Genomic DNA, 115,343 nt, shown 5'->3' with positions numbered 1-115,343 from the left:
TTATAAATTCTATAATCTTTAAAAAAGAGCTGCATCCGCAGCCCATTTTTCGTAAATATCTCACGCCAGTTTAAAACGCCATTTTATATAACGGCAGCAGCGTCTCAAACGTCTCCTGCACTTTTTGCACCAGCTCGTCCCCTTCAAGCTTGACGGCTTCCTCGCGCGGAATGCGCAGTCCGCACATGACCTCGGCCTTTTTCACCTGTTTCAGCTTCTCAATGAGGCGGGCGAAATCCTCCTCGCCCATGTCCTGGTGAGGAGTGCCGGCCGGATTCATATGATCCATGGACCAGTAGAAATGTTTAGGCAGCGCCTTCGCTGTTTTCTTGAGCTTGGCTTCCAGGTTGCCGGCAAATACGGTTTTATTGGGGCTTTCGTAAATAATCGCGAAGATGACAAACAGATGGGTTCCGAACATGCCCACCTCAAAATGAGGCAGCGCTTTGTAGCCCCGTTTGCTGGCAGCCCATGCGACCCAGGTGTCAATCGGGGGATTAACGGTTCGTCTTGCATGCTTGGCCACATGCACGAACATCTCTTCCCCGACCAGCGCGGACACATAAGGGGCAAGCTCGGCCCCCAGCGTTTCAAGCTTGGGTCTTACCCGTTCAATGAGAACCTCCATACGGGCTTCGAGCCCTGGAACGGAGAATACGTCGAAATCCTGATCTTTAAATCCGGTAACCGTCATGAATGTGATGGCCTCCCTGTTGTTTATAATGAACACTTACTAAACTCGGCTTTTGGATAACCCATTATACCATAAGGCGAGTGGACGTCAGGCATGACCCAGGAAAGTTTCACCGTATTTTCATGCGGGTTAAAAATAGTCAATAAACCAAGTTACCGTTACATAAGATGGAGTATAAGATATAGATAAGACAACATCAAAAGCAGCCATGGGGGAAATCTTCACCGTCGTTTTTCAGATCGGTAGTAAACCGGAGGAGGGAGTGCCGTGAATAAGAGCGAGGAAGTGGAGTATTGCAACCTGGAGCTCCGGTTTGATCGCCGGCATATCCAGGACCTAATCAAGGAATTGATCCAGGAAGGATATTCGCTTTACTGGAGCGAAAATGAAACGCAGTTTGTGATTTCGATCCGAACCGGACGCAAGCTGGTAAAGCTGCGGTTTCAACGGACAGGAAGCGGTTTTAAGCTGGTAGGCGATTATATGATCCGCGATCCCAAGCTTGCGGAATGGATGGAGAAATTGATCGAGAATACCCGTGGCCACGCTGTCGTCAAACGGTTCAAGGACCGGCAGATATTGATCGAGAATATTTTGTTTGGCGAGGTTATAAGGCTGGTGGAAATATCAGGTTACCGGCAGCGGGTGCTGTTTCAGAAGGGGACGCCGATGACGGAGCAGGAAATGGTGCGGTTGTTCGAATCGGATGAGGGGGAACAGCGGCTCCTTCTGTCCAGGCTGGAAACCGATGATGAGCTTGAGAGGCTCCATGCCGCCCTGCAAGAGGGGGATCAGGACAAAATCGCGGCCTGCAAACAAAGACTCCGCGAGCTTTCCTTGGAGCTGATGAGGCTGGAGTGGTAATTCATTTCATCGAACGATGCAAGAGTAAAGCACGAACAACACTCCGAAACCGAAGGGGTGTTTTCGCGCGTGTTCTCATTTTGTGACAGGGGTTCACTTGTCAAATGAAAAACGTTAATATAAGATTATTGCAAATCATCTCGTAGGGATGGGTTGTTTAAAAATATATTGGAGCAAAGGATGGAGAACCAGATGTCAAAACAACAAATCGGTGTGATTGGCCTTGCTGTAATGGGAAAAAACCTGGCCCTGAACATCGAAAGCAAAGGCTTCACCGTTTCCGTATATAACCGCTCTCCGCAAAAAACGGAAGATATGCTGAAGGAAACCGAAGGCAAGCAAGTGAAAGGAACGTTCTCGATCGAAGAATTCGTGGATTCCCTTGAAACTCCTCGCAAAATCCTGATCATGGTACAGGCAGGACAAGCTACGGACGCTACGATTGAACAATTGATTCCGCATTTGGACCAAGGCGATATCATCATCGACGGCGGTAACGCTTATTTCCCTGATACGCAGCGCCGCAGCAAAGAGCTGGCTGAAAAAGGCTTTAACTTTATCGGTGCAGGCGTTTCCGGCGGCGAAGAAGGCGCATTGAAAGGCCCATCGATCATGCCAGGCGGACAGGAAAGCGCCTATAAGCTGGTTGAGCCTATTCTGACGGCCATTTCCGCGAAGGTTAACGAAGAGCCTTGCTGTACATATATCGGACCGGACGGTGCCGGCCATTATGTAAAAATGGTTCACAACGGTATCGAATACGGCGATATGCAGCTCATTTGCGAAGCGTATCAATTGCTGAAAGACGTACTCGGCCTCGATGCGAAGGATCTTCACGGAATCTTCACCGAGTGGAACCAAGGCGAACTCGACAGCTACCTGATCGAGATCACAGCTGACATTTTCTCCAAATACGACGAAGAAACCGGCAAGCCGATGGTTGATGTCATCCTGGATACGGCGGGTCAAAAAGGAACAGGCAAATGGACAAGCCAAAGCTCCCTGGATCTGGGCGTGCCCCTTTCCATGATCACTGAATCCGTATTCTCCCGTTTCCTCTCCGCGATGAAAGAAGAGCGCGTTGCGGCAAGCAAAATCCTGAATGGTCCAAAAACGGCTGCATTTGACGGCGACAAAGCCGAGTTCATCGAAAATGTGCGCAAAGCGCTGTTTGCGAGCAAGATCGTATCCTACGCTCAAGGCTTCGCACAGCTTCGCGTAGCGTCCGATGAATACGGCTGGAACCTGCAATACGGCAACCTCGCTAAAATCTGGCGCGGCGGCTGCATTATCCGTTCCCGCTTCCTGCAGAACATCACCGATGCGTATGAGAACAATCCGGAGCTTAAGAACCTGCTGCTGGATCCGTTCTTTACCGATATAATCGAATCCTATCAAGATGCATGGCGTAAAGTTGTAGCTTCCGCGGTATCCTTGGGCATTCCGGTGCCTGGATTCTCCAGCGCGCTTGCATACTACGACAGCTACCGTACGGCGAACCTGCCAGCGAACCTGCTGCAGGCTCAGCGCGACTACTTCGGAGCGCACACCTTTAAACGCGTTGACAAAGAAGGAACCTTCCACTACAACTGGATGGAGTAATCCTGCTCTTTTACCGGCAGCGTGAATTCGACTCTTCCCGGATGGACTAATTCTGCTCTCTTGCAGCCGTATGGATATCGTCCTCGGGGATCAAGGGCATCGATTCAAACGTGCGGGCTTTAGTAGGGGAGATTGCTTCCGCCAGCTCGGGAAGCCCGTGCATGGCTTCTAAGAGACAGGTGCGGATGTCGCCGTTCTTTGTGTGAAAGTGGTTTCCGCTTCCGAGCAAGAGCAGCGCGGCTTCGCAATAACTGTTGAAATTTTGCAGCAACCGTGGCTTTGAAAGATCTTGCAGCGCAGGATCCTTCAGAGCCACTTTTTTTTGGACAAAATGAAGCACCCACATCACGTCCTCGCGGCACAGCGGGTAGGATGGATCGAGCATCCGTCGGATCCGCTTGGCCGAGGAAGAGAGTCCGGTTGGATGAAATGGCACCATGGGTTCATTCCTTTCTTCTAATCTTGCATTCTTGTAACAGTGTATGATGCTTGGGAACAAGATAGACTCCATAAATAGAGGCTTGGCTTGAGGCATTTGGATTACAATTTAGAGAGTCGGGTCCATTGTCGAAAGATTTGGGGCTGTGGTATGATATGAACAACCTTTACAGTGAAGCAGCGAATGGGGTGTGAAATTGGATAAGCTGGGTAGAAACATCATTCTGATCGGGATGATGGGTACGGGCAAGTCAACCGTGGGGCGTCTCGTGGCAGACTCGCTTGGCTACAACTTGATAGATCTGGATGCGGAAATTGAGAGAATGGAAGGCAGAACGATTTCCGAGATGTTTGAAACGGATGGAGAGCCGTATTTCCGCGAGGCTGAATCCGCTGCATTGCGCAGCGTTTTGCTCCGGGATGGAATCGTCCTGGCATCCGGCGGCGGAGCCGTCCTTCGTTCCGACAATTGCGACGCAATGAAACGCGGCGGCTGGGTCGTTGCCCTCACAGCGGATGCCGCCAGCATCGTGGAACGCGTACGGGGCGATGCCAACCGGCCGCTGCTTGCGGGCGATGTCGAAGAGAGGGTTCGGCGCATCCTCGATGAGCGAAAGGACAAATACCGGTTTGCGGACGTGATGGTGGATACGGTTGGCCGATCCGCGGATGAAGTGGCGGCTGACATTTTAACGCATTACCGCGGCTAAGATGATAAGCAGACCCGGCTTGGCATGGAGATGGTGAGACCTGAGGGTTTAATCAAGGGGGGGGCTTGTGAGCGGGATCAACGCAAGCACAAGCACAAAAAGGCGGGGATCACCTTCATCCCGCACCTTTTTTACGGCTTGCCTATACTTCATCGTCATGCCACTGCAGCATGCCGCCCTTCATATTGATCACATTGTTAAAGCCCTGGTGATTGAGAAATTCGCATACGTGTTGACTGCGTCCGCCGCTCCGGCAGATAAAGACAACCTCTTGGTCGCGCGGAATTTCGTCCAGGCGGTTCGGAATCTCGCCCATCGGGATATGTTTGGCACCGCTGATCATCCCGGCGGCCACCTCCTCATCCTCGCGGACGTCAATCATGTACACCTGTTCGCCGTTTTGAAGCCGGCTTCTAAGCTCCGAAGTTTCCATTTGAGGGATCGGTTTCATCATATAGACCTCTTTTCTTAGCATAAATGAGTAAGATCGCCAACGATCTGATTTTCCGGTTCACATGAACTATGATAACCAAGCGGTTCTTTCCCTGTCAATTTATCCTAGGGAGATTGTAATGCTGGTAATCGCAACACTATATACAAGGGAGAGATACATACGATGGATGTTATCGTCAGGCCTACGCCTATTTTAAAAGGGGAGATCGGAGCACTGTCCTCCAAGAACTATACCACCCGTTACCTGCTTGTGGCTGCCCTAGCGGAAGGAACGAGCACGATTTATTACCCTGCCCACAGCGAGGATAGCGACGCGATGAGACGCTGTATCCGGGATCTCGGAGCCGTGATCGAGGAGGACGAGGAAAAAGCCGTGATTACGGGCTTTGGCAAATCGCCGCGGGATGTGAAGGAGCTGAACGTTGGCAACGCCGGTGCCGTTCTGCGCTTCTTGATGGGCGTAACGGCATTGTCTAAAGAGGTTACCTTCGTCAATGCGTACCCGGAATCACTGGGCAAGCGTCCTCATGACGATCTCATTGAGGCCCTTGGCCAATTGGGCGTGGAAGTGGAGCATAACGAAGGCAGGCTGCCCATCACGATTCGCGGCGGCCAACCGAAGGGCGGCAAGCTCACCGTTTCAGGCGAAGTAAGCTCGCAGTATTTAAGCGCCCTGTTGTTCTTGACTCCATTGCTTGCCGAAGACAGCGAAATCACCGTTACCGGAGATCTGAAATCCAAGGTCGTGATCGGTCAGACCCTGGAAGTGCTGGAGCAGGCCGGCATTACGATTCACGCAGCGGACGACTATACGTTCTTCAAGGTTCCCGGAGGGCAATCCTACGAAGCCAAGACCTATACGGTTCAAGGCGATTATCCGGGGTCTGCTGCCGTGCTGGCGGCTGCCGCGGTCACGCAGTCCGATGTAACGATCCGCAACCTGTCGGAGGACAGCAAGCAGGGCGAGCGCGCCATTATCGACGTTCTTCGAATGATGGAGGTACCGCTCACGCATGAGAACGGAAATGTCCATGTGCAGGGCAACCGCACCCTGAAAGCATTGGAATTCGACGGAGATGCTGCGACGGACGCGGTGCTCGCAATGGTGGCGGCAGCCGTGTTTGCCGAAGGAACCTCCCGGTTCTACAATGTGGAGAATCTCCGTTATAAGGAATGCGACCGGATTACGGATTATTTGACCGAACTGCGTAAAGCAGGGGCCAACGTGGAGGAGCGCCAGGCCGAGATTATCGTTCATGGCCGTCCGGACGGCGTCGAGGGCGGGGTTGAGATCAATGCCCATTACGATCACCGGGTGATCATGGCCCTCACGGTGGTCGGGCTGCGCGCAGGACAGCCGATCCGAATCAAGGACGCCCACCATGTTGCCAAGTCGTACCCGCAATATTTTGATCACATGAAGGCGCTTGGCGCCGATGTAGAATGGGTAAAATAGAGGAATAGACCAGAATTCTCATCGATAAGGAACGGAAAGGTGGTCATGAACCATGGCATTTGAAAATCCTACGCGCGAAGAAATCGCCGATATTTTACGAAATGCGGGCAATATTGCTGTCGTTGGACTGTCCGATCGGCCGGACCGCACATCCCATATGGTTTCTGCCGCGATGCAGCAACGCGGTTACCGGATCATCCCGGTAAACCCTGGTGCAGCCGAAATCCTCGGCGAGAAGAGTTATCCTTCCCTGAAGGACATTCCCGAGCCGATCCATATCGTCAATGTGTTCCGGCGCAGCGAATACTGCGCCGATGTAGCACGGGAAGCCGCCGAGATCGGTGCGAAGGTGCTCTGGCTGCAGCAGGGAATTATCAGTGAGGAGGCGGCGGCCATCGCCGAAAGCAACGGCATGATCGCGATTATGGACCGCTGCATCAAGGTCGAGGATTCCATCGCATTGGGCGGCCGTTAAATTTCAATGCGCATATCGAAAGAATAGGCAAGTCTTGCGTAGAAAGCAGCCGGTGGCAGACTGGACATGGTCCGGTTCTGTCGCCGTTCTGTTTGCAGGGCTTGCTTTTGCTGTGGGCATTTGCCCTTATTTCTTTTTGACAAAAACAGGCGCAGCGCTTACCATCAAGGATAGAAAGGAGGGCTCGCCTTGAATTGGTTGGGATCGTTGCAACAGCTGGGCAGAGCAGTCATGCTCCCTACAATGGCGCTTCCGGCGGCAGCTCTCCTGCTTAGCGTGGGGAGTTTGCCTTGGTCGGCGTGGGGCTTCGGAACCTTGGGCGAAATCGCTCAGGCAGCGGGGCACGGGGTGTTTTATTACATGCCGTATTTATTTGCCATTGGCGTCGCATGGGGACTCTCGAATCAGGGAGGTCCCGCCGGGCTTGCCGCCCTGGCCGGCATGTTCATTTATGATCAGGTCATATCCCGTCTGGGAGACGGGAGCGTACAGCCCTCGACCTTGATCGGTATTATATTTGGAGTAATGTCCGGTTACGTGTATAACCGGTTCAAACATATTAAGCTTCCCGAAGCCATACAGTTTTTTGGAGGCTCCAGATTTGTTCTGCTGTTCATGGGATTGTTCTCAACGATATTCGCTTGGATCATGCTGGGGACAGCACCCATGGTGCAGCGCGGATTAGATGCTTTTTATGATCTTACCGTACATATGGGAGCTTTCGGTTTGTTTCTATACGGAATTTTGTACCGCGTGCTCACGGCCTTTGGTCTGCATCATTTGTTAAACAATGTGTATTGGTTCCAGCTGGGCTCCTACGAGACGGAGGATGGTACCGTCGTGCAGGGGGATCTGCCCCGGTTCTTCGCTGGGGATCCCACGGCTGGCGACTTCATGGCCGGTTTGTTCCCGATCATGATGTTTGCCCTGCCGGCGATCGCGTTTGCCATTATCCAGGAAGCGCGTGAAGATCTGAAGCCGAAAGTGAAAAAGACGTTTATGCGGTCCGCGCTTGTCTGTTTTTTGACCGGGGTATCGGAGCAGATCGAGTTCGCGTTTTTATTTGCGTCCCCATATCTGTATGTGCTCCACGCCTTGATGGCCGGTTTTGCGATGGTGCTTACCTATGCATTTGACATCCATCACGGTTTTTCATACTCGGCCGGATTCATCGATTACGTGCTCAATTTCCATTTATCGCAGAACGCCTGGATCATCATACCGATCGGGGTCGTGTACGGCATCGTCTACTACTTTCTGTTCCGCTGGGCGATACGCACCTTCGAAATCCCTACGCCGGGGCGCGAGGAGGGCTCGGCGCTGGAAGGCCGGGCAGGCGATATCCCCTATCAGGCGCCGCTCATTCTGGAGGCGCTTGGAGGCAAAGACAACATCGTTCAGGTGCAGTCCTGCATGACGCGTCTGCGATTGACCGTATACAATGATCGTCAGATTGATTCTGACGCACTGAAATTGCTCGGTTCAGCCGGCATTATCAAGCTGGGCGGAGGGAACGTGCAAGTGGTGTTCGGGACGTATTCCGAGCTCATCCGTGAAGAGATAAACAAGCTGATGCAGCAGGATTTGCCGCGCGTTCTGTTCAGCGCGCCCGTACAGGGACGCATGCTTCCGATTGACGAAGTGCCGGATGATATTTTTGCCGCGAAGCTGGTCGGCAACGGCGTCGCCTTCATACCGGAAAAAGGAGAGCTTGTATCACCGGTATACGGCACGGTCATGCACGTGTATCCGACAATGCATGCCATCGGGATTTCAACGCCGGAAGGACTTGAGGTATTGATTCATATCGGGATCGACACTTCCCAGCTGAAAGGACCGTTTACGGCTGTGGTCAGCGAAGGGGATACCGTTGAACCGGGGCAACTGCTGGTCAAGTTCGATTTGGCGTATTTAAAGACACATGCCGCATCGCTGGCCACGCCAATGGTAATCACCAATCCCGATAAAGTAAGATCCTGGAGCTATGCTCCGTTCAAGACCGTGAAGAGAGGACAGTCATCCGTCATGTCCGTCGTATTAAATGAGAGTAATGCTGGGGGTAGAGAATCATGATACAAGGCATTGGCGCAGCAACAGGCGTAGCTATCGGTAAGGCTTTCGTACTGCCGCATTGGGAGCTGGATCTTCCGGATTCCGAAATGGACGCTGTCGATTTAGCCAAAGAGTTCGAGCGCTTATATGAAGGCATACGAACCTCCAAGAATGAAATTGAATACATCAAGAACGAGTTCAAGGAAATGGTGGGGCATGAGGAGTCGCAGATTTTTGACGCGCATCTGGCCATACTGGAGGATCCCGTGTTCATGAACGAAATTCAAGGGATCATCGAGCGCCAGTACAAGGCTGCCGAGGTGGCGGTAAAAGAGGCGATCGATCATTTCGTATCCATGTTCGATCTGCTGGACGACGAGTACATGAAGGAGCGGGCGCTTGATATTAAGGATGTCGGCAATCGGCTGCTGAAGCATCTTCTTGGTGCTCCCGAAGTGAAGCTCCCGGCCGATACGCAGCCTTACATTTTGGTTGCGAAGGAGCTTTCCCCGTCGCAGCTCGTTCACCTGAACCCTTCCCACGTTCTTGGTATCGTGACGATGACCGGCGGCAAGACCTCTCATTCGGCGATCATGGCCCGCGCGCTGGGCATACCGCTCGTTTCGGGAATCGAGAACAAGCTGGATAAACCGATCCAGACCGGACAGCAGTTGGTGGTGGACGGAGATGAGGGGTTGCTCTATTTGGAGCCTGACACGCTCATCGTGGAGCGGTATGAAGGCATCCGGGACCAGCAGCGGAAAAAGAAAGAGCAGCTGCAGCTCCTGGCTACCGTTGATGCGGTAACCAAGGACGGAACATACTTTAACCTGGCTGCGAACATGAACTCCGTTAAGGAAATGGAGATTGCGCTGAAGAACGGCGCGCAGGGAGTTGGATTGTTCCGAACGGAGTTTTTGTATATGGACCGGCACAACTTCCCGACGGAGGAAGAGCAGTTCGAAGTGTATAAACTGGTCGCGGAGAGCGCAGGCCAGGCGTCCGTCGTGATTCGTACGCTGGATATTGGCGGCGATAAGCAGCTGGATTATTTCGCGCTTCCAGAAGAAGAAAACCCCTTCCTCGGGTACCGCGCCATCCGCATCAGCTTGGACCGAACCGAACCGTTCCAGACCCAGCTTACCGCCATTCTGAGAGCCAGCGCATACGGCAGCGTCAAAATCATGTATCCGATGATTTCATCGGTAGAAGAAGTCAAGCAGGCCAATGCCGTACTGCGGCGTGCCATGGCCGATTTGGACCGACGCGGCATCGCCTATGATCCGAACATCAAGGTCGGCATCATGATCGAGGTGCCTGCAGCGGTCACGATCTCGGATTTGCTGGCAGAAGAGGCCGATTTCTTCAGCATCGGAACCAATGACCTGGTTCAGTATGTTCTGGCCGTGGACCGGATGAACGAGCAGATCGCGCATATGTATCATCCGTTTCATCCTGCCATTTTGCGCATGCTCCGGACGACGGTGGAGGCTGCCCATGGGGCAGGGATTCCGGTCAGCGTGTGCGGCGAACTGGCCGGAGACGAAAGAGCGATTCCGCTTTGGCTTGAGCTCGGCGTTAAGGATTTGAGCATGTCTCCGCAATCCCTGCTCCGCGTGAAGCATCGCATTTTGAATACGAATGCGGCAGAAGCGAAAGGGGAGGCGGCGGCTTGCTTCAAACTGCGTACCAGCTCCGCTGTCGAAGAGCGTCTTAGCGCTTTTGCCGAACGGAGCAGTTATCTGAACGGAACCAACGGGACGGACAGCACAGCGTCTTAAACGTTAAGATAGGGATCATCGACTTTTTCCAGGCTTCTTTTTTGAAAGGACAAGCTATATGAGCATAAAAAAACAGCCGCCTATCTCACCAGGGAGCCTTGGTGACAAAGGCGGCTGTTTCTGTATATGGAGCAAGGAGCAATTATTTGCCTTGCTGTGCCAGCGCATCGCAGAAGGCTTTGCCGTATGGCGGAAGATCCGGAGGTCGGCGTGCGGAAATAATATGTCCGTCGGTCACGACCGCCTCATCCTTCCAGACCGCACCGGCATTTTCCATATCGTCGCGGATTCCCGGCGTGGAAGTGACGGTAACCCCGTCCAGAATTTTGGCGGAGATCAGCACCCATCCTGCATGGCAGATCTGTCCGATCGGCTTCTGGTCCTCGTTCATTTCTTTCACCAGCTGAAGCACTTTATCATATCGGCGCAGCTTGTCCGGCGCCCAGCCGCCCGGTACGAGTATTCCGTCATAATCCTTGCTGTTCAGCTCTTCAAACGAATACTCGGCCTGAGCCGGTACGCCATATTTGCCGGTGTAAGTTTTACCCTTTTCCAGCCCGGCGAGATGGACTTCCGCCCCTTCCTCGCGGACCCGGTAAACGGGATACCATAGCTCCAAATCCTCGAATTCTTCATCTACAAGCGCTATAACCCTTTTTCCAGTCAATCGCATAATTGGCCTAGCTCCTTTCTCCGCAAAAATCTTGTTAAGACTGTATTCATTGTAACAAATATGGAGAGAAGTTTCATGGAAGCGTCCGAAGAAGGAACATTTGAAAACAATTCTGGTAAATAAAGCATTATCACAAATTTGCAGGATTCTCTGGTATGATAGTCGAATAGAACTAATTCAGGTGACAGATTTGTGACATGGGACTATTGGTTTTAGATTACGTGATAGGATTTGGGGTGGGCATTTTGTTCAAAACCTGCAACTGCGGACAAAGTATGAAATTGGAATTAAGAAAGCTGATTTATGAAAGAAAAAACCGGATATGTGATGTTCCTGTTTATGCCTGTCAGGCCTGCAAGAAGTATGAGCTTCTGCCTCTTATTAAACCGGATTTGCTTCGCTATCTCGCATCGATTAACAATGAGACCGAGCGAATACGCGTTTCGTTCGCTGATGTCAATGAAGCCGCATATGTTCTTCGTGAAGTGTTCCGTACATACGATGATGATTCGTCGGCAGAATGGCAGGCGCGCTGCATGGAAGTGTTTGACGAGCGCATTAATATGCTGTTGGATCTATTCCGTTATGCCCAGAGCCTGGCCGACGGCGACTGGATGAGACAAATGGAGGGGCGTCTCGAGCAATTAAGCGCCATAAAATCTCTCATTCCTGAAAATTCGAGCAATTATGCAAGATAATTTTCAGAAAATTTTCGTGGTTGTTGGATTTTTCACGCACTTTTTGTTAGGATAGAGGATAGGAACTTCAATACAATGAAGGGAATGTATATCCTATGGCGACGTTGACGAAAATGACTACTATAGAAGAGCTGCGCAGCACGCTGGAATCTTCCGATCGGAAGCACTTGCTTTTGTTCAAACATAGTACCAGATGCCCAATTAGTGCCGGAGCCTACAGGGAAGTGCAAGCTTACCTTGAGGATCAGCCGAACGAGCGGATCGACTATGTGTGGATCGATGTCATTGCGGACCGACCGGTGTCGAGTCAGGCTGCCGAAACTCTGAACATCCAACACGAATCGCCGCAAGTTATACTTGTAAAAGAAGGGGCGCCAGTCTGGCATACATCCCATTCCCATATTACGGCTGAAGCGCTGAAAGCTCAATTGGACGGCATATGATGCCGTGTCGTTGCACAAAGCAGTAATTTGTCGTATCATAAATTCAATTGGTATTGAACGAATGAAAATCTATTGGCAATGGAGAGAAGGAATTTGACGGTAACCATTTACGATGTTGCGCGCGAAGCAGGCGTTTCCATGGCGACGGTATCCCGGGTTGTAAACAATAACCCGAACGTTAAGCCTCAGACCCGGAAAAAAGTATACGAAGCGATTGAACGCTTAGGGTATCGTCCGAATGCGGTAGCCAGAGGCCTGGCCAGCAAGAAGACCACAACCGTCGGCGTTGTGATCCCTGATATTTCAAACTCGATCTTTGCGGAGATTGCCCGTGGTATTGAGGATATTGCTAACATGTATCACTATAATATAATTTTGTGTAATGCCGACAAACGTAAGGAAAAGGAAATCCGCGTAATCAACACCTTGCTTGAGAAGCAAGTGGACGGGCTGTTGTTTATGGGTGGAACGGTGACGGACGAGCATATCCAGGCGTTCCAGACATCGGCTGTGCCGATTGTTCTCTGTGCGACCAGTGATGAGAGAGGTTCTTATCCTTCGGTCGACATCGATCATGAACAGGCTGCGTTTGATGCGGTCAACACGCTGATTCGGCACGGACACCGCGAGATCGCCATGATCAGCGGCACGCTGCAGGATCCGGCAAACGGCTATGCTCGTTTCCAAGGCTACAAAAAAGCGCTGGAAGCAGCAGGCATCGAGTATCAAGAGGATTTGGTGCGGATCGGTAACTATCGTTATGAGTCCGGTGTGGAAGCGATGAAGTACTTCCTGGGCCTCAAGAAGAAACCAACCGCTATATTTGCAGCTACCGACGAGATGGCGATTGGCGCTATTCATAGCATTCAGGATGAAGGCTATAAGGTGCCGGATGACTTCTCGATCATCAGTGTAGACAATATCCGGATGGCTTCGATGGTACGTCCACAGCTGACAACGGTGGCCCAACCGATGTATGATCTGGGAGCCGTAGCGATGCGTTTGCTTACCAAGCTGATGAAGAAGGAAAATGTGGAGAATCCTCGCGTGATTCTGCCGCATGAAACGATTCTTCGCCTCTCGGTCAGCCATGTGAACGAATAGGCTGCGTGAAATCAAACGTTTAGTTGAACAAGATGGATTCGAGAAAAGCTCCTGTTATTAAGGGGCTTTTTTCTGGTGGGATTTTTATGCATTCTTATAATCAGGAGGGATATCGACATGACAACACAGGTGGTCGGCCTTATCGGGGCTATGGACGAAGAAGTGGAGCTGCTGCTCGGTCAACTGGAGAATAAAGAAACAACCGTCAGGGCAGGAGTTACCTATGCATCGGGAACGATCCACGGCAAGCAGGTCGTCGTATGCAAGAGCGGGGTGGGCAAGGTCAATGCAGCGGTTACCACGCAGATCTTGATCGACTTCTTCGGCGTTTCCAAAATATTGTTTACCGGTGTTGCGGGCGCGCTGCATCCGGAGCTCAACATCGGCGATATCGTGATCTCCTCCTCATGCATGCAGCATGATATGGACGTGACGCCGTTAGGCTTTGCGCGCGGGGTCATCCCGTATCAGGAGCTGTCCGATTTTCCGGCAGACGACTCTTTGATCCAGCTGGCGGAGGAGGCCTGTAAAGAGCAGGCGGTGAATCATTACATCGTAGGGAAGGTTCTGTCCGGGGACCAGTTCATTGCCAGCCGTGATACGGTGCAGACGCTCTACGAGGAATTGAACGGGGCCTGCGCGGAAATGGAAGGCTCTGCCGTTGCCCAGGTATGTTACATGAACGGCGTGCCTTATGTGGTGATCCGATCCATGTCGGATAAGGCCGACGGTTCTGCGCATGTCAACTTCCCTGAATTTACAGTAAAAGCCTCCAAGCGTTCTCATGAAATCGTGAACTATATGCTGGGCAAACTCTAGCAGCAAATGATAGGAAGCGCACGTTATGCTTAATCCGGCATGAGCGAAAGATACACAAACTCCCCTGAGCAAATCCCAGGGGAGTTTGTTTTATTGAGAATCGAATTAATACATAAACCGCTGTCTGAAACGGATCCGGTCGAATTGTTCTTGCGATGAAAGCGGCACGTGCCGTCCGATTCTGACCATGAGGCAGTTGGCGGGATGGGAGCATATTTCCGGATCGTCGGTTGCATACCATTCCATATCCACGACTTTCATTAAGCGTTCCATCATTTTGCGGTAGTCCCACACGTTAAGTCCGCTGCCTTTTAGGTCCCAATGCCAGTAGTATTCGGTTGTAAACACGATGTAGCGCTCCATCTGGCCTTCCTCGAATGCTGTTTTGATCATCCGCTGCCCAAGGCCTAGGGAGCGGTAGTCTTTCGCAACCTCGATGGCTCCAAGCTCGATCAAATCTTCCATATTGCCCTCAGACCAGCGCTCCTGCTCATCCGGGTGATGAAACGTTACGTATCCTACGATCATATCTCGGTCTCTCGTGATGATGATTCTGCCTTCGGGCAGGCCTGCAATTTCGACCAAAGCCTCATGCTGCTCCGCAGGACGACGAAATGCCTTGAGATCAGGGTGCATGGTCAGTTCGGATAGCTGCTCGGGAGGTACAGGTCCTTCGATGATCAGGCGGCGGTCTTCAGGGAACAAAACATGAGACTGGTATACCTTGCAGTGTTCCATCCGTTACGCTCCTTTCAATTCCATACCCTACTTATAGCAAAAAAATAAAAAAATGAAAAGCAATGACAGGCAAACAAAAGCTATGATATAATCTTTTCGACATAAAACCTTCACAATTGTATCGTACTTAACGATATGTTTCCTTGCGAATTCCAAGGGTTAATGACTCGATGACTGTGACAACGTGATAACCCGCCGCAATGTGTAAAATGTATGTTTCATTCATTCAATCATTTTGTAAGCGCTGTCCACTATGAGGAGACCGATTTGAGAATGAGGAGGATGTTATCATGAATCAAACGCATAGCGAAATATTGCCAAGTGAAGTATCACATTCCAATATGAAGAGTTACGAGCAGGCACGCTCCGAGTTTTCATGGGACGAAATCGAGAGACATTTTACTTGGTATGAGACGGGTAAAGTAAACATGGCGTACGAGGCAATCGACCGTCATGTAGCGGAAGGACGAGGAGATAAGGTAGCACTCTTGTACAGTGACGCTGCCCGCGAGGAGAGTCTTACTTTTGCACAATTGAAAGAGAAATCCGACAAGTTCGGCAATGTGCTGCGCAAATATGGCGTGGGCAAAGGCGATCGGGTATTTATCTTTATGCCGCGCGGCCCAGAGCTCTATGCCGGTTTACTTGGCATTTTGAAGGTTGGTGCCGTGGTAGGCCCATTGTTCGAGGCGTTCATGGAGACGGCGGTAAAGGATCGCTTGGAGGATAGCGGAGCGGTTGCGCTGATTACGACGCCTGCGCTGTTGTCGCGCGTGAAACGCGATGAGCTGCCCAAACTGAAGCATATTTTTGTCGTTGGCGAAGTAGAGGAAGAGGATCCGCGTCTAGTAAACTATCACGAGGAAGTTGAAGCCGCATCCAGCGAGCTGGAGATTGAATGGCTCGAGCGGGAAGACGGATTGATCATGCACTATACATCAGGCTCAACGGGGAAACCGAAGGGTGTGTATCATGTGCAGAACGCGATGGTGCAGCATTATTATACAGGCAAGGTTGTTTTGGATTTAAGGGAAGATGATATATATTGGTGTACGGCGGACCCGGGTTGGGTAACCGGTACGTCATACGGAATTTTTGCGCCATGGTTGAACGGCGTGACCAATGTCATTCGCGGAGGCCGCTTTAGCCCGCAGGACTGGTACAGCACATTGGTAAACAACAAAGTAACGGTATGGTACAGCGCTCCGACTGCTTTCCGGATGTTGATGGGGGCAGGTTCCGATCTCATCGACCAATATGATTTAAGCCATGTACGGCATGTTCTGTCCGTTGGAGAGCCGCTCAACCCCGAGGTGGTGCGTTGGGGACACAAGGCTTACAAGCAGCGTATCCATGATACATGGTGGATGACGGAGACCGGAGGACAGCTGATCTGTAACTATCCGGGGATGGCGATCAAGCCGGGATCCATGGGGCGTCCGCTGCCGGGCATTACGGCGGCGATCCTGGACGATCACGGGAAAGAAGTTGCTCCATACACGATGGGGAACCTGGCCATCAAGACACCTTGGCCGTCCATGATGAGAACCATCTGGAATAACGAAGCGAAGTATCAAGAATATTTCCGTATTCCGGGCTGGTACATTTCCGGGGACTCGGCCTATATGGACGAGGATGGATACTTCTGGTTCCAGGGCAGAATCGACGATGTGATCAATTCGTCCGGGGAGCGAATCGGGCCATTCGAGGTCGAGAGCAAGCTCGTTGAGCATCCGGCCGTCGCCGAAGCCGGCGTTATCGGTAAGCCTGATGTAACACGCGGCGAGATCATTAAGGCCTTTATCTCCCTGCGTGAGGGCTATACGCCTTCTCAGGAGCTCAAGGATGAAATCTATCGTTTCGTGAAGGAAGGTCTTTCCGCCCATGCCGCCCCGCGTGAAATCGAGTTTAAGGATAAACTTCCGAAGACGCGCTCCGGTAAGATCATGCGGCGTGTATTGAAAGCCTGGGAACTGGATCTGCCGACTGGCGATCTATCCACGATCGAGGATTAATAAGCAGATCATAACAGAGCTGGCATGAAGATGGCTAACCGCCATGTTCGTAGCCGGCTCTTTTTTTTCATTTCAGAGCGTTATCTGTACGTCACTAAAAAAAACCAGCCCATCCACAGAGTAGTGTCTGTAGAAGGGCTGGTTTTTACGTAAACGATCTATTTCTTCTCAAAATATACGGCTGGCGAAGCTGCAGATTCACCAATCGGATTGACGGCAGTAATTCTAAAGGTGCCGCCTATCGGGTTGCCCGAGGTGTAGTAGAACTCCGTGCTCTTGCTGGAGCCGAGAATCTGGTAGTTCCCGTCACTGTTCGGACTGATATAGATATTGTAGACCATGACCTCTTCTTCTGGGGCGTTACCGCTCCAAGTGGCCTGGAAACCCTCCGGAGTAGCTGAGAGTGTCGGCTGGCCTGGTGCAGACGGTACAGTTGTGGCGCCTTCATTCCAAAGTCCGGGATCGATACCGGGCTCTTCCTCGGTGGTGCCGTCATCAGGCTGATCGATGGTGTCATCCGGGTTCGTTTCGGCGTCGCCCGGTAATGGGAATCCAGATGCTGTGCCGCCCACAATAGCGCTTGGCTCAGACGTCTTGCCGGCTACGTCAACGGCGACGACGTAATAGGTCGTAAATACACCGTCAGCTCCAAGACCTGAGAAGACAAGGCTCTCGTCGCCAAGAATGACCTGGCCTTGATGCGTGTACGGGCTGCCGTTCACGGACTTAAAGAGCCGGTATCCGACAACATCAGGTGATCCGCTGGCATTAAAGCTGATGGAGCCGCTGCCCACCGAATAATGTACATTTTTCGGTGGAGTAGGGGCCTTGCCGTCGTCCGTTCTCGGGTCGACCTTGCTCGGCATTCCTTTTTTCGCGTCTTGCGGAAGATAGGATTCCAGCGATTTCTTTTCACCTTTCATAACCTTCAAGGCGTTCTGGAGTTCCACAATCAGCTCGTCAATCGGCTTTTCGCGCTTGATCACGATTTGTTCTCTCAACATATCCAAAGGCGTTGCTTCCTGTGGAATATAATTTACGCCCCGATAGGTAATGTATTTTGCTTTGGCGATGCCGTCATCGCTTTCGGTAGGCACGAACTTCGCGTTGAACAGATCCGTTACGAATTTGTCCGTTAAGGAAGTCGGCAGCTTGCCGCTGTACGCGGAGACTGTCTTGGACGTTATGCCTTCCGGCTTTTCGAACGTTTTGGTAGGGAACAGCTCCGGCTTCACGTCCGTCGCTTCGTTCATGATTCTGGCCCAGATGGCCTGGGCGTGCTTGCGCTGGTCGCCGACAAGCGTATTTTTTTGCTCCTTGTATCCGACCCATACGCCAAGCGTAACATCGGGCGAGTATCCCATGAACCAAACATCCCCGTAGTTCTGGGTGGAGCCGGTTTTACCCACGACAGGAACCTCATTGAATTTCTTGTACGTATCCCGGACCTTGCTGGCGGTTCCGTTCGTAATGACGGTACGCAGCATATCCGTCATGAGATACGCTGTTTGCTCCGAGAATACCTGCTCCGGTTTTACTTCGTGTTTATAAACAATATTGCCTTTGGAGTCCACGATTTTCTCGATCATGAATGCATCCGTGAATTTGCCTTGATTGCCGATGGAACTGTAGGCATTCGTCAGCTCTTCCACGGTCACGCCGTAATGCAATCCGCCCAGTACGCCGGTTGAAGCATTATAATCGTCTTCCTCCAAGGTAGTGATGCCCAGCTTCTTGGAAAACTCCCAGGCCTTCTCAATGCCGACCGTGTTGTTAAACAGCTTGAGTGCCACCGTATTGGTCGAATCGTTCAGCGCCTGTCTTGCCGTCATCAATCCTCTGTACCCGGTGTACGAGTTTTTAGGGATATGGAATACTTTGCTGTAGTCCTTTAAGATGATCGGTGAATCGTCCACCACGCTGGCAGGCTGAATCGCCCCCGTATCAAGTGCCGGTAAGTAGGCGGCAATAGGTTTCATGGCAGATCCGGGTTGCCGTTTCATTTGCGTAGCATAATTCATTTGTTCCGTGTTGAAATCCCTGCCCTCAATCATACCGAGAATGGCGCCGGTTTTGTTGTCGATCATCATCGCGGCGGTTTGCTCCATTCCTTTTTCGGCGCTGTCAGGCAAGTAGTTGCTGTCATCCTCTGCAATGGAACGCATGGTCTTGTAGAGCGTCCGGTCGATGGTGGTGTACACACGGTAACCGCCGGTGCTCAGCTGAGCACGGGAAGCGTCCATCAGATCGGAGTTCGCTTGCGTGCCTTTTGCGTTCTCTTCAGCTTCCTGGCTTAGCTGCATCAGAATGTTCGATGCTTGACGTTCGACTTCCATCATGAGATAAGGATAAGTCACATAGGCTTTCTGCGTCCGAGGAGCCAGCGATTTTTTGATATCGAATGCTTTGGCCTCATCGTATTCGGCTTGCGTTATTTTACCTTCATCCAGCATGCTTGCCAGCACGCGGTGCTGGCGGTTTATGGCCCGGTTGAACGATTTCTCATCAAATTCTCCTTTGCCGTTGAAGGCCGAGTAGGAGGATGGCAGCTGCGGAAGACCTGCCAAGTATGCAGCTTGGGCCACATTCAGATCATTCAGATTGTTGATGTTGAATATTCCTCTTGCCGCCGCCTTGATCCCGAACAGCTGATATCCGCTGGAGCCGTTGCCGTATGGAACTTTGTTCAAGTAGGCCGTCAAAATCTGGTCTTTACTTAAGAAGCGCTCCATCCGCATCGCCAGCAGCATTTCTTTTACCTTACGGTTATCCGTTTTGTCACGACTTAAAAAAGTAAGCCTGGCCAGCTGCTGCGTCAATGTGCTGCCGCCGGTTTGAACCGGCTCATTCAACACGCGTTCCTTCACGGCGCGAGCGGTACCTTTTATGTCAACACCCTTATGTGTATAAAAACGGTTGTCTTCTATGGATACGACGGCATCTTTAACAAGCTGGGGAATCTCCTTGAACTCCACAGGTCGTCTGTCTTCTTCGGTTCTAAGCTGTCCGATCGGTGAGCCATCCGCGAAGTAGGCAAAGCCCGTTATGGCATTATCGTTCACCGTGTTCTCAATGAGGGCACGCGATCTTACCGGCTCATTCTCAACAATAGAGGTTACATAACCGGCTACGGCTCCTCCGGCGAACAAAACGCCCATCAGACCTACCACAAAGAGCCATCCGATGACGGATCCCAGCACCCGCAGAAAGGACCGTTTGCGCGGTTTTTTCTGTTGTTCAGGCTCTTGTTTTTTCTCCTCAACCATGAATGTATACTCCTCCTTTTAACGCACCTATTATAGCATAAATCGAAGGTTTTGAATCATGTGTACCTATATAGCGTGTCCTTTTTTGAGGAAGAATGACTTTTTTGGGAAGGGGGCAATACATATGCCGCCAAGTTCATACGGAAAAAAGCTTTGAAGGCCCTTGGTTTATGGCGGAGCCTTTTGAATCGGAGAGGCCGTGTCCGACAAAAAAAACCTGAAGGCCGGGGCCTTCAGGTTTTTTGGGTTCCGAATGAATCTTAACGGTTGTAGAATTCGACGATTTGTTTCTCATCGATGTCTTGGGAAAGCTCGGAACGTTCTGGAAGACGGATGTATTTCCCTTCCATTGCTGCTTCATCAAACTCGAGGTAAGCTGGAAGATGCACGCGGTTAGCCAAAGCTTCCTTGATGGAAGAGAGGCTGCGGCTTCTTTCACGAAGGCCGATTACATCGCCAGTGCTTACAGCGTAAGAAGCGATATCGACTTTCTTGCCGTTCACAGTCACGTGACCGTGAGCTACCAATTGACGAGCGCCCGCACGGGAGTTGCTGAAGCCAAGACGGTAAACCAGGTTGTCCAGACGGCTCTCAAGCAGGAACATGAAGTTCTCACCCGCGATACCTTTCATGCTGGTAGCTTTGTTAAACAGGGTGCGGAATTGCTTCTCGCCCAAGCCGTACATGTGACGCAGCTTTTGCTTTTCTTGAAGCTGCATACCGTAGTTGCTTACTTTTCTCCGTTGGTTAGGACCATGCTGACCTGGAGGGAAAGGGCGTTTTGCCAATTCTTTACCTGTACCGCTCAGGGAGATTCCCAGACGACGGCTTAATTTAAATTTAGGACCGGTGTAACGTGCCATGTTATATAGACTCCTTTTTAATTAAAGTTTCATTAGGGCTCTATTTGCGCCGTATTTGTTTACTCTATCCGTCATCTTCCGGAAGATCTGCCAGGAAAGTTCAGCCGCTGTCCTGTCAGTAACAAATAACGTGAGGGTGACACAACCCGCCCAAATTCATCGAATGCATTGCATTCTTACTCAACAATAAATATTATATGAAGTAATGATATAAAGTCAAGTTCAACCTGCAACTTACTATAACTTGGTTTTTGTCTAATTTTGTCGATAGGACCATGGACCTAAAATAATTGTGAAAAACGCATAAATTCTGATGCAAAAATGGGTAGAAAAGAGTAATATGATATTGGAATAAGTAGTAGCAATTATCTAGTTACATATCGTAGTGTTTTTTGGTGATTATCATTCCCCAACATGTTGAACAGCCGGGTTGCCGCCATGCAGCAGCCGAATGGATCCTTACATTATGAATCGGAACGCCAGTCTTGGATAGGCCTTTTATAATGGTGCAAAGGAGCGCCCAATATGTCAGAAGAACAACGGAAAGTGTATGAAAGCTCTCCCGGTTCTGCGGTCATGTTCAATGATGCCGGGCCAATTCCTGGAAACGAGCCTCGTTTATGGCTTCAGGGCTTGGATATTACACCTCATGATTTCCCTTATATTCAGCCTCTCATATCAGACAGCTATCTGGAGTGGCTAAGAGAAAGCGCTGGCACGCAGGCGATGCGGAAATACAGCTGGGCCCTTCTTTCTCATGAGGGAGCTTGGCTGACTGGGGCACCCGAAATAACGGAATACGTTCATGCAAGCGAGGAAGAGACGCTGACGCATGCTCTCCATTCGAAAAAAGCTGCCCAAGGCCTGGGCAAGGGTTCGCTTGAGGGAAGGGTGCTGTGCGCTGTCCCGCTGTTTACGCGCGTCCATGGCGATTTATTTGCGGTGATGGTCAGCGTTGCCTCGGAGAGGATGGAGCCGGAGCAGTCGCTCATGCTGACGGAAACTTACGCATTACTGTTCCGTTCCTGCTTCTACCGCCAGATGGAGTACATCTTTGCGGATGACCTGGAGAAGGTCCACCGCCAAGCCGAACGTGAAGTGCAGAGGCGTTCCATCTTGTTTCAGTACGTGAAGCGGATGCATGTGCAGATTAATGTGGACAGCGTGCTGGTTGAGGCTATTGATAGCGTCCTGGCCCTGTATCCCAAGGCGAAAGTCGAATTGTTTATGTCACAAGACCATGAAAGCGTTCATCCGCTCGTTCGTCCGCTGCTGCTCCATCATTGGCAGGAAGAGGTTTATGTTCGCACCTTTATGGAAGGTTCCCTGACGATTCATGAGCATGAAGAACCCGACACACTGGTGGAGATCGGGATTCCCATGGGAGGCAAGCAGGGCGTCTATGGCGTGCTTCACGTTGAAGTGGACAAGTCGGAACTGCCGGATATGGATCTGGAGCTGCTGGGGATGATGGCCGATGCCGCAGGCACCGCCTTCGAGAACGCCAAACTGTACGAGCAATCCAACCTGATGATTCATGAGCTCCGCATGATTAATGAGCTGACCCAGCGGCTGAACAAAAGCTTGCATTTGGCGGAGATATTTCAATTCGCCAATCATGAGCTGCTCAAGATCCTTGAGGCGGATTATTGCTGCATTCTGATCCATAACGAGGAGCTTGGCGGTCTAGAGGTGGTATCCTGCAACGCCGAATGGCTGGCCAAGGAGGTCTTCGAGAAGGACTATGGCCTGGGGGGGCTCGTCTATCATTCAAAGGAGCCGCTCATTCTGTCGGACTATCAGGAAGAGCGTCCGGCAGAATCCAGGCTGATGGAGAGTACGCGGTCCAGCTCGATGATTGCTACTCCGCTAATGGTTAACGGCGAGGTCAGGGGCGTGGTCCTGCTCACCCATGCGAAGCGGCATTATTTCTCGTACGACAGCTATCGGCTGCTTCAAGCCTTGACAAGCCATATCGGCTTGGCGATCGGGAATGCCTTTCTGCATGCGGAAGTGAGAAGAATGGCTAACCGGGATATGCTGACCGAACTGTACGCCAGACATTATCTGGATGAAATAATCCATGAATGCCAGAACCGTGATTTTTGCGGCTCGCTCATCGTGGTGGACATCGACGAATTCAAGTTGGTCAACGACACGTTCGGGCACCAGCGGGGGGACAAGATTCTGAAGCAGGTCAGCAGCATCGTAAAAACAACCATTCGTCACAGCGATATTCCAGCCCGTTGGGGCGGTGAGGAGCTTGCGGTGTATCTGCCGGGACTCGGCATTCAGCAGGCGGTGCAAGTGGCCGAACGGATTCGCTTACGGGTGGCCGAAGAGACCGATCCGCGCGTAACGGTGTCCTGCGGGATTTCCGAGTGGAACTGGACCAATGACAAGATCAGCGTGGAGTCGCTCTTCTATCGGGCGGATATGGCGCTCTACGAAGCCAAGAATGGCGGCCGCAACCGGATTGTCGTGGAGAGGGCCGAAGCCGAGATCGGAATGGACTAAAAACCCTGCAGCTAAGAGAGGCTGCAGGGTTTTTTCTGTGATCTGCATAATGTAATGAGCCGCGGATAGCCTAATAGCAAGATCAACGAGAGGCTGATGATTATGCGAAACAGAAGGTTACGAAGCGTCATCGCAATGATGGTATTCATTTTTGGCTTAACCGGATGCGCCCAGGATCAGTTGACTGCTGAAGAAGCGTTTAACCGTGCTTTGTCGGGGCTGTCCGGCATCGATAATTTCTCTTTTCGAGGTGAAACGGCGATTCGGAGCGGAGAAACAGGACCGTTTGAGGAAAGCTTGGCGTTTGAAGGGAATCTGCGGCATCATTCCGACCTGACCTTATCTTCTAAAGAGAACAGCACCGTCATACGGAATGACAAGTTGTCTGCCGAATCGGCATATAAATCGAATGAACTTACCGTGACGCTCAAGCGAAAGGATGGCAAGTGGAGCACGCTGTCGTCGGAGCATGCCGGGGAAATGTGGATGAGCCGGCTAAACCCGCTGGAATTGCTGGAGTACATGGGCAAGTCGGAGAAGACTGTAACCCAGGAACTGGGGGCCGCAAGAGGAACGAAGGTGCTGCGTGTCGAGCTGTCGCCCGAGGCGGCTGCCCATATGGTGCATGAGTCGCTGGATGAGCAGATGAAGACGTTGGCTGAGCGGATTGAACGCAAGGACGACCCGTTATACAGCGACGATCCGAAGGTTCGCAAGCGGCTGAAGGAAATCTGGGAAAGGGACTACCATGAGATGAAAAACATGCTGAATGATGCGGATGCCGTTTCGGTCTGTCATGTAACCATTAACAGGAAAAGCCAGCTGCCTACCAAGATGACCATGGAGCGCAGGTTATCCTTTGTGGACGAACAAGGCAAGACCCGTACCGAAACACTGCTGTCGGATGTTACGTTTACCGGTTATTGAGCCATTAAAAATTTTTTCACGATGAACGCTGACGCGAGGCTCCCCGGCGTGCTACAATAATTTATAAATTTACCGCTGTTCAATTTATGCGATAGGGAACAGTCATCATAAGGAGGATAAGACATATGCGTGATCCCAGAATTCAAAAGTTGGCTCAGAATCTCGTGAACTACTCCGTGGATATGCAGCCAGGGGAAAATGTGCTCATCGAAATGATCGGGTCGGAGCGCGATCTGCTGAATGCCATTATCGAGGAGGTCTCGAAGGGAGGCGGCCGTCCGTTCGTGCAATTGACGGATCGGACGGTCCAGCGCGCGATGTTGAAGAACGCTGATAAGGAACAGCTTGAGCTTTGGGCAGAGCTGGATCTTGAACGCATGAAAAAAATGGATTGTTACATCGGCATCCGCGCTGGTGAGAACGTCAACGATATGGCTGACGTGCCCGAAGAGAACATGAAGCTGTACAATGCCCTTTACTCGCATCCCGTACATAGCGAAGAGCGCGTGAAGCGCACCAAATGGGTGGTTCTCCGTTACCCGAACGCCAGCATGGCGCAGCTTGCCAACACCAGCACGGAAGCCTTTGAGGATTTCTACTTCGATGTGTGCAATCTGGATTACTCCAAAATGGACCGCGCCCAGGATCCTTTGGCCGAGCTGATGAGGAATACCGACAAGGTTCGTATCGTGGGACCTGGGACAGACCTCAGCTTCTCGATCAAAAACATCGGGGCCGAAAAGTGCTCCGGTCAGAAAAACATTCCGGATGGCGAGGTGTACACCGCGCCCGTTCGTGATTCGGTTAACGGAACGATCGCTTACAACACACCGACTCTTTACAATGGAGTCACCTTCGAAAATATTAAATTCCGCTTCGAAAACGGGAAAATCGTCGAAGCAACAGGGAGCGACACGAAGCGGCTGAACGAGATCCTGGATTCGGATGAGGGTGCGCGGTACATCGGCGAGTTTGCCATCGGCTTCAACCCGTACATTTTGACACCGATGAAGGATATTCTTTTCGATGAGAAAATTGCAGGAAGCCTGCATTTTACGCCAGGCCAAGCATATGATGTAACAGACAACGGCAACCGATCCTCCATACACTGGGATCTTGTTTTGATCCAGCGTCCGGAATTTGGCGGCGGGGAAATCTACTTTGATGATCGCCTGATCCGCAAGGATGGCCTATTCGTTATTCCAGAACTGGAAGCATTAAATCCGGAAAATCTTAAATAGATTGGAAAAAATGTTGCATAAGAAAACGGATTCAATGTATCATGAAGGTGCAGTGATGAGCTTTATTCAGATCCTAAAGTTACGGAGGGATTCGTATGTCCAATAACAATCAATCTATCGTAGAAATTTCGCAAACAGCCAGCCAGTTCACATCCTCCATCGTTTTGCAGGCGGAGAACAAGTACATTGATGTGAAGAGCATCCTGGGTCTGTTCACAACGCTTGTCAACAGCCAAAGCTATGAACTGCATGTACATGGTCCTGATGCCGATGAAGCTAAAAAAGCAATGATCGACGTATTCACCAAGCATGGCTTGAATGTATCCGTCGTGGCTGAATAACATTCGCCAAAAACACCCTTTCAATCCATGAAAGGGTGTTTTTTCGTAGAGAAGGGGTCTATTTTGTTCAGGTCCTTGTATTGAGAAACGATTTCGACTAATATTAAAGATAGTAACTGTGCTGTGATTTTTGACATAGGGGGGAAGATCATGACTTCATCTGATTTACAGGAACAGCTGAATCTCAAAGCGATCAGTCTTCTTCATGAAGATGCAGATAAAATCCTAAAGCTTATTGAAGTACAGATGGAGAATCTGGCGACCCGTTATTGCCCTCTCTATGAGGAAGTGCTGGATACCCAAATGTACGGTTTTTCAAAAGAGGTTGATTTCGCGGTGCGGGCCGGGCTTCTTCCGGAAAGTACGGGAAAGCAGCTGATCAGCAAGCTTGAACGCAATTTGGCGGTCCTGTACGAAGCCATGAATCAATCCAAATAGCCTGTACTCGTACAGGCGCATACATAGAGAAACGCATGTCGCGCTCCCGCGACATGCGTTTTTTTCTAGCTGCACGATTAGGCTTCGATCCGTGGCAAGCACCGCTTCCAAGGTTTATACGAGGAAGAAAGAGACACCCAGTATGACGTATACGGCGAGCAGCAGCAGGCCTTCATACCAGTTGGAGGCGCCGTCCTGCGTAATGGACCTGGCTATGAATACGGCGACACCGATAGCGACCAGCTCCAGCGTGGTGAACACGAGATCCATCGTATCCCCAAGGAAGAAGCTGATGAACACAAGCACGGGAGCAACGAACAGGGCGATCTGCAAGCTGCTGCCGACGGCAATTTCAACGGCCGCGCCGATTTTGTTCTTCATCGCAAGCATGATGGCTGCACTATGCTCTGCGGCGTTGCCGATAATCGCTACCAGGAAGGCCCCGATAAACAGCTCGCTGAGGCCATACTCGTGACTGATGGGCTCAAGCACCCCAACAAGCCATTCGCTGACAAACGCAACCATCACGGTGGCGATGACAAGGTACAGTATCGAGCGTTTCTTGGACCAAGTGGGACCGTGCTCGTGCGGGAGCGCATCCTGATCGTGATCGTCGCTGACATCCGCCAAATAATTTTTATGGGTGATCATCGAGAATCCAAGCCATGCGATATAGGCCACGATCAGAATTCCCGCCACAATGAGGCTCAGCGTCTTGGTTTCACCCTCCGTAATGGAGTGGGTATTCAGAAAGACCGCAGGGATGAATAGGGCGATAATGGCCAGTGTCATCAGGGATCCGTTCAGACCTGCCAGCGTCACATTGTATTTCTGGATTTTAAATTTGAGGCCCCCGGCAAACAGGCTGAGCCCGAGGACGAGCAGCAGGTTGCCGATAATGGAGCCGGTGATGCTGGCTTTCACCATATCGTACAAACCTTCCTTAATCAGCAGGATGGCGATGATCAGCTCTGCCGCGTTGCCGAAGGTAGCGTTCAGGAATCCCCCGAGCCGTTGGCCGGCGTAATGCGCGACGCTTTCGGTTGCTTTGCCGAGAAAACCGGCGACAAAAATAACCGCGATGGCAGACAGAAGGAATTGGAGCGTGAAATTCCAATTCGCAAAATGTCCCAGCGCACTAAGCAAAAAGGTAAAGATCAGAAGCGCGGGATTGAGCCATTTCTTCATAACCGACACCTACCTTATGGTTTATGTACTGATGAGTACTTGCGAGCGAAAACGACGATTCTCGTATCGCTTTTTACAATATACCCAAATTTTTCGAAAAATTATCGTTCTTTTCAGAAGCGAGCATTTGCTTTTTAGGTCCGTTACCATTTACAATAACGGATAATGAGGTGAAGGAGGAAATGGCATGACGGAACAACTTCAACTGGATAACGGTTTGATTCGAATATCGGATGATGTCGTCTCGAAAATTGCCGGATTGGCTGCCTTGGAAACCCCAGGTATTGCAGCCATGTCCGGTGGATTGTCCGAGGGCTGGGCGAAGCGGCTGAGCGGCAAAAATGTGCAAAAGGGTGTTACGGTAGAAGTGGGGCAGCTGGAGGCGGCGATCGACCTGCGGATTATCGTGCTTTACGAGACGCCTATACATGAAGTGTGCCGCATGCTTCAACAGAATGTCCGCGAAGCTGTCGAGAGCATGACAGGGCTTCGCGTGGTTGAGGTCAACGTGAAGGTCGAAGGTGTAGCTTTCAAAGACGACGAAATCGACGATATTCAGCTTCGAGCCAAATAAGACGAACCTTGGGGGATCAGCCCCGCTAATGATGAAAAAAATGGACAAAAAAGACTACACGGTTGCCCGGTAGTCTTTTTTAATTACGGATTTAACCTGCTCCTCTTTCATCGGACGGTTGCTGTCCCTGGATATGCTGAGGACGATGCCCATGCTCAGCATCATGACCAGCAGCGAGGATCCGCCGTAACTGATGAACGGGAGGGTAACACCCGTAATCGGAATGGTATTGGTCACCCCGCCGATGTTGATGAAGGCCTGAATGGCGATAAGTCCCATGATGCCGACGCCGGTCAAGGTTCCGAACGGATCCGAGCAGCGAAGCGACACGATGATCCCCCGCAGGATGAAGTATAAATAGAGCAGAAGGAATATCGCGGTTCCGATAAAACCGAATTCCTCGCCGATGACCGAGAAGATGAAATCGTTGTACGGATTCGGCAGATAATGCAGCTTCTGCACGCTCTCCCCGTACCCCGCTCCGGTAACGCCGCCCTGGCCGATGGCAATCAGCGATTGGACCAGATTGTAGCCCGTGTCCGATTCGTCATGGAACGGGTCCATGAATGCCTCGATTCGTCCCATCTTGTAGTTCTTGGAGGCCTGCTCCTGATCTCCGCCGGAGTTAAAGAGCGATCCGACGCCGAGCGTGAGCACCAGGCCAAGCGCAACAAGCGAGATACAGCCGAGAATATGCTTAAGACTGGCGCCCCCCGCATAGATCAACAGCCCGCTGGTAGCGACGAGGATAAAGCAGGAGCCCAGGTCCGGCTGAAGCATGATCAGACCCGCTACGATCCCTACAATAATGAGTACGGGGAAGAAACCGCCCTTCCATTGACGGATTCGTTCCCCTTTTTTGGTGATCAGCGCTGCCAGATAGACGATGGTCGCGATTTTGGCCAGTTCGGTCGGCTGGATGCCGAATTTCCCCAAATTAAACCAGCTTGTGGCGCCGTTGGTTGCGGAACCGATAATCACCACAAGAATGAGCAGCATCAAGGTTAGAAAAAACACCGGTATGAATAGCTTCTTGTATTTCTTATAGTTGATGTTCATGGCCACAAACATGACAAACGTGCCCAGAACCGCAAACGCGGCTTGCCGCTTCGTGAAGTGCAGCGGATCGTTATTGAATTTTTCATTGAAAACGGCCAAGCTGGAGCTGGAACTGAACACCATGATCAGTCCGAATCCCACCAACAGCAAGGTAAGGATCAGCAGTTGAAAATCAGGCGTCCCTCTCTTCGGCTGAGGTTTGGTCGTATTCATCGTGCTCGACCTTACGCTTCCAGTAGAGCTTTGAGCTCTTGAAGCTTCTTGGTGGCCACATTCATGACGGGCTGCGGAGCCATGGATTCATACTCGAGACCGTGCGGGAACGTGGCTTTGCCCAGGTATACCGCTTCGATTTTGAGGATGGTGTCCGGTTTTTCCAGCTTGCCTTCAACAGCGCGGGTGTTAATGCGCAGGAAGTATTCAGCCTGATTTTTTTTATCTTCGATTTTCAAGTCGTATGTAGCGCGGTAATATTCCCACTGCCAACGAATGAAGCCCACTTTCTCGGCACATTCATCGAGGTAAGCTAAATCGCTGTGCAATCCGTCCAAGCCTGTATTTTCGAAAATCATGTGGTCGTAACCCCCTTAATAGTCCTTGCAAAGTTCTTTAATATGATAGTATGTTTCAAGAACTTGTGCAAGCCTGTACCGCCCGTCACGCTTCAATTGAGACCATTTATCCAGATAAGATTTTGATAACGGCAAGCATTCTTCTTTTCTGTTAAAATAAATGCAAGTGAAAACGCTGTGAAATGTACGCTTTCCATCCTGGTGGTTATATATTCATAGGACTTCAATTCAAACGAAGGGTGGATACGGCCTATGAACCGCGTCGTTTACCGCACGGAGTATTATGCAGTGGAAGAAAATGGGCAGAAAGAAATCGTCGTGATCGACCGGATTCCGGATTCGGCAGCGGTTGTGGCCGTCCATCAAGGGTGCCTGCTACTGGTATGCCAGCATCGGGAAGCGGTGAATGAGATCACCTGGGAGCTTCCCGGCGGAACGGTGAAGCCCGGCGAGGAACGCACGCTTGCCGTTAAGCGGGAGCTTGAGGAAGAGGCAGGCGTGCAGTGCAAGGACCTGTCCTACATGGGCAGTGCTTATCCGATGGCTTCTCTGGCCAACCGGAACGTTTATTTTTATTTCACCGACGATTTGAAGGTGTCCGGGAGCCGGGAGTCGAATCAAGAGGAAGACGAAGACGTTAGAGCGGTGTGGGTCCCGCTCAGGGATGTATATCGCAAGATCAAGGAGGGCGGCCGGATGGATGCCATGGTTGGGCACGGACTGCTGCTGAGCAAACTCCACGGCTTTCTTGCGATCGATTGAGCCGCCAATAGCGGGGGAAGGATGATGAACTTGATGAAGGAAGCATTTTGGGATCAATGGTATCCACGGATGGTGGAGTGGCGGCGTCATTTACATATGCACCCGGAGCTTTCGTTCCAGGAGAAGGAAACTTCGGCATTTATAGCAGCCCGGCTGCAGGAGCTCGGTCTTGCGGTCAAGACCGGTGTCGGCGGGCATGGAGTTATAGGGACATTAAAAGGGGATAAACCCGGCAGGACGGTTGTGCTGCGGTCCGACATGGATGCGCTGCCGATCGAGGACGGCAAGAGCTGCGAATACAAATCCAGGGTGCAGGGAGTGATGCACGCTTGCGGGCATGACGGGCATGCATCCATGCTGCTTGGGGCCGCCGCATATTACAGCACGTTCCCGGAAGAAATTCAGGGGGAGATTCGTTTTATGTTCCAGCCGGCGGAAGAAGTATGCCCGGGCGGTGCGGTGGAGATGATCAAGGACGGGGCGCTCGATGGGGCCGACGTCGTCTACGGTCTGCACCTGTGGACGCCGTTACCTGTAGGCACCGCAGCGAGCGCGCCGGGTCCCCTGATGGCAGCAGCAGATGAGTTTTTCATTGACATTACAGGGCGCGGGGGGCATGGCGGCATGCCGCATGTGACGGCCGATGCCTTGGTTGCGGGGGCTGCGCTTGTCATGCAGCTTCAAACCATCGTAAGCCGCACCGTGGATCCGCTGCAGCCTGCCGTCGTTACGGTAGGGACGATGCAAGCCGGAACGGCGCAAAACGTCATAGCCTCCTCCTGCCGGATCACGGGAACGGTTCGCACGTTTGACGAACCTACCCGGGCCTTGATCCGGGAGCGGATCGAGCATATGACCCGGACGGTTTCCGAAACCTACGGCACAAAGGCGGCGGTTCGATATCTCGTCGGCTACCCTCCCGTGGTGAACGATGAAGCCGAAACCGCACGGTTTTTCCGTACGGCACCCCGAGTGTTCGATGCGGATCAGGTCACCGTCTCGCCCAAACTGATGCCGGCAGAGGATTTCGCTTATTACTTGAAGGAAATTCCGGGCTGCTTCATTTTCGTTGGAGCCGGCAACCCCGACAAAGGGGCGATGTATCCGCATCATCATCCGATGTTCGACTTTGATGAAGATGCGATGCGCTACGGGGCGAAGCTGCTGGTCGAGATGGTGTCGAGTTATCAGAACGGGGAATAGACTTTCACAAAATCGCAATCTTCGCGCATGAACGCTCGTTATTTGGAAATCCTATTGATCATAGGGGAAGTTCAGATCCAGGACATGGATGTGGACTTCTTTTTTTTAAGATGACCGAATGTCACGAGGAGGAATAAGGGTGCACAACAAGCCTTGCATCGTCCAGCGCGATCGGACCATACTTCTTGAAACCGCCCATGCGGATGCTGAGGCTGCGCGCGAGCAGCTTGCCCAATATGCGGATTTGATCAAAAGTCCTGCGTCATTTCATACATATCGCCTGACCCCTTTATCTTTATGGAACGCCGCTTCTGGAGGCATGACGGCTGAAGCGATTTGCTCGAGCCTTCAGTCGTTGTCGCGTTGGGACGTACCGGCCGGCCTGCTGGAAGAGATTCGCCAGCTCGTTGGGCGTTACGGGCAGCTGTCGCTGCTCCCGCATCCAACGCTTGAACGTGCATTGCTGTTATCCGGCAATGAGGAAGCCCTCATGCAGGAGCTGACGTCCCATCGCTCCCTGAGGGAAATCGGCGTCCGGTTGATTTCCCCGAAGGAAGCGGAGGTGCCTTCGGACCGCCGCGGCGTGTTAAAGCAGGAGATGACCCGGCTCGGCTATCCTGTGCTGGACCACGCGGGATATATGGAAGGGCAATACCTGAACATTCTTTGGCGGGGAGAAGAATCGGGCAGCAGGCGCCTTGAAGATTCGAACGGCGGATCCAACGATCAGCGCTTTGAGCTTCGCGACTATCAGCAGAAGGCTGCCGAATCCTTCAGGGATATTGGCGGTGAAGGCGGCAACGGAGTGCTGGTCCTGCCATGCGGGGCCGGGAAAACGGTCATTGGCATCGCCGCCATGCGCGAGCTGCAATGCGAGACGCTGATCCTCACTTCCAATACCACGTCGGTAAGGCAGTGGATCGCCGAGCTGATGCAGAAAACGACGCTGTCCTTGGATGAAATCGGCGAATACTCCGGTCAGCGCAAACAGGTCAGGCCGGTGACGGTCGCTACCTACCACATCTTGACCCACCGGCAGGGCAAGGGGGCGGAGCAGCAGCATATGAAGCTGTTTAATGAACGGCGCTGGGGCTTGATCATTTATGACGAGGTTCATCTTCTTCCCGCACCGGTATTCCGCGCGACGGCCGACATCCAGGCGACCCGCAGGCTTGGCCTGACCGCCACTTTGGTTCGCGAGGATGGAAGGGAGAGCGACGTGTTCTCCCTGATCGGTCCCAAACGATATGAAATGCCGTGGAAAAGGCTGGAGGCACAAGGGTGGATTGCTTCGGTGACCTGCACGGAGATTAAGGTGCCGCTGCCGGACGAGATCAGAGAAGCCTGCGAAACGGCAGGCAAAAGGGAGCAATATCGGCTCGCTGCCGAGAATCCCTCCAAACTTGATGTGATTCGGCAGCTCGTGGATGTCCACAAGGATGCCCAGACGCTCATCATTGGACAATACCTGGATCAGCTCCATGCCATTTCCAGGGAGCTGCAGGCCCCGCTCATCACGGGACAAATGACCCAGGATCAGCGCAACGAATGGTATAACGCCTTCCGGGAAGGAAACATACGCGTGCTTGTCGTATCGAAAGTGGCAAACTTCGCGGTCGATCTCCCTGATGCTTCCGTAGCGATCGAAGTTTCGGGCAGCTATGGCTCGCGGCAGGAGGAAGCGCAGCGGCTTGGACGTTTGCTGCGTCCGAAGTCAGGGGAGAATCGGGCTTATTTTTATGCATTGGTAACGGAGGACAGCCGGGAGGAGATCTTTGCGATCCGGCGACAGCTGTTTCTGATTGAGCAGGGGTACGAATATCACGCGATACATGCAAAGCAGCCGGCGGCCTCCCTGGATCTCATCGCGATGCGAAATCCCCGTTCTTATCAGCATCCCGACGGGAAGGAGGTCTCGTGGAGATGACGAGGCAGCAGGACATGGCGGACACGACGAGCCTGGAACGGCTACTACCGAAGGAGCGATCGGTCCTCTATTATATCTGGCGCCGCTTTGCCGGGCAGGGTTTCGATGACGACAAGCTGCGCTCATTGCGATTTCCTCGCTTGAGCGGCGTGGAGGCGCAGCTTGCCTTCATCTCCTTGAGACAACAAGGATGGGTGCGAGCGGTCAAGAGAGGTTGGGGCGAGAGGCTGTACTTCATTCCTTTTGACAAGCTGCAGATCCTCCAAGAAGGCTGTGGTCCTGTGGAGGCGCTTGAGACAGGCTCCATGCCTTCTGCATCCGTGAGGCTTCAGCAGGAAGCAAGAAGCGGCATAGTGATCGATATGTTCAATGTTCTCGTATATATGGCCAAGAACCGCCTATCGTTGACCGCTAAAGGGATTTTGCATAAGAAATGTATACAGAAACTGGGCAGCGAGATCGCCTTAACGCCATACGATGTCGAAGGGCTCGCCCTTCACTATGATCATGCGGATGCGTACCCTCCACATGTCGCGATGGTGTTGGATCTGCTGTTTGCGTTTGAGCTGGTCGTTGCAGAGCAGGGGGAACTCAAGCTGAACCGTTCCGCATTGAGGCGTTGGCTTATGCTCTCCCGGGAAGCGATGGACCGGTCCGTCCTTCTTCACATGATGGAACGCTACATTCCGAACTCGGCCGAGTTTCAGCATTGGACTTGGCGGATATGTCACTCGTCGCTGTCCGGCGGGGTGTGGTACCGCGCACGGCAGATGCCCGCTGAAGTCTCAGAGCCTTTGGAAGGAGGGGCATCCACCGGAATAGAATTATTGCCGGAGGAAGCCGCTTCATGGCTCCGGTTATTAACCGGCTGCGGTTACACCGATATGGGCATCGATGACGATGGTCAATTCCTGTTCCGCTGGTGTGTGGCCCCCTCCTCCTTGCTGGATGGAAGCGAAGGGGCTGAGACCGGATCGTCGGGTCTGTTCATTCAGCCGGATTTTGACATTTTGATCCCGCCCGATCTGCCGAATTCCGTTAAGTTTCAAGCTGCTTGCTGCACGGAGCGGATTTTGGATGATGTGATGACGGTTTATCGCCTGACAAGGGATTCGGTGATGCAGGCGGCAAAAGCCGGAATGGAGCCGGAGAGAATCGCGGCCTTTTTCACGAAACATGCAGCCGCTGGAATGCCGGAGAACGTGCAAGCTGCCTTATGCCAATGGGGCAAGGAGATGGACAGGGCGGGCCTGAGTGAGTCGCTGCGCTATGCAGAGGCTCCTCCGGAAGAGGATGCGGAACTTGCGGGTGCTGACGGAAATGACCGTTACCCTATGCAGGGGGGGACTCGCAGCCGTCCCTCCTGTGGATTGATCCGCCCTGCACGAAGCGAGTTTGCACTTGAACCTGATGACACCCTGCCGGATCCATCGTCGATCATTCCCGATTTGAACCGGATTCCTGTCATGTGGACACGGGATTGGCGCTCTTACCACGGCTCGACGGCCAAACAAATGATGGAGCAGGCGCTTGAGCTGTCGGCCAAATTGGAAATTGCCGTCGATGGCAGCCGCATGGTATTCATTCCATTTCAAATCCTGCGTCAGCCGTGGAAAATTTCGGGTGCGTTATACGATCCGGATTCGGATAAGACGGGAGCCATCGTGGAGTTAGGCGAAGGGGAATGGAGGGAAATGCGGCTTGTGATTCCGTAAAAGCGTTTGAATTCCCCCTTCTTAAGATACGAGCGTTATGCTATGATGAAAGAGTCCACGTTCAACACGCGGACCAAATTTAATAGAAAAGCGGGATGAGTTCATGAGCGTATCGGAAATAAACACGGTCGATATGGCCGAGGTGCTCACCTATGCCTACGAAATAGGCGACATGATTAATGCTTCCGTCGAAGTGGCGGATTATCTATATTGGAAGCAGGCCGTTGAGAATGACCCCATGATTCAGGCTTTGGTTAGAAAGCTTGACTCGAAGAAGGAGTTGTTCGAAGAGACGCAGCGGTTCGGCCACTTTCACCCGAATTACCATTCGGCCAAGGATGAAGTAGCCGCGGTGGAAGCGGAACTGGAAGCTTTTGAGCCCGTAGCCCGGTTCAAGCAGGCCGAGAAGAATCTGGACGATCTGCTGCATTCCATGTCGGAGAGGATTGCTTTTTCGGTTTCGGAGAGCATCAAGGTTCCCGGCAATGACCCTCTTCCGAAGAAGGGGTGCGGCAGCGGCGGAGCCTGCTCGTGCGGATAACGGGCATACATTAGAGATAGAGATGAAAGTGAGGCGAGGAGCTTAGGATGTTGGCTGAACGGACCGGTTTTATTATATGGGTCAGCGATGTAAAGGCAGCAAGGAATTTGGAGAAATACGGCAGCGTCCATTATATATCGCGCCGCATGCATTACGTTGTCATGTACGTCAACGCTGACCGTGCCGAAGAGACAATGAAGAACATCCGGAGATTGTCCTACGTTCGTAAGATCGAGCGCTCCTACCGGAACGAGATTAAGACAGAGTACAGCAGCAAGGGGCCGGATAAAGCCAAGTTTTACGGTCCCTAGCAGGATGTGCCTGCTCGAGAATCTGTGCAAATCGCATATCGCGCATCTTGTAAGAATACGAGAAAAGCGTAAAGCGGCCCCTCTGGGGCCGCTTTTTTTAAAGCTTTGGAAAGTATTAGCCTCGCATGTCGCGCATGAAATTCCAAAGATTGTTTCGATTTGCGGCGATAGATTGGCATAAATCGGAAGGCCATTTGATAAAATAGTATAAGTAAGGTACAATTTACATTTTAATGGGACCCATCATTCCATCCGGATGTGCACCTTCCGCACCAGGATGCAATTAGAGCTATTTCTAAATTTTCGGTGATTGTTCACAAGAAGCGAGGTTTCAATCTTGTGAATGACAGTGGAATGATGTAATATGTTGGGTATATATACATAGATACAAAGACCCATTTGGTGGAGAGTGATATTCCATGCGCGACAAAGGGACTGAGCGGTGGAGCACCTATGAGCCGTTTTATATTACGTTAAATGATAAAAAGGTAGCCGATATCGTGATTACCAATCATGCAAAGAGCCGTTATACGGACCGGGTGGAAGGCCATGACACCTCCCACGAAGAAATCGGGACTTGGATGTGGGAGTGCTTGAAGCAGGACCGGATCGTGCCGTATTACCGCAACGAACAGGATGTCTATCTGATCGACGACGACCTGGTGGTTGTGGCGGAGTTCTCGGAGCTGGAGCATGAACGTGATCTGATCGGCAACCCACTGCATCGGATGATCATTGTAACATTTTTGGGGCGTATGTCCGAAACCATTGAGCTTCGGGACCTGAAGTCTTATTACTCATGGCTTCGTCATTCGCGCCGCATGACGCTGATCAAGAACAGCCGCAAGCGTAAATAAAGAAATATAGTCATGAAATGGCATGCGAGCGTAAGCGCGGATGTCTTTTTTTGTATGCGCTGCCGCGATCCGTTACAATATAAAACAAGAGCGGCAGCGAGAGGGGAACCGAAACGATGAATTTTCACCAGCTACATATCTTTTACACGGTGGCCGAGCGGGGAAGTTTTTCCGCTGCTGCGCAAGCGCTTCATATGAGCCAGCCGGCCGTGACGATGCAGGTGCAGGCGCTGGAGGAGTACTTTGGGACAAAGCTGCTCATCCGTTCCACCAAGCGCATGGAGTTATCCGAGGCCGGGAGGACGCTGCTCCCCTTTGCCCGCAGGAGCCTGGAGCTCTCGCAGGCCACGGACGCGGCCATGGCGGCTTTCTCGAACAAACTTCAGGGAAGGCTGCAGCTTGGGGCAAGCCTGACGATCGGGGAGTACGTGCTGCCACGGCTGCTGGGGCCCTTCGGCCGGGAGTACCCGGACATATCGATAATGCTCAAAGTGATGAACACTACGCAGATTCTCGAGGAAATCGCAAGCCATCAACTGAACTTCGGACTGATCGAGGCTCCGGTGGAACATCCGGACATGGTGCTGGATGCGGTCATGGAGGATGAGCTGAAACTGATCGTTCCTTCCAGCCATCCTTTAGCACAAAGGGAAGATGCGATATATTTGAAGGATGTGCTGACGTATCCGTTTGTGCTGCGCGAGAAAGGTTCCGGCACCCGGAAGGTCATGGAGGACGTGCTGCTGGAGCGGGGGCACGATCCCGAGAGCATCCAGACGGTGATGGAGCTGGGGAGCACGGGAGCGGTCAAGTCGGCGGTAGAGGAAGGACTCGGCATCACGATGCTGTCAACCTCTACGGTTAAGCACGAGACGGCGCTCGGGTTAGTCAAAATGATCGATATCGCGGATGCGTCATTTAAACGGAATTTCTATTCGATTCATCTGCGGTCGGCGCTCTTGCCGATGTCGGCGATGACGTTTTTGGCCTATTTAAGAGAGCGTCGGCGTTAATGCGAGCATACCCGAATATACGAACGAAAGGAGATTGAATGCCATGGATAAACTCGCGGATCGAAAGGGCTGCGACCTCCATTCGCACACCCAGGCTTCGGATGGAATGAATACGCCTTCGGAGAACGTGCAGCTCGCCTATGAGCGGGGGCTGGGGGCTTTGGCCATTACGGATCATGATACCGTAGCCGGCATCGAGGAAGCGCTGCAAGCGGGAGAGCGCCTGAACATCATGGTGGTCCCCGGCGTTGAAATAAGCACCATGGCAGGCGGGACGGATATTCACGTCCTGGGCTATTACGTCGATCACCGGGACCCCGTGTTTCTGGAGCGGCTGGCAGCGCTTCGCCGCACGAGGGAGAAGCGCAATGAAAAGATCTTGGCAAAGCTTCGCGAGCTTGGCATCGAGCTTACGATGGAGGAAGTCATTGCGGTATTGGGGCGGCCGCTGGAGCCCGATGAGAGCATCGGACGCCCGCATATTGCGGATGCGCTGGTCCATCAAGGACATGCCCTGGATCTGCGGGATGCCTTCGACCGGTATCTCGCCCAGGGTGCTGCTGCCTATGTACCGCAGCCGCGGATCCATCCCAAGGAAGCCTGCGAATGGATCCGTGAAGCCGGCGGCGTGCCGGTGCTTGCGCACCCCGGACTCTACGGCGATGATGCGTTGGTCAGAACGGTCATTGAAGAGTCAGGGTTCAAGGGGATCGAAGTCTATCATTCGGACCATGGGGTATCGGAGGAGGAACGTTACTTGGCGATGGCCGAGAAGTACGGCTTCATCGTGACCGCCGGATCGGATTACCATGGCCAGAGGCAAGGCCAGGTATTCCATGGGGATATCGGCAGCCGCCAGGTATCCACCCAGGTGCTGGACCGGCTTCAACAGGCGCGGGCAAGGAGTTAAGGCAGACGGAACGGTAAAAAAACGGGTACCTCGGCTGGTCATTTTGACCTTATGGGGTACCCGTTTTTTGAGGCTGGATGAAGATCTATCCGCGTCTTCCGTTCATTTTAATTGCGATTGTTTTTTACCGAATTGGGCATGGCCTTGATCAGCTGCTCGTCCGGCGTCACGAACAGCGTTTTCTGATTGTCGTAGATGACGAAACCGGGTTTGGCTCCATTCGGCTTGCGGACGTGGCGAATGAGCGTATAGTCGACGGGCACGCTGCTGGATTCTTTGGCCTGGCTGTAATAAGCCGCCAGCTGCGCCGCTTCCTGGAGCGTCGCGTCCCCGTACTCGTTGCTGCGGATGACCACATGGGAGCCCGGGATATCCTTCGTGTGCAGCCATGTATCGTTCGAGGAAGCGAGACGGTTGGTCACGTATTCGTTTTGAAGGTTGTTTTTGCCTACATAGAGCTCGATGCCTTCCGATGAAGTATAGACATGAAGCGTCGGCTTGTCGTTTTTCTTCTTTTTCTTCGTTTTGCGGCTGCGGTCTCTTAAATATCCCTGCTGGACCAGCTCGTCCCTGATTTCATCGATGTCGTTCAGGGAAGCATGCGACAGCTGCTGCAGCAGATTCTCGATATAGCTGATCTCTTCACGGGTTTTGATTAGCTGTTCGTTGATGACCGCGAGGCTGTTCTTATACTTATTGTATTTTTTGAAATACCGCTGGGCATTGTCCGACGGTGTCAGGAGCGGATCCAGCGGGATGGTGACGGTCGCCTGCTCTTCATCGTAGAAGTTGATCAGCCGGACCTCGCGGTCGCCCTTCTGAATCTGATGGAGCGAGGCGAAGAGAAGCTCGCCAAAAATCCGGTACCGATCCGCATCGCCGGCTTCCTCCAAATCCTTGTTCAGATTATCCAGCTTCTTGATGTTTTTTGTCCGTTCATTCTGCAGGAATCGGAGGAGGTCGCTGACCTTCTGTTTAACCGTATCCCGCTGCGCTTTATCCCCGTAATAATCCTCCATGCATTGGCTGACCGATTCGTAGGTCCTGGTCTCGTCTGCAAGCAAGGTCAGCGGTATGACGGAGAACACCGATTTGCCCTTGGCATTGACGCCTGTAACGGGCGTATATTGATGGCTGCGGACCTGTCCCATCACCTCATCGAATGCACGCCACAGGCTGCCGCAATCTTTTTCCCCTTCGTTTCCGCCAGGGTGGCCTTCTCCTGCACGGTGGGCTATTTCCTGGGCTGCCAGCGGGCTTAGACCGCTGAATGCGCCGACCAGCCATGGGACGGCCGACTCCTCGTTCACCAGGCAGGACTCCCGGAAAGCTTCCTGTCCGGTTTCAAGCGGATTGAGCTTGTGCTGCTCCGGCGGATTCGTGTAGGAAAACCCAGGCATGACCACGCGGTAGCTGCTGATGGCGGGCGTCACATGGTTGATGCCGTCCAGAATGGTATCGCTTGCGGGATCGAGCAGAATGATGTTGCTGTGTCTGCCCATCAGCTCCACGATGATTTTCTTGGAGGAAATATCCCCGAGCTCGTCGCGCTGGCGAATCGTCATATGGATGATCCGTTCCATGCCCACCTGCTGGATGTCCTCGATGATGCCGCTCTCGCAGTGTTTTCGCAAAATCATGCAAAACATCGGCGCTTCGGCCGGATTGAGAAACGTTTCCTGCGTTAGATGCACCCTGGGATACGTGGGATTCGCGGACAGCAGCAGCTTGGCGTTTCCTTGCTGGGTGCGTATATGAAACACGATGTCCCGATCGTTCGGTTGATATATTTTATTGATTCGTGCGCCCCGGCAGGCTTGAAGCTCATGCACGATCGCGCGCGTGACAATGCCGTCTAGTGCCATCCTTCATTCTCCTATCTGTCTGTTACCCTTCCTAATCGTACTTCTCTATGATGCCATATTTCCTTTAAAAACTTAAGGCCCCTTCTGTGATAATTCAGGACCTGTCCGAATACATTTACGTAGAAAGGGTGGAAAAGCTGTCATCCGCCGGAACTTGCAAAACCAACCGGGAGGGAAAGGAAGCATGGAACAAAAGCAATGGCACCAGATGGACACGGATGAATTGCAGCAAGTACTGCAGATGCATCCGGAGCAGGGCCTCACGGAAGAGGAAGCCGGGGAGAGACGAAAAAAAAGTGGCTATAACGAGCTCTCCGAGGGCGTTAAAATTTCTCCATTTGTTCTGTTCTTGAATCAATTTAAGGATTTCATGATGCTGGTGCTTCTTGGGGCCACCCTGGTATCCGGCCTGCTGGGCGAGTATCTGGATGCCGTCACGATCGTGGCCATCATCCTGATCAACGGGATCCTTGGTTTCATCCAGGAATTCAAGGCGGAGCGGTCGCTTCGGGCCTTGAAGCAGCTGTCCGCGCCGACCTCCAAGGTCATCCGGGACGGCAAGGTGGTGCAGCTTGCGGCCAGAGAACTCGTACCTGGCGATGTCATTCTCGTCGAGAGCGGAGACCGTATCCCGGCCGACGTTCGCTGGCTCGAGATCAACAGCTGCAGCGTCGAGGAGTCCGCCTTGACCGGCGAGTCCCTGCCGGTAAATAAGCATGCTGAGCCGATCCACGATGCGGAAGTGCCGCTGGGCGACCGGAAGAACATCGGGTTCATGGGAACGATGGTGGCCCGCGGCACGGGCAAAGGCGTTGTCATCCGGACCGGAATGGATACGGAGATGGGCAAAATCGCCGATTTGATCCAAAACACGGAATCCCAGGAGACGCCGCTGCAGCATCGCCTGGAGCAGCTGGGCAAAATTCTGATCGCCGTTTCCTTGGGGCTGACGGTCCTGGTCGTTGTCGCAGGCATTCTGCATGGACAGCCTGCCGCAGGGATGTTCTTCGCAGGGGTCAGCCTTGCCGTAGCGGCCATTCCTGAAGGGCTGCCGGCCATCGTCACAATTGCGCTATCCCTCGGCGTGCAGCGCATGATCAAGCGCAAAGCGATCGTGCGCAAGCTGCCATCCGTGGAGACGCTGGGCTGCGCATCCGTGATCTGTTCGGACAAAACGGGGACGCTCACGCAGAATAAAATGACCGTAACCCAGGTTTGGCTGGGAGGACGTACGCTGGAGGTGACCGGGCACGGGTATGACCCGACGGGTCAAATTCTTCACAGAGGCAAGCCGGTCGAGCTGAGATCCGATCAGGGGCTCCGCAGACTGCTGCAAATCAGCGGGCTGTGCAACAATGCGGAGATCTATGAGAACGTGCAAGAGGAAGCCCGTAGCAAGCGCAAGGGCAAGGAAGAGCCGGCAGCCGCTGCTTGGGAGTTAAAAGGGGACCCGACAGAAGGAGCGCTGCTGACGCTCTCGTCCAAAATGGGTTTGACGAAGGGCAGTCTGAACTCCATCTACCAAAGAGACAAAGAGTTTCCTTTCGATTCGGAGCGGAAGCTGATGTCCGTCATCGTCAGCCATCAGGGCGGACGCTTGCTCTGCACGAAGGGCGCGCCTGACGTTCTGCTGGACGCCTGTGCTTATATCATGTGGGACGGGAACGTCGTGCCGCTGACCTCCACGCTCCGCCAGAAGGTGTTGGCCGCCAATGAAGACATGGCCTCCAACGCGCTGCGCGTGCTAGGTTTGGCTTACCGGGATTTGCGTTCCTATGACAAGCCGGAAACGGAGAAAGAGGCCGAGAACCAGCTTATCTTTGTGGGGTTGGCCGGAATGATCGATCCGCCGCGCCGTGAAGTGCGCGATGCGATAGCGACGTGCCGACGCGCGGGAATCAAAACCGTCATGATCACGGGCGATCATCGGACGACGGCGGAAGCGATCGCGGCCCAGCTCGGCATTATGCCAAGGAACGGCCTGTCGTTATCGGGACAGGAGTTATCCCGAATGGACGACAAGGAGCTGGATGCGAGGGTGGAGCAGACCTTCGTTTATGCCCGCGTCTCTCCCGAGCACAAGCTTCGCATCGTGAAATCGCTCCAGCGGAAGGGGCATGTGGTTGCCATGACGGGGGACGGCGTGAACGATGCACCGGCCATCAAAGCCTCGGATATCGGGATTGCCATGGGCATTACCGGCACGGATGTAACAAAGGAAGCGTCATCGCTGGTGCTCAGCGACGATAATTTCTCCACGATTGTTTCGGCGATCGAGGAGGGGCGGAGCATTTATGAAAATATCCGCAAATTCATCCGCTATTTGCTGGCCTCCAATGTCGGCGAGATTCTGACGATGTTTTTTGCGATGATGATGGGACTGCCGCTTCCGCTCGTTCCGATCCAGATTCTATGGGTAAACCTGGTCACCGACGGACTCCCGGCCATGGCGCTCGGGGTGGACCAGCCGGAGAAGGACCTGATGGAGCACAAGCCGCGGGGGGCCAAGGAAAATATTTTTGCCAGACGCCTTGGCTGGAAAATCATCAGCCGCGGCATCCTGATCGGTCTGTGCACGCTCGGCGCATTTTGGGTCACGCTGCGCATCGCGCCGAATGATCCGGCACAGCTGGCCAAGGCGCAGTCCGTTGCCTTTGCTACCCTCGTCATGGCCCAGCTGATCCATGTGTTCGACTGCCGCAGCTCGCGCTCGATTTTCCATCGGAACCCGCTTCAGAACAAAGCATTGGTTCTGGCCGTGCTGTCCTCGGTATTGCTGATGCTCGGCGTCATGTACATCGAGGCGTTCCAGCCGATCTTCAAGACCGTTCCGCTTGGCCTGAAAGAGTGGGCATTGACACTCGTCGCCGCCGGCATTCCTACCTTCCTGATGGGGGCCGGAAGCGTGTGGGGCGGCAGACGGCACCGCAACCGGAACCGCCGCGGCATGATGACGAAGAGTGCAAATATTTCGGCGTAAAATGAATGGATAGCCCATCACCTCTGCGATATGCTAAGCACAAGCGTAGCAATTGCAGAGGAGATGGGTTTTGATGATGGAATTTACGAAAATGCATGGATTGGGCAACGATTTCGTTGTCGTATACGGCGAACGGGAACTTCCATCCGATGCATCCGAATTGGCCGTGAAGCTGTGCAATCGCTTCTTCGGCATCGGTGCTGACGGACTTGTATATATTTTGCCTTCCGCGAAGGCTGATTTCATGATGCGGATTATGAATTCGGACGGTTCCGAAGCGGAGCAGTGCGGCAACGCCATCCGCTGCGTCGCGAAGTATGTGTACGATCACGGCCATATCGACCGCGAGGAGATTACCATAGAAACTATCGGAGCCGGCGTGCAGCAGGTGCGTCTTACGGTGCAGGATGGTCAAGTAAGCAGCGTAAGGGTCGATATGGGCGAACCGGTCCTGAACGGACTTAGCGTGCCGACCTTGGTCGATCTCAATCCGGTGGTGAATCATCCCGTTGAAGTGGACGGCCGGGAATTCCGATTCACTGCCGTTTCCATGGGCAATCCGCACTGCGTCATTTATGTGGACGATGCGGTGAACTTTGATCTCGGCGTATGGGGTCCTAAGCTTGAGGTGCACCCGCTCTTCCCGAGAAAGATCAACGTGGAGTTTGCGACGGTGAATTCACGCGGTCAAGTGGACATGCGGGTATGGGAGCGCGGCGCGGGACCGACCCTGGCCTGCGGCACCGGCGCCTGCGCGACGCTGGTATCCTCCGTGCTGAACGGTGCCACAGACCGCAGCGCGACGATCTCGCTTAAGGGCGGGGATCTGTTCATCGAGTGGGATGAGCTTGACAACCATGTGTACATGACGGGACCGGCTGAGGTTGTATATAAAGGGAAGTTGTCAATTTAGGGCATGCGCTGGCCGCTTCTCTTCCTCCGGCAGTTGAAAAAACAGTATGTTCATAAGTTTGTCCTGCAGGGACGGACACGGTAGGGAGGCCTTCGAACGGCCTCCCTTTTGTCTCTTTATCTTTGCAGAGGTTTTATGATACATTAGTTGAAAATAAACGTCGGGTGGAGGAGAAAACGCGATGAAACCGAATCTTCGGCAGGCATGGGAGAATCAGGTACTGGTCGGTGACGGCGCGATGGGTACTTATTTATACCAAAAAGGATTTCCTGTAGGCATTTCATATGAAGAACTGAATTTAACCTCTCCGGAGGTCATCGGGAACGTTCATCGCCAGTATGTTGAGGCTGGTGCACAGGTCATCGAGACCAACACGTTCTCCGCCAATTATGACAAGCTGTCCAAATACGGCTTGGAGGCGAGGGTAGGAGAGATTAACCGCGCAGGCGTGAGAATTGCGCGTGAAGCCGCCGGCGATCAAGGATATGTGGTGGGAGCGGTCGGCTCCATTCGGGCAGGCAAAAGAAGCAACATTTCCACGAGCGAGCTCAAGCGTTACTTCGAAGAGCAGCTGTCCGTACTCATCTCCGAAGGCGTTGACGGCATCCTGCTCGAGACGTTCTATGACGTGGATGAAATGCAATTGGCATTGGCGCAGGCACGGATGCTGAGCGACCTGCCGGTGATCTGCCAGTTCGCGGTGGAGGATATTGCCCGCACGCTGGACGGCTTCACGATGCCGGATGCATACCGCATATTGAGTCAAGAAGGCGCGGACGTGATCGGGTTTAACTGCCGGACGGGGCCGAACGGCATCATGCGCGCGCTGGAAACCCTGAACGGCATCATGAATCTTCCGGCTTCGGTCTATCCGAATGCGGGAATCGCCGATTATGTGGACGGGGAATACCGGTATGGCGCGAGTCCCGAGTATTTCGGGAAAACGGCCCTGGAGTTTGCGGATCGCGGCGCCCGCATTATCGGCGGCTGCTGCGGGACGACGCCGGAGCATATCGCGGAAATTTCCTCGGCGCTATCCGGCTACGTTCCTTCGCCGCTCCCCACCGTCGAAGAGGCGGAAATCAACCGGATCGTGATTCACGAAACGGCCCAGGAGCAATTTTACGAGCGAAGCGGGGAGCCGACGATTGTCGATATCGTAAAGGAGCGTCATACGGTCATCGTGGAGCTGGACCCACCGAGGGATTTGGATATCACCAAGTTCATGAAAGGCGCGGAGGCTTTGAAAAAAGCGGGAGCCGATGCGCTGACCCTAGCGGATAACTCGCTGGCCGTAACCCGCATGAGCAACATGGCCCTCGGACATCTGGTACAAGCACGCACGGGACTGCGGCCGCTGATTCACATTGCTTGCCGAGACCGGAACCTGATCGGCACGCAGTCGCACATGATGGGCTTCGATGCGCTCGGCATCGACCATGTGCTTGCGGTGACGGGGGATCCGGCCCGTTTTGGGGATTTGCCGGATTCCAGCTCGGTTTACGACATGACCTCATTTGAAATTATTCGGATGATCAAGCAGCTGAACGACGGCATTGCTTTCTCCGGAAAGCCGCTGAAGCAAAAAGCCAAATTCGTTGTCGGGGCAGCGTTCAATCCCAATGTAAGGCATCTGGACAAAGCGGTTGCCCGATTGGAGAAGAAGATTGCTTCGGGCGCGGATTACGTTATGACGCAGCCCGTTTACGATCCCGAGTTAATGGTTAGGCTTCGGGAAGCGACGGCGCATCTGGATATTCCAATCTTCATCGGCATCATGCCGCTGGCAAGCGGGCGCAATGCCGAGTATTTGCACAATGAAGTGCCGGGCATTCAGCTTTCGGACGAAGTCCGCAGCCGCATGGCGGGGCTTGAAGGCGAAGCGGGCCGGGCGATGGGCGTCAAGATCGGCAAGGAGCTGCTGGACGTTGCGACAGAGCATTTTAACGGCATCTATTTGATGACGCCGTTTATGTTCTATGAAATGAGCGTACAATTAATGGAGTACGTCTGGGAGAAATCGGGCCGCCGATTGACCCCCTTGTTTCATTAATAATTATCAATTACAATAGTGTAATGGATGTGATTCCGATGTCATTGAGCATGACCGGATATGGGCAATCCGTTGTCGATTTTCAAGGCTATAGTATCTCTTTCGAAGTGAAGTCAGTCAATCACCGGTACTGCGAGATCGTCTTTCGCATGCCCCGTGAATGGGCACTCTTCGAGGATTCGCTTCGACGGGCGGTACAGAGCCGGATCGGACGCGGACGGATTGATGTTTATATTAACAAGGAAAACAACGGCGAGTCTCAGGGTGCCGTGCTGAACCATGCCATGGTTCAAGCGTATTTACAGGCAGCCGAGGATTTGAAGTCATACGGAATCACGGGAGATCTGGCGGTGCGGGATATTTTGACGCTGCCAGATGTTCTTGTTACTCCGAGCGGACTTTCCATGGATGAAGCGCAGCAGAAGTTATGGAATGATGCGCTTCTTCAAGGTCTGGAACAAGCGCTTGAGGGTCTGGTCCAGATGCGCAGCAGAGAAGGCGCTTTTCTCGCGAAGGATATCGGGCAGAGGCTTGACCGCTTGCAGCAGCTGCACCGGGAGATGACCGAGCTTGCTCCGGAGGTTCCGGCCGAATACCGGAAGCGCCTGCGGCAGCGCATTGAATCTCTTGATGACGGATCGCTTGCTGTTGATGAACATATATTCGGAATGGAAGTCGCTCTGTTTGCTGAACGTTCCAATGTGGACGAGGAGTTGATTCGACTTCACAGCCATTTGGAACAATGCAGGGAGCTGCTTCTTCAGAAAAGCCCTGTAGGCCGTAAACTGGATTTTCTGATTCAGGAAATGAACAGAGAAGTCAATACGATTGGATCGAAAGCCAATCATCTGACTCTGGTAAACCGTGTTGTCGAAATGAAAGCGGAACTGGAGAAGATTCGTGAACAAGCCGCCAATGTGGAATAACCGCAGTTTCATCGGCAAGTAAGAGTCAAATGTATAGGGGGAGCAACCGCACTATGGCAATCAAACTTATTAATATTGGCTTCGGAAACATCGTATCGGCCAATCGGATCATCTCAATCGTGAGTCCTGAATCGGCTCCGATCAAGAGGATCATTCAAGAAGCACGGGACCGTCATATGCTGATTGATGCTACATATGGCCGAAGGACGCGGGCTGTTATCATTACCGATAGCGACCACGTGATTTTATCGGCCGTACAGCCGGAAACGGTGGCTCACCGTCTGTCCAGCAAAGATGACGACAACGACGAATAAGATGAGGAGTACTATGTCTAAAGGATTATTGATTGTATTGTCCGGTCCTTCGGGGGTTGGAAAGGGAACCGTCTGTACGGCACTTCGCAGCCGGGTTCCGGAACTGGTGTATTCGGTGTCGGCTACGACGCGTTCGCCGCGGCTCGGCGAGGTAAACGGCGTAAACTATTTTTTCAAAAGTCGGGAACAATTCATGGATATGATTGAGAACGACCAGCTTCTCGAATATGCGGAATACGTCGGGAACTATTACGGAACCCCGCGTGATTTTGTGGAAGAAACATTAGCCACCGGCAAGGATATTATACTGGAGATCGAAGTGCAGGGCGCGCTGAAGGTCAAGGAGAAGTTTCCGGACGGTATCTTTGTGTTTCTGATGCCGCCGTCGCTGGACGAACTGAAAGATCGGATCCAGGGCCGGGGGACAGAGAGTCAGGCCACGATCGACCACCGCATGTCCGTAGCTGTTGACGAAATCAATCTGCTGCAGCATTATGATTATGCCGTAGTGAACGATGAAATCAATCTTGCTTGCGAGAGAATACAATCTATCATTATAGCCGAACATTGTAAGGTGAGAAAGTAAGCAGTCTTTTCATAGACGGCGTAAACTTTCAAGTAAATAAAGAAGAGGTGCTTCGACTGTGTTATATCCATCCATTGATGAAATGATGAATAAAGTGGACAGTAAATATTCTCTTGTGGTTGCGGCTTCCCGCCGTGCACGCCAATTGCGTGAAGGAGAAGTCAGCGAGTTGAAACATCCGAAATCCCATAAGTTCGTCGGTGTCGCTCTGGAAGAAATCTATGGCGATTACGTGAAGATTGAGCGTGGAGAGGACTAAGGCTTTTTTTCAACATTCGAATACCATGCGTTAGCGCGCGAAAATGTGACAACCGAAAGGTTGTTATTTTTTTGAGAAGATATGAAAGTACAGCCTTCATACAAATGGAAAGCGGGGGATTGTCATGTTGAACGGAAAAGTCGTCGTACTTGGCGTTACAGGTGGCATTGCCGCGTATAAAGCAGCGACTTTATGCAGCAGGCTTGTCCAGAGGGGAGCGGATGTGCATGTTATCATGACGGAATCCGCCAAGCAGTTCATTCCGGAATTAACGCTGCAGACGCTGACCAAAAACCCGGTTTATAGCGATACTTTTGACGAAAGGGACCCCTCGGTCGTCTCGCATATCCACTTGGCCGACCTGGCCGATCTGGTGCTGATTGCTCCGGCGACGGCCAATGTCATCGGCAAGATGGCACATGGCCTGGCGGATGACATGCTGACCACGACGCTGCTTGCGACCACGGCTCCTGTCATGATCTCGCCGGCGATGAACGTGCATATGTACACGCATCCGGCCGTCATGGCCAACATGGAGACGCTGGTTTCCCGCGGGGTGTCCATGATTGAACCCGGAGAGGGACTTCTGGCATGCGGATACGTCGGTAAGGGACGGATGGAGGAGCCCGATACGATCGTGGATGTGGTTGAACGGTTTTTCCAAGGGCGCGCAGCCGAGTCCGCGGCGTCGAATCAGGACATGGAAAGCGGCTCGACAGGCATATTGCACGGCAAAAAAGTGGTTGTCACGGCCGGCGGTACGATAGAGCGCATAGATCCGGTCCGTTATATCACGAATGATTCCTCCGGAAAAATGGGATTTGCGATTGCTAAAGCTGCCAAGCAGCTGGGAGCGGACGTCCACCTCATTGCGGCTCATACCGATGAAGCCCCGCCAGCGGGGATTCCTGCCGAGAGAGTGGAGTCGGCCCAGGATATGTACGAAGCGGTGCAGCGCGTGTTCGATACGAGCGATATCGTGGTTAAGGCAGCGGCGGTCGCCGATTATCGTCCTGCGGAGGCCGCGACGTCAAAGATCAAGAAGCGCGGGGAAACGATGACGCTGGATCTTGTCAAGACCACGGATATCCTGGAAAGTCTGGGACGCCAAAAGACCTCCCAGTTCTTGATCGGATTTGCCGCCGAGACGGATACGGTAGAGCAGTTCGCCAGGGAAAAGCTGAAACGCAAAAATTGCGACCTGATCGTTGCCAATGATGTTACGCAGGAAGGCGCCGGCTTTGGCACGGACACGAACAGCGTCCATATATTCGATGCAGAAGGGCTGGTCCTGCAACTGCCCGTGATGTCCAAGGAGGAAGTGGCCTTGAGGCTGTTAACGCTGGCAGCCGAACGGTTGACCGGGAGGTTATCCTGATGGAAATGGCCCGCGTGATTGTGGACGTGCCGTCCAAGGATACGGACCGTCCGTTTGATTATCTGATTCCGGAGGAGCTCCGGCCATGGGTCGAGGTAGGCAGCCGGGTCGGCGTGCCGTTCGGTCACCGTACGCTTCAGGGATTCGTGGTTTCGCTGCATCCCCGGCCCGAGATGGATACGGCCAAAATGAAGCCGATTCAGGAAGTCCTCGATGTGATGCCGCCGCTCTCGCCTGAGCTGATTGAGCTTGGAGAATGGATGAAAGAGCGGTATGCATGCCGTTATATATCCGCTCTTCAATCGATGCTGCCAACGGCGCTGAAGGGAAAAGCCGAGCGGTATATTTCCCTTGGCGAGCCGGATGCGGGCTTGTCGGATGAAAGCGGCGGATTATTCGGGCTCCTGCCGGAAAGCGAATTGGAGCAGGAGATCATCCGGTTTGTCAGTCAGCGAGGCGAGGTGTCGCTCCAACAGTTAACGCGAGCGTTTCCGGATGCGGCAGCCACCGTAAAAGCGCTGATCGGCCGGGGGCGGTTAAGCGAATTCCAGCAAATCAAGGACAAGCTGCAGAAAAAAACGATGAAAGCGGTAGAGCTTGCCGTTTCGAGCGAGGAAGCGCATGCGGCGCTGGCTTCGTTTCCGGCTAAGGCTCAGCGGCAGAAGGAAGTGCTCCAATATATCGTAGAGATGGAGGACTTCCTGCCGATATCGCAGAAGGATCTGCTGCAGACGCTCGGCGTCACCGCAGGCACCGTGAAGGCGCTGGCCGACAAGGGGCTGATTACCCTTGAGGATGTCGAAGTGTTCCGCGACCCGTACCGGGGACGGCACTTTACCCCCAGCGCCCCGCTGGCGCTCACGCCGGAGCAGCAGGCGGTGTACCGGAGCATCGTGCGCAAGCTGGATGAACGCAAGCACGGCGCGTTTCTCCTGCACGGGGTGACGGGCAGCGGCAAGACCGAGATCTACCTGCAGACCATTCAGCGCTGCCTGGATCAGGAGCGTCAGGCGATTGTCCTGGTGCCCGAAATATCGCTCACGCCCCAAATGGTGGAGCGGTTCAAAGCCCGCTTCGGCGACCGCGTGGCCGTCATGCACAGCCGGCTTTCGGATGGTGAGCGCTACGATGAATGGCGCAAAATTAGGGAAGGCCGGGCTTCGGTTGTCGTGGGAGCACGATCGGCGGTGTTTGCGCCGTTTGACCGACTTGGCCTTATTATTATGGATGAAGAGCATGAAAGTTCATATAAGCAGGAAGAAACGCCGAAGTACCATGCCAGGGACGTGGCGATTCACCGTGCCTCGCTGACAGGCGCAGCCGTCATTCTGGGCTCGGCAACGCCTTCGCTTGAAAGCTACCATGCGGCGAGATCGCAGGCTCAGGATGATTTTGCTCCGCATCTGCTGGAGATGCCGAGCCGTGCGCTGGGCAACCAGCTGCCGGCTGTTCAGGTCGTGGATATGCGGGAGGAGCTTCGGGAAGGGAATCGCTCCATGTTCAGCCGCTCCCTGCATGCCGCGATTTCGGCGCGGCTGGAACGCGGAGAACAGACGGTGCTGCTGCTGAATCGGCGGGGGTACTCCACCTTCGTGATGTGCCGGAGCTGCGGATATGTGGCAGGCTGTCCGGAATGCGATATTTCGCTGACCTACCATCAGAAATCGAACAATCTGCGCTGCCATTATTGTGGTTACGCCGCACAGGCCCCGGAGGTATGCCCGGATTGCGGGAGCGAGCATATACGCTATTTCGGTACGGGCACGCAGCGTGTCGAGGAAGAATTGGCCAAGCTGTTCCCCGGCATTCGCGTCATTCGGATGGACGTGGACACGACGACCGAGAAGGGCTCCCACGAGAAGCTGCTGAAGCAGTTTCGGGATAAAAAGGGCGACGTGCTGCTTGGAACCCAAATGGTCGCCAAAGGCCTGGATTTCCCGGATGTCACCCTGGTCGGCGTCATTACGGCCGATTCGGCGCTGAATCTGCCCGACTTCCGGGCGGCCGAGAAGACGTTTCAGCTGCTGACCCAGGTGGCCGGAAGAGCGGGACGCCATCAGCTGCCGGGTGAAGTGGTCATCCAATCCTACACGCCCGAGCATTATTCGATTATTCATGCAAGCAGCCATGATTATTTATCCTTCGTCAAGGATGAGCTGAAGCACCGCAAAGCGCTCCATTATCCGCCGTACTGCAGGCTGATTCTGGTGACGCTGTCGCATGAACAGCTGCCGCTGCTCGTACGACTGGCAGAGAATTTTGCCGCCGCCATCAAAAGCGAATCCGACCGCCGGGGATGGTTCGGAAGCCTGGACCGGTTCGACGCAAGCGCGCTCGATATCCTGGGTCCGGTGGCTTCCCCCATTCCGCGGTTAAAAAATAGATACAGATTTCAATGTATGATAAAATGGCGGGGAACGATGGATGCTGTCTCGCTGGTGCGTTCGGTTGCCGAGAAGCTTCAGGATTCGGCGCGGGACGGCAAGCTCCAAATCAGTATTGACGTTGATCCGCAAATGTTAATGTAATAGCGCATATAATGATGAAAAGCACAAGGATGGTGTCGTAGACATGGCGATTCGTATTATCGTTAAAGAACCGGATGAGGTTCTTCATAAAAAGGCAAAGGAAGTTACCAAAATTACGCCGAACGTTCAAAAGCTCCTGGATGATATGGCTGATACCATGTACGATGCGGAAGGCGTCGGGCTGGCCGCGCCGCAGGTCGGCATACTGAAGCGCCTGATTGTTATCGATGCGGGCGATGAGCACGGCTTGATCAAGATGATCAATCCGGAGATCGTGGAGAGCGAGGGCGAGCAATTCGGGCCGGAAGGCTGCCTGAGTATTCCGGGATGGAACGGGGATGTTCGACGTGCGGAGAAAGTAACGGTTAAGGGGCTTGACCGCGAAGGCAATGAGCTTGTCATTACGGGTACAGGGCTGCTTGCGCGAGCATTTCAGCATGAAATCGATCATCTGAACGGGGTGCTGTTTACGGAAATCGCCGACCGGGTGTATGAGTATGTTCCGGAACAGCCGAGAAGTGAGTTGGAGAACCGATGAATATCGTATTTATGGGCACCCCCGCCTTTGCAGTACCCAGTCTGGAAATGCTGATTGCCGAAGGATACACGATAGCTGCCGTCGTAACGCAGCCTGACCGTCCGCAGGGGCGCAAAAAAGTGCTGACCCCGACGCCGGTCAAGGAAGCCGCCCTTCGTCACGGCATCCCTGTCCTGCAGCCGCAGCGACTGCGGAATCCGGAAGCCGTGGCCGAATTGGCCGCATATAAACCCGATCTGATCGTCACGGCCGCGTACGGCCAAATCCTGCCGAAATCGGTATTGGATATGCCGGCGCTTGGCTGTCTGAACGTCCATGGCTCGCTGCTCCCCGCTTATCGGGGAGGAGCGCCGATTCAGCGGAGCATCATCAATGGAGAGTCCGTCACAGGCATCACGCTGATGTATATGGCGGAGGGACTCGACACCGGGGACATGATCGCCCGCACCGAGGTCCCTATTGAAGACGACGATACGGCTGGAACCATGTTCGAGAAGCTGAGCCAAGCCGGCGCGGAGCTGCTTCGGCGGGAGCTGCCGCGGCTCGTGAAGGGCAAGGTGGAGGCCGAGCCTCAGGATGATTCGAAGGCAACGTATGCTCCGAATCTGAGCCGGGATGACGAGAAGATCGACTGGAGCCGCACTTCCCGCGAAATCTACGATCAGATTCGCGGTCTGGTTCCTTATTCCGGCGGGTTCACGCTGTGGAACGGCGAAGTGTTTAAAGTATGGGCAGCGGCTAAGCCGGAGAGCGCCCAGAAGCCATCTGGCAATGCGCAGCCCGGGACCGTGCTTGAGCTGCAGGAGAAAGGGATCGTCGTGAAAACAGGCGACGGTACGCTGACGCTGCTTACGGTTCAGCCCAGCGGCAAAAAGGCAATGGATGCGGCGCAATTCGTCCGCGGGACGAGCCTGACGGCCGGGACGGTGCTGTCGTGAGCGGAAACCGCAGCCCGAAGGGACGCCTGGACTCTCCCCGGGAGCTGGCGATGAATGTGTTGACTCAGGTTGAGCAGGAGGGGGCGTACAGCAATCTCCTGCTCAACTCCGCTCTGCAGAAGTCCTCGCTTGCCAAGAGCGACGCGGGACTAGCCACGGAGCTGATCTACGGCACGATCTCGCGGCTGAACACGCTTGATTATTTTTTGGACAAGTTTGTCAACAAAGGGGTGCGGAAACTTCAGCCTTGGGTAAGGGCGCTGCTTCGCATCAGCCTTTATCAGATCGTGTACCTGGATCGGATCCCGGACCATGCGGTTGTCAGCGAGGCCGTTAATCTGGCGAAGCGCCGCGGGCATCAAGGGATCTCCGGCATGGTGAACGGGGTGCTTCGGAATATTTTGCGTCAGAAGGAAACCCTGGCCATTCCGGAGGATATGACGGACGCCCAGCGCATTTCCCTTCTGCATTCCCATCCGCAGTGGCTGGTGGAGCGCTGGATTTCCCAGTACGGTACGGAGGCAACAGAGGCGATCTGTGCCGCAAACAATAAACCACCGGCTGTCAGCGTGAGGGTGAACACCACGATGATCAGCCGCGATGACATGCTGAAATTAATGGGCAGCCATGGCCTGGATGCTTCCCCATCGTCGGTTAGTCCCTACGGGATTGTCGTTAAGGGCGCGGGCAATATGGCCTTGACCGTTTGGTATCGTGACGGGATGATCTCGATCCAGGACGAAAGCTCGATGCTCGTGGCCGAGGCCGTTCAGCCCGAGCCGGGCATGCGCGTGCTCGATTGCTGCGCGGCCCCGGGCGGAAAGAGCGCCCATATGGGCGAGCTGATGAAGGACGAGGGCAGCATCGTCGCCAACGATATTCATGTCCATAAAGGGAAGCTGATATCGGATCAAGCCAGTCGTTTGGGGCTGGACAGCATTTCGATCGTGACGGGGGATGCGCTGGATTTGGCAGACCGCTTCGAGCCTGCGTCTTTTGACCGAATTTTGCTGGATGCTCCCTGCTCGGGCCTTGGCGTGATCCGGCGCAAGCCGGATCTGAAGTGGGGCAAGTCCCAGGAGGACATCCATGAGATTGCGGCGCTGCAGTTCAGGCTGCTGGAGTCGGTCTCGACCTTGCTGCGTCCCGGAGGGATCTTGGTATACAGCACGTGTACGATTGAAGCGATGGAGAATGAAGGCGTGGTATCTGCTTTTCTGGAAGGCCACTCCGAATTTGCCATTGCTGAAGACGGCCTTGGAGCCTTAAGCCGGCTGGGCGAGAATTCGCTTGCACGAGGCGGCGGCATTCAAATCCTGCCCCAGCACTATCACAGCGACGGCTTTTACATTGCCAGACTCGGCAGACGTTCCTCTTAAGGGCGCTTGCCGCCATGACTATAGTCGTATCCCGCCTATGCCGGCGGGTTTTCCTCTTTTACCGTCTCTTTTATTTATGTTAGAATAGGAAGAATGAAAAAAGAGATGCATATGAATGAAATAGGGAGCGTTCGGAAGAATGCTGGCTGGACATCCTTTAAACTAGACAGGTGTGGTGAGAATGAAACCTTTTATATATGATTATTCACTGGAAGAGCTTCAAGCATGGGCTCAAGAGAACGGGGAGCCCGCGTTTCGGGGAACCCAGATTTATGACTGGCTGTACGTGAAGCGGGTGAACGACTTCGCGGAAATGACGAATCTGTCCAAAGAGCTTCGGGCCAAGCTGGAGCAGGAATTCAGCTTCGTGACCCTGACGGAGATCACCAAGCTGGAATCCAAGGACGGAACGGTCAAGTTTCTGTTCGGCCTTCATGATGACCATGCCATCGAGACGGTCATTATGCGGCATAACTACGGCAACAGCATCTGCGTTACGACGCAGGTCGGCTGCCGTATCGGATGTACGTTCTGCGCATCCACGCTGGGAGGCTTGAAGCGAAACCTGACCTCCGGCGAAATCGTAGCCCAGGTGGTTCAGGCACAGAAGATTCTCGATAAAACGGGAGAACGCGTCAGCAGCATCGTGATCATGGGTTCAGGGGAACCGTTTGAGAACTATGAGGCGACCATGAAGTTCCTGCGCACGATGATCCATGAAAAAGGATTGAATATCGGCCAACGCCACATTACCGTATCGACGAGCGGCATTGTGCCTAACATCTATAAATTCACCGAAGAGGATACCCAGATTAATCTGGCCATCTCCATTCATGCGCCGAACGATAAGCTGCGCTCCAAGCTGATGCCCGTGAACCGCCGGTTCCCGTTTGACGACGTGATTGAATCGCTTCGTTATTACCAGGCTAAAACCGGACGCCGCATTACGTTTGAATACGCCTTGATCGGCGGAGTGAATGATCAGGTGGAGCATGCCGAAGAGCTTGCGGACGTCATCAAGGATATGAACTGCTTCGTCAATCTGATTCCGGTTAACCATGTGCCGGAACGGAAATATGTTCGCACATCGCGTAACGATATTTTCAAATTTCAACGTGCGTTAGCAGACAAGGGGGTCAATGTGACCATCCGTCGTGAACAAGGCCATGATATCGCTGCCGCTTGCGGCCAGCTGCGGGCCAAGCATATGGAGTTGAGGTGAGAAGATTTGATCAAGACGGTTCATGTAAGCCATGTGGGACGCGTTCGTCCTGTTAATGAAGATTCGGTATTTGTTAGCACATTAGAGCATGGCTATACCTTGGGTGTGGTTGCCGACGGCATGGGAGGTCACCTTGCGGGCGACACCGCCAGCCGGCTTGCGGTAGATACCGTGGCCGCGGATTTGTCCTCTTTGGAGCAGGACATGTCCATGGACGGCGTTCGGGCTGCGCTTGGCGATGCCATATTGCACGCTAATGCAGTTATCTATCAGGAAGCCTCGGCAGATGAGCGGCTTCACAATATGGGCACGACGATCGTAGCGGTGCTGCTGCGAGGCTCCGAAGGTTATATCGGGCATATCGGAGACAGCCGGGCTTACAAAGTCGTTCCCGGACAAGTCATTCGGCTCACGGATGATCACACATTGGTTAATGAGCTTTTTAAGAGTGGTCAGATTACGGAAGATCAACTGGAAACCCATCCCCGGAAAAATGTATTAAGCCGGGCACTTGGAACGGATGTGGACGTGACGGTTGAGCTTACGCCGGTTACGCTCGGGGAAGGCGAAGTGTTGCTGCTATGCAGTGACGGACTCAGCAACCGGGTCAGCCGCGAGCTGATCGGTCAAATTTCCGGTTCACTTGAACTTCCTCTGGAAGAAAGAGCGGATCGCCTGCTTCAACTGGCACTTCTCGCTGGCGGTGAGGACAACATCACAGTCGCAATGTTTGAACATCAAGAAGAGGTTGTCGGGCAACGTATAAAGGGGTGGGATTCATGATCGGACATGAATTGGCTGGTCGTTATAAGATTATTGAACGCATCGGCGGCGGCGGCATGGCGCTGGTCTACAAGGCTCAGGATATTTTGCTGAACCGGAACGTAGCGATCAAAGTGCTGCGCCAGCAGTTTGTGCACGACGAGGAGTTTATTCGCCGTTTTCGGCGTGAGGCACAATCGGCGGCTTCATTGTCGCATTCCAACGTGGTTAGCATCTACGATGTGGGCCAAGAGGAAGATGTGCATTACATCGTCATGGAATATATCGAAGGTCAGAATTTGAATGAAATCATTAAAGAACGGGCGCCGCTGCAGGTCGAAGAAGCCGTGCGGATTGCGACCCAGATCTGCGATGCATTGGGGCATGCCCATCATAACCAGATTATTCACCGCGATATTAAACCGCATAACATTCTGATTGGCCGTAACGGGAGGGTCAAAGTAACCGACTTTGGCATTGCCAGGGCGGTCACGTCGACAACCATTACGCAGACAGGCTCCGTTGTGGGTTCTGTGCATTATTTCTCGCCGGAGCACGCCAAGGGCGTCGTGACGGGCGAGAAATCGGATTTATACTCACTTGGTATCGTGTTATATCAAATGCTCACGGCCCGTCTTCCTTTTCTGGGCGAGAGTCCGATCAGTGTCGCACTGAAGCATCTGCAGGAGGAATTTGACGAGCCGAGGGAAGTAAACCCGCTCATTCCTCAAAGCGTGGAGAACATCATCCTGAAGTCCATGCGCAAAAATCCGGAGGAGCGTTACCAGTCCGCGGAAGAAATGATGGACGACCTCGAGACGTGTTTGATGCCGATGCGCCTCAATGAGCCGAAGATGGAGTTCGAGGACGATGCCGATTCTACCCTGGTCATGCCGGCGCTCAAAACGATGCAGCGCAGCAGCCAGCATCCTCATGACCAAGATGACGACTCGGATGACGATGAGTTTGAGGAAAAGCCAACCGGCAAACAGAAGAAAAAGTGGGTCAAGCCGACCATCATTATCGGCTCGGTGCTCCTGTTCCTCGGCCTGATGTTAGGCGTCGTCATGTATGTGAACAATATGCTGGAGGTGCCGGAGGTTAAGGTGCCGCCAGTTGTAGGCATGACGGAGGAGGAAGCGATCCGCGAGCTAGAGGCCCAAGGTTTGACGGTGAATGAGGAAGTCATTCGCGAATATAAACCGAATGTGGATGAAGGCGTCGTGTTTGCACAGGACAAGGAACCAGAGACCATGCTGAAGAAGGGCTCACCGGTTCAATTGTCGGTCGGGGATGCGAAGCCGCTTGAAAAAATGCCGGACCTCTCGGGAAAGACATTTGATCAGGCAGTTGAGATCCTGATAAATATGGGCATCAAGAAAAACGCTATTAAACAGTCCTCTGAAAACAATGATACTGTACCTGCTGATCAGATATTTGATCAGAGCCCTTCTGCTGAATCCGAAATTAATCCTGAACAGGTGGAGGAGGTTCGTCTCACGATCAGCAAAGGGAAGCAGACGGTCAATATGCCGAGCTTGATCGGAATGGACAAAGACAAAGCGGTCGCTACCATCGAATCCTTCGGCCTTAAGGTTGGAGCGATAAAGGAGAAATCCAGCTTCGAAGTGAAGAAGGGCGAGGTCATGGAGCAATGGCCGTATGAGCCTAATGTTCCTGTATCACCTAACTCTGAAATCACGCTGTTCGTCAGCTCCGGCTATCCTTCGGACGCGCTTGAGTATAATTACAGCGTACCGGTGTCGCCGAGCGCCGAAGGACAAGAAAGCAAAATCCGGGTGGTCTTCAGCGACGCGCTGGGAGACAACCAGGAAGCTGTAAACAAGACCATTACGACTTCCGAAATGGTACCCGTTAAGCTGCTGCTTGCTCCCGACAAACACGCGACGGTCATGATATTCCGTGACGGCCGCCAGGTGGATACGTACAGCGTAAGCTACACAGACGTCAAGAACGGAACGGTGCCGCAGCCGACCTTTGAGCAGCCGCCTGAGCAACCTGATGTACCGGTGGATACCAACCCGGATGAAGGAAATGGCGATGACGGTTCGAATGAGGAAGATGATGCGGCCTACCACTGGGACAACGGCAACGGCAAGGGCCGTGGCAAAGGCAAAGACAAAGACAACGATTAGAAACAAGTCATGAGAACACTACATTTCAACAAGAAAGGTGAGGCCTATTATATGCTAGAGGGACTGATCGTGAAGGCACTAAGCGGATATTACTATGTCAAACCACTGCAGGATGGCAACATTATATCCGGGGAGGACCCAGCGGTTCAATGCAGAGCCCGCGGCATTTTCAAAAAGAAAGGCATCTCTCCGCTCGTTGGAGATCGCGTGAAGTATTCATTGACTGAGAATGGGGAGGGGACCGTGGATGAAATACTTCCACGGTCTTCCCAATTAATTCGCCCGCCGGTCGCAAACGTCGACTTGGCGGTGCTGTTGTTTTCAGTCAAGGAACCGGACTTGAGCCTGCATCTGCTGGACAAGTTCCTGGTACATATTGAGCATTCGGGTCTTGAGGCGTTGATCTGCCTGACGAAGCAGGACCTTGCTGACGACTCGGATGATGTATTGGAGCAGGTCAAGCGCCAGTACGAAGAAATCGGATACGAAGTGCTTATAACCAGCTCCTTGCAAGGCATCGGTACCGAAGAGGTCAAGGACCGCCTGGCCGGTCGAATCAGCGTATTCTCCGGTCAATCCGGCGTCGGCAAATCGTCTCTGCTCAATGCGTTGATGCCGGGTCTCTCGCTGGAGACCAGCGAAATCAGCCTGCGCCTTGGCCGCGGCCGGCATACCACGCGCCATGTGGAGCTGATTGAGCTTGATAACGGAGGCTATGTTGCCGATACGCCAGGCTTTAGCCAGCTGGATTTCCTGGAGCTGGGTGTCGAGGAGCTGTCCACCTGTTTCAAGGAGTTTGCCTCTTATGCGGCTGAATGCAAATTCAGAGGCTGCAGTCACATGCAGGAGCCTGGCTGCCGGGTGATTCAAGCCAAAGAAGATGGAAATATCCTGGCAAGCCGTTATGGGCATTACGTGGACTTTTATACAGAGATGAAAGACAAGAAGCGGAGGTACTGAATCATGATAAAAATTGCGCCATCCATATTGTCGGCGGACTTTGCAAAGCTGGGGCAGGAAATTAAGGAAGCCGAAGCGGGCGGAGCCGACTGGATTCATGTGGACGTCATGGACGGGCATTTCGTGCCGAATATTACCCTGGGGCCGCCGATCGTCCAAGCGATCAGACCGCATACGGGCCTGACGCTCGACGTGCATCTGATGATCGAACAGCCGGAGCTGTATATTGCGGACTTCGTCAAGGCAGGAGCCGACTTGATCACGGTTCATGCCGAGACCTGCCCGCATCTTCATCGCGTCATCCATCTCATTAAAGAGCATGGCGTAAAGGCCGGCGTCGCGATTAATCCGGCCACGCCAGCCCATGTCCTTCAGGAAGTGCTTCCTGACGTGGACTTGGTGCTGGTGATGACCGTAAATCCCGGCTTCGGCGGACAGGCATTTATCGAGCGGACCGTAAGCAAGATTGCGCAGCTGCGTGAGTGGATTTCAAACTCCGACAATCCGAATATCCATATCGAAGTGGATGGCGGCATTACGGCGGAGACAGCGCCGCTCGTGGTGGAAGCGGGAGCGGATGTCCTGGTTGCGGGCAGCGCGGTCTTCGGCAAGCCGGATCGGACGGCGGCCATTGCCCAAATCCGCGACAGCGTAACATCTTGACCTCAGAACGTGAGCACGGGATGCATAGGGCGGGGGATTCCCGCATAAATATGGTTACATGAGCTGGGTTCTCATGTAGCCTTTTTTGTCTGTGTTCACATCTAAGGGCTTGGTGCATAACATAATCTAGGAAGGCATGAGAATGATGGGGAGGGTGAGACATGAAATTCTATACGTTCAAGCTGCCGAAGTTTTTGGGAGGTTTTGTGAAGGCCATCTTAAATACGTTTCACAAGAGCTGACAGCTTGTCCCGGCGTAACAAAACCTCCGCCTGGGACCGGCGCCGCCAGCCGGTTTACGGGGGATGAGGCAAGAGAAGAGCACTCCGATAGAGCGCATGGAGGACATACCGCATCTTGTATGCGGAAGTTTTTCTTGCGGTATAAGAAAGCCAATGCGCGCAAGGCCTCTGCCGCTTTCTTGTATCATGAGAAGAGTGTCTAGCGACGTACTTATCGATGACAGACCGCGTTCGACCGGAAGTTTTTCTTGCGATATAAGAAAGCGGAAGTTCGGCTCTTTCATTTTTCTTATATCTAAATAAAAAAAGCACCTGTTATCTGCTCAGGGTGCTTTTTGTTTAGGTGAAGAATATGTATCTAAACGCAAGAAAAACTTCCTTGTCCCGGATCGCCCACAAATGGTGCCTGGAGATTTAGAAGTTTTTCTTCATATAACGAGATGATTATACGCGAGTCACTTTACCGGATTTCAAAGCGCGAGTGCTGACGTATACACGTTTTGGCTTGCCATCCACCAAAATGCGAACCTTTTGAACGTTGACACCCCAAGAACGCTTGTTGTGGTTGTTAGCGTGAGAAACATGGTTACCACTGCTTGGTTTCTTGCCTGTTACATAACATTTGCGAGCCATTCATTACACCTCCTTGTTCCTAACCCTGCATGAAACAATACTTAAATATAATATCACAGTAAAAATTGCTCCGTCAACTGCCCTAAAAACATTTATTTCTCTTTCTCATTATAGTACAATGTTGATTAGTCCATAATATTTCCGAAGATCTGTATATTGTGGGCCGATCGGCATGTTCCCATGAGGTTTGGAGCAGCCGAATAACGTAGAGGACGAGAGGGTAGCCCATCAAGATGGTATGATCCATTTAATCATGCAAGTCTATTATTTACTGGTTGGGCATTTCGTCAGCTATTAGCTATGAAATAGATATGAAATTTACGACAAGTAGTGTTATGGGTATCAAGCCAGGAAGGGGAATTCTCATTGAGTAAGCGTTCTTTGAATGGAACAGAATTTACCGCTATGGTCCTTGCCGGAGCGGAGCAGCTGCAGCAGCATGCAGAACACGTCAATTCCCTGAATGTGTTCCCGGTGCCGGACGGCGACACAGGGACCAACATGAATTTGACGATGACGGCAGGCGTTGCAGAACTGAAGAGTAAGTACTCGGAGTCCGTCGGGCATAGTGCCGGTGTGCTGTCCAAGGGGCTTCTGATGGGAGCCAGAGGGAACTCGGGGGTGATCCTGTCCCAGTTGTTCCGTGGTTTCAGCCGGTATGCGGCACCTTATACAGAACTTAATTCTCATCAATTCGCCGCAGCTCTGCAGACAGGCGTGGAAGCTGCGTATAAAGCTGTCGTAAAGCCTGTGGAAGGCACCATCCTGACCGTAGCTAAAGAAGCGGCCAAACATGCCGTTTATTTCTCGCGCCGCAGCAACGATATCGTGGAGCTGATGGAGCAGGTGCTGGCCAAAGCCAAAGAAACGCTGTCCCAGACGCCGGATATGCTTCCCGTGCTGAAGCAGGTTGGCGTTGTGGACTCGGGCGGGCAAGGCCTGGTGTACATCTACGAGGGTTTCTTGCAAGCGTTGAAAAAAGACGGCGCGTCCGGATCCTTCGCTTCTGCGGAAGGACAAGCAGAACAGAGCAGCGCGGCACCGGCCTATCATGCGGTTCCCGATTTCTCGGCGGTTCAAGCTCCGCCTTCGGCCCAATCCCGACTGTCCACGGAGGACATTGAATTTTTATACGACATGGAATTCTTTATTAATAGGCAGCTTGGAGAGGGAACGAGTGCGGACTTTGATGAAGATAAGTTCCGGAAAGCGCTTGCATTGAACGGTGATTCCATCATTGTCATTGCCGATGACGAGACGATCAAAGTGCATGTCCATTCCAAGGCGCCGGGCGAAGTGTTGAATTTGGCCCTCATGTATGGAGAGATCACCCAGATTCACATATTGAATATGCGCGAGCAGCACCGCGACTTGCTGACAACGGGAATGGATATCGCGCCGATGCCCGAGCTGTTTGCGGATATTCCGGCAGAGACCGTGACGCCGGAAGCACCGGCAGTTCCTCCGGCGGACGAGATCGCGCCATACGGGTTCATTGCGGTTTCGTCGGGGGAAGGCATTTCCGATATATTCAAGAGCCTGGGCGTCGACGTCGTTCTCTCCGGGGGACAGACGATGAACCCGAGCACCGAGGATTTCGTCAATGCGATTTCTTCGATATCGGCCCAGCAGATTTATATTCTGCCAAACAACTCCAACATCGTGCTTGCTGCCGAGCAGGCCAGAGAGCTTCTCGAAGGCGAGCGCAGCGTAACGGTCATCCCGAGCAAGACGATCCCGCAGGGAATCGCGGCAGCATTTGCTTTCCAGGAAGACGAGAATGCGGATGTGAATACCGACAACATGCTGGATGCCATCACTCGCGTGCAATCGGGGCAGGTCACCTATGCCGTGCGGGACACAACAATTGATGATCTCGAGATCAAGGCTGGCCAGTTCATCGGTATCCGCAATTCCAACATCGTGGCAGCGAACGAGGATCTGATTACGACATCCCAGGATTTGCTGGGTAAAATGCTGGAATCCGGCGATGAAATCGTAACGCTGCTTACCGGCGCCGACGCAACCGAGGAATCGACCAGCGCACTCACGGAGTGGCTGGGCGAGCAGTACCCTAACGCGGAGGTTGAAGTACACTACGGCGGACAGCCGATCTATTCCTATCTGTTCTCCGTGGAGTCTTGATAGATAGATGAACTTACGCAGCATGCGGTCTGTCTTCGGAGAAAGTACGTCGATAGAGTTTTTTTCATAACGCTTTGATATTATGCATGGTACATTTTTAGGAGGGGTTCCGGTGAATAAGACCGTTATTGTGACAGACAGCACAGCGGATATTCCGGCAGACCTGGCGAAGCAACACAACATTCATATTGTGCCGCTGAGACTTATGTTCGGGGAAGATACGTTTTTGGACGGAGTGGAAATCACGCCGGGAGAGTTCTACAAAAAACTGGTGCAATCGCCTCAGCTTCCGACGACCTCCCAGCCTTCGCCCGCAGATTTTGTGGCTGTGTATGAGTCCATTCTGGAACAGCACCCAGGCTGCTCCATTGTGTCCATTCACATCTCATCCGGCCTGAGCGGAACGTATCAGTCCGCATTGCTAGCAACCTCTCTTATTGAAGGAGAAGCGGATATTACCGTATGGGATTCCAAATCGGCCTCCTACGGTTTCGGGTTATTTGTGGTTCATGCAGCGAAGCTCGCGCAAGAAGGGGCCGCTGTTTCGGATATTCTTTCATCGCTTGAGGACCTTCGTTCCAAGCGCCGCCTCTACTTCTTGGTAGACACGCTGGAATATTTGCAGAAGGGCGGACGAATCGGCAAGGCGTCGGCCGTGCTCGGTACGCTGCTTAACATTAAGCCGATTTTGTCCATTGACGGCGAAGGGATTATCTTTCCGGTAGACAAGGTCCGGGGTCGGAAGAAAGCGACAGCCAAAATCATTGAGCTGTTTCAACAGGATCTATCCGGCGTGAAAAATATTAAAGTGGCTGTGGGTCATACAGCTGACCCTGCTCTGGTTGAGGATTTTCTGCAGCAGCTGTCCGCTGTGTTCACGATCGAGGAAACCGTGTTCTCCGAGATCGGTCCGGTTATCGGTACGCACGTCGGACCGGGAACCATTGCAGCATATATATGGCCTGCTTAAGTGAGGTAGATGATATGAGTCTCAAACTCGATCAAATATCCGTCAGACAGATCAACGGCGTGAGCGCCCTGAAAGAGGGGGAGCTTCACGCCTTTGGCGTCTCTACGGTCAAGGATCTTTTGGAGTATTACCCTTTCCGGTACGAGGATTACCGGCTTCGGTCCTTAAGCGAAGTTAAGGACGGGGACAAAATCACCATTCAAGCCAAGATTGCGAGCGTGCCGGTTCTGCAGCGTTACGGGCGCAAATCCCGATTAACCTGCAAAATGCTGGCCGAAAACTGGATGTTCACCGCGACTTGGTTTAACCGGCATTTTCTGAAGGACCAGCTTACGGCTGGGCGGGAGATCGTGCTGACGGGCAAGTGGGACCAGCGCAGAATGCAGCTTACGGTGTCTGAATCCGAATTCCCGGATAAAGGAGCCTTCCGCAGCGGAACGCTGCAGCCGGTGTATTCCATCGGCGGAAAGATTACGCAATCCTGGATCCGAAAAACGATGGGACAGGCATTGGAGCAATACGGGGAGATGATTCCCGAGATTTTGCCGCAATCCCTGCTCCGAAAATATGATCTGATGCCCCGTAAAGCGGCGATTATGACGATCCATCAGCCTGTCGACTCCAGGGAAGGTCAGGAAGGGCGGCGCCGCATGGTGTACGAGGAGCTCTTCCTGTTCCAGTTAAAAATGCAGGCATTCCGGGCACTGAACCGGGGACGGATGGACGGGGTGGTACATACGGCCGACAATGCAACCATCCGGGAGTTCGTGCGCAGCTTCCCGTTTGAGCTTACCGATGCGCAGAAGAAGGTGGAGCTGGAGATTTTGCATGATATGCGATCCCCTTACTGCATGAACCGTTTGCTGCAAGGGGATGTCGGCTCGGGTAAAACAATTGTTGCCGCCATCGCGTTGTTTACGACGGTCCGCTCGGGCTTCCAAGGCGCATTGATGGTGCCGACGGAGATTCTCGCCGAACAGCATATGCGTTCCCTGCAGAAGCTGTTTGAACCCTTCGGCATTACGGTCGGATTGCTGACAGGCAGCGTAACGGGGAAGAAGCGGAAGGAGCTGCTGGCTTCCTTGCAGATGGGGCTGACGGACATCGTCGTGGGCACCCATGCCCTTATCCAGGATGACGTCTACTTCCGGGAGCTGGGGCTCGTCGTGACGGACGAGCAGCACCGCTTCGGCGTGAATCAGCGAAGCGTTCTAAGGCGTAAAGGGTATAACCCGGACGTGCTCACGATGACGGCGACGCCGATCCCGCGGACGCTGGCCATTACCGCCTTCGGAGACATGGACGTATCCACGCTGTCGGAGCGTCCGAAAGGGCGTATTCCCATTACGACCTATTGGGTCAAACATGAACTGATGGATCGCGTGCTCGGATTTATTTCCCGGGAAGTAAATCAGGGACGCCAGGCATATCTGATCGCCCCGTTGATCGAGGAATCGGACAAGCTGGACGTCCAGAATGCAATTGACCTGCATGTTCAGATGCAGCAGGCGTTCCCCGCATATTCCGTCGGACTTCTGCACGGCCGCATGACGCCGGCCGAGAAGGATGAGGTCATGCGCCAATTCTACAGCAATGAGGTTCAGCTGCTGATCTCCACGACGGTTGTTGAGGTTGGCGTTGACGTGCCGAACGCAACCCTGATGATCATTATGGATGCCGATCGCTTCGGCCTGTCCCAGCTGCACCAGCTTCGGGGCCGGGTAGGCCGTGGACAGCATGCTTCCTACTGTGTCCTGGTGGCTGATCCGAAGTCGGAAGTAGGTCAGGAGCGGATGCAGGTCATGACGGAAACCGAAGACGGCTTCGAGGTATCCCGGCGGGATCTGGAGCTTCGGGGACCGGGCGACTTTTTCGGTACGAAGCAGAGCGGGCTGCCGGAGTTCCGGCTGGCCGACATGGTCGCCGATTTCAAGGTAGTCGAAGAGGCCCGGGGCGACGCGGCGGCTCTCGTTAGCGACAGCTCCTTCTGGACGTCGCCGGAATATGAGCCGCTGCGCGACTTTTTGCAGCAGGAGAAGATCTTCCAGGGCGATATCATGGATTAATGGCATGAATCTGTTGGCACAATGGACAGACCTTCGTCATATACTCAAAAAGGGTAGCAGCATTTATGACTGGAGGTGCTTCAACATTGGGTTATCAGCAGTATGGCATTAGTCCGCAGCTGGTGGAGCGTATCAAGCTAAAAATGAAAAACCCGGCCATCAAGGAAAGAATCAAGGGACTGACTCAGGGCTTGACCAAAGCGGATCTTCAAAATAGCGCAAAAGTACATCAATTGATCCGGACGGCCAGCGGCATCTTGAATGAAAAGCTGAGCTCCGCACAGGAGCAGCAAATGGTTCAATTCGTGCTTGCACAGCGCATCGATCCGAACAACACCTTCCATTTGATCAAGCTGTGGGGAATGTTTCGTTAACAACTGGATGACATCAAGGAATGACAAGCATAGAAGAAGCCCCTCTCGGGAGTGTTTTCTCCTAATGAGCAGGGGCTTTTGACATGGCTTGAGCAGTAATGAGGCGATCTTAGGCGGATTCCCGTTTAGAGGAGTCCCTCGCTATTCTAACCGGCAGCGGCGAAGCCGTATGCTGTGAAAAAGCGCGACAGTCGAAGAGAAATCCCAACCTTTTCGGAATATCTAGCTGCCCGTAATGGAGCGGATGCAATCTTCCGTGTCGTTCTTGACGGAGTTTACGGTTGTGCTTACCGGCACTGCCTGCATTTCCTCCGCGGGATAGGGTTTCAACAGCTCCTTGAGCGATTGCAGGTGGGAAGGATGGTTCCCATGGGTATGGGAGGACGGCTGCCGCTCAAGCCATAGCGCTTCGTCAGCGGGTCTTAGAATGACCGGCATCCGGTTATGGATCGGCTCCATGAGCCTGTTGGGCTCGGTCGTAATGACGGTACAGGTGCTCAGCTTTTCGCCCCCTGGGGTGATCCAGGTGTCGTACAGGCCGGCCATGCTGAATATTTCGCCGTTCTTCAATCCAATGCGAAAGGGCTGCTTGCCATTGCCGCTTTTCTGCCATTCGTAAAAACCGTCTGCAGGAATCAGGCATCTTTTCCGATAAAAGGGCATCCTATAGGCAGGCTTGTCTTCCAGCGTTTCACTGCGGGCATTGATCATTTTGGCTCCGCCCGAGGAATCCTTGGCCCAGGAAGGGACAAGCCCCCATTGCAGCTGTCCGATCCGGTTGGTGCTCCCGTCATGGATAATGGCCGTGACCATCTGCGTAGGCGCGATGTTGTACCTGGGAACGTGAAAGGGAGAGACCGATTCGGGATCAATGAGATACCTGGTCATCAGCTCTTCCCAAGTAACGGTGAGCGTAAAACGTCCGCACATCGTTTCAAGGCCTCCTCTCATTCGAGTCGCTTTAGATCTGAACATCGACTTATGCTGGCATTCCCGACGGAATGGCCATATAAGGATGACGGCTCGTTTGTGTTTGAGTATATCAAATATTGCACAACTTACCAAAAGGGTCCGGCGCTCAGCCGGGCCGAGCATCATGAATGGAGGATTTTTCGTGTTTGATTTAAAAGCTAACGGCACGTCGGTCAAAACCGAAGTTGTTGCCGGGACCACGACATTTTTTACGATGGCTTATGTGACTGTGGTGAATCCGCTGATACTGTCGCAAGCGGGCGTGCCGTTTGAACAAAGCTTCACGGCTACGATTATTGCCGCCGTCATCGGTACGCTGCTCATGGGGCTCGTAGCCCGCTACCCGATTGCCGTGGCGCCGGGGATGGGGCTGAATGCTTATTTTACGTATTCCGTTGTCCAAGGGCATGCCGGACTTGGTTATATTGAAGCCTTTTCCGCCGTTTTTATCGCCGGTATTCTGTTTCTGCTGTTATCGATGACTTCCCTGCGGCGCAGGTTAATTGAGATGATCCCGGCGAACCTGAAGCATGCGATCACGGTCGGGATCGGCCTGTTCATTGCTTTTATCGGTCTGCGGATGAGCGGCATTATTACCGCGCATCCGGATAATCTGGTAGCGCTCGGCGATTTGCACCAGCCATCGGTCGTGCTCGCCTTGGTAGGCTTGGCGGTTACGCTCGTGCTGCTGTCCCGCGATGTGAAGGGCGCCTTGTTCATCGGCATGATTTTCACCGGAATTATCGCTTATTTTGCCGATATGCTGTCCTTCACCGGCGGGATTATGTCCGTTCCCACGCTGCCAGAAGGCATTCTGGTATGGAACCCGATTACGGCCGCCTCGGATGTGATCAGGCACGGGCTCTATGCCGTCGTGTTCTCATTCCTGCTTGTAACGCTGTTCGATACCACGGGCACGGTCGTTGGCGTGGCAGAGCAGGCGGGGCTGATGAAGGATAACAAGCTGCCCCGCGCGGAACGTGCCATGTTCTCCGATTCGGTGGCAACCGTGGCCGGTTCCATGGTCGGCACAAGCCCGACCACGGCGTATATCGAATCCGCAGCCGGTGTCGGCGCAGGCGGCCGCACAGGCTTAACCTCGGTGGTCGTTGCCGGGCTGTTCGTGGTTGCGGCCTTCTTTAGCCCGCTGATCGGGGCGGTGGCCGGATTGTCCGCCATCACGGCACCTTCGCTTATCGTGGTGGGCTGTCTGATGCTGAGCAACGTTCAGCACATCCGGTGGAATGATTTTGATGAAGCGTTCCCTGCGTTTCTCGTGATTTTGACCATGCCGCTTACGTCCAGCATCGCAACTGGGATTGCGCTCGGTTTTATTTCATACCCGCTCATGAAAATCGTGAAGGGCAAGTGGAAGGCGGTTCACCCGCTGATGTATATTTTTGCCGTGCTGTTCGTGCTGCAGCTCGTCTTTGTTCCGCATTGATAAGGAGCGCGCCAAATCCCCTGCAAGGTCTTTAGAGCAGACCCGGCAGGGGATTTTTGGCATGGCGGACGACCGTATGGCGGGTGGATTCCTTGCAGCGGATCAGGCGACGTTATAATGGTTTCCCGCTGATGCTGCCGCAGCAAGGGGGAACACTGCAGCCGGGATGGGCGGGGCTCTTGATCCAGAATGTAACGAATTGGCCGTATCCCCTGGCTCCGATGATCCGAGAGGGCAGCAGGCAGGGGATACGGCATGGGCAAGACGGCGGCGCGGATATGGATGCGCGCGGCAGTCAATCACACGTCTCCGCCGTTTCAACCTCCAGTATATCTACCAGATTAATCCAAGTATCCCCGACAAGCAACCGCTCGTTCAGGGTATTGATTCGGGAGATCCTTCCGTTTACCGCGTAATTTCCGTACTCCCCGTATACTTGCAGCTGTATGGTTTCCTTGCTCCGGTAAGCCGTGCTGATCTTTTCTATAATCCACTGCACCTGCTGCTCATCCAGAAGAGGGTGGGTCTGCTTATGCTTCTCGCCCTGCTTCTCCAAAATGGCGTCGCGATGCTCAAACAGCATCATGCGGCTGGATTCCCATAGACCGTTTTCCGTTAGTTTTTTCATTTGTAGTGTCCTCCGATCTTGGCGTTCAGAAATTTCAGCTGGCTGGTTTTGGTTAGCGATGAGCCGAAGTAGACGGAGGAGGGACCGTATTGGTTGTTGATATCGTCCATGGTATGTTCCAAATACATGAGCCGCTCCCGGTCGCCGAAGAGAGACAGCTGGTAAACCGCGTCACTCTGCAGTTCTCCGAGGGAGACCCAGATTTTGCGGACAGGGCCGCCGTCCCAGTGCTTGCGGAACAGCTCCTTGGCAGCCGCATACACTTCGCGGGACAGATGCGTCGGCTCGGCAATCTTCATTTGGCGGGAGAACCCCACAGGGCGATCGAAATCGGCGCCCTGGGCGCCGGCGTGGACCACGTTGCCCATGTAGCCTTTGGCCCGCGCCCGCTGGCAGATGAGCATGGAGAGCTCGTTCAGCACGACATCGATGTCCTGCTGGTCGTGATAATCGACAGGAAGCGTGGTCTGGCGGCCGATTCCTTTTTGCCCGTCGAATGCATCGGGCGTCACTGGGGAATCATCATAACCATTGGCGGTTCGCCACAGCACTTCGCTCCAGATGTCGCAGTTTTTTTTCATGTAGCGCTTCATTTTGAATTTGAGATCGGGAAGCGGCGTATGGGCCAGCTCCCCGATGGTCTGGATGCCGAGCCGTGCCAGATGCTTCGTGGTCCGCGAGCCCACGCCGAACATTTTATGGGTGGGGCAAGCCCAGAGCGCGTCCATGGTGGCCTCGTTCAGCTCAAAGATGCCGTCCTCATTCTTCTTGGCAAAATTGTCGCAGGCCAGCTTGGCAAGAACCTTGTTGCGCCCGATGCCCACTCGGGTATAGACGCCGGTCTCGCGCCGCACCCGCATCTGAATATGCCGGGCAAGCTCCTTCGGCGTGCAGCCAAAGTGCGCCAAGCTTGCCGTCACATCGATGAATTGCTCATCAATGCTGAACGGCTCCACGAGATCGGAATAGGATTCGAGAATGCTCATAATCTGCAGGGATACCCGGATATAGGCGCTCATGCGCGGTTTCATCACGACCAGATCGGGGCATTTCTGCTGGGCCTGCCACAGGGGCTCCGCCGTGGTGACCCCGTGGTCCTTCGCAAGCGGGCATGCCGCGAGAATGATGCCGCTTCGCCGGGAAGGGTCGCCGGAGACGACCAGGGGTCTGTGTTGGTATGCGGGATTCGCCGCTTTTTCAACAGAGGCATAAAAGGACTGGCAGTCCGCCAGAAAAACGACGCGCTGCTTGCGTTTATGCATGATGATTCCTCCTATTCGAGACGAATGTGAAATGTTTCAGCCAGACGCATTTGAATATCGGCTCTCACAAAATCCCACATCAGCTCCATGTCATGCTGGTAGCCGCGACATCGGTAGCGGATGGTGACGGAGTGCTTCTGGCGCCGGGTTTCCAGAATGGCGATGCCGCGTGCGCGGCAGCTTCTCTTGAGCTCGGCGAGCTTCGCGAACGTAATCTTCTGAATGGTCTGCAGATGGAACACGTAATAGTCGCTTATGCCGGTATGCTTCATGCTGCGGATATCCCGTTCCAGCACGTCCAGCAAAATCGGCAGAATGACGCAGTCCTTGACGGACAGCAGCTCTTCCTCGGTTTGCAGCGGAGACGCGGACATGCCTGATGCCTCCTCATCGTTCTTCATATGCTCCCCACTATTATATAACGAACATACGTTCGTTATGCAACTGGTAAATACAGAGCATGATCCGGCATTCCCTATATGGACTCCAAAACGTTTGTGAAGTAATATGAAAAGATCGTGTATTCATCCGGAAAAAATTTTCATAAGAGTAGGGGTACAGCCTCCATGAACATACCCAAACGACGCCTCAAAATCAGTCTTGCGATGGTCATGCCTGCCTTGGTTTCATTATCCATCCTGATGACGATGTCGATCATGGTCTACATCCAGTATAAAAACGAGAAACGATCCCTGTACGACACGACCATGTCGCTGAATTTATCATCCGCGCAAAAAATGGCGGTTACCATTGAAGCGCTTTTCTCGGGGATGCGCCAAAGTCTGCGCGCCGCCGCAAGCAACCCGGCCATTGAAGCAAGAGCGGCATCCGACGAAAAGGAGCTGCAGGTCATTTTTGATCTTATGCTCAAGAGCAGCCCTTATTTCAATTCCGTATTTTGGGCCGACGAAAGGGGGAGCATTCGGGTTGTTTCTCCTGCGGTGAATCAGGTCAACCCTGCCCGATTAATAACGGAGGGGGCCGTTCAAGCATTAAATGAGAGAAAATCCTATCTTTCGGTACCGTATAGGAGTCCGACCGGCCGCTGGATTGTGTTTGCGAGCGAGCCGATTTTTGACGGATCCGGCAAGTACTGCGGTATGATAGCAGGCACGATTTATCTGGAAGAAAACAATATATTGCATCGGATCCTCGGATCGGGTGCTGGAAATGAAGAGGACTCCTATTCCTATATCGTGGATTCCGGCGGGAAGGTGCTCTATCATCTGGAGGAAAGCCGGGTCGGGGAGGACGTGAGTTCTAACGTGGTCGTGAGACGGCTCATGGATGGCGAGAGCGGCATGCAACGCGTGACGAATACACAGGGCGACGATTACTTGACGGGTTATGCCAGCGTGGCGATGAATGGCTGGGGGATCGTCATGCAGACGTCGGTAAGCTCCATCCTGGCCGATGTCAATCGAAATTTGCAGGACCAGCTGAGAAGCATGCTGTTTCCCATCGCGCTCATGCTGTTCATTGCCGTATATACGGCCGCAAGAATTGCCGCCCCGTTTACCCGGCTCTATAAATTAACGAAATCGGTAGCAGCCGGCCAAATGGTGTCTTCCCAGGAATTTCGGCCGCATTGGAACCGGGAAGCCGACCAGTTGAACCGGATCATGGGAGCTGCTGCGGAAACGATGGCCAAGCAGACGCAGTCGCTGCAGCAGGAAGCGATCACGGATCCATTGACGGGGCTGTCCAATCGCCGGGAGCTGGAACGCTGCCTTGAGTCTTGGGATGCGCTACGGGAACCGTATGCCGTTATTCTCCTGGATATCGACCATTTCAAAGCGATAAACGATACATATGGCCATCAAACCGGCGATCAGATCCTGAAGCTCGTGGCGGCCGTCATGGTGGATTGCGCTCCCGCGGATGCGGTATGCTCCCGTTTTGGCGGGGAAGAGTTTGTCATTCTTCTTCGCGAACGCAGCCTGGATACGGCATACCGTATGGCTGAACGGATACGCAGGGCGATCCTGATTTCCCCGACCCCTTATTCCGGAACGCTCACCGTATCGATCGGCGTATCGCTGTATCCGGATCACGGGGGAAGCCGGGAGGATGTATTTCAAGCGGCGGATATGGCGCTGTACCGGGCGAAGGGGGAAGGACGCAACCGCACGGTGGCGGCGGGATTATCGGCATGAGAGACATCCTAGCCGCTTTGGTGAACCGGATACCTTTTTTGTATATCGGAGTGTGATTCCGAGCACACTCCGATACAAATCCAAAAAATGGATGCTAGACGCGCTGCAGATCGGTTGCTACAATCATCCAATCAGCGTTGAGGCGCTGGCTCCGCTAATTGATCCGAATGTACACAGCTGCGGCACCGTAAGACCTCATGGGGAGAAAGAACTTCGTCATTTCAATAAAAACTTTTATCTTGTCGGGATGAAGAATTATGGCCGGGCTCCGACTTTCCTCATGGCTACAGGGTATGAGCAGGTCTGATCCATTGCAGCCTATATGGACTGCGATCTGGAGGCGGCGTCAAAGGTGGGCTGGAGCTGCCGGAGACCGGTGCATGTGGCATCAGCAGTGGCACCAAATGCCAAGGATTGCTGTTTGCCGGCCTCATCTGCTCCGGGCTGCAAATAAAGGGCCTAACGATTGAAATCAGGCACACTTTCCATTAATAAATAGGCACTAACTTATATGAGATAGAATCGTAATTTTTAGATGCCAGGTTCGCAAGAAGTATTGTCATCCATGAATAAGGAGGTGGACTGTACTTGTAACTAACCGAGAGTCAGCGGGCATTCGCATCGACGCTAAGGCAGTGCCAGAGGAGGATTGCCGTTTTATGTATAAGGATATAGTTATATATTGATTCCCTGCGAAATATAACTGTATTCCTGCTCAACACGTCATTGGAGGTTTGAACATTGGTTTCTGTTGTCCTGGCCAGCATCATTTTTATTGTCACTTTAATTTTTGTCATTTGGCAGCCTAAAAATCTATCCATTGGATGGTCGGCTTGCGGAGGCGCTTTGCTGGTGCTTCTCGTTGGAGTCGTTGACTTTCAGGATGTGTGGGACGTCACCCGCATCGTATGGAATGCAACGCTCGCCTTTGTTGCAATCATCATTATTTCGTTGATATTGGATAAAATCGGGTTATTTGAATGGGCTGCGCTGCATATGGCCAATGCCGCTCGGGGAAACGGCATCCGGATGTTTGTGTACGTCTCCTTGCTTGGGGCGGTTGTTTCCGCATTCTTTGCGAATGACGGAGCGGCTCTCATCTTGACACCGATCGTGCTTGCCATGGTAAGGGCGCTGAACTTCGATGAACGAAAGGTATTTCCTTTTATTATCGCAAGCGGCTTTATTGCGGACACCACCTCGCTTCCGCTTGTCGTCAGCAACCTGGTGAACATCGTATCTGCCGATTTCTTCGGCATCACGTTCATCGAATATGCCAGTCGCATGCTGGTTCCGAATCTGTTCTCTTTGGCAGCGAGCGTTCTTGTGCTTTATTTGTTTTTCCGCAAAAGCATCCCTCGAAAGTTTGACGGTACCCAGCTGAAGCAGCCATCCACAGCGATTCAGGATCCTGCCATGTTCCGTTTATCATGGATCGTATTGAGCGTGCTGCTCCTCGGTTATTTTGTGTGTGAATTTGTGGGCATCCCCGTATCGATCGTAGCTGGCGTTATCGCGATATGGTTCCTGCTGATGGCGAGAAAAAGTCCGGTTGTGCAAACCAAGGAAGTGCTTAAAGGGGCGCCATGGGCGATCGTGTTTTTCTCGATCGGCATGTATGTCGTCGTATATGGCTTGCGCAATGCAGGCCTTACGGATCTGCTGGCCGGCGTCATACAGAGCGCAGCGGATCAAGGGTTGTTTGCCGCTACCATGGCCATGGGGTTTATTGCCGCCATGATTTCGTCTATTATGAACAATTTGCCGACGGTGATGATCGATGCACTCGCAATCGATGCAACCCATACGTCGGCAGCCATTAAAGAGGCCTTAATTTATGCGAACGTGATCGGTTCCGATTTAGGTCCCAAAATTACGCCGATCGGTTCGCTGGCAACCTTGCTTTGGCTGCATGTCCTTTCTGCCAAGGGCGTGAAGATCAGCTGGGGAACCTACTTCAAAACAGGGATCCTATTGACCATCCCGACGTTATTCATAACCCTCTTGGGTTTATATATCTGGTTGACCATATTGCAATGATCAGGATAAGAGGAGAGGGCAAAAGAAAACATGAAAAAAGGTTAGCTTTCGAAAAGCTAACCCTTTTCCTGCTTAAGGGCAGGAGGACACCGCTCCCGGTGCTGCCCTATTGAATGGCGGCGTGCAGGGCTTGGGCGAACTTGGAGATTCCGTAAGGGATATCCTCGGCCCTGGCACGGGCGTAAGTGAATCGCACATATCCGGAAGCCGAACCGTACACGCTTCCCGGCGCGAAAATAACGCCTTTTTGAATGGCGGCCTCCAACAGCTTGCTGTCATTCACTTCCGGCACGATCTTGCACCAGAGATGCAGGCCGCCCTTCGGCACATGGAAATGAACCAGGCCTTGCAGCTCTTTCTGCAGGGCCTCGATCAGTAAATCCCGCTTGTACAGCAAGCTCGCTCGCAGCCTGTCCAGGTGGGGAGCAAAATAGGAAGAGTCGATAAACTGGACGGCAAGGCTTTGGGGCACCACGCTCAGCCCGAAATCCATCTGCTGCCTAGCGTCGGCGAGCCGCTCCACAATGGAATTCGGGGCGACCATCCAGCCTACGCGAAGGCCGGACGCGGCTATTTTCGAGAGTGAGCCGATGTACAGCACCGACCCGATGGAATCCACGGATTTCAAAGGAGCCGGCGGCGGGCACTGGTAGGCGGTCAAACTGAAGGGATCGTCCTCCACGATGGGAAGTCCAAGTTCACTGGCTGCATCCAGCAGCTGCGACCTTCGCTCCAGTGCCATGACGGTGCCGGTCGGATTCTGAAAATTCGGATTAATGAAGATCATCTTGATCCGATGTTTCTTGTACAGCGAGCGGATGTCCTCCGGCCGCACCCCTCGTTCATCGACAGGGAGTCTGAACAGGCGAAGGCCGGCCGATTGAAACATCGGCAGCGAATAGCAGTACGACGGATCTTCAATGGCCACCGCATCGCCAGGCGACAACAAGCACTGCGTAATGAGATACAGTGACTGCTGAGACCCCGACGTGATCAATATGGAGGATTCGGTGGTCTGGATCCCCCGATAGTTTTTCAGATACGTAACCAAAGCCTGCCGGAGCGGACCATATCCCTGCGGGTTGTCATATCCGAAATAGGACGTGTTCGATTTTTGACTCATCAACGTATTCATTTCTTGGATCGGCGCCAAATCGCCGGCAAGCTCTCCGCTGGCAAAATCGATCAATGAGGGATCCTGCGCCAGCGCTTCCCGAATCCGGCGAAGAAAAGGGAGGTTCGGCAGGAAATTCCCTCCCTCCGCATAGCGGCGCCAGTTCGGCGTATGCTTGGGCGTGGCTCCCCATTTGGAGTTGCTGACCCGCGTTCCGCTTCCGGAACGGCTCTCTATGATTCCAAGCGCCCGAAGCTCCGAGTAAGCCAGAACCACGGTGCTTCGATTAACCTCTAACTGCTCCGCAAGCTTTCGTTCGGATGGGAGTAAGCTGCCCGGTGGAAACTCACCATAAGATATTCTTTGCTCCAGATCATCGGCAATTTGCTGATATAGAGGTCGTGTGCTGTTACGATCCGGCTTCCACACCTTCCTCATCCTTTCGTGACATATTCAGGCGGTTCCTGTCTGTAACCTTAATCATATCATTTAGCATAAATAAAGGCTTTTCATAATTTCATCATTACGATGACAAATTTTAAGCCATGGACGGGATATCGGACTGCGAGTTGGACGGGGCAACATGACCGACTTCCCGAAATGCGGCTGTAAGTTTCTTGACAAAACATAAAAACGGGAATAAAGTATATTTTAATTAATCGTAATTATTACGATTTAAACAAAAGGCAGGAGGTGCTGAATATGCGAGTGACGATCACATTGGCATGCACGGAAACGGGGGACCGTAACTATACCACGACCAAAAATAAACGAAATCACCCGGAGCGGATGGAATTGCGCAAATATTGTCCGCGTTTGAAGCGGGTGACCCTGCACCGGGAAACCCGTTAGCGCATGCTTGAACGCAAGCCGGACCAGCCGTCCGGCTTATTTGACTTCATACGAAATGGGACTACACTGAAAGTAGCAGCAAGATACCATGTCAATGAGGGGGATGGACGGATGAACCAGGAACGACAGGATTCCGGCGGAGAGCTGCTCCTGAGCGCACATACCCCGGAACAGTGGAGGCGGAGAAGGCAGGAGCTAAACGAGTGGATCAACAGACCCAAGGAACGCATACAGCCCAAACGCACGCGGTTGTTCGGCAATGCCCCTGTCGACGAGCAGTTGTATCCGATATTGATTTTGCTGCAGCAGGCGGGCTTGGAGACCGAGTTTTCCTGCGCGGGCGTAAGCCCTCTCGATGAGCCCGTGGATCATTCCCTGTACGCCTACCTAACCTTTTTCGCAAAGGGTCCAGCGGAGCGGTTCGCTGACATACTTATCGAAAATATGAAGCATCGCGCTCTGATTACTTATGAGCCAGCCCGTCATCGCTATGACGTATCGTCGTTTTTTATCGGACATAACCGGTCCTTCTGCCTTCTTCTGCAGCACAGCGCGGATCAATTACTGAGGGATTCAGCCCGGTAGAATGCGGGGCTTTTATATAGGGTATCATCGTTTAGCCGGCTCAGAGCCTTGAGCAGATTGGTCTAGGACAACCCCATTGGTTAACGCTTCTGTATCAATTGCCACAGCGGCCATGCCGCGTGCGGTGATATATTGAAGCAGGACACACACCAGCTTGCCCTATATCGATAACGTCCAGCAAAGGGGAGAAAACCATATGCCGAGTAAAGAGAGTACGGCTATAAAAGAGCAGCTGACCGCCGAGGGATTTCATCATAAATGGGAACATGCCGGAACGATTCGGCAGTATATCGAAACATTGCCTCCATATCCTGCGCTGTCAGAGGAACAGGAAGAATTTGAGACCCGCCGTTTCCATAGCGGATCGGGCGTAAGCATGAATTATTATGTATCGCATGGTACGAAGGAACGGGGGACCGTCGTTTATTTGCACGGCGGAGCCTATATCGAAGAGATTCTGCCGCCCCATTTCGCGTTTGCCAGGCAGTGGACGGAACGAACCGGATTCACCGTCATCCTACCCAATTATCCCACCGTTCCGGCTGCCGATGCGAAAAAGCTGACGGGGCTGATGCGCGAGTTTTACGTGCACGTATGCGCCCAGGCCGGGCGCCCGGTATTTCTTATGGGCGATTCGGCCGGCGGCGCGCTGGCTCTCGACATGGCCCAGTCGGTCAAGGAGACGCCGCTGCAAGCGGAGGGGCTGATTCTGATCTCGCCATGGGTGGATGCAGCCACGGATAATCCGCAGATATCCGCGCTCGGCATCCCGCAGCGCGATGTCTTTCTCCAGCCGGCCGGGCTCGGAGCGGTAGGAAGGATGTATGCAGGAGGCCTTCCGATGGACCATCCAGCGGTCAGTCCTCTGTTTGGCGAGATGGGAAGCCTTCCCCGCACGGTCATTCTTGCAGGAACCGACGATTCCTTGCTGCCGGACGCTCGCCTGCTGCACGATAAGATGGCCCGGGAAGGCGTCGATACCGAATACTGGGAATACGAGAACATGATGCATGTGTGGCCCCTGTTTCCGATGCCTGAAGCCGATGAGGCACTGGAACGGCTGCATCAATGGACGGCGCGCGAAGGTTGAAAGCCGCAATGGAGGGTGACCCGCCATCCAATTGGATGGTCACAACTGTCGCGCAATTGGATGGTGTGCATCGGCCGATTGTTCATTATAATGAGGCAGAAACGACCATTTCATGATGATATAGGTTGATCCTGAAGCCTCAGGTTCTATAATAGATTGTATATAATGAATAATCGAATGGGGTTGTTTGTGGTTGGTTATGTATATTATCGTCATCGCGCTGGCATTAATTGGAGGAATATCAACGCTTCTAGTAGGATTATCTCAGGAGAATAAGAAGGCAAACCCGAACTATGAGCGGAAAACGAGAACCAATCTCACGAAGCTGCTCATCATTTATCTTGTTTCGTTAATAGCGTTTATTGTCATATGGATGATTTTCAGATAGGCAGAGTCCGCTCGCGGTCCATGACCGAAAGAGCGGGCTTTTTTCATTCAAATAAAGGAATTGAGGACAAGGCCGACGAAACATGATGCTTGCCGGGCTTTTTCCGGTACTATGATAATGAAGAAGAAAAGAACGTCTCTAATAAAAGGGGAGGTTTTAGGATCAGATGGCATTCAACATAGGAATGATCGGTACAGGCTGGTTCAGCAGAGTGCATGCAGATATTGTGTCCAATATGGACGGAGTGAACGTTGCCGCCTTTGTCGGGACGAGTCAGGAAAAAGCGGAACAAGCGGTGCGGGGCTTTGCCGGGGCCAAGGCGTACAGCAACGTTGAGCAGATGCTGGATGCAACCAAGCCGGATGCGGTTTATATCTGCGTTCCGCCGTTTGCGCATGGAGAGATCGAAGCCCAGGTCGTAGAGCGGGGCATTCCTTTTCTGGTCGAGAAGCCGCTGGGCACGAACCTGGATACGCCACGGCAGATTCTGCATGAGGTAAAGAAGGCCGGTTTAATTACGTCTGCAGGGTATCATTTCCGTTATACGGATACGGCCATCAAGGCTGCCGAGCTGCTGGAAGACCGGAAGATCGGGATGGCGCTTGGCTACTGGATGGGTGACATGCCGCAGGTGTACTGGTGGAGACAGCAGGAAGGCTCGGGAGGGCAATTCATTGAGCAAACCACCCATATGGTTGACCTGCTTCGCTGCCTGTTGGGTGAAGCGGATGAAGTGTATGCGGCGTTTGCCCATCGCGCGATGAAGGATGTTCATGAAGGGGTAACGGTACACGACGTAGGCACTGCGACGCTGAAATTAAAATCCGGCGCCGTGGCAACGATCTCCAATACCTGCATGCTGCCGGAGTCGGATCGGGCTGGCTTGGATATTTATACGGAGCAGGGGGTCATCGGCATTCAATCCGATAAACTCATCGTCAAGGAAAAAGGAAGAACGACGGAATACCGCAATGCGGCTAATCCGTATCTTCGGGAGAGTGAAGCGTTCATCCACGCGGTTCGCACCGGCGATGCCTCCGGAATCTTATCCTCCTACGAGGATGCGTTTAAAACCATGGAAATTACCTTTGCTGCTATGCAGTCGGCCGAAACGGGGGTCCCGGTGAAGATCGGGGAATGATCCTAAACATTCAGCGGTCGCAACAGAATCCCAAGGTGTCCCGCAAGATCATCAGGTCTTGCGGGACGCCTTTTTTTGTTTCGCAAGACGATCCGTGCTCGGATCGCCGCCTGACGTTAACCAAGGGAATTCTCGAAGGAATATAGGAGTTTCCCTAATAGGAACCGAGGGTGTGGCCGCTCATTATGAAGCTATACGAAGAACGGCACATTGATTCCCCAATCATTGTCATTCAAGCAGAAGGAGTTGAAGTGTCCTAGGAGACGAAAGTCGGGGCTGAAGTTCTTCAAGAGGATGGTAAGCTATTCTGGCAATTGGTTCGTTCTGGAGGAGAAAAGCAGGGAATGGGAGGACATGTACCGCAAGCGCTGTATTTCGGGAGCGGAAAAACAGGCGCTGGACGGCATATGCCATCATGTATCATTCGGTGATGCTGATTCTGCCGATACTCTTCGGGCATCCGTGGATGTGCCTGCCGTTCTTGTTTCCGTTTGTAAAGACCCTGCGGTATGCCGGAAAAATAATGAAACCGATGAAGGTCGGCATGATCGAGATTGCGGGTTCCATCCAGTTTTTATTGCTGTCATGGATCTTGATGTAATCTGCTTACGTTATCGTGATGCAGTCGTAATATGCATGGCTGCCTTCGGTCGGCTTCCATGCGAATCGACTCTCTCGTCCATTCTGTTATAATAAGGGAATGGATACAGAAGGGAAGAATGCGAATATGGCATATACAGCACAGCAGGTGGCCGAATGGATGGTGGAGGAAATCCGGTTTACGGGCAATTTGTATCAGACGGAAGCCATCCGTTATGTACGCGAGAACTTCGGGGAAGAATTTGTATTCGTGAACGAGAATGGAAATGCATCGCTGTCCAAGGACGTGAAGAAGGCTTTCCGCAAACTGCATGGCGGCCGGATTGCCTGGGATCGCGACGGATTCATGTGGGCCTGGACGTAATCCCGCTATAACCGAATAATCAAAAGACGGGAGAGGCCGGATCGACTGGTTGCCTCCTTGTATTAATGAGAACAGCTGCCTTGAAATCCGGGGCAGCTGTTCTTCTTATATGAATTACTTGATCCGATGGACCGTGAATTGTCCGGTTGAGGCGTGCAGCGTCTTCGCCGTTTGCTGGGGGTCCAGCTGGCGATGGCGTTCTACCGCATAGCGGAACTCGTAGAAGCCGCCGAGCGTAGCCTTGAAATTGGTTTCCCAATAGTTCGTCAATATCCAGGCATACGTGGAAGGGCGGCTGTCCGCCGGCTGCATGGCGTGAAGCTGGCGCGGCCCGTGCTCCAGCGTTCCGAGCTGTACGAGCGGCGTGTCTGTCATGGACAGGGTCAGCGCTTCCCGGTCTTTAGCCGAGTGCCAGAATATTCCCTCCTGCACGCTGGTGTAATCGAGGCAGCTTCCAGGAATTTGATCCTTCCAAGGCCGGATATGGCATCCGGCTTTTTCGGCGTATAACTCGGCTTCCGTCCCCAGCGAGAACGGCAGTGCCACATAGACATTTTCCGGCAGCCAAACGCTGTCCTTATGGAAGCGGACGGAGACCTCGACACGAGGATGGTTGGCAAACATTTTGATGTGGAGGGCATAGTAGCTGAGTCCCTTCACGTCGAACACCAGCTCGACCAGGGCAAACAGCGGTCCGTTGTCCAGCACGGTCGCCCGGGTTAAGCGCCCGGCATCCCGCTGGACGTTGGTGCCCTTCCGGTTGCGTCCCATGCGGCGGCGGGTCGAGCATATTTCGGATGGATTAAACTCATCCTGTGCCGGCGTTACCTCGTAGACAGGAGAGAATGCCCCGTGCTCGCGTTCGCCGTCCAGCAGGTCCGCCGAGCGTGTCTTATCGATCCACGACGTAATGCCGTTGTTTATTTCCCATTCGATCCGGAAGAAGTCGGATTCGAGCGAACTCTTGCCCACCACGATCGGATAAGGAGTCAAGGGCTGGGTCCAAATGTCGGCGATGCCTTCGCACGCAATCGGTTCGGTATTCCGCGCGGTCGCCATATTCCCGGAAGCAGCGAGAACATCTGACGATTCGGGCGTATGAATAAACAATATCCGGGACTCTCCCGCTTCAAGCCTGAGCTCCGTAACGAGTGCCCCCGTATGTGTCAATTGGTACGGAAGCGGCTGCCCGGTCGTTTCGTCGATGAGCTCGAACCTTTTCTTCAGGATCACGTGTTCCCAGCCATCCAGCGGTATGGCAACCTGCAGCGTAGCTGCGGCAGTTTCCGTGTTGATTACCTCGTAGCGTAAGGAACGATGGGGGGCAAGCAGTGCGCCCTGACGGGCAACGAGCGCTTGGTCCAGCGCCCGGTAAGCCAGCTTGCTGGCTTCCGCCGCATAGGCTTGCTTTCGCACCTCCAGCATCTGCACCTGCGGATGCCAAGGCTCATACACGGAGGAATGGTAGCCCCAGGTATGCTCGGCGTACATGGTCAGCGCCTGCGAGGCCTCCTCGATCTCGGCCAGGCTTGCCGCTGCATGGCCCGGATCGAGACGCTTGACTTTGCGAAGCGTGCGCTGGGCATCCCGGTAAATCTGGGTATGCATCGCCGTGGAGGCGATCCCATCGGTCCACCAGTCCGGCCAATCTCCGCGGTGCACCGGAAGCGCGGACAGATCCTCCTGCTTCAAGACGGCAAAAAATTCGGAGAGCGTGGCCATTTTAATGGTGATTTGGTCGCCGTATTGTTCATTCCATGCGCTTATCCACTCCGCAATGTCGGCATTCGGGGACGCATTGTCCGTGCCCAGGCCGGAGACCATGACGGGAACGAAGGAATACGGGTAAGACTCCTGCTCAAGATTCCATAAATACCGGTTAATCCGCAGGGCAGCAATGTCGTTGTGCCGCTCCTCGGGCTCCATCAGATTATGCTGAAGCTCATCCTTGATGATGTATTTGCCGAGTGCGTCAGGGCAGAATCCGAGCTCGTTGCCGAACATGTAATGCTCGCCGTTCCATACGAGCAGCCTGCCGCCGCTGTGGCTTTCCCACCAGAACGGGGTTTGTTTGCGGCCCAGCGGATACATGCCGTGGTGCGTATGGATGCAGGAAAACAGATGCTCGATGTTATTTTGCAGCAGGCTTACCGCATAACCCCAGCTGTACCCGTTAATGTCGGCGGTCATGGCGCTGTCGATCCGATGTCCGAAAGTGTTTGCATACCTTTGCGCCTTGCCGTGATTGCGCAGAAGGAGGTCGAAGTCCGGAAGCTCCGTCATGTTGAGATAGGTTCCGGACAGTTCGATATCACCGCGGATTACCGCTTGCTGAAAAGCCTCCTTTTCTTCCGTTGTGGCCGATTCGAGGAATTTCTCAACCGCCCAGAATGTTTCGCAAGTCCAGCGGAACGATTTCCATTCCGGACGTTCTCCGCGGTGTGCGGCATTCGTAATGTCCAGAGCCTGGCGGATAAAATCGACATGGTACTGCTCGATCCGCTCCTGGCGCTCGGTGTAACCGATATCCGTGTGAGAATGATGGATGGCATAGATCGTCCAGGGACGGGCGGGTCTATGGCTTCCTTGGCGTGATATGTTCTTGTTCATATGATAGGACCTCCTAATGATAATATGGAGCGGATAGATCGTTCGCCGTATCGTCAAACAGCTTCTCAATGCCGTAAAACACAGCGGACGTACCGTCCTCGAGACAGTCGATTGGAACGCTGTGCGTACCCAAGGCCAGCTGCATATCCCTTTCCCATAAGGGCAAGCTGCCCGAGATCTGTCCGCCCAGCACCAAGCGATCCGGCCGGAATCCGGATAGATAGGGCCGCAGCATGCCTCCCAGATTGCTGCCGAATTCCCGGAATAAATCGCGGGCCTGCCCATTACCTCGCGTTGCCGCTTCGGCCAGATCGGCTACGTCGATTCCGTCCGTCAGGAGTCCCCGCTCCGAGGCCATCCTCAGAATGCCTCTTCTCCCGAAATAGCTGTCCACGATGTGGTCCTGGTAAGGCTCCGCATACAGCATGCCGCTGCCAGGGATACCGTCCTTGCCGGCTACGATCCGGCCATTCTCCACGAAGGCCGAACCGAGGCCCGTACCGAGCGTCAGGCATACGAGACGTTCCCCCCTGAACCGGATGGAGGCGCCCAGCCCGAACATGAAGGCGTCGTTCCCGAATCGGATATCGGCAGCGGTCAAACGATTCATCATGGCACCCGGAAAGGATGGTTTGAGGCTCTGGAACTTCGAACGGAGCAGATCCCGAACCGACAGTTTGTACAGCCCATCATATTTGCCGATGCCTTGAAGAAGGGCAACGCCTTTTGCGTAATCGAAGGGCCCCGGAAAGGCAAAGCCGATCCGGATCGAATCTCGATAGTCCACCGGCCGGAAGGCCGAGGCGTAAAAGCTTAACAAATCATGGCAGGCGCCGGCGAAGCTGGCGATCGCTTCCTCCGCCGTTCCTTGCGATGCCGAAGGCCGGATGAGGAACGAGCCGGGGACAAGCTGCCCGTTCACGAGCAGCGCCCCCTTCAAAGCGGTTCCACCGGCATCAAGCGTTATGGTGATGGGGGCAGGGGGAGACGGGTTTCCCGGATCGTCCCAATCAGGGCGGTTCATGAAAACTCTCCGCTTGCCGCTCTCCGGGAAGGCGGAAGCAGCGGGAGATTCCATTCCGGATTGACCCTGGCCGCAATCAAGGTGCATGGGGATCCGGACAGGTTCTCCAATCGGTATTCGCCTATACATGCCGGAACGATGAAGGATTCCGCATAGCCCCATTCAACGGCCCCACCCTCATCCGCAGCCGGTACAAGGCGGACGCGGTCGCCTTCAACGAGATTGTACATAACGAACTCTCCTTGGGTATCCGCTCTCCACGTATCCTGCAAATTCAGCCTGCTGACCTGGAACAGAAGATCTTCCCGTTGTCCCAGCAGTTCCTCCGTGCTGCCGCCTTGACGGCTTACGACGGATGGCCTAGCGATAAGCCCGTCCTCTACTGCCGGCGTATTCATGGCGTCATTGATATTGTGGCGCGCATGCTCAGGGTTCATCGGGCGTGGCTTGCCATCGGCGTCCAGCCGCAGATAATCATAAATCTTGAATGTAAACCACCAAGTGGTCGAGGAGATTTCCAGCACGAGATTATCCCTTCCGGAGCAGTGGACCGTACCCGGTGGAATAAGGTAGAGATCCCCTGTTTGCGAGTGGTACTCGTTAACGTAGTCGGAAAGCTCCAGCGGATCTTCCTGAAGATGGGCATTCTCGACGGCTTCAAGGAGCCGTCCGCCGGTGATCCCTTCCTTCAGTCCCAAATACACTTTGGCTCCCGGGACATTACGCATGATGTAGTACGACTCTTGCTGTGTCATATGTTCATTGAACTGCGCCTCTACATATTCCTGCAGCGGATGCACCTGAAGCGACAGCTCGCCGCCCTGCATCGTATCCAGATAGTCAAACCGGATCGGAAAATAATCGCCGAACAGCTCGAAATTACGCGTTCCCATAATTTCCTGTGGGGCTGCCTCCATCAACAAAGTGAATGGAACCTCGAAGGTGACATTCTGCACGCGCAGCAGCAGCGTGTTCTCGGGAGCGATGGGTTCAAAGCTCCAGGCGCAGTTCGGCCATTCTTCGGGCAGGCCGCACAATTCCTTAAGGTATTGCCCTCCCCATATCCCCGGGGCAAAAAACGGCTTGACCCGAAACGGCTGCCGGGCCGCTTGATGCAGCACGCTTGCCAATTTCGCTGCAGGCAGCCAGACGGGAGCTTCCGAACGATTCAAGTCCATATAGTACGCTTGGTTGACCGAATGCTGGACATGATGGTCCAGCCAGTCCCGGCGGTAAGTCTCCCAGACGGGCCATTCGAGAAACAGGCAGTTCTTGTAGGTCTCAACCTTATCGCTCGAGATGCCGAGGCCGAAGCTGCCCATACGCTCGGCATGGCGCCGCTGCTGGTTTCCGCGGGAGTAATCGGCGTAGAAGCGAAGATCGGGGGTTCTGCCTTCCAGCAGCGAGGCACCCGGGCCGTGCAGCACGTGAATGCCGCACATCGCGTCAAATTGCAGCGCGCTTTTTTGCAAGGCAGCCTTTGCGTCCGGCTGAAAATATTGAGTGGGACGGACATCCGAGGCTTTATAGCCGAATGCCCGGTTATCGGTCAGATAAGGAGCCATCTCGGCCCGGAGCTCGGCTTCGGGTTTTACGTAATGGGACGTCGAATCGCTTAAGAAGGCGATGCTCTCTTGTTCGCAGGTTTGCTCAAGCTGGATCAGCAGTTTATCGAAATCGGCACCGTGCGTTCCGTCAAGCGTAATGTAGACGCCGCGCTTTTCGGGGGGATGAAGCTGCGATTTTTGTTTGTGGGTCGACATGATGAACGAGCACCAGGAGTCGATCCCCTGATTCATGAACAAGGGCTCGTGGCGAAAATCCACAGGATTGATCGGATATGATTGAAAGGCAGTTGCAGGTTTCATGGATTGGATATATCCTCCCTTCCGGAATGTCTGTTACGACTTCATTGTAGAAGGCAAGGGAGGATACGTCTTTATAAAAAGAGGAAGTGTTTTTGTACGATCAGGACATCGGCAGCCCTTAACGCTAAACCTCGGAGTCGTAGCGTCCTTCCGAAAACTGCGAGCGCCGGAAGCGGGCCGGGGTTACGCCAAGTTTGGACGTAAATACCCTGGTGAAGTAATGCACGGACTCGAATCCGCAGCAGACGGCAATCTCCTTGATCTGCCGATCCGTATGGAGGAGCATATGCTTTGCCTGCTGCACGCGCTGCTCCTGTACATAATGGACAAAGGATTGATGGCCGTATTTGCGAAACAGCCGGGTTAAATGACGGGTCGTGATGTGGAGATGGCCCGCCACGCGCTCCAGCGAGAGCGGTTCGTTGAGGTTGTCCTTGATAAACAGTTCGGCCTGATGAAACATGGAGGTTCCTTCATCGTTTGCTTCGGCACCGGAAGGCTCATGGTGGAAGCCCGGGCCATGGACGGTCAGAAAGGATACTATCAGTGATGCGGCCAAACTGTTCAGCATTTGCGGCGGGTGCTGTTTGCCGGAACCCGTATGAAACAGCGATAACAGCGAAAGCCACAATAATCCGGACGCCTGCCGGGCACCTTCTGTAACCACCGGATTGCCTTGTTTGGCCAGCAACCGGAACGCGGCCGCATAAAACTCGCCGGTTGCCGTTTCTTCCGGTTCAAAGGCGACATAGCATAAGGCCAAGCCATCCTTGCTTCTTATTTGATGCTGGACGCCCGGACGTGAGAGAAATAGCGTGCCCGGATAGAGATGAAACTCTCTTTCGCCTTCGATATAGGTTCCGTTGCCTGTTAACACGTAACAAGCTTCAAAAAAAGAATGCTTGTGCTCCGTATTGTCGTAGTGGCGCGGCATGAACCCCCAGTAATGGATCCGGATGCTCAGCTCCTGTTGTTCAATACGGCTCAAGGTACGATTTAATATGGAATTGGCCCGCTTGAATAACGGGATGAAAGCATCGTCATCGATTTGCATGGGAGATGGTTCTCCTTCGTTCATAAGGCAATGTCATCTGCCTTTAATATAGGTTGGATGTATCTTGGATTGTCTCTCTATTATATATCACAAGATAAGATATAAAGAAAAAATGGGTATAGTGATGTAATGCATAGACAGCTACATAAGTTCTTCACAAGTCGCTGTTATGCTATGAATATTCAATATAAGAGAGGAGTTCGTCATATGTCAGCAAAAAAACGATTAAAGCCGCTTATTCTGGTTGCCTTTGCATCCCTCATCCTCGTGCTGGGCGCCTGCGGAAATACCGATGGCGCGAATCCGGATCAAGCGGAGAGCGTGGATACCACCGGCGGCATGGAAGGCATGGATCACGGCAGCATGAACCATTCCGGATCGGGCGAGGTTCCGGAAGGGTTGAAGACTGCGGACAATCCGGCCTATGCGGCCGGGACCCAAGCGATCATCGAATCCGACCACATGCCCGGGATGAAGGGGGCCCAAGCAACGATAGTCGGAGCTTACGATACGACAGTGTACACGATATCGTATACGCCGACGAACGGCGGGCCCGAAGTGAAGGATCATAAATGGGTCATTCATGAAGAGCTGAAGGATGCGGGCAAGGAGCCCCTGGAGCCGGGAGCGAAAGCCGTCGTGAATGCGGATCATATGGAGGGGATGAACGGTGCGACGGCCGTTATCGATTCCGCCGAGCAAACGACGGTCTATATGGTGGACTTCACGTCAACATCCGGAGAGGAAGTCAAGAACCACAAATGGGTCACGGAGAGTGAGTTATCTCCGGTCCAATAACGTTCATCGAATAAAACAATCGCTCCCTTGAGATCAAGAGAGCGATTGTTTTTTTATGCTCAAGGAGGGTGATTCAGCTTCCTTTGATCTGCTGCAAGGCGGCCGTCACTTCCGGATACCGGAACTTGAAGCCGTGGCGCTGGGCTTTGGCCGGAAGGATCCGCTGGCCCTTTAACAGAATAAGCGACATTTCGCCCAGGATGGCTTGGAGCATGAATGCAGGCATGGGCAGCCAATGCGGACGGCGATAGACCTTGGAGACGCTACGGCCAAATTCTTCGTTCGTGACCGCGTGCGGGGAAGCGGCGTTCACGGCTCCGGAAATGTCTTCGTGCCGGATGCAATAATCGATTAATTCCACGATGTCGTCGATATGGATCCAGGAGAGCCATTGCTTGCCGCTGCCGATGTTGCCGCCGACTCCTAATTTATACGGCAGCAGCATTTTGGGGAGGGCACCGCCTTGATCGCCCAGCACGACGCTGATGCGCAGCTTGATTAACCGGTCGACCGGGATGCAATCGGCTGCCTGCTCCCATTGCTGCACAACCTCGGACGGGAAATCCATGATCGTGGCCGGACTGTCCTCATCAAACGCTTCAAACTCGGATGTACCATATATGGCCATTGCCGATGCTTGAAGAATGACCGGAGGTTTGTGCTCCAGGCGCCGCATCAGGTCCGCTACGGCAGTTACGGTTCGTTGCCGGGACTGAAGAATTCTCGTCTTGCCTGCTTGCGTCCAGCGCTGGCTCAGGGAGGAGCCGGCAAGGTTAACGAGTGCGTCCAAGCCCTCGAACCGCTCCGGATGGGATTTCATCTCATCCCAGGTTAAGTAGGATAATGACCCGTTCTGCTGCACAGCGGGGATCTCCGGCTTTGACCTGGTGACGATGATCATGTCATGTCCGTCGCGCAGCCAGCGCTTGCACAATGCTTGGCCAATGAAGCCGGTACCCCCGCAGATGGCTATTCTCATGAGTGAACCTCCTTGTTAAGTTATCATCAACCCTGATAAAACATGGCCGGGAATCATTACCCGTCATACGCTGAAATGAGCCGAGAAGGGAATAACGATACGTTTCTTGTCAGAATCGTAAATCCAATATTATACAACCCATTATACAGGAAATGCGGCATGGCACCGCTATATGATATTTCAGTCAACGCTTCAGCTTCTGCCTGGCTAGGAGCGGAAAGAAACCGAAAAAAACAGTTTGCCGCACCCCATGCCTTGGAGCCAGGGGTGAACAAACTGTTTTTTGCGCAGTGCAAACCGGTATCGATTTATCACGCAAACGCCTGCCTTACGATCGCCGCAGCCTGGTCCAGTTCTACTTTGGTGATGATGAGCGGAGGGGCGAAGCGGATAATGGCTTCATGGGTTTCTTTGCATAGCAGGCCGAGATCTTTCAGTTTCTCGCAATAGGATCTGGCCGGGACCTTGAGCTCCATGCCGATGAATAGACCTCTGCCGCGCACCTCCTGGATATCGGGATGCGGGATGGATCGAAGCAGCCGGAGAAAATATTCGCCGAGCTCCAGGGAGCGAACCTCCAGCCCTTCCTCAATGAACACGTCCATGGAGGCGATGGCCACCGCGCACCCGAGCGGATTTCCGCCGAAGGTGGAGCCGTGGGAACCCGGCTCGAATACATCCAGAATATCCGCGTCCGCCGCCACGGCGGAGACGGGAAAGACGCCGCCGCCCAGCGCTTTTCCAAGAATGTACATATCCGGCTCGACGTCCTCCCAGTCGCAGGCAAAGCGTTTGCCCGTCCTGCCGAAGCCGCTCTGGATTTCGTCCGCTAGCATGAGGACGCTGTGCTGCCTGCACAGCTCCCGTGCCCCGCTCAGGTATCCGTCAGGCGGAATGACGATGCCGGATTCGCCTTGGATCGGCTCCACGAGAAAAGCGGCCGTATTCGGTGATATCGCCTGCTCCAGCGCCTCAAGGTCGCCATAGGGAATGACTTTGAATCCCGGCGTAAACGGACCGAAGTCCTCGCGGTATTCGCGGGACGAGGAGAAGGAGGTAACCGTGATCGTTCGGCCGTGGAAATTGCCCTCGCAGACGATGATTTCGGCCTGATCTGCCGGGATGCCTTTCTTCCGGTAAGCATAGCGACGCGCTGCCTTAAGCGCGGTCTCAACCGCCTCGGCTCCCGTATTCATGGGAAGAATCATCCCTTTGCCGGTTAAAGCGGACAGCTTCTCGTAAAAATCGCCCAGGTGATCATGATGAAATGCGCGCGAGGTCAGGGTCACCCGATCCGCCTGTTCCTTTAAGGCCCGGATGATGCGGGGATGACAATGACCTGCGTTTAGCGCCGAGTAGGCGCTTAACATATCGATATACCGTTTGCCATCTGTATCCGTCACATGAATGCCTTCAGCTGAAGCGATGACGATGGGAAGAGGGTGGTAGTTTTTTGCGCCGTACCTTTCGGCTTTCTCGATATGAGGATTGGAAGGGGCCATGGCGTAACCTCCTTGGGAGTCTAAAGAAACCGCAACGCGGAAAATACAGCATGCCCGCGCAAGAGGCTTCTCATAATCAAGCATGATGCCATGACATCAAAATGTCATAAGATGCTTTCGCCCAGCATGGAGGCGATTAAACCGACAAGCAGCCGGGACGTCTTCTGTCCGCGGTCCAGCAGCGGGTTATTCTCCACGAATTCGGCTGACGTCAGAATACCGGATTCCGACAGCATCTCCATGGCCAGGTGCGCTTCCCGGTAGCTGAGCCCGCCTTGAACCGGCGTTCCTGTTCCCGGTGCGATCTTCGGGTCGACACTGTCGATATCAAAGGAGAGGTGAACGCCATCCGTTCCCGCTGACGATATGCGGATGGCTTCCTCCATGACCCGGAACATGCCCATGCGGTCGATATCCTGCATCGTGAAGCAGGCGATGCCTTCCCGGCGGATGAAGTCCCGCTCGCCCTGATCAAGTGAGCGCGCGCCGATGAGCACGACATGCTCCGGCTTAATGGTTGATTTAACGCCGCCGATCGAGGTTAGCCGCCGATCGCCCTTTCCCAAGCTGACAGCCAGGGACATGCCATGGATATTGCCGGTCGGGGTAGTATCCGGCGTATTGAGATCGGAATGGGCATCGATCCAGATGACGCCCAAGTTGCGGTAATGCCGGGTAAGTCCGGCAAGCGTGCCGATGGCTATGCTATGGTCGCCGCCGAGCACAAGAGGGAAGGTGCCCGCTTCCGCCAGGGCGGATACGCGCGCTGCCAACTGCTCGTTCATCGTCACGACTTCTGTCAAATGTTTTAATCGGGGATGGTGCGCTTCATCCTTGCGCTCGGGGAGCGCAGCAGGATCATCGATCTGGTAGGTTACACCGAGCGCGTTAAGCTTGCGTTTCAGGCCGGCTCCGAATATCGCGTCCGGTCCCTGTCCGGCGCCGCGGCGGGTAGCTCCCCGGTCGAATCGCACCGGGATGATCGATACGGTGGACGGAAGATTGTTCATCACTTTGCTCACCTCCACTTTGTAACAGTGTATTCCGGAGCCGGGCTGAGTGACTTGGGCAAAGCCCTATACAGGCCGATCCAATATGGAAAGTTTTGGGTTGGACGAGAAAAACACCCTTTATGCATGATTCATGGAATGACTGCAGAGAGTCCCATGAGACAGCATGAAGGGTGTTAATGACGTGCAATTCGAATTAGGTTTCATTGCATGCTTACGCGGCATGCCCGACGTTTATTTTACCGTTTTATTATAGGTCTCGATCTTGGAGCTGATATCCTGAGCAGCTTTGTCCAATGCTTCCTGAGGCGTTTTCTGACCGTTCAGCACTTCCTCGATGGCCGTTTCCGTCAGCTGGCGGGCCTCAGGGAACACGCCCATGACAGCCCCCTGCGTTGCCAGGTTGGCGGTCGTTTGATGCAGTTGATCCACCGCGGTCTGGAATTGAGGATATTTCTCCAGGTTTTCTTTTACCAGGGACTCTTCGTAAGCTTTGGTCGTGACCGGGAAGTAACCCGTGTTGACATGCCAGTAGGCTTGGGTTTGCGGCTCGGCCAAATACTTCATGAATTCCCAGGCGGCCTGCTGCTCTTCTTCCGATTTGTTGTTCATCAGCCACAGGCTTGCACCGCCGATGATAACGCCGCCTTCGCCGCCGTCAGCCGGTTTGGGCAGGAAAGCCGTGCCGACTTCGAATTTGCCTTCCGCTGCGCTGACGATTCCGCGGAGCGAAGCCGTGGAGTCCAGCGTCATGGCGACTTGGCCGGCTGCAAAGGCTTTTTTGGTGTCATCCGTTTTACGTCCCAGGTTCAGCAGAACTTTATCGTCCAGCATTTGCTTCCACCATTCCAGCGTTTTCACGGCAGCGGCGTTGTTGACTTGCGAAGCGGTCGCCGGAGAAGTGCGGCCGTTGCCGTTGTTCAGCAGCTCAACGCCTTGGTTCGCAAGGAATTGCTCCATGAACCAGCCGTAAATGGCGAAGGATGTGCCGGTTTGGCCGCCTTTCGTTAGCGCTTTAGCCGCTTCCGCTACCTCTTCGTAGGTTTTTGGAGGATTTTCCGGATCCAGACCCGCCGCTTTAAAGGCATCTTTGTTGTAGTAAAGGATCGGGTTGGAGGAGTTGAACGGCATCGAATACAATTTGTCGTCGAATGTGTAGTAATTTTTGATATTCGGTTCCAAGGAGGAAATGTCGTAGGCTTCAGCATCCATGAAGTCTTGAACCGGACGGATCGCCTTGGTGTCCATCATGAAACGGCTGCCGATTTCGTACACCTGAATCATGGTCGGTCCGCTATTCGATCCCAATGAAGCCTTCAGCTTGTTCAAGCTTTCATCGTACGTGCCTTGAAACACGCCCTCTACCTGAATATCCTGGTGTGCTGCGTTAAAATCGGAAATCAGCTTGTCCGCGACGGTCCCGAGCTCACCGCTCATGGAATGCCACCAAACGACCTTAACAGGTTCCTTGGCCGGTTCGCTGCCGGCGGCAACGGTCGTTTCTCCGGCGGTTGGCGTATTGCTGCAAGCGACGTTGATCAGCATGAAGCAGGAAAGCAGGAGCAGCGCGAAGGACCTTTTACCAAAACGTTTCATGATCGGTTAATCTCTCCCTTTTTGAAAATAAAGTATGGTTGATCTATCAGAAATTGCGTGGGCCCGTTTGATATCGATAACCGGCACGCAAGGCTGATCCAATATGGTCCATTAAGGTCCGGCTTTGTGGCCATTAGCCTTTCAAAGCACCTGCAGTGATGCCGCGCACAAGGGGTTTCAGCCCAAGCGCAAGCAGCAGCAGGGAAGGCAGCAGCAGCAGGAGCACGCCGGAGAGTATCAGATTCCATGAATTCATCTCTTCGAACTGCAGCATGCCGATCCCGATTTGGACGGTTCGCATCTCGACCCGGTTGGTGGTCAAAAGCGGCCACAGGTACATGTTCCAATTATTCAGGAACGAGTACACGCCCAGCGTGGCGATTCCCGGGATAGATAACGGCAGCACCATGCTCAGGAAAACGCGGACATGTCCGCAGCCGTCCACGCGGGCCGCTTCAAACAGCTCCTTCGGCAGCTGCAGGAAGGTCTGTCTGAGCAGGAAGGTTCCGAAGGCCGTGGCCAGAAATGGAATGATGAGCCCTTGATAGGTGTCCAGCCAGTTCAGGCTTTTGACCGTCAGATAGTTCGGAATCATGATCACCTCCCACGGGATCATCATCGTGGCGAGAAAGAGGCTGAACAGCAGCGTTTTTCCCGGGAATCGCAGGAAGGCGAAAGCGTATGCCGCCAGACTTGCGGTCACGATCTGCCCGAGCATGATGGCAATGGAGACAACCAGGCTGTTTCCGATAAAGGTAAGGACAGGAATCGTATCGATCACCTTGGCGAAGTTGGACAGATTGACGGCTTCGGGAAGCAGAGGCGGCGGATAGACGGCCGATTCGGCCTCGCTCATCAGCGATGTCGACAAGGTGTATAGGAGCGGGAAAAGAACGGCCAACGAACCGAGAAGCAGCGCGATGTAGATGAGGCTTTTGGGCATGAGACGCATGTTCACTGGTAATGCACCTTCTTCTCGACGAATTTAAATTGAAAGACGGTCAGCAGCAGAATGATGGCAAACAGGATGAGTGCCTGCGCGCTGCCGATGCCGAAGCGAAAATTGACGAAGGCATCCTGATAGATGTTGAATACCATGACGTTGGTGCTGTTCATCGGACCGCCTTTGGTGAGGATGTTGATTTGTCCGAATGCTTGGAAGGCACCGATGACCGATACGACGGACGTGAAGAATAACGTAGGGGAGATTAGCGGCATCGTAATCCGGAAGAACGTTCTCAGCGGACCGGAGCCGTCTATCTTGGTGCTGTCATAGATATCTTCGGACACGCCCTGCATGCCGCTCAGCATCAGGATATAGTTGAATCCAAGATTCATCCAGATTGTCATAAGCGCGACGGAGATCATGGCCCATTTCGGATCGGTCAGCCATTGGACGGGCTGCGTGCCGAGCAGCGACAGAAAATAATTCAGTATGCCTAAGGACGGATGGTATAGAATCATCCAGATCATCGAGCCGGTACCGACGGACACGGCCATCGGAAGCGAGAAGATAAAGCGGAATATTTTCATGCCCTTGAGTTTGTTGTGCGTCAGGGCAGCCAGCAGAATCGCAGCCGCCATGCCGGTCGGAACCGTCAGCACGATGAACAGCAGGGTATTGCCAAAGCTTGTATAGAACATGTCGGAGGCCAATATTTCCCTGAAGTTGTCGAATCCTACGAATTCCGCTACCCTGCCTTGCGGATCGGTCAGGAACAGGCTAAGATAAACCGACTTGAGCAGCGGGTAGAATAAGAACAGGGCGAATATGAGCAGCGAAGGCGCTAAACATGCATAAGCGAGCAGAATTTCTCTGCGCCTTGTTCTCTTGATCGAGACGGGTTTCGCCGCGGTTGATACCTCCGGCCCGTTGACGTTCGGCGATAGAGAGTGCCCCGGAGAAGGAAGCGTGAATTCTTTTTCCATCATCATGTTTTACCTCACTTTCCAGCTTGGCCTTACAGCCTTGAGTATAGGAGCCGGATGTAAAATCCAGTAAGGGGTTTTGTAAGAATACCGTAATTTATTGCCGGACATGGCAGTTGCTGAAGGCGAGCTTGCCAGTGCCGGTACAAGAATATTCCATTCCCTAAAAGCTTGCACGTGGAAAAGAGATGTGATATCTTATACCTGTAACCGGTTACACATGAATGAGGTGATGACGGTATGGCAACGATCAAGGATGTGGCGAATCAGGCGGGCGTATCCGTAGCCACGGTTTCGCGGGTTTTAAATGGAAACGGTTACGTGCATGAGGACACCAGGTCCAAGGTGGAACAGAGCATTCGAGAGCTGAATTACACGCCGAATGAAGTGGCGCGTTCTTTATACAAGAGGAAATCCAAATTGATAGGACTTTTGCTTCCCGACATCATGAACCCTTATTTCCCGCAGCTTGCCCGCGGGGTAGAGGACGAGATGCAGGAGAATGATTACCGATTGATCTTCGGAAACAGCGACGAGAGCAAGAAGAAGGAAACGGAGTACATTCAGACGTTTGTCCAGAATAATGTGGTTGGCGTCATATCATCGACCAACAACCCGGATGCCGACATGTATGCGGGGCTGAACATTCCCGTCGTGTTTCTGGACCGCACCTCGTCGGACCACCCTTCCGTGTACGCGGATGGCCGTCAGGGAGGAAGAATAGCGGCTGAGGAAATCGTGCGGCGAGGGAGTAAAGCCATAACGGTAATTCAAGGCCCGGCGGATGTGCGGCCTGCACAGGAACGTTTTGAAGGAGCCGTCGAGGTTCTGGAGCAACAGGCGGCTGCGTATCAAGTGCTGAAGACGACATCGTTTTCTTTAACCGATGCCGAAGAATTCGCCCAGAAAGTGTTCAGCGAATATCCGGACACGGATGGCATAATCGCGAGTAACGATATTATGGCATCCGCCGTGGTGAAGGAAGCGTTTCGGCTGGGGAAAAGGGTGCCGGAAGACGTACAAATTATCGGATTTGACGATATTCTGCTCAGCAGGCTGCTGGCCCCGCCGCTGTCGACGATTCATCAGCCGGCGTACGAAATGGGCCGGGAAGCGGCCAGATTGCTTATCGGGCTTATCGAAGGGCAGCGCATAGAGAAAAGCAATATCGAATTCTCGGTTGAATTCATAGAGCGGCAGACAACGAGAAAGGTGGAATCGTGATGGCAAAAATCGTGGTGATCGGAAGCGCGTCGATGGACTTGGTGGTGACCTCCGCCAAGCGCCCTGGCGCGGGAGAGACGGTGCTGGGCGACAGCTTTAAGACGGTGCCCGGAGGGAAGGGAGCCAACCAGGCCGTCGCGGCGGCAAGGCTGGGTGCAGAGGTGACGATGGTTGGCTGCGTCGGTGACGATTCCTTCGGCGAAACGATTTTGAGCAATTTGCAGTCGAATGGTGTTCTTACGGATTATGTGGAACCGGTTACAGGTATGGAAAGCGGCACGGCGCACATCATTTTGGCAGAGGGAGACAACAGCATCGTGGTGGTGAAGGCTGCCAATGATCGGATCACTCCGGAATACGTAGATCAGGCGGAAAAGGCAATCCAGGCGGCGGATATCGTGTTGATTCAGCAGGAGATTCCGGAAGAAACGGTGGTGCACGTGAGTGCGATATGCGCCAAGTATCAGGTGCCATTGATGCTGAACCCCGCTCCTGCCCGTCCGGTGCCGAGCGTCGTTATTGAACGGGCGGCATACATTACGCCAAACGAACATGAAGCCGCTATCCTGTTTCATGACGAGCCGCTCGGCGACGTGCTGCGCCGGTATCCGAACAAACTCATCGTAACGGAAGGGAAAAAGGGCGTTCGTTATTTTGACGGTATGCAAGAGGTCGTGGTTCCGGGCTACAAGGTTGAAGCCGTAGATACGACGGGTGCCGGCGATACATTCAACGGCGCATTCGCCGTGGCGCTGGCCGAGGGCATGAGTCTGACCGACAGCCTCAGATTCGCGAACCGCGCCGCTTCCTTGTCGGTCATGAAGTTCGGAGCGCAGGGCGGAATGCCGTCGCGTCTCGAAGTGGAAGGGAGCCTTTGATCATGAAGAAGAACGGCATGTTGAACAGCCACATCGCGAAAGTGCTGGCGGATCTGGGGCACACCGATACCATCGTGGTCGGGGACGTTGGCCTTCCGGTTCCTCCAGGCGTTCCGAAGATCGACCTGGCGTTAACGCTGGGGACGCCGAGCTTTATGGAGGTGGTGGAGGCGATCGCCGACGATATGGTCGTTGAAAAAATCGTCATTGCTGAAGAAATGAAGCGGGAGAATAAGGAAACACTGCATGATATACATGAACAATTTCAGGATTGCGAGATCGAGGCTTGCTCGCACGAGCAGTTCAAGGAACGGACTCGAAACGCCAAGGCGTTTATCCGTACGGGCGAAGCCAAGCCCTATGCGAACTGCATTTTGCAGGCCGGCGTTCATTTCGGTTAAAGAGGAGGAAGCATCATGAACATTGAGATGACGAATATCCATAAATCCTTTGGCACGAACCGGGTGCTGGCGGGCGTGGACTTTGATCTCCGGGAAGGAGAGGTTCATGCCCTGATGGGAGAGAACGGCGCGGGCAAATCGACGCTGATGAATATTTTAACCGGGCTTCACAGCCGGGATGAGGGCAAGATCTTGATCGACGGTCAGGAAACCTATTTTGCGAACCCGAAGGAAGCCGAAGAGAAAGGCGTCGCCTTCATCCACCAGGAGCTCAACATCTGGCCGGAGATGACGGTTCTGGATAACTTGTTTATCGGCAAGGAGATGACATCCGGCCTGGGATTCCTCAACATGAAACAAATGAAGGCGCTTGCGAAGGAACAGTTCGGCAAATTGGCGGTGACGATACCGTTGACGCAGGAGGCAGGGGAATGCTCCGTAGGCCAGCAGCAGATGATTGAGATCGCCAAAGCGCTCATGACCAAAGCGAAAGTCATCATTATGGACGAGCCCACGGCGGCACTGACCGAAAGGGAAATCGAGAAGCTGTTCGGCGTCATCCGCTCGTTGAAAAAGCAAGGCGTATCCATCGTTTACATTTCCCACCGCATGGAGGAGATCTTCACGATCTGCGACCGGATTACGGTTATGAGGGATGGCAAATCCGTGGACACCAAGCCGATTCCCGAAACCAACTTTGACGAAGTCGTCAAAAAGATGGTCGGCCGGGAGCTGACCGAGCGATATCCCGCACGGCATCCGTCTCCGGGCGAACCGGTGCTGGAAGTGAAAAATATTTCCGGCAAGGGCCGGTTCGAGAATGTGAGCTTCTCGGTCCGAGCCGGCGAGATCGTAGGCGTATCCGGTTTGATGGGCGCGGGGCGGACCGAGATGATGCGAGCGATCTTCGGGCTGGACCCGCTGGATAGCGGGGAAATCTGGGTGCGCGGCAAGAAGGTTCATATCAAGAAGCCGGATGATGCCGTGAAACACGGCATTGGATTCATAACGGAGGATCGCAAGGATGAAGGGCTGGTCCTGGATTTCTCGGTCCGTGAAAATATGGCGCTGCCCAATCTGTTCAGCTTCTCATCCAGAGGATTCATCTCCGGGAAGAAGGAGCAGGATTTCGTCGAAACGCTGACAAAGCGGCTGCAGATCAAGACCCACTCATCCGAGACGCATGCACGCAATCTGTCGGGGGGCAACCAGCAGAAGGTGGTTATCGCCAAATGGATCGGCATTGGGCCGAGCGTGCTCATCCTGGACGAGCCGACCCGCGGCGTGGACGTAGGAGCGAAACGCGAAATTTACCAGCTGATGAATGAGCTGACCGAACGCGGCGTGGCGATTCTGATGGTCTCGTCGGAGCTGCCGGAGGTGCTCGGGATGAGCGACCGGATTCTCGTCGTTCACGAGGGCAGGATATCCGGTGAACTGGATCGCGAACAAGCCACGCAGGAACACATCATGACTCTAGCTACAGGGGGACAGTAATATGACAACTATTAACGATGCCAAGGCGGGAAAAGGGTTCAAGGTCTCAGGTTTGACGCAAAAGCTCGGTCCGCTGCTCGGACTGATCATTCTGATCGTCATCGTTTCCGTCCTGAATCCAAGCTTCTTGGAACCGCTTAACATTCTGAACCTGCTGCGTCAGGTATCGATTAACGCACTGATTGCTTTCGGTATGACGTTTGTTATCCTGACGGGCGGCATTGACCTGTCGGTCGGTTCGATTCTCGCGCTCTCCAGCGCATTTGTCGCCAACATGATGGTGGCCGGCTTTGACCCGATTCTCTCGATCATCATCGGCGTTGCGCTTGGCGGGGTGATGGGCATGATCAACGGTCTCATGATCACCAAGGGGAAAATGGCGCCGTTTATCGCCACCTTGGCTACCATGACGATATTCCGGGGACTTACGCTGGTTTATACGAACGGCAATCCGATTACCGGGCTTGGCGACAGCCTTGTCTTCCAATTGTTCGGCCGCGGATACCTGCTGGGCATTCCCGTGCCGGCCATTACGATGATCATCACGTTTGCCGTGCTGTGGGTCATCCTGCATAAAACGTCGTTTGGCCGCAAAACGTATGCCATCGGCGGTAACGAAAAAGCATCGCTTGTATCCGGCATTAAGGTACCGCGCGTAAAGATCATGATTTATTCCCTGGCAGGGATGCTGTCCGCGCTGGCAGGCGCGATTCTGACGTCCCGTTTGAATTCCGCACAGCCGACAGCGGGTACCTCCTATGAACTGGATGCCATCGCAGCCGTTGTGCTGGGCGGTACAAGCCTGACCGGGGGACGCGGCCGAATTGTCGGCACGCTGATCGGGGTGCTGATCATCGGAATTCTGAACAACGGGCTCAACCTGCTCGGCGTGAACTCATTCTATCAAATGGTTGTCAAAGGCGTCGTGATTGCGATTGCCGTACTGCTCGACCGCAAGAAATCGGCTTAAGGGGGAGAATGAACGATGAAAAAAACAACTTTGCTGCTCGTATCACTCATGCTGATCTTCATCACGGGCTGTTCCCTGGAGCCGCCGGAATGGGCAAAGCCCAAAACCGGCGGGGACGTCAAAGACATCAAGATCGGTCTTTCCATCTCCACCTTGAATAACCCATTCTTTGTCTCCTTGAAGGATGGCGTCGTCGCCGAAGCGGCGAAGCAGGGAATGGAGGTCGTTGTCGTTGACGCGCAGAACGACTCTGCCAAGCAGAGCAATGACGTTGACGACCTGATTCAGCAGGGCGTCAATGCACTGCTGATTAACCCGACGGATTCGTCCGCGATCTCGACCGTGGTTCAAACGGCAAACAGTTTGGGCATACCGGTCATCACCCTGGACCGATCGGCGGATCAAGGCGAGGTCGCTGCGCTGGTCGCCTCGGATAACGTGAAGGGCGGCCAAATGGCAGCCGAATATATCGTGGAGCAGCTGGGCAAAGATACGAAGGTCATTGAGCTCGAAGGCGTTCCGGGCGCTTCCGCGACCCGCGAACGGGGCAAGGGCTTCCATGATATCGCGGATGAGCAGCTGAACGTGGTCGCGAAGCAAGCGGCGGATTTTGACCGGACCAAAGGTCTTACCGTGACGGAAAATCTGCTGCAGGGCAATCCGGACGCCAAAGCGATATTTGCCCACAATGACGAAATGGCCCTGGGCGCAATCGAAGCGATTCAAAGCTCGGGCAAAGACATCATGGTCATCGGCTTTGACGGCAACGACGATGCGCTGAAGTCCATCGAAGCCGGCAATCTGACGGCAACGGTAGCCCAGCAGCCCGAACTGATCGGTCAGCTCGCCGTCGGCGCAGCCAAGGACGTGCTGCAGGGCAAAGAGGTGGAAGCGAATATCGCGGCACCGCTGAAGCTGGTCGTGAAGGAATAACTCGCGAAAATCAAGAAGCGTTCCCCTGCGATAGAAGCAGGGTAACGCTTTTTTTTGCTATCCTGCTCATTCCATTACGGACTGCGATGTAACTCACAGCCTTGCGATGGCAGCAGGAATACAATATCGTAAAAGAGAACAGTTATTTCGCATGTGATATTATAATGGTTGTGTATGCGTTTACTGCTGAGATGTAAAAAAGGAGCTATGTATCTATGACAACGGAAAAAAGAAAACAAGCGATCGTGATCGTGGGCTACGGCGGAATGGGCAGCTACCATGCCAAGCTGATTAAGGACAACGCGTTTCTTGAGGTGACCGGAACCTACGATATTCTGGAAGAGCGCCGGAAGGCGTCCCGGGAGGACGGGTATTCTGCCTACGAGAGTTATGAGCAGGTATTGAACGATGATGCGGTTGACGTGGTGCTCATTGCAACGCCGAACGACGTGCATAAGGAGCTGGCGCTTCAGGCGTTTGCGGCAGGCAAGCATGTTATCTGCGAGAAGCCGGTAACATTGTCCGTAGGTGACTTTAAGGACATGGTCTCCGCTGCCGATGCCGCCGGTCGGGTGCTGATGGTTCACCAGAACCGCCGCTGGGACGAGGATTTCCTGACGATTAAGCAAATGTACAACGAAAAGACGATTGGCGAATTGTTCCGTATCGAATCCAGGGTACACGGGGCGAACGGCATTCCGGGCGATTGGCGCCATCTGGAAGCGCACGGCGGCGGCATGCTGCTGGACTGGGGCGTGCATTTGCTGGACCAGATCCTGTTCATGGTGGACAGCCGGATGACCAGCCTGAGCAGCCGCTTGAGCTTTATTTTGGGCGATGAGGTGGATGACGGCTTTGAATCGGTCATCGAATTCGAGAACGGCGTATCGGTTCTGATCGAAGTGGGAACGACGAATTTCATTACGCTTCCACGCTGGTATGTCAAAGGAACCGAGGGAACCGGCATTATTGAGGACTGGTCGTTAAACGGAAGAGTCGTTACCCGGAACCAGGATGCGGCGAAAGTGGAGCCGAAGCCGATTCAAGCCGGGGTAGGCTTGACCAAAACGATGGCCCCTCCTTCCGAAGAAGCTACCATTACGGGTGCCCTGCCGGAGCCATACCGTCAATCCAGCAGCTTCTTCGATAACTTTGCGGCCGTGACCCGGGGCGAGGCACAACCGATCGTGAAGAACGAGGAAGTGCTGCGGGTCCTGAACCTGATCGAAGCGGTGTTTGAATCGGCCAGAACGGGCGAAACGCTGAAGGATTTCGATATTTACCCTGCGTAACCTAACGAAGGACAGCACTTATTGAATATCGTAAAGAAAGTACCGCGGCCGCCAAGCGATTATGCTTGAGGCTGCGGTACTTTTTATGTTGACGTCGTTGATCCGCCCATTTTTCATGGATTGCCAGTCCTTGCTGCGGTCATTTGGCGTGATCCACCTTCCCGCTGCCTCCGCCTTGCAGCACCCGCCTATAGTCGCTGGGCGCCCAGCCCGTATCCTGCTTGAACAGCTTCGAGAAGTAGGAATAGTTGGCGTATCCGACCTTCGCCGCAATCTGATACACGGACATCGGAGTCGACTCCAACAGATGTTTGGCCGTCCGGATGCGGGCCTGAATGATATAAGTGCCTAAAGATATGCCCGTTTCTTTCTTAAAGACGCGGGCCAAATAATCCGGGTTCAGAAAGACGATTTCCGCCAGGGTCGTTCGCGTCAGCTCCTCCCCGTAATGGCACCCGATATAATGCTTGATTTCCTCCACCACGGTATGAGAATGGCCGGCGTAGGCTTGATATTCGGCTGCCGTGCGGACGAGATACGCCATGTATTTTTCCATGTCTTCAATCGAGTTTAACGACTGCAGAAATAACTGATCATTGGTTTTGCCGGTATACAGCTTATGAGCCTGGATCTCTTTGCCCTTCAGATAGGAGTACACGAGCTGCACCATATCCAAGCGGAATAAACGCAGCACCGAAGCGCTGTGGACGCCGCTCTTGGCCAAATTCTGCAGGTACCGGCGAGTTTCTTCGAGAAAGGCGGCCGGGTTGTTTTCGGCAAGCAGCGCCTCCCAATCTTGAAGCGGAGGAGGGGTATACGCGGCTTCTTGCAGCGAATGCCGTTCCAGAAACATGATCTGGTTGCGCTTCTTGATCATGTCCTCGTTCATTTGCAGCAGGTCCCGCATGGATTTGTTGATCCCCTCCAAAGCCGCTGAGACCGATACGTTGCAGCACGCATCGCTCCGAAGGAACCGGTTGGCTTTCTCGATGAAGGACCTGCAGATGCATTCAATGACCGCGGTATCCGGAGAATGATTCCACTTCAGGATGACCATCCATTCGTAATCCCTATACTCCATGACGGTCTCAACCGTAAAGAGCGGATCCTGGAACAATTCGGACAGCACGTTGAGAAACGCGTAATCAAACAGGTCCTTGTCTTCTTTGCCCAAGCTTTGATCATACGGAAAAATCGTGATCAGCAGGGGGAGAAACAGATCCGACATCGCATAGGACAGATTCTGCTCCGCGATATATCCGGCGATGGCCGCCCGGTCCGACGAAGCTTTTTTTTCCTTGATCAGCTTGCTCCAGAAGTGCTCTTGCAGCTTTCTTTGGTTTTTCTTCCACAGCTGCCCGTTCTGTATCGCCTCCTGGTCGCTTTGCTGTTCCTTAGCTTTGTACACGGCCTTGGAGATGATGAGGCTGAGCTTATCGAATTCAATCGGCTTCAGGAAATAGTCGAAGCTTTGCAGCTCAATCGCTTTCTGCGCATAGTTGAAATCGGCGTAATTGGTCAGGAAGATCGTCTGTATGCCGTATTGTTCCTCGCGTATCCAGGCGAGAAGCTCCAGTCCGCTGCCCTGCGGCATTTCGATGTCGCAAATGAGGATCTGAACGGAATGACTCTGCAGAATTTCCCTTGCCTGCGCCACGCTGTAAGCGGTATGGATTTGTTCGATCGAGAGTGCCTTCCAATCAATCTTCTTCTCCAGCGCGGCCACGACAAAATAATCGTCATCAACCAGCAATACATTCATGAAATGTCTCCTCTCCTTTCCTGCAATGGCTGGGGCAGCGTTAGTGCGACGCTGGCACCGCCGCCTTCCGGGTTCGAAAATTCCACCTGCGCGCGATGATGGTAGAGCAGCTCCAGCCGCTGAAGGGTGTTCATGATCCCGATGTGTTTCCCTTCGCTTTGATCCAGCGGCTTGCCGTTTGCCAGCTTATCCAATACGTCTTCCGGAAAGCCGGGACCGGTATCGGAGATCCGGATGACCGCATAAGGCTTATCGTCCTCCGCCCGCAAACTGACGGTCAGGCGAATTTGCAGCACCTGATCTCTGGATACGGCGTATTTCACCGCGTTTTCAATAAAGGTCTGGAGCACCAGGGGGGGAATCGTGAGGCCGGCAAGCTCTTCTTCAAACCCGATATGATAAGAAAAGGCATCGCGGTAGCGGTGCTTCTGAATCTCCAAATAAATCCGGACGTGCTCGATTTCGTCCTCAAGCCGCACGAGGTTATCGCCGCTCTGAAAGATGTAACGAAAATATTTGGACGTGGACAGCGACATATATTCGATTTCCTTAAACATTTGCATTTGCGCCATGCTGTAGATGTTCGTCAGGCAGTTCAGGAAAAAATGGGGGTTGATCTGCAGCTTCATATAATCGAGCTGGATTCTTTGCTTCTCGAGCTCCTGCTCGTAAATATCGATTTTAAATTTCTTGATCTGTTCGATCAGGTGTTTGAATTGGGAATTCACCTGCTCGAGCTCGATGATCTCGCTGCTCATGAAATCCAGATTTTCGCTATCCTCATGGATGCGCCTTACGTTTTCCGAGAAATTCTGAATCGGCTTTAACACCTTCTTCTTGAAATACAGCATGACCACGCTGAGCGTGCAAGTGAGCAGTACGAACAGCAGCATAATGAGCAGCTGGGCGATCATGATGGTCTCGAACACGCCGAACTGGATGACCAGCTGTACATTGAAGGAGGCATTCGAGAATCCCTCGGTGACCGTAGTCCGCGGCTGTGACAGGCTGAACAAGGAAGCCTTGGCGCCTTCGAGCGGCTTGGCTCCCGCCTCGCCGGCACCTGGACTCGTAAGGGCGGCTCCTTGGGCATCCACCAGAGAGACGAACCCGTCCTCGCCCAAATCCAGTTCCTGGAGCGGCCGGACTAGGTCGTCTGCGGAGATGAGGCAGATCAAGTACCGGTTGTGATAGGGTACGATGTTAATGACGTAATGGGTGTCCTGCACCAGGATCGGGTTCCAGTTCGAGTAGAACGTTTCGTATACGTTTTTGGAATCCGTGAGAGAGACGATTTGTTCCTTCAGCTCCTGGAACTCCGTATACGACAAGGACATGGGGGCATAGTTCTGGAAGAAATCCTGTTCCTTTAAATAGAAGAAGAAGTTGTATTCCTGGCCATAGTTTTTTTGAAGCTCATTAAACTGTTTATGCACTCTTTCGCTCGACTTAATATAATTCACGTAATCGGTGCCGGGGGTATCCATGTTCTTGACGCTTTCGTCGTTCGCGAGCGTCCAGCCCATATAGTGGTTGATATACGAGAAGTCATGATTGATCTGCCGGATGTACAGATTCGCCGTATCCTGCAAATAGCGGGTGGATTGCTGCTTCACGATGAAGATCGAGGCGAAGCTGATCACCAGATCCACCACCAGGGCAAAGACCGAGATGAAGAGCATGATTTTCACATAGTGACGAATGGGATAAGGCTTGTTATTCAGTGCTTTAACCATAGGGATTTCGTGATTCCTTTCAGTTCGCCTATATTATGAAAGCGTTTTTATATCGGTAAGGATATTATAAATGGAAACGTCGAAAAAAACAGGAGCGAACGCTCGGGCATTTTCCATAAAGTCCGGATAACACATCGTAAAGTCCGAATACCGGCATGTTTGAGCGGAGGACGGGGGGACGGCGGTGAAATGGACAAGGCAAAGGTCCGGATAGCGCATCATGAGGTCCAAATCATGACGCCGGATCGCAGTATACTGAAATTGCTTACGTGACATACCGGGTTCATGACGACGCGAACGAAAGGGGAATCGATTTGAAAGCAGGCCAACTGAATAGAACCACACACCCAACCCTCGGGCGGATCAGAAAGAATTGGGGCCTGTATTTGCTGCTGCTGCCTGCGGTAGTGCTGGTTTTGTTGTTTTCTTACGTGCCGATGTACGGCATTTTGATCGCATTCAAGGATTACAGTCCCGCTCTCGGGATTATGGACAGCCCCTGGGCCGGCCTGAAGTACTTCGAGAAGTTTTTTAACTCCTATCAATTCTCGACCACCATAACGAATACGCTGGTCATCAGCTTATACAGCGTTGCGACGTTCCCGATTCCGATCATGCTGGCCTTGATGGTCAATCAAATGCGCCAGAATGGGTTCAAGCGCTTCTTCCAGACCGTAACCTACATGCCGCATTTTATATCGACGGTCGTCATGGTGGGACTCATGCTGATTCTGTTCTCGCCGGGCTCGGGATTGATCGGGAATATCTTCCGGCTCTTTGGTGCGGAAGCGCCGAATCTGATGGGATCGGCCGGTTTGTTCAGCAGCGTGTACGTATGGTCGGACGTGTGGCAGCATACGGGCTGGGACAGCATTATCTATATCGCGGCGTTGTCAGCGGTGAGCCCCAGCCTGTACGAGGCGGCCACCATGGACGGGGCAAGCAGATGGCAAAAAATCCGGTTCATCGACATTCCGATGCTGATGCCAACGGTCGTAACGCTGCTCATTTTGCGGATCGGGAGCTTGCTTGGCGTCGGGTTCGAGAAGGTTTATCTCATGCAAAACAGCCTCAATATTACCTCCAGCGAGGTCATCTCCACGTATGTGTACAAAATCGGGATGCTGAGCAGCCAATACAGCTTCTCGTCGGCCATCAATTTGTTTAATACGGTCATCAATTTTGTTCTGCTGATTCTGGTCAACCAGATTTCGAAAAAATACAGCGAAAACAGTTTGTGGTAACGCAAGAGAGGAAGGGTTCTATGGGCGTAGTGGAAGTAAGAGAGAAGACGGGGCCGCGGCAGAGGCATACCCGATCTTCCGACAGGGTGCTGGAAATCGGCCTGTATGTATTCGCCGTCTTGATGTTGATCGTGCTGATTTACCCGCTGTACTTCATCGTCATCGCTTCGTTCAGCGAGCCGGCAGCGGTCGCGAATGGACAGGTATGGCTGTGGCCTAAGGATTTTACGCTGGCAGGCTATCAAGAATTGCTGAAGCACTCTAATATATGGATTGGGTACCGAAACACGATTGTGTATACGATCGTAGGTACAGCCATCGGCCTGGTGGTTAACATATCCGCAGCTTACGCGCTGTCCCGCAAAGACCTCGTGGGCCGCAAGTATATATCGCTGCTCTTTATATTTACGATGTTCTTTAACGGCGGTTTGATTCCGACCTTCATGACGATCCGCGATTTCCAGCTGTACGATACGTTTCTTGTCATGGTGCTGCCGTTCTCGGTTGCCGCCTTCAACATCATCGTGGCGCGGACCTTTTTCCAGAGCAGCATCCCGGAGGATTTATGGGAGGCGGCACAGCTGGATGGCTGCGGAAATCTCCGATATTTCGTGACCATCGTGATTCCGCTTTCGAAAGCGGTCATCTCGGTCATCGCCTTGTGGACGGCCGTGGGTCATTGGAATTCTTATTTCAACGCCCTGATCTATTTAAAAGATACGAACCTGTACCCGCTGCAGCTCATTCTGCGCAATATTCTGGTCACCAACCAGATGCAGTCCGCCATGGGTACCGGGGAAGCCGCGGCCATTGCGCTGCGTCTGGCCAACATTATGCGCTATGCGGTCATTATCGTCGCCACGGTGCCGATCATGTGCATCTACCCGTTTGTGCAAAAGCATTTCAACCAGGGGGTGATGATCGGAGCCGTCAAGTCGTAACACCGCGATGGATTGATGAAAAATAAGTATAGGGGGAATGGTGGAATGGGAACAAACCATGCAAAGAGGAGACATCGCCTCAAACTGGCTGCCGTTATCATGTTGGCCGCAATCCTGCTGTTGAACCTGGCGGGCTGCAGCGGCGGCAAGAAGGAGGACGCCAAGTCGGATGCCGAAGCCGCTTTTAACAAAGAGGGCCTGCCGATCGTGAATGAACCGATTACGCTGGACGTGCTGACCGTTCGATGGGGCAACATGGGGGATACGTTCCTCCAGAACCAGTGGCTCAAGGATTTGGAGAAGGAGACCAACGTCAAAATCAATTGGCAGATCATGTCCTCCAATGATTGGGGCGAGCAAAAATCGATCATGCTGGCAAGCGGTACGCTGCCGGATATCATTTTCGGAGATATCGTATTCAGCGATTCCGACATTGTCAACAACCTGTCGTATTTCCGTCCGCTCGACGACTACATCGATCAATACATGCCGAATCTGAAGGCGGCGCTGGAAGAAACGCCCGAGATGAAAAAGATGAGCACCTTCCCCGACGGGAAAATCTATTCCTTGCCGGCGCGGCTGCCGTCCAGGCCGAAAGCTTCGATCCAGCCGATCATTAACAAAACCTGGCTCGATGCACTCGGATTGGACGTACCGGACAACACAGACGAGCTGTATGAGGTGTTCAAGGCGTTTAAAGAACGAGATCCGAACGGCAACGGCAAGGCTGACGAAATTCCGGTCAGCGGATCAGGGAACATCAGCATCGATTTGTTGAATCCGTTCGGCATCACGGACATCAACGGAAACAGCATGATGGTCATCGATAACGAACCTGTTTACTACCCGGTGACGGAGAGTTACAAAGAAGCGATCAAGTGGGCCCATAAGCTGTACGCCGAAGGCCTCATAGACCAAGAGATCTTTACGCAGGACAGCACCATGTCCACGGCAAAACATCAGAACCCGGATGCGGCATTGATCGGTTTCTCCAACCAATGGGTACCGGACGCGGTATTCGGAAAATGGAAGGATCAATACATCGCGATTCCATCCATTGCCGGTCCTGACGGTAAAAGGTACCAGGGGGGCGAGCCTGAGGGCATGAGCCTGCGCAGAAACGAGTTTCTCATCACCACGTCGAACAAGCATCCGGAAATTTCGGCCCGCTGGGCGGATCAGTTCTACACCAATGAAGCGAGCATTCAGAATTTTTGGGGAGCCATCGGCACAGTGATTCAGAAGAACGACGACGGAACGTTTACGCTCATGAGTCCGCCGGAGGGAACGAGTGCGGATGCCTGGTACTGGGAGCAATCCGTAAGGGATTTCGGTCCCAAATACGTAAGCCCGAGCTTCGAGAAAAACATCATATTGGATGAGACCACGGGTGACGGCTTGAAGCTGGTCATCGACAAGCTGGGCAGCGATTACGTGACGACGCCGTTCCCGAACGTCATGTACAGCGCCGAAGAATTCCAGGAGCTGCCTACGCTGACTACGGATATCGATGGCTTTGTCGGCACGACCCGCGCAAAATGGATATCCGAAGGCAACATCGATGCGGAATGGGACGCGTATGTCAAGAAGCTGAACGATATGGGACTGGAGCGGCTGGTACAGATCCGCAAGGAAGCCTATCAGCGGTATATCAGCGTCAAATAAGGATTGACGGCCATCGTCATGAGCTGCCCCGCAGATCGAAATGCTGCGGGGCAGCGTGATTTCGAGGGAATAGAGTTTGGTTTGATTTCAATAGGTATTAGAGTGTCAGGCTTCAACGGAGAAGGCGGAATTATTTTGGAAAAGCAAAGCGGTCTCCTTTGTTCTCTAATTTCTACAGCGTTTTTATATATCTCAGAGGAAATTAGAGAACAACAGAGATTGGAGGAATAATCCGCATGCGCAGTGATGAGTTCGTTTCATCTATATAATCTACAGGAGGCAGCAATCATGGGGAACATCAAAGTCACGGTATGGAATGAATACCGGCATGAGAGACATAATGAACAGGTAGCCGGCATATATCCGAATGGGATTCATCGTGCGATAGCGGATCATCTCGAACAGGTGGAAGGTTTGGAAGTAGCCACCGCCGTACTGGATGAGCCGGATCACGGATTGACCGATGAGCGATTGGCGAACACGGATGTACTGCTGTGGTGGGGCCATCTGGCACATGACGAGGTCCGCGACGACATCGTCGAGAAGGTTCGGCAGCGGGTGCTGGACGGCATGGGATTGATCGTGCTGCATTCCGGTCACGGCTCCAAAATCTTCTCCAGGCTCCTTGGCACGAACACCGGGATGCTGAAATGGCGCGACGACGGCGAGATCGAGCGTTTATGGGTCGTTGAACCGAGCCATCCGATTGCGCAGGGGCTGGGTGAATATATCGAGATTCCGCGGGAAGAAATGTATGGAGAGCGGTTCGAAATTTCGGCGCCGGATGAGCTTGTGTTCGTCTCCTGGTTCGAAGGCGGGGAAGTGTTCCGAAGCGGGTGTTGTTACAGGCGCGGCAGGGGGAAGCTGTTTTATTTCCGTCCGGGCCACGAAATGTTTCCGGTCTACCACCAGCCCGAAATTCTGCAGGTGATTACCAATGGCGTGTTCTGGGCCGCTCCGGTTGAAGGAGCTAGAACGGCTTACGGGCGGGTGGCGCCCATCGCTCCTGTCGCACAATCCTAATGAGAGACCTAATAGGAGGAGTGTTCTAACGATGAATAAATTTCGAATCGGCTTAATCGGTTTGGGCGGGATGGCGCAGGAGCATATCCGCTGGATGAATGCAGAGAATGTCTATCAGTTTGTGGCCGTGAGCGACGTCAACGGAGAAGCGGTGGCCAGAGTAGGCGATCAGTTGGGGATCGAGGACGGGAAACGCTATGCGGATTTCAAGGATTTAATTGAAGATCCTGACGTCGATGCCGTCATCTCGGTCACGCCCAACAACGTGCACGCTGATATCATCAGCGCATGCTTGCAAGCGGGCAAGCCTTTTTTGGCGGAAAAACCATTCACGCGAGTCTTCGAAGAAGCCATCTCCTTGCTGGAGCTGTATGAGAAACAGCCCGTTCCCGCCATGATCGGATTTACGTACCGATATACGCCCGCTTTTCGTTATGCCAGGGAACTTATCCGTACGGGCAAGCTGGGTACGATCCGTCATTTCTCCATTCAGTATTTGCAGGGGTTTGGCGTGCCGAACCAGCAGGTTCCCTACATGTGGAGATACAACAAAGCCATCACGGGGACGGGAACGCTGGGAGATCTCGGTTCGCATATGATTGATATGGCCCGTTTTCTGTTTGGAGAGTTCGAAGAAATCACGGCCCAGCTACATACCATCATCCCGGAACGCCGGGACCCGGTAACGGGAGCCATGGCCAAGATCGAGGTCGATGATTTTGCCAGCTTCCAGGCCCGGATGGAGGGTGATATTATGGGCGTTTTCCAGACGTCACGCAATGCATTCGGTTCAGGCAATCAGCATGAAGTGTCCATTTATGGCGACCACGGCACGGTCCACGCGAGCACATTGGATCCGGAGCGGGTGGTGTGGATTCGCGAAGAAGAGCCTGGGCAGCTCGCCAGAACGGCAATGGAAGTGCCGCAGCATTGCAAAGTCAAGCAGTATGCCGATTTTGCCGCGATATTGCGGGGAACGCCTGCCGACGGAGTGCCTGGGTTCATGGACGGATACCGGAATCAAGAAGTGCTGGATGCAGTCGTCAGGTCAAGCGAGACCAAAACGGTGGTTGAGCTGGGCAATTCCATCGGCCAACGGATTCAGAGTTTGTCATAACGTCTTGCCCATCCAAATATAGAGCGCCATCAAACTGAACAGAAACAGGCAGAAGTTAACGCCCACAAACAATCCGCGTTTAACGGGCGAGCGATGGAACTGAAAAGGGGTGCGCATTTCCCCCGTGCCTTCGATCAGGAACAGGATCAGCACCGTGTGAATGATCATATGGCCGATCACTTCTTTGTAACCGAATACAAGGCTTGTCATAATAAAAATGCCGGATACCAGCAGTGCCGTGAACCGGTTCATGATGCCTACGATGAATGCCCATGCCAGTCCGATTTCAACAAAAGCGCTAATCATGACAAAATGCTCAATGGTAAAACCGAAGGTAGGAAGTCCATAGCTGCCCATAACCGTGCAAGCGAGCTCGGGAATGGTCAGCTTTTCCATGGCAAGCCAAGCGAGGGACATGCCTGTGCATATATACAAGACCGGGGCTGCCGATCTTTTGATGGGAGTGCCGCACACAAACAGATAATAAACAATGCCGAGATAGAGCAAATAATCGATGGAATGAAAAAGACCGTAGGATAAGGACGCCTGAATATAGAGCAGGAATAGGATGGCGCCGCTCACCGGCAAGGTGCGTTTATAGAGAAGGCACGCTGCGGCTGCGGATAGGCCGAGGATGATCCACATGGAATTGGTTCGGAATTCGGGGGCGAGGTACGAGCCGCTCAGAAGCTGCAGTATCAGCCCGATGGCCAGCCCAATACGCAGAATCACCTCGGTGTGTGGCCTAAGCCTGTGCAGCCATCCGTGGATTCGCACGACGGGCCGCATCTTTCCCAAGGGATCGTGCAATGCGCATGTGAGCAACAAGATCAGCAATGTAAACGCTAACCAAAACAGGAACGTCAGCGTAACGATACGGGGAAAGGGCAGAGGGACCCATTCAAAATTGTCCGTGAACCATTTGACATGAATATTGATGTTGCTAATCTTGGAGAAATGCATTACCATTCAATAAGTTCCTCCCTTAACCAACTCTAGTCACTTATCCAAGATAATACATATATAACTAAAAAAGTATATTGTTGGATAAATATATCCCTGATAATGATAATATTATCCCTTAGCGAGCATACCTGGGCAGCGTCTGATTTTACAGGCATAACAAACAAGCCGATCCTATGAACTGCACCCCAATTGTTAGACACATCTAACAGTTGGAGGTGCAGTTTTTTATGACTAAATTTACTAAGGACAGCAAATTGGCATTAATTCAAGGGTATGACTCGGATCTTCTATCTCAGTCAGAATACGCAAATCAAATGCGCGTTACCAAGTCTCAATTCCAATATTGGTTAAAGCTCTATGAGATGCATGGTGAGGCCGTCTTTACTAACGGCTATACAAATTATCCGGCAAGCTTTAAACTGGACGTACTCAATCATATGGCTCAATCAGACGCTTCTCTCATGGATACCGCTGCATTGTTTAAGCTTCCGGACTTCTCCATGTTGTATTCCTGGCAGAGAAAGATGGAGACTGGCGGTTTAGAAGCCCTTGAGCCAAAAAAGAAGGGGCGTCCATCCATGAAGAAAAATTCCAGTTC

The 115,343-nt window shown here is 53.3% G+C and carries 103 protein-coding genes and 1 pseudogene; 74 read left to right on the top strand and 30 right to left on the bottom strand.

Translation table 11 applies throughout. From position 1 onward, the window contains the following. Positions 1-70: 70 nt before the first annotated feature. On the bottom strand, positions 71-694 hold the full coding sequence (locus BMX45_RS25615) for a DUF1054 domain-containing protein (protein WP_090912981.1): 624 nt from the start codon (positions 692-694) through the stop codon (positions 71-73). A gap of 267 nt (positions 695-961) precedes the next feature. On the opposite strand from BMX45_RS25615, the gene BMX45_RS25610 reads away from it, so the two are divergent. Both BMX45_RS25610 and gndA read left to right on the top strand, forming a co-directional pair. Beyond that, positions 962-1,558, top strand: a complete 597-nt coding sequence (locus BMX45_RS25610) for a hypothetical protein (RefSeq protein ID WP_090912979.1) — start codon at positions 962-964, stop codon at positions 1,556-1,558. A 192-nt stretch (positions 1,559-1,750) separates the two neighbouring features. Continuing rightward, a complete protein-coding gene (gene gndA, locus BMX45_RS25605; protein ID WP_175320731.1) occupies positions 1,751-3,160 on the top strand; it encodes an NADP-dependent phosphogluconate dehydrogenase in 1,410 nt (469 codons plus the stop codon). A gap of 46 nt (positions 3,161-3,206) precedes the next feature. On the opposite strand, the gene BMX45_RS25600 is transcribed toward gndA, so the two are convergent. Further along, a complete protein-coding gene (locus tag BMX45_RS25600; protein WP_090912977.1) occupies positions 3,207-3,599 on the bottom strand; it encodes a hypothetical protein in 393 nt (130 codons plus the stop codon). A 190-nt stretch (positions 3,600-3,789) separates the two neighbouring features. On the opposite strand from BMX45_RS25600, the gene BMX45_RS25595 reads away from it, so the two are divergent. After that, positions 3,790-4,308 (top strand): shikimate kinase, encoded by a 519-nt coding sequence (locus BMX45_RS25595; RefSeq protein ID WP_090912974.1) that lies wholly within the window; start codon positions 3,790-3,792, stop codon positions 4,306-4,308. 142 nt (positions 4,309-4,450) lie between these two features. Here BMX45_RS25595 and BMX45_RS25590 read toward each other — a convergent pair whose 3' ends face one another. After that, the gene (locus BMX45_RS25590; protein WP_175495204.1) at positions 4,451-4,759 is read right to left on the bottom strand and encodes a rhodanese-like domain-containing protein; all 309 of its coding nucleotides are present in this window, start codon (positions 4,757-4,759) and stop codon (positions 4,451-4,453) included. 165 nt (positions 4,760-4,924) lie between these two features. On the opposite strand from BMX45_RS25590, the gene aroA reads away from it, so the two are divergent. From aroA to ptsP, 4 genes are all read left to right on the top strand, one after another. Then, positions 4,925-6,217, top strand: coding sequence for a 3-phosphoshikimate 1-carboxyvinyltransferase (gene aroA, locus BMX45_RS25585; protein WP_090912970.1), 1,293 nt, complete (start codon positions 4,925-4,927; stop codon positions 6,215-6,217). Between the two features lie 52 nt (positions 6,218-6,269). Then, the gene (locus BMX45_RS25580; protein WP_090912968.1) at positions 6,270-6,692 is read left to right on the top strand and encodes a CoA-binding protein; all 423 of its coding nucleotides are present in this window, start codon (positions 6,270-6,272) and stop codon (positions 6,690-6,692) included. 189 nt (positions 6,693-6,881) lie between these two features. Beyond that, positions 6,882-8,765 (top strand): glucose PTS transporter subunit IIA, encoded by a 1,884-nt coding sequence (locus BMX45_RS25575; RefSeq protein WP_090912966.1) that lies wholly within the window; start codon positions 6,882-6,884, stop codon positions 8,763-8,765. Beyond that, entirely contained in the window at positions 8,762-10,525 is a 1,764-nt protein-coding gene (ptsP, locus tag BMX45_RS25570; RefSeq protein ID WP_090912964.1) for a phosphoenolpyruvate--protein phosphotransferase, read from the top strand. Before BMX45_RS25575 ends, ptsP begins: the two co-directional genes overlap by 4 nt. A gap of 142 nt (positions 10,526-10,667) precedes the next feature. Here the strand turns inward: ptsP and BMX45_RS25565 are convergent, their stop codons facing one another. Continuing rightward, positions 10,668-11,198 (bottom strand): type 1 glutamine amidotransferase domain-containing protein, encoded by a 531-nt coding sequence (locus BMX45_RS25565; RefSeq protein ID WP_175495203.1) that lies wholly within the window; start codon positions 11,196-11,198, stop codon positions 10,668-10,670. Between the two features lie 275 nt (positions 11,199-11,473). Between BMX45_RS25565 and BMX45_RS25560 the strand changes: the two genes are divergently transcribed. From BMX45_RS25560 to BMX45_RS25545, 4 genes are all read left to right on the top strand, one after another. Further along, a complete protein-coding gene (locus BMX45_RS25560; RefSeq protein WP_254778260.1) occupies positions 11,474-11,896 on the top strand; it encodes a hypothetical protein in 423 nt (140 codons plus the stop codon). 95 nt (positions 11,897-11,991) lie between these two features. After that, positions 11,992-12,339 (top strand): bacillithiol system redox-active protein YtxJ, encoded by a 348-nt coding sequence (gene ytxJ, locus BMX45_RS25555; protein WP_090912958.1) that lies wholly within the window; start codon positions 11,992-11,994, stop codon positions 12,337-12,339. Positions 12,340-12,432: 93 nt separating this feature from the next. Beyond that, positions 12,433-13,443 (top strand): catabolite control protein A, encoded by a 1,011-nt coding sequence (ccpA, locus tag BMX45_RS25550; RefSeq protein ID WP_015734310.1) that lies wholly within the window; start codon positions 12,433-12,435, stop codon positions 13,441-13,443. 117 nt (positions 13,444-13,560) lie between these two features. Continuing rightward, positions 13,561-14,262 carry a 5'-methylthioadenosine/adenosylhomocysteine nucleosidase gene (locus tag BMX45_RS25545; protein ID WP_090912956.1) on the top strand — a complete coding sequence of 234 codons (702 nt, stop codon included), beginning with the start codon at positions 13,561-13,563 and terminating at the stop codon, positions 14,260-14,262. Between the two features lie 105 nt (positions 14,263-14,367). Here the strand turns inward: BMX45_RS25545 and BMX45_RS25540 are convergent, their stop codons facing one another. Beyond that, positions 14,368-15,000, bottom strand: coding sequence for a GNAT family N-acetyltransferase (locus tag BMX45_RS25540; protein WP_009589652.1), 633 nt, complete (start codon positions 14,998-15,000; stop codon positions 14,368-14,370). A 290-nt stretch (positions 15,001-15,290) separates the two neighbouring features. Here BMX45_RS25540 and acsA point away from each other — a divergent pair, with 290 nt between their 5' ends. After that, positions 15,291-17,015 carry an acetate--CoA ligase gene (gene acsA, locus BMX45_RS25535; RefSeq protein WP_090912954.1) on the top strand — a complete coding sequence of 575 codons (1,725 nt, stop codon included), beginning with the start codon at positions 15,291-15,293 and terminating at the stop codon, positions 17,013-17,015. Positions 17,016-17,173: 158 nt separating this feature from the next. Here acsA and BMX45_RS25530 read toward each other — a convergent pair whose 3' ends face one another. Both BMX45_RS25530 and rpsD read right to left on the bottom strand, forming a co-directional pair. Further along, positions 17,174-20,281 carry a transglycosylase domain-containing protein gene (locus BMX45_RS25530; RefSeq protein ID WP_090912952.1) on the bottom strand — a complete coding sequence of 1,036 codons (3,108 nt, stop codon included), beginning with the start codon at positions 20,279-20,281 and terminating at the stop codon, positions 17,174-17,176. Between the two features lie 260 nt (positions 20,282-20,541). Next, entirely contained in the window at positions 20,542-21,144 is a 603-nt protein-coding gene (gene rpsD / locus BMX45_RS25525; protein ID WP_009589567.1) for a 30S ribosomal protein S4, read from the bottom strand. Positions 21,145-21,669: 525 nt separating this feature from the next. On the opposite strand from rpsD, the gene BMX45_RS25520 reads away from it, so the two are divergent. The 5 genes from BMX45_RS25520 (at position 21,670) to BMX45_RS25500 (ending at position 26,608) form a co-directional block, all read left to right on the top strand. After that, a complete protein-coding gene (locus BMX45_RS25520; protein WP_090912950.1) occupies positions 21,670-23,661 on the top strand; it encodes a sensor domain-containing diguanylate cyclase in 1,992 nt (663 codons plus the stop codon). A 102-nt stretch (positions 23,662-23,763) separates the two neighbouring features. Continuing rightward, on the top strand, positions 23,764-24,588 hold the full coding sequence (locus BMX45_RS25515) for a hypothetical protein (RefSeq protein ID WP_090912948.1): 825 nt from the start codon (positions 23,764-23,766) through the stop codon (positions 24,586-24,588). Between the two features lie 125 nt (positions 24,589-24,713). Continuing rightward, a complete protein-coding gene (locus BMX45_RS25510) occupies positions 24,714-25,829 on the top strand; it encodes an aminopeptidase (protein ID WP_090912946.1) in 1,116 nt (371 codons plus the stop codon). A gap of 95 nt (positions 25,830-25,924) precedes the next feature. Next, positions 25,925-26,170 carry an HPr family phosphocarrier protein gene (locus BMX45_RS25505; RefSeq protein WP_009589671.1) on the top strand — a complete coding sequence of 82 codons (246 nt, stop codon included), beginning with the start codon at positions 25,925-25,927 and terminating at the stop codon, positions 26,168-26,170. A 150-nt stretch (positions 26,171-26,320) separates the two neighbouring features. Continuing rightward, positions 26,321-26,608: an Fpa/YlaN family protein gene (locus tag BMX45_RS25500; protein WP_009589686.1), complete on the top strand. Its 288-nt coding sequence runs from the start codon at positions 26,321-26,323 to the stop codon at positions 26,606-26,608. A gap of 114 nt (positions 26,609-26,722) precedes the next feature. On the opposite strand, the gene cax is transcribed toward BMX45_RS25500, so the two are convergent. After that, a complete protein-coding gene (gene cax, locus BMX45_RS25495) occupies positions 26,723-27,796 on the bottom strand; it encodes a calcium/proton exchanger (protein ID WP_090912944.1) in 1,074 nt (357 codons plus the stop codon). A 187-nt stretch (positions 27,797-27,983) separates the two neighbouring features. Between cax and BMX45_RS25490 the strand changes: the two genes are divergently transcribed. After that, complete coding sequence (locus BMX45_RS25490; protein WP_009589611.1) at positions 27,984-28,370, top strand: Asp23/Gls24 family envelope stress response protein; 387 nt, start codon at positions 27,984-27,986, stop codon at positions 28,368-28,370. 54 nt (positions 28,371-28,424) lie between these two features. Here the strand turns inward: BMX45_RS25490 and ftsW are convergent, their stop codons facing one another. Then, positions 28,425-29,642, bottom strand: coding sequence for a putative lipid II flippase FtsW (gene ftsW, locus BMX45_RS25485; RefSeq protein ID WP_009589615.1), 1,218 nt, complete (start codon positions 29,640-29,642; stop codon positions 28,425-28,427). 11 nt (positions 29,643-29,653) lie between these two features. Next, entirely contained in the window at positions 29,654-30,001 is a 348-nt protein-coding gene (locus tag BMX45_RS25480; protein WP_009589628.1) for a YugN family protein, read from the bottom strand. Between the two features lie 252 nt (positions 30,002-30,253). Between BMX45_RS25480 and BMX45_RS25475 the strand changes: the two genes are divergently transcribed. From BMX45_RS25475 to BMX45_RS25435, 9 genes are all read left to right on the top strand, one after another. Next, complete coding sequence (locus BMX45_RS25475) at positions 30,254-30,763, top strand: NUDIX hydrolase (protein ID WP_090912942.1); 510 nt, start codon at positions 30,254-30,256, stop codon at positions 30,761-30,763. Positions 30,764-30,787: 24 nt separating this feature from the next. Further along, positions 30,788-31,966: a M20 family metallopeptidase gene (locus tag BMX45_RS25470; protein ID WP_090912940.1), complete on the top strand. Its 1,179-nt coding sequence runs from the start codon at positions 30,788-30,790 to the stop codon at positions 31,964-31,966. A 139-nt stretch (positions 31,967-32,105) separates the two neighbouring features. Further along, complete coding sequence (locus tag BMX45_RS25465) at positions 32,106-33,893, top strand: DNA repair helicase XPB (RefSeq protein WP_090912938.1); 1,788 nt, start codon at positions 32,106-32,108, stop codon at positions 33,891-33,893. After that, positions 33,890-35,608 carry a helicase-associated domain-containing protein gene (locus tag BMX45_RS25460; protein WP_090912935.1) on the top strand — a complete coding sequence of 573 codons (1,719 nt, stop codon included), beginning with the start codon at positions 33,890-33,892 and terminating at the stop codon, positions 35,606-35,608. Before BMX45_RS25465 ends, BMX45_RS25460 begins: the two co-directional genes overlap by 4 nt. A 103-nt stretch (positions 35,609-35,711) precedes the next feature. Further along, positions 35,712-36,149, top strand: a complete 438-nt coding sequence (locus BMX45_RS25455; RefSeq protein ID WP_015734322.1) for a YlbF/YmcA family competence regulator — start codon at positions 35,712-35,714, stop codon at positions 36,147-36,149. Positions 36,150-36,196: 47 nt separating this feature from the next. Then, on the top strand, positions 36,197-36,460 hold the full coding sequence (locus BMX45_RS25450) for a YlbG family protein (RefSeq protein WP_006209210.1): 264 nt from the start codon (positions 36,197-36,199) through the stop codon (positions 36,458-36,460). 419 nt (positions 36,461-36,879) lie between these two features. Beyond that, entirely contained in the window at positions 36,880-37,317 is a 438-nt protein-coding gene (locus tag BMX45_RS25445; RefSeq protein ID WP_009589660.1) for a hypothetical protein, read from the top strand. Positions 37,318-37,433: 116 nt separating this feature from the next. Beyond that, positions 37,434-38,330, top strand: coding sequence for a selenium metabolism-associated LysR family transcriptional regulator (locus tag BMX45_RS25440; RefSeq protein WP_015734323.1), 897 nt, complete (start codon positions 37,434-37,436; stop codon positions 38,328-38,330). Between the two features lie 43 nt (positions 38,331-38,373). Continuing rightward, on the top strand, positions 38,374-39,240 hold the full coding sequence (locus BMX45_RS25435; protein WP_090912933.1) for a PHP domain-containing protein: 867 nt from the start codon (positions 38,374-38,376) through the stop codon (positions 39,238-39,240). Between the two features lie 107 nt (positions 39,241-39,347). Here the strand turns inward: BMX45_RS25435 and BMX45_RS25430 are convergent, their stop codons facing one another. Then, positions 39,348-41,105, bottom strand: coding sequence for an Rqc2 family fibronectin-binding protein (locus BMX45_RS25430; RefSeq protein WP_090912931.1), 1,758 nt, complete (start codon positions 41,103-41,105; stop codon positions 39,348-39,350). A 184-nt stretch (positions 41,106-41,289) separates the two neighbouring features. Here BMX45_RS25430 and BMX45_RS25425 point away from each other — a divergent pair, with 184 nt between their 5' ends. The 18 genes from BMX45_RS25425 (at position 41,290) to spoVM (ending at position 61,902) form a co-directional block, all read left to right on the top strand. Then, positions 41,290-44,085 (top strand): calcium-translocating P-type ATPase, SERCA-type, encoded by a 2,796-nt coding sequence (locus BMX45_RS25425; protein WP_090912929.1) that lies wholly within the window; start codon positions 41,290-41,292, stop codon positions 44,083-44,085. A 76-nt stretch (positions 44,086-44,161) separates the two neighbouring features. Then, complete coding sequence (gene dapF / locus BMX45_RS25420; protein ID WP_090913122.1) at positions 44,162-44,998, top strand: diaminopimelate epimerase; 837 nt, start codon at positions 44,162-44,164, stop codon at positions 44,996-44,998. A 181-nt stretch (positions 44,999-45,179) separates the two neighbouring features. Beyond that, on the top strand, positions 45,180-47,051 hold the full coding sequence (locus tag BMX45_RS25415) for a bifunctional homocysteine S-methyltransferase/methylenetetrahydrofolate reductase (RefSeq protein ID WP_090912927.1): 1,872 nt from the start codon (positions 45,180-45,182) through the stop codon (positions 47,049-47,051). Positions 47,052-47,089: 38 nt separating this feature from the next. Further along, a complete protein-coding gene (locus BMX45_RS25410) occupies positions 47,090-47,977 on the top strand; it encodes a YicC/YloC family endoribonuclease (RefSeq protein WP_090912925.1) in 888 nt (295 codons plus the stop codon). 53 nt (positions 47,978-48,030) lie between these two features. Further along, positions 48,031-48,291, top strand: coding sequence for an extracellular matrix/biofilm regulator RemA (gene remA / locus BMX45_RS25405; protein ID WP_006209218.1), 261 nt, complete (start codon positions 48,031-48,033; stop codon positions 48,289-48,291). Between the two features lie 13 nt (positions 48,292-48,304). Beyond that, positions 48,305-48,877, top strand: a complete 573-nt coding sequence (gene gmk / locus BMX45_RS25400; RefSeq protein ID WP_009592584.1) for a guanylate kinase — start codon at positions 48,305-48,307, stop codon at positions 48,875-48,877. A 58-nt stretch (positions 48,878-48,935) separates the two neighbouring features. Next, positions 48,936-49,136 (top strand): DNA-directed RNA polymerase subunit omega, encoded by a 201-nt coding sequence (gene rpoZ, locus BMX45_RS25395; protein ID WP_009592612.1) that lies wholly within the window; start codon positions 48,936-48,938, stop codon positions 49,134-49,136. 124 nt (positions 49,137-49,260) lie between these two features. Further along, a complete protein-coding gene (coaBC, locus tag BMX45_RS25390; protein ID WP_090912923.1) occupies positions 49,261-50,514 on the top strand; it encodes a bifunctional phosphopantothenoylcysteine decarboxylase/phosphopantothenate--cysteine ligase CoaBC in 1,254 nt (417 codons plus the stop codon). Then, a complete protein-coding gene (gene priA / locus BMX45_RS25385) occupies positions 50,514-53,042 on the top strand; it encodes a primosomal protein N' (protein ID WP_090912922.1) in 2,529 nt (842 codons plus the stop codon). Before coaBC ends, priA begins: the two co-directional genes overlap by 1 nt. Before the next feature lie 43 nt (positions 53,043-53,085). Then, positions 53,086-53,580 carry a peptide deformylase gene (def, locus tag BMX45_RS25380; RefSeq protein ID WP_009592578.1) on the top strand — a complete coding sequence of 165 codons (495 nt, stop codon included), beginning with the start codon at positions 53,086-53,088 and terminating at the stop codon, positions 53,578-53,580. Further along, positions 53,577-54,518, top strand: coding sequence for a methionyl-tRNA formyltransferase (gene fmt, locus BMX45_RS25375; protein ID WP_090912920.1), 942 nt, complete (start codon positions 53,577-53,579; stop codon positions 54,516-54,518). The genes def and fmt overlap by 4 nt, the downstream gene beginning before the upstream one ends. Beyond that, complete coding sequence (rsmB, locus tag BMX45_RS25370; protein ID WP_090912918.1) at positions 54,515-55,897, top strand: 16S rRNA (cytosine(967)-C(5))-methyltransferase RsmB; 1,383 nt, start codon at positions 54,515-54,517, stop codon at positions 55,895-55,897. Before fmt ends, rsmB begins: the two co-directional genes overlap by 4 nt. A 181-nt stretch (positions 55,898-56,078) precedes the next feature. Continuing rightward, on the top strand, positions 56,079-57,119 hold the full coding sequence (gene rlmN, locus BMX45_RS25365; protein ID WP_009592630.1) for a dual-specificity RNA methyltransferase RlmN: 1,041 nt from the start codon (positions 56,079-56,081) through the stop codon (positions 57,117-57,119). Between the two features lie 6 nt (positions 57,120-57,125). Then, on the top strand, positions 57,126-57,902 hold the full coding sequence (locus BMX45_RS25360) for a Stp1/IreP family PP2C-type Ser/Thr phosphatase (RefSeq protein WP_090912916.1): 777 nt from the start codon (positions 57,126-57,128) through the stop codon (positions 57,900-57,902). Next, a complete protein-coding gene (gene pknB, locus BMX45_RS25355; protein WP_090912914.1) occupies positions 57,899-60,037 on the top strand; it encodes a Stk1 family PASTA domain-containing Ser/Thr kinase in 2,139 nt (712 codons plus the stop codon). The genes BMX45_RS25360 and pknB overlap by 4 nt, the downstream gene beginning before the upstream one ends. A 51-nt stretch (positions 60,038-60,088) precedes the next feature. After that, positions 60,089-60,997 (top strand): ribosome small subunit-dependent GTPase A, encoded by a 909-nt coding sequence (gene rsgA, locus BMX45_RS25350; protein ID WP_090912912.1) that lies wholly within the window; start codon positions 60,089-60,091, stop codon positions 60,995-60,997. A gap of 3 nt (positions 60,998-61,000) precedes the next feature. Beyond that, positions 61,001-61,660: a ribulose-phosphate 3-epimerase gene (gene rpe, locus BMX45_RS25345; RefSeq protein WP_090912911.1), complete on the top strand. Its 660-nt coding sequence runs from the start codon at positions 61,001-61,003 to the stop codon at positions 61,658-61,660. Positions 61,661-61,821: 161 nt separating this feature from the next. Beyond that, positions 61,822-61,902: a stage V sporulation protein SpoVM gene (gene spoVM / locus BMX45_RS25340; RefSeq protein ID WP_034273235.1), complete on the top strand. Its 81-nt coding sequence runs from the start codon at positions 61,822-61,824 to the stop codon at positions 61,900-61,902. A gap of 444 nt (positions 61,903-62,346) precedes the next feature. Here spoVM and rpmB read toward each other — a convergent pair whose 3' ends face one another. Continuing rightward, on the bottom strand, positions 62,347-62,535 hold the full coding sequence (gene rpmB / locus BMX45_RS25335) for a 50S ribosomal protein L28 (protein WP_006209230.1): 189 nt from the start codon (positions 62,533-62,535) through the stop codon (positions 62,347-62,349). Positions 62,536-62,901: 366 nt separating this feature from the next. Between rpmB and BMX45_RS25330 the strand changes: the two genes are divergently transcribed. The 4 genes from BMX45_RS25330 to BMX45_RS25315 all read left to right on the top strand — a co-directional run bounded on the left by BMX45_RS25330 (position 62,902) and on the right by BMX45_RS25315 (position 68,090). Further along, positions 62,902-64,680 (top strand): DAK2 domain-containing protein, encoded by a 1,779-nt coding sequence (locus BMX45_RS25330; RefSeq protein WP_090912909.1) that lies wholly within the window; start codon positions 62,902-62,904, stop codon positions 64,678-64,680. Between the two features lie 112 nt (positions 64,681-64,792). Next, the gene (locus BMX45_RS25325; protein WP_015734339.1) at positions 64,793-65,650 is read left to right on the top strand and encodes a DegV family protein; all 858 of its coding nucleotides are present in this window, start codon (positions 64,793-64,795) and stop codon (positions 65,648-65,650) included. A gap of 14 nt (positions 65,651-65,664) precedes the next feature. Beyond that, a complete protein-coding gene (gene recG / locus BMX45_RS25320) occupies positions 65,665-67,716 on the top strand; it encodes an ATP-dependent DNA helicase RecG (RefSeq protein ID WP_090912907.1) in 2,052 nt (683 codons plus the stop codon). An 86-nt stretch (positions 67,717-67,802) separates the two neighbouring features. Next, a complete protein-coding gene (locus BMX45_RS25315; RefSeq protein WP_009592565.1) occupies positions 67,803-68,090 on the top strand; it encodes a stage VI sporulation protein F in 288 nt (95 codons plus the stop codon). Between the two features lie 222 nt (positions 68,091-68,312). Here BMX45_RS25315 and BMX45_RS25310 read toward each other — a convergent pair whose 3' ends face one another. Further along, positions 68,313-69,020, bottom strand: coding sequence for an SOS response-associated peptidase (locus BMX45_RS25310; RefSeq protein WP_090912905.1), 708 nt, complete (start codon positions 69,018-69,020; stop codon positions 68,313-68,315). 184 nt (positions 69,021-69,204) lie between these two features. Here BMX45_RS25310 and BMX45_RS25305 point away from each other — a divergent pair, with 184 nt between their 5' ends. Further along, complete coding sequence (locus BMX45_RS25305; protein ID WP_009592553.1) at positions 69,205-70,506, top strand: NCS2 family permease; 1,302 nt, start codon at positions 69,205-69,207, stop codon at positions 70,504-70,506. Between the two features lie 295 nt (positions 70,507-70,801). Here the strand turns inward: BMX45_RS25305 and BMX45_RS25300 are convergent, their stop codons facing one another. Genes BMX45_RS25300 through BMX45_RS25290 form a run of 3 tightly spaced genes read right to left on the bottom strand, consistent with a single transcriptional unit; the run spans position 70,802 to position 72,770 of the window. Continuing rightward, entirely contained in the window at positions 70,802-71,134 is a 333-nt protein-coding gene (locus tag BMX45_RS25300; protein WP_090912903.1) for a YolD-like family protein, read from the bottom strand. Further along, a complete protein-coding gene (locus tag BMX45_RS25295) occupies positions 71,131-72,396 on the bottom strand; it encodes a DNA polymerase IV (RefSeq protein ID WP_090912902.1) in 1,266 nt (421 codons plus the stop codon). Before BMX45_RS25295 ends, BMX45_RS25300 begins: the two co-directional genes overlap by 4 nt. Before the next feature lie 11 nt (positions 72,397-72,407). Continuing rightward, a complete protein-coding gene (locus tag BMX45_RS25290; protein ID WP_090912899.1) occupies positions 72,408-72,770 on the bottom strand; it encodes a YhjD family protein in 363 nt (120 codons plus the stop codon). A gap of 192 nt (positions 72,771-72,962) precedes the next feature. Between BMX45_RS25290 and BMX45_RS25285 the strand changes: the two genes are divergently transcribed. From BMX45_RS25285 to BMX45_RS25275, 3 genes and pseudogenes are all read left to right on the top strand, one after another. Continuing rightward, the gene (locus tag BMX45_RS25285) at positions 72,963-74,552 is read left to right on the top strand and encodes a sensor domain-containing diguanylate cyclase (RefSeq protein ID WP_090912897.1); all 1,590 of its coding nucleotides are present in this window, start codon (positions 72,963-72,965) and stop codon (positions 74,550-74,552) included. 133 nt (positions 74,553-74,685) lie between these two features. Next, positions 74,686-75,006, top strand: a pseudogene (locus tag BMX45_RS25280) (glutamate synthase); the annotation flags it as partial. A gap of 287 nt (positions 75,007-75,293) precedes the next feature. Further along, complete coding sequence (locus tag BMX45_RS25275) at positions 75,294-76,592, top strand: arsenic transporter (protein ID WP_090912895.1); 1,299 nt, start codon at positions 75,294-75,296, stop codon at positions 76,590-76,592. A gap of 106 nt (positions 76,593-76,698) precedes the next feature. On the opposite strand, the gene BMX45_RS25270 is transcribed toward BMX45_RS25275, so the two are convergent. Continuing rightward, complete coding sequence (locus BMX45_RS25270; RefSeq protein ID WP_090912893.1) at positions 76,699-78,135, bottom strand: MocR-like pyridoxine biosynthesis transcription factor PdxR; 1,437 nt, start codon at positions 78,133-78,135, stop codon at positions 76,699-76,701. Between the two features lie 273 nt (positions 78,136-78,408). Here BMX45_RS25270 and rpmG point away from each other — a divergent pair, with 273 nt between their 5' ends. From rpmG to BMX45_RS25230, 6 genes are all read left to right on the top strand, one after another. Next, positions 78,409-78,558, top strand: coding sequence for a 50S ribosomal protein L33 (gene rpmG / locus BMX45_RS25265; protein WP_009592608.1), 150 nt, complete (start codon positions 78,409-78,411; stop codon positions 78,556-78,558). A 111-nt stretch (positions 78,559-78,669) separates the two neighbouring features. Next, complete coding sequence (locus BMX45_RS25260) at positions 78,670-79,143, top strand: hypothetical protein (RefSeq protein WP_090912891.1); 474 nt, start codon at positions 78,670-78,672, stop codon at positions 79,141-79,143. 196 nt (positions 79,144-79,339) lie between these two features. Further along, a complete protein-coding gene (locus BMX45_RS25255) occupies positions 79,340-80,233 on the top strand; it encodes an alpha/beta hydrolase fold domain-containing protein (RefSeq protein ID WP_090912889.1) in 894 nt (297 codons plus the stop codon). 554 nt (positions 80,234-80,787) lie between these two features. Then, complete coding sequence (locus tag BMX45_RS25245; RefSeq protein ID WP_090912887.1) at positions 80,788-81,762, top strand: Gfo/Idh/MocA family protein; 975 nt, start codon at positions 80,788-80,790, stop codon at positions 81,760-81,762. Between the two features lie 415 nt (positions 81,763-82,177). Next, complete coding sequence (locus BMX45_RS25235; RefSeq protein WP_254778270.1) at positions 82,178-82,363, top strand: hypothetical protein; 186 nt, start codon at positions 82,178-82,180, stop codon at positions 82,361-82,363. 126 nt (positions 82,364-82,489) lie between these two features. Next, positions 82,490-82,726 carry a DUF6953 family protein gene (locus BMX45_RS25230; protein WP_009592569.1) on the top strand — a complete coding sequence of 79 codons (237 nt, stop codon included), beginning with the start codon at positions 82,490-82,492 and terminating at the stop codon, positions 82,724-82,726. A 114-nt stretch (positions 82,727-82,840) separates the two neighbouring features. Here the strand turns inward: BMX45_RS25230 and BMX45_RS25225 are convergent, their stop codons facing one another. From BMX45_RS25225 to BMX45_RS25210, 4 genes are all read right to left on the bottom strand, one after another. Next, positions 82,841-85,336 (bottom strand): glycoside hydrolase family 38 N-terminal domain-containing protein, encoded by a 2,496-nt coding sequence (locus BMX45_RS25225; RefSeq protein ID WP_090912885.1) that lies wholly within the window; start codon positions 85,334-85,336, stop codon positions 82,841-82,843. A 13-nt stretch (positions 85,337-85,349) separates the two neighbouring features. Then, positions 85,350-86,360 carry an ROK family protein gene (locus BMX45_RS25220; protein ID WP_090912883.1) on the bottom strand — a complete coding sequence of 337 codons (1,011 nt, stop codon included), beginning with the start codon at positions 86,358-86,360 and terminating at the stop codon, positions 85,350-85,352. Then, positions 86,357-88,228 carry a class I mannose-6-phosphate isomerase gene (locus BMX45_RS25215; RefSeq protein WP_090912881.1) on the bottom strand — a complete coding sequence of 624 codons (1,872 nt, stop codon included), beginning with the start codon at positions 88,226-88,228 and terminating at the stop codon, positions 86,357-86,359. The genes BMX45_RS25220 and BMX45_RS25215 overlap by 4 nt, the downstream gene beginning before the upstream one ends. Positions 88,229-88,352: 124 nt before the next feature. Then, entirely contained in the window at positions 88,353-89,282 is a 930-nt protein-coding gene (locus BMX45_RS25210) for an AraC family transcriptional regulator (RefSeq protein ID WP_036665836.1), read from the bottom strand. A gap of 207 nt (positions 89,283-89,489) precedes the next feature. On the opposite strand from BMX45_RS25210, the gene BMX45_RS25205 reads away from it, so the two are divergent. Continuing rightward, on the top strand, positions 89,490-90,080 hold the full coding sequence (locus BMX45_RS25205) for a YdhK family protein (protein WP_015734370.1): 591 nt from the start codon (positions 89,490-89,492) through the stop codon (positions 90,078-90,080). 73 nt (positions 90,081-90,153) lie between these two features. On the opposite strand, the gene BMX45_RS25200 is transcribed toward BMX45_RS25205, so the two are convergent. From BMX45_RS25200 to BMX45_RS25175, 6 genes are all read right to left on the bottom strand, one after another. Continuing rightward, complete coding sequence (locus tag BMX45_RS25200) at positions 90,154-91,059, bottom strand: TIGR01777 family oxidoreductase (RefSeq protein WP_090912879.1); 906 nt, start codon at positions 91,057-91,059, stop codon at positions 90,154-90,156. A gap of 311 nt (positions 91,060-91,370) precedes the next feature. Further along, positions 91,371-92,561, bottom strand: a complete 1,191-nt coding sequence (locus BMX45_RS25195) for an ornithine--oxo-acid transaminase (protein ID WP_090912877.1) — start codon at positions 92,559-92,561, stop codon at positions 91,371-91,373. Between the two features lie 104 nt (positions 92,562-92,665). After that, positions 92,666-93,571, bottom strand: coding sequence for an arginase (gene rocF / locus BMX45_RS25190; protein WP_090912875.1), 906 nt, complete (start codon positions 93,569-93,571; stop codon positions 92,666-92,668). A 234-nt stretch (positions 93,572-93,805) separates the two neighbouring features. After that, positions 93,806-95,167, bottom strand: a complete 1,362-nt coding sequence (locus BMX45_RS25185; protein WP_090912872.1) for an ABC transporter substrate-binding protein — start codon at positions 95,165-95,167, stop codon at positions 93,806-93,808. Between the two features lie 133 nt (positions 95,168-95,300). Continuing rightward, positions 95,301-96,119 carry a carbohydrate ABC transporter permease gene (locus tag BMX45_RS25180; protein ID WP_175495206.1) on the bottom strand — a complete coding sequence of 273 codons (819 nt, stop codon included), beginning with the start codon at positions 96,117-96,119 and terminating at the stop codon, positions 95,301-95,303. 2 nt (positions 96,120-96,121) lie between these two features. Beyond that, the gene (locus BMX45_RS25175) at positions 96,122-97,102 is read right to left on the bottom strand and encodes a carbohydrate ABC transporter permease (protein WP_090912868.1); all 981 of its coding nucleotides are present in this window, start codon (positions 97,100-97,102) and stop codon (positions 96,122-96,124) included. A gap of 234 nt (positions 97,103-97,336) precedes the next feature. Between BMX45_RS25175 and BMX45_RS25170 the strand changes: the two genes are divergently transcribed. From BMX45_RS25170 to BMX45_RS25140, 7 genes are all read left to right on the top strand, one after another. Next, entirely contained in the window at positions 97,337-98,320 is a 984-nt protein-coding gene (locus BMX45_RS25170; protein ID WP_090912866.1) for a LacI family DNA-binding transcriptional regulator, read from the top strand. Next, on the top strand, positions 98,320-99,198 hold the full coding sequence (gene rbsK / locus BMX45_RS25165) for a ribokinase (RefSeq protein WP_090912864.1): 879 nt from the start codon (positions 98,320-98,322) through the stop codon (positions 99,196-99,198). Before BMX45_RS25170 ends, rbsK begins: the two co-directional genes overlap by 1 nt. 2 nt (positions 99,199-99,200) lie before the next feature. After that, positions 99,201-99,599 carry a D-ribose pyranase gene (gene rbsD / locus BMX45_RS25160; protein ID WP_090912862.1) on the top strand — a complete coding sequence of 133 codons (399 nt, stop codon included), beginning with the start codon at positions 99,201-99,203 and terminating at the stop codon, positions 99,597-99,599. 15 nt (positions 99,600-99,614) lie between these two features. Further along, complete coding sequence (locus BMX45_RS25155; protein WP_090912860.1) at positions 99,615-101,096, top strand: sugar ABC transporter ATP-binding protein; 1,482 nt, start codon at positions 99,615-99,617, stop codon at positions 101,094-101,096. A gap of 1 nt (position 101,097) precedes the next feature. After that, on the top strand, positions 101,098-102,066 hold the full coding sequence (rbsC, locus tag BMX45_RS25150) for a ribose ABC transporter permease RbsC (RefSeq protein ID WP_090912858.1): 969 nt from the start codon (positions 101,098-101,100) through the stop codon (positions 102,064-102,066). A 15-nt stretch (positions 102,067-102,081) separates the two neighbouring features. Then, a complete protein-coding gene (gene rbsB / locus BMX45_RS25145; RefSeq protein WP_009592597.1) occupies positions 102,082-102,999 on the top strand; it encodes a ribose ABC transporter substrate-binding protein RbsB in 918 nt (305 codons plus the stop codon). Positions 103,000-103,214: 215 nt separating this feature from the next. After that, positions 103,215-104,291 (top strand): Gfo/Idh/MocA family protein, encoded by a 1,077-nt coding sequence (locus BMX45_RS25140; RefSeq protein WP_090912855.1) that lies wholly within the window; start codon positions 103,215-103,217, stop codon positions 104,289-104,291. Positions 104,292-104,430: 139 nt separating this feature from the next. Here the strand turns inward: BMX45_RS25140 and BMX45_RS25135 are convergent, their stop codons facing one another. Together BMX45_RS25135 and BMX45_RS25130 are read right to left on the bottom strand one after the other, a co-directional pair. After that, positions 104,431-106,053 (bottom strand): response regulator, encoded by a 1,623-nt coding sequence (locus tag BMX45_RS25135; protein WP_090912853.1) that lies wholly within the window; start codon positions 106,051-106,053, stop codon positions 104,431-104,433. After that, entirely contained in the window at positions 106,050-107,789 is a 1,740-nt protein-coding gene (locus BMX45_RS25130) for a sensor histidine kinase (protein WP_090912851.1), read from the bottom strand. Before BMX45_RS25130 ends, BMX45_RS25135 begins: the two co-directional genes overlap by 4 nt. 314 nt (positions 107,790-108,103) lie before the next feature. On the opposite strand from BMX45_RS25130, the gene BMX45_RS25125 reads away from it, so the two are divergent. Genes BMX45_RS25125 through BMX45_RS25100 form a run of 6 tightly spaced genes read left to right on the top strand, consistent with a single transcriptional unit; the run spans position 108,104 to position 113,779 of the window. Further along, complete coding sequence (locus tag BMX45_RS25125) at positions 108,104-109,033, top strand: ABC transporter permease (RefSeq protein WP_090912849.1); 930 nt, start codon at positions 108,104-108,106, stop codon at positions 109,031-109,033. Positions 109,034-109,053: 20 nt separating this feature from the next. Beyond that, positions 109,054-109,974: a carbohydrate ABC transporter permease gene (locus BMX45_RS25120; RefSeq protein ID WP_090912847.1), complete on the top strand. Its 921-nt coding sequence runs from the start codon at positions 109,054-109,056 to the stop codon at positions 109,972-109,974. Positions 109,975-110,019: 45 nt separating this feature from the next. Then, entirely contained in the window at positions 110,020-111,639 is a 1,620-nt protein-coding gene (locus BMX45_RS25115) for an extracellular solute-binding protein (RefSeq protein WP_090912845.1), read from the top strand. 3 nt (positions 111,640-111,642) lie between these two features. Next, on the top strand, positions 111,643-111,870 hold the full coding sequence (locus BMX45_RS31450) for a hypothetical protein (RefSeq protein WP_090912843.1): 228 nt from the start codon (positions 111,643-111,645) through the stop codon (positions 111,868-111,870). Positions 111,871-111,927: 57 nt separating this feature from the next. Then, positions 111,928-112,662, top strand: a complete 735-nt coding sequence (locus tag BMX45_RS25105) for a ThuA domain-containing protein (protein ID WP_090912841.1) — start codon at positions 111,928-111,930, stop codon at positions 112,660-112,662. A 31-nt stretch (positions 112,663-112,693) separates the two neighbouring features. Beyond that, complete coding sequence (locus BMX45_RS25100; protein ID WP_090912839.1) at positions 112,694-113,779, top strand: Gfo/Idh/MocA family protein; 1,086 nt, start codon at positions 112,694-112,696, stop codon at positions 113,777-113,779. On the opposite strand, the gene BMX45_RS25095 is transcribed toward BMX45_RS25100, so the two are convergent. Further along, positions 113,774-114,748 carry a hypothetical protein gene (locus BMX45_RS25095; RefSeq protein ID WP_090912836.1) on the bottom strand — a complete coding sequence of 325 codons (975 nt, stop codon included), beginning with the start codon at positions 114,746-114,748 and terminating at the stop codon, positions 113,774-113,776. The two genes, BMX45_RS25100 and BMX45_RS25095, sit on opposite strands and share 6 nt — an antisense overlap. 224 nt (positions 114,749-114,972) lie before the next feature. Between BMX45_RS25095 and BMX45_RS25090 the strand changes: the two genes are divergently transcribed. Next, the coding region (locus BMX45_RS25090) for a helix-turn-helix domain-containing protein (RefSeq protein WP_139212496.1) at positions 114,973-115,343 on the top strand (371 nt) is incomplete at its 3' end.

It is taken from the genome of Paenibacillus sp. cl141a (assembly GCF_900109305.1).
Lineage (GTDB): Bacteria > Bacillota > Bacilli > Paenibacillales > Paenibacillaceae > Paenibacillus_AQ > Paenibacillus_AQ lautus_A.
This window is presented reverse-complemented; position numbering and strand designations above follow the sequence as displayed.

Bases quoted from the DNA above. Each gene is read 5' to 3' on its own strand.
- rpsD (WP_009589567.1), bottom strand. From the start codon at position 21,144: ATGGCACGTTACACCGGTCCTAAATTTAAATTAAGCCGTCGTCTGGGA.
- recG (WP_090912907.1), top strand. From the start codon at position 65,665: ATGAGTCTCAAACTCGATCAAATATCCGTCAGACAGATCAACGGCGTG.
- BMX45_RS25560 (WP_254778260.1), top strand. From the start codon at position 11,474: ATGAAATTGGAATTAAGAAAGCTGATTTATGAAAGAAAAAACCGGATA.
- priA (WP_090912922.1), top strand. From the start codon at position 50,514: ATGGAAATGGCCCGCGTGATTGTGGACGTGCCGTCCAAGGATACGGAC.
- BMX45_RS25445 (WP_009589660.1), top strand. From the start codon at position 36,880: ATGCGCGACAAAGGGACTGAGCGGTGGAGCACCTATGAGCCGTTTTAT.
- BMX45_RS25255 (WP_090912889.1), top strand. From the start codon at position 79,340: ATGCCGAGTAAAGAGAGTACGGCTATAAAAGAGCAGCTGACCGCCGAG.
- BMX45_RS25500 (WP_009589686.1), top strand. From the start codon at position 26,321: ATGACTTCATCTGATTTACAGGAACAGCTGAATCTCAAAGCGATCAGT.
- BMX45_RS25450 (WP_006209210.1), top strand. From the start codon at position 36,197: ATGTTGGCTGAACGGACCGGTTTTATTATATGGGTCAGCGATGTAAAG.
- BMX45_RS25170 (WP_090912866.1), top strand. From the start codon at position 97,337: ATGGCAACGATCAAGGATGTGGCGAATCAGGCGGGCGTATCCGTAGCC.
- BMX45_RS25285 (WP_090912897.1), top strand. From the start codon at position 72,963: ATGAACATACCCAAACGACGCCTCAAAATCAGTCTTGCGATGGTCATG.
- rpe (WP_090912911.1), top strand. From the start codon at position 61,001: ATGATAAAAATTGCGCCATCCATATTGTCGGCGGACTTTGCAAAGCTG.
- gndA (WP_175320731.1), top strand. From the start codon at position 1,751: ATGTCAAAACAACAAATCGGTGTGATTGGCCTTGCTGTAATGGGAAAA.
- BMX45_RS25615 (WP_090912981.1), bottom strand. From the start codon at position 694: ATGACGGTTACCGGATTTAAAGATCAGGATTTCGACGTATTCTCCGTT.
- coaBC (WP_090912923.1), top strand. From the start codon at position 49,261: ATGTTGAACGGAAAAGTCGTCGTACTTGGCGTTACAGGTGGCATTGCC.
- BMX45_RS25105 (WP_090912841.1), top strand. From the start codon at position 111,928: ATGGGGAACATCAAAGTCACGGTATGGAATGAATACCGGCATGAGAGA.
- BMX45_RS25310 (WP_090912905.1), bottom strand. From the start codon at position 69,020: ATGTGCGGACGTTTTACGCTCACCGTTACTTGGGAAGAGCTGATGACC.
- BMX45_RS25130 (WP_090912851.1), bottom strand. From the start codon at position 107,789: ATGGTTAAAGCACTGAATAACAAGCCTTATCCCATTCGTCACTATGTG.
- BMX45_RS25295 (WP_090912902.1), bottom strand. From the start codon at position 72,396: ATGCATAAACGCAAGCAGCGCGTCGTTTTTCTGGCGGACTGCCAGTCC.
- BMX45_RS25140 (WP_090912855.1), top strand. From the start codon at position 103,215: ATGACAACGGAAAAAAGAAAACAAGCGATCGTGATCGTGGGCTACGGC.
- BMX45_RS25415 (WP_090912927.1), top strand. From the start codon at position 45,180: ATGAAACCGAATCTTCGGCAGGCATGGGAGAATCAGGTACTGGTCGGT.
- BMX45_RS25290 (WP_090912899.1), bottom strand. From the start codon at position 72,770: ATGTCCGCGTCTCCGCTGCAAACCGAGGAAGAGCTGCTGTCCGTCAAG.
- BMX45_RS25205 (WP_015734370.1), top strand. From the start codon at position 89,490: ATGTCAGCAAAAAAACGATTAAAGCCGCTTATTCTGGTTGCCTTTGCA.
- BMX45_RS25540 (WP_009589652.1), bottom strand. From the start codon at position 15,000: ATGGAACACTGCAAGGTATACCAGTCTCATGTTTTGTTCCCTGAAGAC.
- BMX45_RS25300 (WP_090912903.1), bottom strand. From the start codon at position 71,134: ATGAAAAAACTAACGGAAAACGGTCTATGGGAATCCAGCCGCATGATG.
- acsA (WP_090912954.1), top strand. From the start codon at position 15,291: ATGAATCAAACGCATAGCGAAATATTGCCAAGTGAAGTATCACATTCC.
- BMX45_RS25460 (WP_090912935.1), top strand. From the start codon at position 33,890: ATGACGAGGCAGCAGGACATGGCGGACACGACGAGCCTGGAACGGCTA.
- BMX45_RS25155 (WP_090912860.1), top strand. From the start codon at position 99,615: ATGAACATTGAGATGACGAATATCCATAAATCCTTTGGCACGAACCGG.
- rbsD (WP_090912862.1), top strand. From the start codon at position 99,201: ATGAAGAAGAACGGCATGTTGAACAGCCACATCGCGAAAGTGCTGGCG.
- rpmG (WP_009592608.1), top strand. From the start codon at position 78,409: ATGCGAGTGACGATCACATTGGCATGCACGGAAACGGGGGACCGTAAC.
- BMX45_RS25470 (WP_090912940.1), top strand. From the start codon at position 30,788: ATGAACTTGATGAAGGAAGCATTTTGGGATCAATGGTATCCACGGATG.
- def (WP_009592578.1), top strand. From the start codon at position 53,086: ATGGCGATTCGTATTATCGTTAAAGAACCGGATGAGGTTCTTCATAAA.
- BMX45_RS25135 (WP_090912853.1), bottom strand. From the start codon at position 106,053: ATGAATGTATTGCTGGTTGATGACGATTATTTTGTCGTGGCCGCGCTG.
- remA (WP_006209218.1), top strand. From the start codon at position 48,031: ATGGCAATCAAACTTATTAATATTGGCTTCGGAAACATCGTATCGGCC.
- ftsW (WP_009589615.1), bottom strand. From the start codon at position 29,642: ATGAATACGACCAAACCTCAGCCGAAGAGAGGGACGCCTGATTTTCAA.
- spoVM (WP_034273235.1), top strand. From the start codon at position 61,822: ATGAAATTCTATACGTTCAAGCTGCCGAAGTTTTTGGGAGGTTTTGTG.
- ptsP (WP_090912964.1), top strand. From the start codon at position 8,762: ATGATACAAGGCATTGGCGCAGCAACAGGCGTAGCTATCGGTAAGGCT.
- BMX45_RS25120 (WP_090912847.1), top strand. From the start codon at position 109,054: ATGGGCGTAGTGGAAGTAAGAGAGAAGACGGGGCCGCGGCAGAGGCAT.
- BMX45_RS25115 (WP_090912845.1), top strand. From the start codon at position 110,020: ATGGGAACAAACCATGCAAAGAGGAGACATCGCCTCAAACTGGCTGCC.
- BMX45_RS25530 (WP_090912952.1), bottom strand. From the start codon at position 20,281: ATGGTTGAGGAGAAAAAACAAGAGCCTGAACAACAGAAAAAACCGCGC.
- rocF (WP_090912875.1), bottom strand. From the start codon at position 93,571: ATGAACAATCTTCCGTCCACCGTATCGATCATCCCGGTGCGATTCGAC.
- BMX45_RS25580 (WP_090912968.1), top strand. From the start codon at position 6,270: ATGGCATTTGAAAATCCTACGCGCGAAGAAATCGCCGATATTTTACGA.
- BMX45_RS25100 (WP_090912839.1), top strand. From the start codon at position 112,694: ATGAATAAATTTCGAATCGGCTTAATCGGTTTGGGCGGGATGGCGCAG.
- BMX45_RS25440 (WP_015734323.1), top strand. From the start codon at position 37,434: ATGAATTTTCACCAGCTACATATCTTTTACACGGTGGCCGAGCGGGGA.
- BMX45_RS25230 (WP_009592569.1), top strand. From the start codon at position 82,490: ATGGCATATACAGCACAGCAGGTGGCCGAATGGATGGTGGAGGAAATC.
- BMX45_RS25185 (WP_090912872.1), bottom strand. From the start codon at position 95,167: ATGAAACGTTTTGGTAAAAGGTCCTTCGCGCTGCTCCTGCTTTCCTGC.
- BMX45_RS25210 (WP_036665836.1), bottom strand. From the start codon at position 89,282: ATGCAAATCGATGACGATGCTTTCATCCCGTTATTCAAGCGGGCCAAT.
- rbsC (WP_090912858.1), top strand. From the start codon at position 101,098: ATGACAACTATTAACGATGCCAAGGCGGGAAAAGGGTTCAAGGTCTCA.
- BMX45_RS25425 (WP_090912929.1), top strand. From the start codon at position 41,290: ATGGAACAAAAGCAATGGCACCAGATGGACACGGATGAATTGCAGCAA.
- BMX45_RS25545 (WP_090912956.1), top strand. From the start codon at position 13,561: ATGACAACACAGGTGGTCGGCCTTATCGGGGCTATGGACGAAGAAGTG.
- rpmB (WP_006209230.1), bottom strand. From the start codon at position 62,535: ATGGCTCGCAAATGTTATGTAACAGGCAAGAAACCAAGCAGTGGTAAC.
- BMX45_RS25475 (WP_090912942.1), top strand. From the start codon at position 30,254: ATGAACCGCGTCGTTTACCGCACGGAGTATTATGCAGTGGAAGAAAAT.
- BMX45_RS25455 (WP_015734322.1), top strand. From the start codon at position 35,712: ATGAGCGTATCGGAAATAAACACGGTCGATATGGCCGAGGTGCTCACC.
- fmt (WP_090912920.1), top strand. From the start codon at position 53,577: ATGAATATCGTATTTATGGGCACCCCCGCCTTTGCAGTACCCAGTCTG.
- BMX45_RS25600 (WP_090912977.1), bottom strand. From the start codon at position 3,599: ATGGTGCCATTTCATCCAACCGGACTCTCTTCCTCGGCCAAGCGGATC.
- BMX45_RS25245 (WP_090912887.1), top strand. From the start codon at position 80,788: ATGGCATTCAACATAGGAATGATCGGTACAGGCTGGTTCAGCAGAGTG.
- rbsK (WP_090912864.1), top strand. From the start codon at position 98,320: ATGGCAAAAATCGTGGTGATCGGAAGCGCGTCGATGGACTTGGTGGTG.
- BMX45_RS25505 (WP_009589671.1), top strand. From the start codon at position 25,925: ATGTCCAATAACAATCAATCTATCGTAGAAATTTCGCAAACAGCCAGC.
- rbsB (WP_009592597.1), top strand. From the start codon at position 102,082: ATGAAAAAAACAACTTTGCTGCTCGTATCACTCATGCTGATCTTCATC.
- BMX45_RS25180 (WP_175495206.1), bottom strand. From the start codon at position 96,119: ATGCGTCTCATGCCCAAAAGCCTCATCTACATCGCGCTGCTTCTCGGT.
- ytxJ (WP_090912958.1), top strand. From the start codon at position 11,992: ATGGCGACGTTGACGAAAATGACTACTATAGAAGAGCTGCGCAGCACG.
- BMX45_RS25480 (WP_009589628.1), bottom strand. From the start codon at position 30,001: ATGATTTTCGAAAATACAGGCTTGGACGGATTGCACAGCGATTTAGCT.
- BMX45_RS25430 (WP_090912931.1), bottom strand. From the start codon at position 41,105: ATGGCACTAGACGGCATTGTCACGCGCGCGATCGTGCATGAGCTTCAA.
- BMX45_RS25195 (WP_090912877.1), bottom strand. From the start codon at position 92,561: ATGGCCCCTTCCAATCCTCATATCGAGAAAGCCGAAAGGTACGGCGCA.
- BMX45_RS25235 (WP_254778270.1), top strand. From the start codon at position 82,178: ATGTATCATTCGGTGATGCTGATTCTGCCGATACTCTTCGGGCATCCG.
- cax (WP_090912944.1), bottom strand. From the start codon at position 27,796: ATGAAGAAATGGCTCAATCCCGCGCTTCTGATCTTTACCTTTTTGCTT.
- BMX45_RS25435 (WP_090912933.1), top strand. From the start codon at position 38,374: ATGGATAAACTCGCGGATCGAAAGGGCTGCGACCTCCATTCGCACACC.
- BMX45_RS25200 (WP_090912879.1), bottom strand. From the start codon at position 91,059: ATGAGAATAGCCATCTGCGGGGGTACCGGCTTCATTGGCCAAGCATTG.
- BMX45_RS25175 (WP_090912868.1), bottom strand. From the start codon at position 97,102: ATGATGATGGAAAAAGAATTCACGCTTCCTTCTCCGGGGCACTCTCTA.
- BMX45_RS25095 (WP_090912836.1), bottom strand. From the start codon at position 114,748: ATGGTAATGCATTTCTCCAAGATTAGCAACATCAATATTCATGTCAAA.
- BMX45_RS25260 (WP_090912891.1), top strand. From the start codon at position 78,670: ATGAACCAGGAACGACAGGATTCCGGCGGAGAGCTGCTCCTGAGCGCA.
- BMX45_RS25510 (WP_090912946.1), top strand. From the start codon at position 24,714: ATGCGTGATCCCAGAATTCAAAAGTTGGCTCAGAATCTCGTGAACTAC.
- gmk (WP_009592584.1), top strand. From the start codon at position 48,305: ATGTCTAAAGGATTATTGATTGTATTGTCCGGTCCTTCGGGGGTTGGA.
- BMX45_RS25515 (WP_090912948.1), top strand. From the start codon at position 23,764: ATGCGAAACAGAAGGTTACGAAGCGTCATCGCAATGATGGTATTCATT.
- rsgA (WP_090912912.1), top strand. From the start codon at position 60,089: ATGCTAGAGGGACTGATCGTGAAGGCACTAAGCGGATATTACTATGTC.
- BMX45_RS25590 (WP_175495204.1), bottom strand. From the start codon at position 4,759: ATGAAACCGATCCCTCAAATGGAAACTTCGGAGCTTAGAAGCCGGCTT.
- BMX45_RS25410 (WP_090912925.1), top strand. From the start codon at position 47,090: ATGTCATTGAGCATGACCGGATATGGGCAATCCGTTGTCGATTTTCAA.
- BMX45_RS25490 (WP_009589611.1), top strand. From the start codon at position 27,984: ATGACGGAACAACTTCAACTGGATAACGGTTTGATTCGAATATCGGAT.
- BMX45_RS25225 (WP_090912885.1), bottom strand. From the start codon at position 85,336: ATGAACAAGAACATATCACGCCAAGGAAGCCATAGACCCGCCCGTCCC.
- BMX45_RS25520 (WP_090912950.1), top strand. From the start codon at position 21,670: ATGTCAGAAGAACAACGGAAAGTGTATGAAAGCTCTCCCGGTTCTGCG.
- aroA (WP_090912970.1), top strand. From the start codon at position 4,925: ATGGATGTTATCGTCAGGCCTACGCCTATTTTAAAAGGGGAGATCGGA.
- BMX45_RS25215 (WP_090912881.1), bottom strand. From the start codon at position 88,228: ATGAAACCTGCAACTGCCTTTCAATCATATCCGATCAATCCTGTGGAT.
- rlmN (WP_009592630.1), top strand. From the start codon at position 56,079: ATGAAACCTTTTATATATGATTATTCACTGGAAGAGCTTCAAGCATGG.
- pknB (WP_090912914.1), top strand. From the start codon at position 57,899: ATGATCGGACATGAATTGGCTGGTCGTTATAAGATTATTGAACGCATC.
- BMX45_RS25220 (WP_090912883.1), bottom strand. From the start codon at position 86,360: ATGAACCGCCCTGATTGGGACGATCCGGGAAACCCGTCTCCCCCTGCC.
- dapF (WP_090913122.1), top strand. From the start codon at position 44,162: ATGGAATTTACGAAAATGCATGGATTGGGCAACGATTTCGTTGTCGTA.
- BMX45_RS25565 (WP_175495203.1), bottom strand. From the start codon at position 11,198: ATGCGATTGACTGGAAAAAGGGTTATAGCGCTTGTAGATGAAGAATTC.